The organism is Parapedobacter brassicae, assembly GCF_051400755.1.
Lineage (GTDB): Bacteria > Bacteroidota > Bacteroidia > Sphingobacteriales > Sphingobacteriaceae > Parapedobacter.
Genome location: NZ_JBLFFL010000001.1, coordinates 403,700 through 519,042 on the forward strand (window position 1 = coordinate 403,700; position 115,343 = coordinate 519,042).

Sequence of the window (115,343 nt, forward strand, 5' to 3'; positions counted from 1 at the left end):
ACCTTCGTCTGCTGGCACACCAGGCAGATGTCTTTCAGGAAGGATACGCTGAACAATTCGTTGCGCCGGTAAATGCCCAGCCAGTAGGTGTTATCGCTCTTATTGAAGCCTTCGTAGTACAGCAGGGCGAACCGCGGTGGCTGGATCGGCTCGTCCTGCGGCTTTGCGATATAAGTAACCCGTTTCCGCACGAGGGCATGCAGCTCGCTCCCCCGTACAGCCGCCTCGTGCTGGCCGGATTCGTTCCATCGGAGGATCGTGTGTTCCAGCGCTTTGGATACCCGTGCAATATCGTTGGTATATACCAATTCGGGCCAGTAATAGTAGGTGCTTCCCTTTGGGAACCGAATACAGAGGTGCCAATAGTGGGCGGACGACGAGGTGATCCAATTGATGTGGCCGGTGAAGAGCGGCACGAAGGTCTGTTGCTGATCGCAGATGTTCACCTTCAGCCGGGGTGTATAGTCAAACAGGTCGAACACATCCTTATACCCCCCTTCGCGCAGCCAGGTGTCATCGATGGCGATGTTGACCGCCGGATAGGAGCTAACGATATTGGGTGGCGCGTCGGCATAGGGGTATGCCGGGATCCGGTGTTGATTGCACGCCTCCACGAATGGGGTCAGCTGTTTGGCCGGGATATTCACGATCATATCCTGGCGAAGGCCGAAGCGCACATCAGATACCCCAATGCCCGTGAGCAGGTCGAGGATCGTATTGAGCTGACCCGGCGATACGATGCCGCCCCTGAACGGAATGATATATGCGTGTGTATGTTCCATGTTGCGTTAAACCGCTTTCCGCATCGTCTCCTGTATTTCGGTGTCGGCTATCCGATCCAGTATCGCCTGCACTTCGGGTCGGCAGCTCCCGCAGCCCAGGCCTGCGCCCGATGCCTCACACAGCGCCTTCAGGTCTGTGCATCCGTTGCTGATGGCCTGGGTGATGTTTCCTTCACCCACATTTCCGCAGGAGCAGACCACCTTGCCCAACACCGGTGTCACCGGCTTACCCGAGCGCAACAGCTCCAGCCGCTTATCGGAGAGTTCGATCTGCTGTTCGATGAGGTGTTTGAACTCGGCAAACTCACTTTTATCGCCGATCAATATAGCACCCACCAGCCGGTCTTTGTGCACGATGCACTTTTTGTAATACCGCTTGGCCTTATCGATGAATACCACCTCCTCGTAGGCTCCATCGTTATTGGGCACTTCTGGCAGGCCGATGGAACATAACTCGGTGCCCCGCACTTTGAGCAGGTTCATCGGCAGCGAGCCCGCGTAGGGCTCGCCGATATCCCCACTCACATACCGAGCTACCACCGCGGCCTGCTGTTCGGCCGCGGCGGTGATCCCATAAAGCTTGCCATTAAACTCCGCGATCTCCCCAATGGCAAAAATATCCGGATCAGCCGTACGCAGGTATTCATCAACCAGCACCCCACGCTTGCAGGCCAAGCCACTGGCCTTGGCAAGCTCAATGTTCGGCGTGGTGCCGATGGCCATCACCACCGCCTGGCAGGCAATTTCGCCGCCGCTCTTGAGGCGCACACCGCGTATCTGCCCGTTGCCGACGAAGCGCTCCACCTCATCGTTGAACAGTACCTCGATGCCCTTTTCGACCAATTCCTCGTGCAGCAGTTGGCAACCGAGCACATCCAGCTGCCGATCCATCAGGCGGGATGACCGCTGCAGGATGCAACTGCCCACGCGGAGTTCCTGGAGCGATGCCGCGAGTTCGATGCCCAGCAAACCGCCGCCGATAATGACTACTTTGCCTTTCTTGGGGTCGATGTGCGCCAGAAAATCATCGGCATCGCGCCGGCTGCGCATCGTAAACAGGCCCGCCATTGCGGGTAAATCCTTCAACGTGGAGGCGCGGCTCCCCGTAGCCATCACCAACAGGTCATACGCATGCTCTCGGCCAAGGCTGTCGGTCACCGTCTTCCGCTCCCGGTCGATGCGTTCGACGCTGGTACCCCGGTGCACGGTGATGCGGCACTCGGCTTCGCCGCCGTCCCGCATGCGCAGGAGCTGCGACCACCCCATTGCACCGCTTATGTAGTCGGGCAGCATGATGCGGTTGTAAAAGGCTGCCGGTTCCTTGCTGAATACGGTGATCTCGTCATCGGTATTCAGCTCGCGGTAATGCTTGACAAATGCAAATGCCCCGGCGCCGGCGCCGACGACCACGATGCGTTGCCTCAACTTGCAATACCGCCACACGGCCACTGCCGAAAATTTGAAATCGGGCTCCTTCGAGATGGGATCCAACAAGTTATTCGTCGTATTATTAGCCCGGTGGAGGTCGCTATCCAGCACCTTGCCCCAGTGCATAGGCAGAAACACCACGCCCGGCTTGATATCCCCGCTCAGCTGCGCCTTTACCCGTACTGTGCCCCGGCGACTGTTCACTTCCACCAAGTCGCCCTCGCCAATGCCGCGCACTGCGGCATCATCGGGGTGTATCTCCAGAAACGCCTGCGCAATGTGCTGCCGCAGCCGGTTTACTTTGCCCGTCTTGCTCATCGTATGCCACTGATCGCGGATGCGCCCCGTGGTCAAGATCAGGGGAAAGTCGGGACTCACCCGTTCGGATAAATTCGCATCGTCACATGCATGGATGGCCGCCCTGCCGGTAGGGGTGTAAAACCGGTGATCGGTAAACAGGCGCTCCTGCCCCCGGGGGGCCTCGGCGTTTGCTGGATACGGCCATTGGACGGTCCGCTTTTCGCGCAGGACCGCGTAGCTCAACCCCGATATATCGATACGGGTGCCCGCCGTAAGCCGGCAGTGCTCGGCATAGACTTCCGCCATATCGGCATAGTCAAACCCGTGGAAACCCATTTCACGTGCAAAGCGGCAGAGGATCTCCGCGTCGGGCAATGCTTCACCCGGCGCATCCACCACCTTGCCGAGGTAGGTAATCCGGCGCTCGGCATTGGTCATCGTGCCTTCCTTTTCGGCCCAGGCCGCTGCAGGCAGCACCACATCGGCGTAGCGCAGCGTTTCTGGCTTGCGGCTGATCTCCTGCACCACCACAAACTTCGCTTTGGCCAGAGCGGCCTCCGCCTTGCGCACATCAGGCAAGCTCACCAGCGGATTGGTACCCATGATCCAGATCGCTTTCAGCCGCCCGTCGTCCAGCGCTTCAAACATCTCCGTAGCCGTATAGCCCACCTTCGGCGAAATCGGGCCGCTGTCCCAGAACCCCTGTACAAAACGGCGGTCGTCCGCACTCGCCAGCGAACGATGCGCCGGCAGGAGATTGGCCAGTCCACCCACCTCACGCCCACCCATGGCATTGGGTTGTCCGGTCAGGGAGAACGGGCCGCTGCCCGGCTTACCGATGTGGCCGGTGATCAGGTTGAGGTTGATCAACGACAGGTTTTTGCTCACGCCCACCACACTTTGGTTGAGCCCCATGGTCCACATGGTGAGCAAACCTGAAGCCTGCGCAATCATCGATGCCGCTGCATGGATAAGCGCTTCGGACACCCCGCAGATGGCAGCGGCCTCCGCCACCGAGCGTTGCATCACCTGGGCACTGAAGGCCGCGAATCCCGTCGTATGGTCGTGGATAAATTCGGCGTCGACATCGCCGTTTTCAATTAAAACCCGGGCGATGGCGTGATGCAGCGTGATATCGGTGCCCGGGTGCACCTGCAAGTGCAGGTCGGCCACCGCGCACGTCTGCGTGCGCCGCGGATCACTCACAATGATCTTCAGGTTTGGATTAGCCGCTTTCGCCGCTTCCACCCGTCTCCAGAGGATGGGGTGGCACCATGCGGGATTGGCCCCTGCCACGAAGATGCAGTCAGCCTGCTCGATATCATCATAACAAACCGGCACGCTATCCTCGCCGAGGCTCATCTTATAGGCCGCCACGGCACTGCTCATGCACAGGCGTGAGTTGGTATCGATGTTATTGCTGCCGATGAATCCCTTGACCAGCTTGTTGACGATGTAATACTCCTCGGTGAGGCACTGGCCCGATGCATAAAACGCCACGCTCTCCGGACCGTGCTGCCGGATCAGCGAGCTGAATACCGCAGCGGTGCGACGGAGCGCCATCTCCCAATTGACGCGCCGCCTGGGCATGTACTTGCTGTAGCGCATTTCCGGATACAGCAGCCGATCGCTGGTATCCATGACGGTATAATGCAAGTTCATGCCTTTGCTGCACAGCATGCCCCTATTCACAGGGTGCTGCTTATCCCCCTCCACCCGTAAACTCCCGTCCCGGTTCTTGTGTACCTCTACCCCGCATCCCACCCCACAGTAGCAACAAGTCGTCTTGATGATCTCCGGCATGATCAATATGCTATGATTTCACTTCCACTGCGCGGGCTTCTCCAAACACGCGCGTTTCGCCCACAGCCCCTTCCTTATCGAAGCTCGTGGCAAAGACCAGGGCCGCCACCACGATGACTGCCACCCCGATATACAGGAATGCCGTAGCATAGCTGATGTTCTCCGCTTTGAACAGGAATCCGAACAGCATGCCCCCCAGGTTGCCCCCTGCCCCCACGATACCGCTCACCATCCCCACATTATTTTTATTGACAAACGGGACGATGCCATAGGTCGCGCCATTTGCCATTTTGAGGAACAGCGCAAAAGACAGCATGGATACGACCGCCAGGACGATCGATCCGGCCTGGGCAAAGAGCATGATGCCTGCGCCTTCGAGCACGAGCAGGATGCCCAGCAGCACCCCCTTGCCCCGGAGCCCCGATTGCCTCCCGACCCGATCGGAGGCCACGCCCCCGATGGCGCGTGCGAAAATGTTCATGGCCCCGAATACACCCGCCCACAGTCCGGCCGATGCCTGCGACAGCTGGAAGGTATCTACAAAATACAGGGCCGCGACGTTGTCAAACGTGATCTCCACGCCGAAGCATACTGCATAGGCTACCGAAAGGGCCCATATACGCCAATCGGCCAGCACCCGCCAGTCGGATTGCACACGGCCTTGCTGCGGCCGCCCGACTTCGCTATAGTTGCCTGCGGGCGTATCCTGGGTATACCGGTAATAGAGCCACGCCACCCCCCACATCATGACCGCGGGCAGCACCATCGCATAGCGCCACGCCTGCGGACTGGCATAGCCGATGCCCACGATGGCCGCAAAGATCAACGGCATCACCATATTCGTGATGCCACCGCCCAGGTTGCCCAGTCCACCCGCCACGGCATTTGCCGTCCCTTTTACCTGCGCGTTGAACATGACCGAGCAGTGGAATTGCGTGATGACGAACGAGGCCCCGATGACGCCAATGGCGGCGCGGAACAGCAGCAATAGGTGATAGTCGCGGGCCAACCCCACCAGCAGTACCGGTATGGAACCCACGAGCAGCATGACCACCGCCGTCTTCCTCGGTCCCCACACATCACAAAGCCTTCCGATAACGAGACGCGCGATAATGGTAGACGATACAGAAACGATGATCAGGTTGCCCACCTCGTTTTTGGTGAGACCCATTTCATCACGGATGGTGGGCATCAGTGGCGCCAGGCCAAACCAGCCGAAGAAACAGACGAAGAACATGAGCCACGTGATGTGGAATGTCCGCATCTGCACCCCTTTCAGGCTGAAGAATTTGAGTTCACCCAACGGGCGGTTTTCCGTTGCTTCAGCCATATACTTCCTCCTCACAGGTGCTTACGCCGATGAATACCTGACCGTCTTCCACTTTCACGGGGTACACCTTGATGGCACATTCCTCGCCGTTGATGCAACGCCCATCGACCAACGAAAAGGTTTTTTTATGGAACGGGCACGCCACTTTCGGTTCCCCATTGTCCGAACCGATCATGCCGCGGCTCAGCGCCATCTGCTGCCGGTGCGGACATTGATTCTGCGACGCATACCATTCGCCCCGGCGGGCAAAATGGAATAAGGCAATCTGTTCTTCCTGATATTTCACACATACCCCCCCGTTGGCGGGTACATCTTCCAGCCTGCAGGCCAGGAACCACGTGATGCTATCGTTCGATGTTGTGTTCATAAGGCAATTATTGAAGTTGTTATTTCCAGTCGACCACTTTTTTCTGCTCCCGCATCGGCTCAAACCGGACCGTCGGATCTTTCTCTTCCGGCGCATTCACGAAATGGCTGAAGCGCTTGCGGACCTGCGGGTCGCTTACCGCCATTTTCCATTCACAGGCATAGTTGTCTACCAGCAGCTGCATGTCGCGCTCCCATTGTTCGGCCATGCCGAGGCTATCGTTGATGACCACATTGCGCAGGTAGTCGATGCCGCCCTCCATCTTGTTGAGCCAAGTGGCTGTGCGCGTGAGCGGATCGGCCGTGCTGATGTAAAATTGCAGGAAGCGGTCGATGTAGCGGATGCAGGTTTCGCTATCCAGGTCCGTCGCCAGCAATTGCGCGTGCTGCGGTTTGCTGCCTCCATTGCCGCACACGTAGAGATTCCACCCCTTTTCGGTGGCGATGATGCCAAAATCTTTGCTCTGCGCTTCGGCGCACTCCCGGATGCAGCCGGAAACGGCCGACTTGATCTTGTGCGGTGCCCGGAGGCCACGGTAACGTTCTTCGACCCGTATGGCGAAGCTTACACTATCGAGCAAGCCAAACCGGCACCACGTGCTGCCTACGCAGCTCTTAACGGTGCGGAGCGCCTTGCCGTAGGCGTGACCGCTCTCGAAGCCCGCAGCGATGAGTTCCTCCCATATTGCGGGCAGGTCGCTAAGGTGCGCGCCGAACAGGTCGATGCGCTGTCCACCCGTAATCTTGGTATACAGGTTGTATTTCTTGGCCACGTGACCGATGACGATGAGCTTATCCGGCGTGATTTCGCCGCCGGGTATGCGCGGCACCACCGAATACGTGCCGCCCTTTTGGATATTGGCCAGAAACCGGTCGTTGCTGTCCTGCGCGGTATCGTTGTTCTTGTGCAGGATCATCTCGTTCCAGAGGCTGGCAACAATGGAACTGACGGCCGGTTTGCAGACCTCACAGCCGTCGCCCGCACCCAATTGGTCGAGCACTTCGTCATAGGTTTTCAACGCATGAAGCTTCACCAAGTCATACAGTTCCTGCCGGGAATAGGCGAAATGCTCACAGAGTACATTGCGCACATACTTGCCCTGCGCTTTCATGGTATGCACCATCAGGTCTTTCACCATCGGCAGGCAGCCTCCGCATCCCGTACCCGCTTTGGTACATTGCTTGATGGCCTCCACGGTCTCACACCCGTCATTAACCGCCTGGCAGATGCTTCCCTTGCTGATGCCTTCGCAGCTGCATATCAACGCCTCATCCGGCAGTCCGAGCACCCCGGCACCACCATCGCCCTGTCCACCGCGCGTACCTAAGATCACGTCTTCCGGATCCGGCGGCAGCACCAGCTGGTTTTTACAGGTTTGCAGCAACATGTTATAGCTTTCCGCATCTCCCACGAGGATGCCGCCCAGCAGGTATTTGCCGTCGTTGCTGATGTTGATCCGCTTGTACACCCCTTTGGCCGATTGCTCGAACACCACCGACCGGCAGCTTTCGCGCTCGCCGAAGGGGTCGCCGAAACTCGCCACGTCTATGCCGATCAGCTTGAGTTTCGTGCTCATATCGAACCCATGGAACGCCTTCTCCCCCTTGCCTTCCGCCAGCGAGGCGGCCATCACTTCGGCCATCTCGTATCCCGGAGCCACCAAGCCATAGATCATCCCCTGGTGCAGCGCACATTCGCCGATCGCGTAGATACTGGGGTCGGTGGTCTGCAGGTATTCATCGACCACGATGCCGCCCCGCGGACCCACTTCCAGTCCCGACGCCGCGGCCAGCTCATCGCGCGGGCGGATACCCGCCGAAATCACCAGCATATCGACTTCCAGCTGGGTATCGTCCGAGAACTGCAAGCCTTCAATAGTCTCTGCTCCATAAATCGCCGATGTGCTTTTTGCGGTATGGATACGCAGGCCCAGTTGTTCCAATTTCGACTGGAGCATCCGAGAGCCTACATCATCGATCTGCCGGGGCATCAGCCGGGGGGCAAACTCGATCACGTGCGTATCGGCAATCCCCAGGTCGAGCATCGCCTTGGCCGCCTCCAATCCCAATAGCCCGCCGCCGATGACCGCCCCTCTTTTCACCTGTTTGGCATAGCCGGCCATCAGCTCCAAGTCTTCAATGGTACGGTATACGAACACCCCTTGCTTATCCACCCCGGGGATGGGAGGCACGAATGCCGAAGAACCGGTGGCCAGCACGAGGACATCATAGGGGTCAGCGACCCCTTGGTGCGTGATGATGCATTTATGGATGCGGTCGATGCCCACCACCAATGCGCCAGTAACCAACCGGATGTTTTGCTCGGCATACCACGACGCCGGTGCCATCAACAGCTCATCGGCTGTTTTGCCCGAGAAATACGCACTCAGGTGCACCCGGTCATAGGCTGGCCGTGGCTCCTCTCCGTATACAGTAACCTCGAAACGATCGTAACCCGCTTTTTTGCTTAGTTTTTCGCAAAACTTATAGCCAACCATCCCGTTTCCAACAACTATTACCTTCATTTTTCTGTTATTTTTACGTAAATAACCGTTAACTCCGTCAAAATAAGGGTTATTTTTTTAGAAAAACAAGTATTAATTCAAAATATATACGTAATTTTACTTAAATTTTAATGAAATGCATTGCTCGATACTTAGAAATACCGGAGACGCGGGCTTCATTACGGTAAAAGCGTTGAAGCGGATTCAATCCGCCGATGTCATTTGGATGGACGAACATGTGGATTCGGACGTATTGCGGCATATCGGGGAACACTGCTCGGTCGCCCGGAGTTTGGACGAGGTGTTGCGATACCTTCAACACGAGGCGGCACATCCGGGCATCCGGCTTGCGCGGCTGACAGAGGAACGCGACAGCAGTCCGGAAAGGGAACGGTTTGAGCTGATGCTGTTCAGCGCGATGGGATTCGCCGTGGAAATCGTACCGGGTATCAGCAACGTGATCCGCGTGAGCGGGGCAAGCACCTTTCCGCTCACGGTGCGGGGGCGCAACGAAAGTTTCTGGGTATGGCGGGGGACTGCCGCTCAAACCGGCGATCCCGCGACCTTAACGGCCTGGGAAGACGTCGCAGCGACACAGGCTACCCTCATCGCGGTCAACCCCCCGACAGGCGATATGCCGCGGCTGCTCCGCGCCGTCGCTGCCCGTCGCCATGCGCACACCCCCGTATTATACAGCAGTAGAGACGGCCAGGAGACGATACTTCACCTAGCGCAGCTGGCAACGATGCAGGTGGACTGGCAAAGCTGCCACCTCTTGGTGGTCAACCCTTCTCCGAAAACGCTCCCAAAAAGCGCGCATATGGGTGTGTCGCATCCCTTATCCCTCGAAGTCGGTTATGCCGCCGGTTGACCGGAGCCACGCCATGAGGTCACTCTTATGCTGGCTAACCGACCGGCCGATGATGATGACCGCGGGCGCGCCGATCCCCGCGCGTTTGGCTTCGGTGAGCACGGTGCCCACCTCGGCAAACAGAATCCGCTCACCGGCCGTGGAGCCGTTTTGAATGATCGCCACCGGTACGTCGCTTTTTCCTTCCAGCACGTAAGTTTCCACGATCTCCCCCAGGTTATTGATGCCCATCAGGATGACGGCTGTGATGTCATTGCGGGCCGCGACCGCCACGTCTTCCGCCATCTGTCCATCTTTGGTCGCCCCGGTGATCACCCAAAAACTATCGGAGATCCCCTCGGCGGTAAGCGGTATGCCATGGGCTTCCGCCAAGCCCAACGCACTGGATACGCCAGGCACCACCTCCACCGGCAGTCCCTGCTGACGCACATAGTGGAGTTCCTCGTTGCCGCGACCGAAAACATAAGGATCGCCGCCTTTCAGCCGCACGACATGGCCACGCTCCTGCGCATACTGCACCAACATCCGGTTGATCTCCGCTTGCGGGAATGCATGATTGCCCGCACGCTTGCCTACGAAGACCTGCAGCGATCCCTCGGAGGTATACGCCAATAATTCCTTGCTGACCAGCGCATCATACAGTACCACATCGGCCGTGCGCAGCGCCTCGACCCCGCGGAGGCTGATCAATTCGGGGTCGCCGGGACCCGCTCCGACCAACGTGACCCTGGCGCTCGGATGACGCGGGACTTCTGGAGGTGTTCCTTCCATTATTTCTCATCTATTGTAGCAATCTTTGACACCGTCTCGTTTACTTATGACAAACTTTATGGCTTACTGGTTTTCAAGGTGTTAAACAAACCTTTACTCCCGTATTTTGTTAAAAAGTGTTAAGGAACTAATTAATCAGATTATTTAAATAACTTTGCGACTTGCGAAGTTGGACGCGTAAAACTATGAAACCTGCATGAGTTTCCGCTTAAAAAGATTGCCGCTGGCTCATGCAAGCATCATTGCCGCAAAAAACAATTATTAAAATGAAAAAAGCAAACGTATTTGTAATGGGGTTGTTGGTGGTATCGGCATTCTCTTCGTGTCTTAAGGAAGAAGATAGTTTCGATGCTGCGGCGCAGTATGAACTGGAAAAACCCATTATCGAAGCCTACGCCATGGCAAACCTGGATAACCCGCTGTTTCACGAACGTACGGGCATCTGGTATGAAATCATTGAACCGGGCGATCCCGCGTCTTACCAGTACAAAGTGATTGAAAGCCAAAATGCCATCGAGGCACCAGCCGTATGGGTCAATTATGAAGGACGGTTGGTCAACTCCGATACCGAATTTGATTCCGATGATACCGCAGGCGGCGTGAAAATGTCTTTGGCGGGTGTCATTCTGGCCTGGCAGGCTATCTTTTTCCCCGAAGAGATTATCTACGGTGAAGACGGCGAGTTACTGGAAGAACCGGCCGAATTTGGCGGCATCACGGAGAGCGGCTTAGGGGCAGGCGCGGTGGTGCGCATCGTAACCCCTTCACGGTGGGCTTACGCAAATCAGGGTCAAGGATCGATTCCGGCAAATGCGCCGTTATACTTCGAGATCACGGTCCATGATATCCAGGAACCAGATGCGTCTGGCACCAATTGATTAAACGCACTATAATCGTATACCGGCAACAATGATCAAATCGACTTCCCGTATTGTAACTATTGGCATCGCAGCTCTTGCCTTTTTCGTGGGTTGCGAAAAGAAAGAATACCAATCTTTTGAGGAATTGGACAATGCCAATATCCTCGAATATATCCAGAAAAACAATCTCAACGTCAGCCAATACAAGGATACCGATCTGTTTTATGAGGTGTTGGAGGAAGGTACCGGCAATCCGATCGATTATACCAAGACCTATCCGGTGGTCTATACGGTGAAAAGCCTGGATGGGGTATATAACTCCGGTGACACCATGAGCTTTAATAACCGCTACGCCGATTACTTCGGTTATTTTCCTTTCGGCTCGTCAGCTGCTGGCACCCCCACGGTGGAACGCCCGGGCGATTTCAAGGAAGTCATCCGTGAAATCCTGCAAAACACCAACGGAAAAATCCGCATCATCGTACCCTCGCGGCTCATGTACGGCCGCAACGGCGTGCCCAGCCAAGGCATCCCGCCCAACGCGTCATTGGACTATGTGGTGACCGTGCATGATAATTTTGAGGCCTATGAAGACGGCGTAATCCAAAACATGATCGCCAAAGCCGGACTCAACCTTGAAGACTTCACCAAGACCGAGGACAGCATTTATTACCATATCATCGACCAAGGCGACGGCGATGCGATCACCGCCGATTCGACCGTCAACGTTAACTATACCCTTAAAAATTCGGCGGCTACGGTTATCGATTCGGGCACTGATGCCGAATTCGATTTGGCTGGGGGTACGATTGTCGCTTGGTCGAAGGTCATTCCATTAATCAACAAAGGTGGTAAAATTCGGTTCTTTGTGCCAAGTTCACAAGGATATGGAGTTACCGGAGGGAGAGATCAATATGGCAACTTCACCATACCTCAATTTTTTTCACTTGATTTTGAGGTCGAGGTATTGGATAAGTAAACGATTTTGATATTTCATTGGAAGCTCGCAACTCCTTGCGGGCTTTTTTTATCTCCCCTTATACCTCGACCCCTCCAGCACCGCCTGCGCGTCGGTGATACCCAGTAATTCCTCCGGCGTGGTTTCGGGGTGCCGTTCCATGTATTTCCGAACGATCTGCCAGCCGATGAACACACCAAGTTTGGGAGCGGATTCATTTTGCTCTCCAAGCTCCGGCGTAAAGGGGGCTTCACCGAGGTACTTCTGGATGCGGTTATAATCGGCCTCATACAGCAGGTTTTCCTGTAAGAACCATGCCCAGATATCGCGTTCGAAACGGTTGGCCCATTCCTGCTGTTGGCTGGTGTATCCGATTTTGAGACTGTCCGGCACGGTCGGCATCACTTGGTCCATCACGTATAACACCTTGCCCTGGTATACCATATGCGCCAGGAGCGTCACATCCAGCTCGTCCTGCGGGTACAGCTCTTCGCGGATGTAACTCTCCGTCACCCGCGGCACGATGTTTTCCGGTGTGAACCGCTGCGAAAGGTAATGGGGAATGCTGTTCCGCAGCGCGGGATAAAACTTGGAATCGGCTCCGAGGAACATATCCAACCCGATCCCGATGTAATCTTCGCCGATGGGAGTCTGTACGGCAAACCCCGAAAAGAAGGCGATAAACCGCGGGATATCGATCTGGGGGAAGTAATATTTCAGGTGCTTGAACGCATCGGTCAGCCCGGCTTCCTGCACGGCCATATCGGGATAGGTTTCGTAGACGCTGGCTTTCAACGCCTTGAAATCATCGGTCGCCACTACCTCCTGCAACACCGCCGCCAGCCCGACGCTATCCAGCGGATTGCCCGCTTCCAACATGTGCTGCATGTAATCGGCATAAAAATAGCCGTAGCGGTGAAGCCATTCGCGGTTTTTCTGGAGGATATTGCCGGGCCCCAGGCTATCCAGCGCCTGATCGAAGCGTTCGATGCGGATGGCTATATCGATATGGCTGACGTCTACCCGTTCGCGTCTATTGCACGAACACAGCATCACAATCAAAAAAAAGCTATAAATTTGTGAAGTGCGGATTTTGAGCATCATTTTTGTTCCTTAGCCGACGACGAAGTTAAGGATTTTGATGGGTTTTGATGAAACGCGGATAAGTAGATTGATATGCAGAAAAAAACAATACTATTCTCCTTTTTACCTTTATTGTTGATGCTTAACCACCAACGTGGTATGGCCCAGGACTACAACAGTTCGGTTTATCAATATAAACCTGTGTCTCTAGGCATTACGTTTTCGCCTCATCTCGGCTGGATGCGCTACGGCGATGCGGATGGTTATGAGAGCCGTCCAAAATTGGGGTATGCCTATGGCTTGCTTGCCGACTTTGCTTTCACGGAAAATTACTATTTCTCTACCGGGCTGTTGATCAATACGCTGAATAGCGAAATGGAATATGCAGACCCTACCGCAAACACCGTACCCGGTGCCGACCTTACCCACAGTTATCGGCTGCAGTACGCCGAAATCCCCCTATCCCTCAAGCTGAAAAGCACCATGCGGTACTTCCGCAGCTACTATGGGCAGTTCGGTTTTACAGGCGGATTGAAGCTCAACGCCAAAGAAAAGATGCCCGGCGCTTCTTCCCGTACCTCCCTTGGCGATGATGCCGATTTCTTCCGATTAGCGTTGCAAATCGGCGGCGGGGTGGAGTGGCAGCTCGATCACAACCTGGTGATGGTCACCGGCCTGACCTTCAACAACGGGTTTACGCGGGTGATCAAGCAAGGCGAACCCCGCAATTCGTATGTGGCGTTTAATTTCGGCATCTTTTTCTAACGGTTACCAGCAATACGCGACATGATCATCGCTTTAGCACAGCTCACTTACCACATCGGTCACTTCGAATGCAATAACGAGGCCATCATCTGGGCCATCACAGAGGCAAAGGATCGCGGCGCCGATATGGTGGTATTTGCCGAGCTGGCCATCGGCGGATATCCGGCCAAAGACCTGCTCCGCTCACCGGCTTTCCTGGACCGCTGCGAGACTGCCGTCGCTGAGATCGCCACCCATTGCAATGGGATTGCCTGCATTATCGGCGCACCCATACGCAACACCACCGGAAAAGGCAAGCCCTTGTATAACGCTGCGCTGTTCATTGCGGATGGTGCCGTGCAGCAGGTGGTACACAAAGGACTCCTGCCCGACTACGATGTGTTTGATGAGTATCGCTATTTCCAGCCGGCCAATGCCTTCACGTGTGTCATTTTTAATAACCAAAAAATAGCGCTGACCATCTGTGAGGACCTTTGGAATATTGCCACACCGAAGTTATACCGCCGGAATCCCATGGACGCGTTGCGGGAAGAGCATCCCGATATCATCATCAACATTGCTGCCTCTCCGTTTTCTTATAATCACCTCAAGGAGCGGATGGAGGTGCTGCAGGCCCACGCCCGCGAAACCGGCGTACCGCTGCTATACCTCAACCAAGTGGGCGCACATGCCGACATCATTTTCGATGGCCGGTCGCTCATGCTGTCTCATACCGGTGAACTGGTAGACATGATGGCTTCGTTTGCAGAGGACTTTAAGTGCTACGAGCTCACCGGCAAAACCCTCACCCCGCTGCATGAGGTAAGCGCTATCGAGGGACCGTTGGACACGCCGCTGATCCATCAGGCGCTGGTCATGGGTATCCGCGATTATTTCTGCAAATCAGGCTTTAAAAAGGCTGTAGTGGGCCTGTCCGGCGGCATCGACTCGGCAGTGGTCGCGGCGCTGGCCTGCGAGGCGCTCGGTCCGGAAAATGTGCTGGCCGTGCTCATGCCTTCGGCGTATTCCAGCGATCATTCCATCAAGGACGCCCTCGATCTGGTGCAAAATACAGGTTGCCACCATGAAACCGTGCCCATACAGCCCATGGCTGATGCATTCAGCCAAAGCCTTGCACAAGCATTCGAAGGATTGGCCCCCGACGTAACGGAGGAGAACATCCAAGCCCGCATCCGCGGCACCTTGCTGATGGCATTTTCCAACAAACAGGGCTACATCCTGCTCAATACCTCCAATAAGAGCGAAGCCGCCGTGGGGTATGGTACCTTATATGGCGATATGGCCGGGGCGCTGGGCGTCATCGGCGATGTCTACAAGACCCAGGTCTATAAGTTGGCTGGCTATATCAACCGTAATACCATCATCATACCGCACCACACCATCACGAAAGCCCCATCGGCCGAATTGAGGCCGAACCAGAAAGACAGCGACTCCCTGCCGGAATACGAGTTGCTGGATTCGGTATTGTTCCAGTACATCGAAAATGAAAAGAGTGCGGAGCAGATCATCGCGCTGGGGTTTGATGAGCAGCTGGTACACCGTGTATTGAACCTGGTAAACAAAGCCGAATTCAAGCGCTACCAAGCCCCGCCGATATTGCGCGTAAGCAGCAAGGCCTTTGGCGTAGGCAGGGCCATGCCCCTGGTAGCCAAATATCCATAGCCTCCGATTAAACCATCGTTCCTTTGATATGTCTAATAATGGTAAGCTTATTATCATTAGGGATTAATTAATATAAGGAGATATACGCCATGAAAAGGCTGTTATTATTTTTCGTCCCGCTGTGGGTACTAGCGTCCTGCTCGTCTTACCAATATCACACGACCAAGATCCAAAGCACCGATTTCTCACAGTACCGGACATACGGGTGGTTGCCACCGGTAGACTCATTGTCCAAATCGTATTTTGACAATGATATTGCCCGCGCAAACATCATGGAGACCGCCAACCGGGAGCTGGAAGCCAAGGGTCTGCAGTATTCGAAAGACAACCCGGACCTGCTTTTCCGGTATATTGCCATTGTCAACAATAAAAGTCGACCGTTATACGGCGGAATGGGTCCTTGGGGGATGTGGGGGTATAACCCCTGGATGTGGGGTGCTGGCTGGGGATACGGCTGGGGAGCATGGAACCGGCCCGTCGGTGAAGAACGCTACCGGGCTGGCCACGTCATCATCGAAGCCCGGGATCGGCAATCGAATACCGTCATCTGGCAGGCCCGCGGCTCGGGTGAAGTGAATAATCCGGAAAAGGCCATCAATAAGTTGCCTGACGTCGTCGCCGGCGTGATCGAACAGTTTCCGGTGGAACGGTGATCGGTGGTGAGTACAGGTCACAGACTACCGGCCACTAAATAGAAGACCTCAGCGTCAGGTAAAACGGCACTTTTTCATGCCGTTTGGCGTTATCGAGGATCACCTGTGCGGCGAGTTCTCCCATGCGCCGGAAGTCGGTGGATACGGTAGTGATGCCGTTGAGGATGAATTTCTTCAGGAGCGTCTCATTGTACGAAATGATGCCCACCTGTTTGCCGATCTTCAATTTCAAGGATATTACCCGATCGAGCAATTTCACCAGATCGTCTTCCATCAGGTTGATATAGGCCTCCCCTGCTGATATGGGTTCCTCGGAAATATCGCCCACCAATAGGTGATTAAACGCATACTGCTGGCAGAACCGATAGAATCCTTTGATGATACCCTTGGGGAAGTAGCTTTTGTCGGGAAAGATAAGTTTGAGCGTGTGGTATTTGCTGAGCTGCTCCCGTGCTTGGTCTAAGGCGTTGTAAATGTCCTTTTCGAAATCTTCGTATACCGCGGCGTATTCCCCATCCACTTCCGGCACCAACTTATCCAAGAGCACCAATTTATCTTTCGGGATGGTATTGATGATTTCGGCGGCTTTATCCCGCCCTTCGATAAAATGGGGGATGATGACGTAATGGGTGTATTCCTGCCGGAGGTTTTGCAGCAATTTCCTGAACAGCGAGAGGTCATTGTTATAAATGTAGAAATCAACGGCGGCATCGCTGCCGATGGCTTCTACAAATGCGTCGTAAATGATTTTCTTATGGGCACTCAACTTGTTAAAAAACAATACGATCTGCAGCTTACGCCGGAATTCGGCGTTGGTGATGTAATACCCCTTTCCGGGGACCGACCCCAGTACGCCCAATTGCTTGAGGTGCTTGTACCCTTTTTCGGCGGTATCGCGCGATATTTCCAATACGTAGCTCAGTTCATTGATGGACGGAAGCATGTCGTCCTTCTTGATCTTCCCTGCTTCCACAGCGTTGACAATCGCATTGGCCAGCTGCAAATACTTAGGGGTGGCAGAGTACTCGTTGATGTGAATATGGTCTAATAGCGCTTCGGGCTTCATGATTTCGCTCATACGTTTGGCGCATTAAAGATAAGGGGTTATGCAGAGAATCCATCATTTCAGGTAAAATACTTCGGTTAACGGTATACTCACCGGCGAGTTGTCGGCATTGGTTTCCATAATATCGGCCATATAGGCCCACCATCGCTGCACGACGGGATGATTCCCCAAATCCTGCGACGATTGCCCCGCTTCCTGTTGCACGGCGAACAAGGTATTGGTTGCCTCATCCAGAAAAATCGAGTAATCGCTTACCCCGTGCGCCTTCAATAGCTCAACCAATTCGGGCCATATCGCCGCATGCCTTTTCTTGTATTCTTCCCGACATCCGGGCATCAACTTCATCTTGAATGCGATACGTTGCATGTCAATCCTTAACCTGAATAATCTTGACCCCTTTGGGCGCCTTGATCTCCGAGTGTATACGTCCATCCGGTTGCTTGGTATGCTTCACATACAACACGCCATAAGGTGTCGGAAATGTTCCTTCCGCATACTCCAGATCGCCCAGATGGGGATCGATGGCGATCTCCTTGCTGCCCGGAGCGATCACGTTGATTCCCAGTACATGCTCGGTAAGCCAGGCGGTAGGTCCGGATGCCCACCCGTGGCATAAGCTATGCCTGAACCCGATGTAGCAGTACGCACCGTAATCGCCATGGATATCCTTTTGATTTGCCGGTACCAACTCATCGATGCGGGCGGCATTGGGCAGCCACTCGAGGTTAAAGTCCTCCCAAAACGTGGTAGCGCCCAAGTCCAGCATGGCACCCCAATAGCTTCGGATGACATCCAACGCACCATGATAGTTCCCCGCTTTGGCCATGGCCTTTAGCATGTAATACCCATAGAACGTGGAGAAGTTTTTTGCGCCGCCCACGGCCAACACTTGTTCGTTAGCCTCTGCCGCGGGCACCATATCTGCCAAGGCCAACAAGGCGGCTGCTTGCTTGGAATGACCCATCGGCGGCACATGCTGCCGTAGTTTGCGAACCGCTTCTTCCGCGACTTGCTTGGTTTCCTGATCACCTATCATTTCGCCCAGTTCAGCGGCGGTGGCTAACGACCAGATCGTCATCGCCTGCAAACCGGCGTGAATGGCCGCCGGGTCTTCGCTGGATGGCCAGTCGAGGAAGCGGTTGCCATCCATCAACTCTTTTCCATCGGGTCCGATCTTCGAAACAATCTGCCGGACCAACGCTGAAAGGTAGGGCTGCTGGGCTTTGAGGTAATCCAGATCGCCGTGATGCATATACCAATCGCGATGCAGGATGATCCACCACATGGAATAGGTACTGATGCCACTCATCCAGCCCGGTAGCGGGGTCACGTCTCTGGCCAGATCCAAGCTTTTGGGCACCACTTCATTATAGCCAAATACGCTATTTACGGTTGACACCTCCGGATGCAGGTCGCCCACCCACACCAAACGGTCACGTTTGATACCATCCCATAAATACGCCTGCATGTTGAGGTGCACGGTATAGGCTCCGGTCTGCCATATTTGATTGAGGCGCTCGTCATTGCTCTTGAACGATCCCAAATAGGGAATGTCCCGATAGGTAAAGATGGCGCGCACCTCTTTCAAGTGCAGTTCGGCATCGGCATCCAGCAGATCGATGCGCACAAAGCGGAAGCCCGTTTCCCCGATCTGTATTTTGCCCAGCCAGGGCACCTGTAGACGAAAGTCACGTATGGCGTGGTCATTGGTGGCGCCCTTTTCGCCGATTTCGGCCATCGCCTCACTTGCAGATTCGCCAAAACGGATGCGCACGTTGCGGGGAATATTCCCCGGTGCCCACATACCCGTCACGATTTCCAGTCCGCCATGCAATTCTTGACCAAAGTCCAGCAGGATACTGGCGGTATCTGTTCCACTATTTTTCAGCACGGAGATACTCGCGTTGGTCAAGTCCGCCTGACCATTGCCTGGTTTAAGTAACTGCTCCTCGTTCGTGACACTCCCTGCTTGCCATATCACACGGGTGGGCGAATGGTATTCGTGCACACGCTCGTCCCTTGCCGCCGAATCACTCCGGGTCTCCGCCTGTTGCCCGAACGTCCAATGGATCATTCCAATTACACAAACCAAGGCTAAAACGCCGTGTCGCTTTTTCATCATTTTGCTTCAGATTTATAATCAAGCGCAAGATAATGAGAATGGCAGATAGCCGTATCCTGTGCTTACCTGATACATCCGAGCTAGATGTAACTGGACTTACCCCGAAAATAAGCAGCCCCGGAACCAGGCGTTCGGTCTGGAAGCCTCCGTTGCACCTGTTTGCAAAGCATTGTACGGCGTGTATTGAAGCCGTTCCGCTTCGCTGCACTTCTGCAATACACTTGCCTACTGCTGGTACGGTCGGTACTGCCTATGCTTTGCTGCTCAGTGCCGCCTCTGGCTTCAGATGTCCTCACGTCCGGATTCCGGTGCCTTGACGGATATCCGGGAAAGCCGTCTGAGCAGGGATGGCATGGGGCTGCGAATGAAGCAATCAGCAGCCAAGCCGGACGCTTTGACGGGCTGAAAGGACACGCTAAATTTTGGGCATATCCAGAGAGATGTGGTTAAAACACAACCTCGTAACTCCCCGCTGCCAGCGGCGGCAGCCGCAGCCATCCATTTACTTCATCGGCCTTTATAGGCTCCCCGTTTACTGTTATCCGTGGCTTGCGCTTGGCTGACAGCGGCAATTCTACCCGAGCGGAGGTGTTCCCCGGCACCGTCAGCTGCATTTCGTATGCCGAGTCGCTTTGCTTACAGGAAAGGATGATGCTTCCCTTAATGGTCGGCACCTTAATGGTCGCCCATTCCAATGATCCGATCTGCGGCCGCACGCGGAAGGTGTCCCACCCCGGTTGCAGCGGCTCCACCCCCATCAGCTTCCGCGGAATGGCATTGGCGGGCACTGCACCCCAAGCGTGGTTCCAATCCTGGTTGGGTTTGTATTTGTTATCCCATGCTTCCATGGTCACGGTGCTTCCCGCGCGGATCATGTTGTACCAGCTGCGGTCGGCTTGCGAGGCCAGTAGCGACAGCCCGTAATTCCCATCGCCCGCTTCATACACCGCATCCAGCAGAAATTGACTGCCGTACACGCTGCACGCCAGTCCCCTCGAACGGATAAAATCCATCACCGCTTTCTTATTTTTTTCCGGTACCAGACCAAAGGCCATGGCCATCATATTGGTGTGCAGGGACGCATGCTCGGTATCAACACCGTCCCGATAAGATTTTTGTTGCCTGTCCCACAGCAGGGTTTGAAATGCACGGTACGTTTCATCCGCTTTTTTGCCGAACAGCTCCCCATCGTCATCCTCACCCAAAGTCGTTGCAAGCTCAGCCATGTTCCGGAGCGCCCGGTAATGGAAGGCATTGACTACCGCATTGTAGGTGGTAAACACGAAACCATCCGTTTCCCCATTGCCCACCATCCCAAAGCCACCGGTATGCGGCCAGTCTACGATGTCGCGCAGGGAATCGCCCTGGTAATGGATGGCTTTCATGAGCGCCGGGGTCTGTTTCCCCCTCTTGGTACTGATCAACCCGTTGGTCTCGCGCAAAGGCAGTAGCAACTTGGCTTTCAGATCCGCGTAATGCGTCCGCACGGAGCGCACGTCGCCAGTATACACATAATCGTTGTAGGCCATCAGTACGGATTGCAGTATCCATTCGGTAGGCCAGGTCGCATGGCGGAGCAGGTACTCATGCGAGCGGCGAGCCAGGCTATATTCCCTGTCGACACCGTAATGGCTGAGTTGATTGATGTAGGCATCGGCTTCGTAAGGGATGCGCTCGCGGTCTCCATCCACATAAATGCCCGCAAAGGAAGTCGCCTTCATGCTGTATTTGCATAACTCCCAAACAGCGTTCAGCACGGTGTCTGAGCTCTCAAAATGCGCGGCAAAGTCATCAAAGGGGTAATGCACCGTGGAGCGGATGATATCGGTCGCTGCCAGTTCTTCCTTGTAGCCCTCCACCTCCACATACCGGAACGGCAGCACCTCACCGATATATGCTGGCATCCTGACGGCGGACGGACCGGTATTGCGCCTATCGGGCTTGAATTGCAGGAAATAGGTATGCCTGCCGCGTTTTAAGGGTACTTGATATTCGGCATAGCGAATCGTGCCTCCGGGTTTGCGGTTGATGCTGCCATCCGCATTGAGGGCCTCGCCCAGCCGGACGGTCAGCGTATCCCACCCTCGATCGGAAACCAACGTGAGGCGCAGCTGCCCAAAGGATGCCCGGGCAAAATCCACCCGTAGCGCCTGCCCGACCCGGACCATCCGCGAAGGTGTTTCATCTGTTTTCTGCAAGGGATAATATGCGGTTTGATAATCTTGAAGGGTATCCGCCGTCCAAAACCGTCTGATGGGTGACCAGGGAGTCGGCTTCCCTTCCCCATCCCACACCATCACCCGCCACGTGTAGGCGGTGTTGGGCCTCAGCGGCTGCCCGCGGTACAGCACGTTAGTAGATTCATCGTCGTCCACCTTGCCGGAGTCCCAAATGTTGCCAACACCATCGGCCACGCTGTCGGGGTTATCCGATACCAAGATGCGGTAAGCGGATTGCGCCGCGCCCGGTTTCGCGCCCGTCAGTTCCCATCCCAATGCCGGTTGTTTATTGGCTATCCGAACGTGTTGACCGGCGCCGCTAGGACTGCCCGTTGCCGGATACCCATTGACCACCTGAAAATCGGCGTACTGCAGGTGATCCACGCTTAAGTTGAGCAATTGGATGTCTTGGGCATGTACCGCCAGCGCGATGCTTGATAAGCCTAACAAGAAAACAGGTGATAATCGAAATTTGTGCATTAATAACTCAGTTTAAATTCGTGCCTTCCGGCACCTACATCTTTCAAAAGTACGTAATTGGCTGTTTTCTTTGCTTTTTCGCTCGCTATGCCGTTCTGCGACAGGCGATAGTCATCCACACCCTCGGGAATCGGCAAATAGACATCCGCGGTGACATTAGCCGGCAACGACACCGTCAACACGAAACCATGCTGCTGTACGTCAAACCCCGCCGCTATCGGTCCGCTGATCGTCGGCAGCTGTGCCTTGGCCCAGGCCAGTCCGGCCGGCTGCGGCTTGATGGTCACGTGTTTGAACGCCGGAGCCGCCGGCGTGATCCCGATCACTTTTCTCGGCAGGATGTGTGCGGGTGAAGCACTCCAGGCATGGCTCCAGCCGTTGTTGTTTTTATACTTATTGTCCCAGGCCTCGGTGGTCATCGTAGCGCCCACGCGCAGCATATTGTACCAGCTCCGGTCGCTTTTAGACGTCAAAAGCGACATGGCGTATGCGCCTTCTCCCGCATCGAACAAGCCTTCCAACAAATAATTAGCGCCGTAGACGCCACAAGCCATCCCTTTTGTCTTGATGTAATCCAGCACCCGCTGCTTTTCTTTTTCGGGGACCAAGCCAAACACCAAGGAATAGAGGTTGGCGTGCAGGGACGCATGATCGGTTCCGATCCCATCCGTATAAATACCCTGTTTTTGATCAAAGAAATGGCGCTGGAAAATCTCGAAAAGGCGGACATGCATGTTCTTATACCGCTGGGCATCCGCATCATTCCCAATGGCGCGGGCCATGTTTTCCATTAACTTCAACGTGTGGTAATGAAACGCATTGACCACGGTATTGTAGTCCGTGAAGACATAGCCATCGGTCTCCCCGCCTTCGGGTATCGCCGCCGAACGCTGAGGCCAGTCCACGATATCGCGCAACGTTTCGCCGTTGAAGAAAATGGATTTCCGGAACTCCTCGGTAACCAGGCCCGTCGTCGTGGATATCAATCCATTGGGCATGGTCAGCGCGGTCATCAATTTCGGTTTGATGTCCTCATAATTTTTCAGGATCACCTGTTTGTCGCCAGTATGCAGGTAATCCGTCCAGACCATCATGATCGAGTGCGATATCCACTCGGTGGGCCATGTCGCATGGTAGATCATGTTTTCCAGGCTATACCGCGCGGTAGCAAACTCACGATCCACCGCATAGTGTCCCAGTTGGTGAATATATGCATCGGCCTCATACATCATCCGCTCCCGCTGGCTGGCGGCATAGTCCCCGTTGAACGTATTGGCGATGACCGAATACCGGCACAGGTCATAAATCTTGTTGAGCACACTGTCGCTGCTGACGAAATACGATGCCTCCTCATCAAACGGCACATGCAGGCTCAACTGCTCCGCGGAAACGACCGACAGGTCCAAATCGGCTCCGGCGATTTCCAAAAAGCGAAACGGAATCACCTCCATCATGTGTTCGGGCATGGTCTGGCTATGGGGATAGTGCGCCTCGAAGCGCGGAATATCCAATGGATAGGTATGCGTCCCTTCCTTAATGGGCAACGCGTATTCCTGGTAAATCACACCGCCGCCCGGCTTAGCGTCTATCGAATCTCCGGCATTTTTTTCGCCCACACGTACGGTCAACGTTGTATCCTTCCGTTCACCAGGCCTTGCCTTCCAATCCAGTGTCAGCGCCACATTGGCAAATCCGGCTTTTTCGAATGCGACAAACCAAGTACCGTTCGCTCGGCGTGTCAATCTGATGGGATCAGCCGGATGGTACTGAACAGGCGGGCGATCTTCGAACGTCCACAACCCATTCTCCTGTGCTGTATCGAGCCTCACCCACCGGCTTTCGCCGGGCCAGCGTTTATCCCGCAGGGCATCCCCGATATTGAACCGCTGAACCGCGCTGTAGGCAGACACCTGTCCGCTTTTATTCCACACCCTCACCATCCAATAGTACGCCATTTGGGGTGCAAGCTTTTCCCCGGCATAGGCGATGTGCAACGCATTGCGTTCCGTGACCCGGCCACTATCCCACAGATCCGGCTTACCGGCCTTCAGGAGTACCGGAGAGGACGCGGCAAGCACCTGGTAGGCGGTCTGATAATCGCCGTTTTCCAACGTGGGCACCACCCAGCTAAACGTCGGTGCTAACGTGGTGATGACCGACCGTTCAGGTCTCGTCAGCAGGTTGGTCATCAGCCCGGTAGGCGCTGCGGTCGTATCCGCAGCACCTACATGACCAATGCTGAGCCAAATCCAGCCTAACAGTAATCTAAAACCAACCATCCTTACCTATTTTGCCATCCTTCATTCTGCGCCAACGGCACATCCTTGTTCGTGTCGATAACGGTATTGGGGATGGGCCAGAGGTTATAATCAAATGTAAGCGTCGCCTGCGCCTCCGGCCAGAACGCATATTGGCGGATGCGGTCAACAGCGGTGGTCCCGCCCATGCGCAGCAAGGTATTCCAGCGACTTTCCTCATATATCAATTCCCGTGCACGTTCATCCAAAATCAGGCTGAACTGGTCGTCCATATCCGCAGCGGTGACCATATAGGCGCATTGCGCCCGCTCGCGCAGCAGGTTGATGTCGGTGGCGGCACCACCCTTATCACCCAGCCGCTGTTTGGCCTCTGCCCGCAACAGGATGGTCTCCGAGAGGCGGATAAAGTAATCATCGCGGAAGAGATTACTCATGTTTTCACCATCCTCTACCCCCGTATACCGGTCCGTCGCGATTTTGCAGGATACCGGATAGCATAAGCTTTGATTGTTTTTGTTGGTGGCCGCATCGCTGCTTCCATTGTAGATCACCTCCCAAGGCACCGGCTGTCCATAGTATGGAGATGAGGCGACATTCCCGATAAACGTGCGGCGGAACACGATATCGGAGTTGCGCAAATCGTCTGCCCACTGATCCGCATAGATCTCGTCCCGTGTATACATCGTCGGGATCATCTGGGCAATGCCCCTGCCGCCGACATCTTCCAATGTGCCGGTCAAGTGCGCAGGCGCGCCATCGCGGAACACCGGACTGTATGTCCGGGAATACGGCAGCTTCGACCGGCCATCTTCCGCACGGTAGGCCGAGTAGTCGATCTGTAACGTCCAAATCGCCTCGGTATTCCCGTCCTGGTAGTTGACATTATCTTCCTGGAACAAATCCCAGTACACATTGCCCTGCTCTTCCTCCTGCCGCGAGCCGAACCGCGATTTCATCAATGAAAACGTGCCCCCGTTGATCACTTTATCGGCATTGGACACGGATTGATTGAATGCCGCCTGCGCAGCCCCCGCGTCTCCATCAGCGGCAAGTTGTATTCCCTGCGCAAGAAACGCCCTGGATAGCATGTGCTGAGCCGCGCCTTGCACCAGACGTCCGCCTTCGGCAGTTGTCGGAGGCAGGTCATTTTCAATGGCCAGCAACTCATCGATGGCAAACTGGTAGGTTTCTACCCGTGTAGTACGCGCAAAATCGTACTTCGGCTCAGTGGTGATCTCCGTCACGATGGGCACGCCACCGAACAATTCGCCCAGGTTGAGGTAAGCAAATGCCCTGAAAAACCGCGCCTGAGCCACAGTATAAGCCTTTTCTTCGGGAGTAGACCAGGATATATGCTCCAAATCCGCAGCATATATCGCCAGATTAGCCTTGGCAATGATCTGATACCACGTGCTGTATATATTGTAGAACGTGCCGTTATCCGGGTTGATGTTTCCGTAATTGTTGAAAGACGCACCGCGCCGGATGCTGGCCACATCAAACATGTCGGTACCATTGCCCCGCAACACAAAAATCCAGCCTTCCTCCGCTGGATTGGCCCACAGATCCCGAAGCTGGGAATAAATGGCCACCACCGCTTGGTCGATCTGCGCAGACGTGCTGAAGGCATTGTCCACCGTATAAAACGTAGGCGGTGTTTCGGTCAGGAACTCGCTGTCCGGCTCGCATCCTACGAAGCCCAGCAGCAAAACCGCCACCGTGCTGAAACCATATATTATATTTCTTTTCATGTCCGTAATATGCTAATGATTAAAAACTCAAATTAACGCCCAGGGAATAGGTAGAGGCCACCGGTAGACGGGCAGCATCGCCAGTATCTGATTCCCGGATAGTAGCTCCCACTTCCGGATCGCCCCCGAACCAGTCCGTAAACGTGGCCAGGTTCCTCGCTGTGGCAAACACCTTCAAAGATCCGATTCGCGCGGCCTGCAGCCAGGGCTGGTCAAAGGTGTAGGCCAACGTGACGTCCTGCACCCGTACAAATCCTCGGCTTTGCAGGCCCAGGAAGCGCCCATCCCCGGCGAAGATAGCCGATGGATATACATCGCTTGGGTTTTCAGATGTCCAGAATGGGATATAGGGTGTGTTGTCATTGAACCGGCCTGTGCCACTGGTCATGTACGCCGAGACGTTCGACCGCATGTACATGTTATTGCCGCCGAATGTTCCCGTCACCATCACATACAGGCTCAGGTTTTTATAAGACACGTTACTGCTGAAATTCAAGCGGAAATTTTCTTTGTCATACCCCAGTATTTTGCGGTCTGCCGCCGTAATGCCCGGCTCCCCATCCAGATCGCGGTACTTGGGCGCGCCCGGCGCCGCCCCGGTCAGCTCGATGTATTCGGTATCCCCTTCCTGCACAATGCCGATCTGTTCGTAGCCATAAATCGCTTCCAACGATTTGCCGATAAATAAGCTGTTGGCAATGTCGTCATCTTCCAAGCCATCTCCATCAATGTCATCTCCATAGAGGGACACCAGCTTGTTGAAGTTCTTCCAGAAGGTCACCGTCGTGCTCCAGTTCCAGTCGGGTTTTTGAATGTTGATGGTCCGCACCGTGGTCTCAAAACCGGTATTGTTTACCTGCCCCATAGACGTGAACATAGTTTTGAAGCCTGTCATCACCGGGATATTCCGCGTAAAGATCTGGTCGGTGGTCTTGGCAAAGTAGGCATCTACATCCCAGAAAATCCGACTGCCGAGCCAAGTCGATTCAAATCCTGCATTCCAGGATGAGGTCGTTTCCCAGCCAAGTGAGGTGTTGCCGAGCGTATTTTGATACAATCCATAATATACCCGTCCTGGTTCGTTAGAAAATTCATAACGTGCCCCGCCACTTGCCGCATTGGCCACAGCCGATAAGGTGCCATATGGATTAAGCCCCTGATTACCATTCTGCCCCCATGAAAACTTGAGTTTCATGTCATCCAACACGCTAAGCGATGCCATAAACGGTTCATTGGTAATCCGCCAAGCCAAACCGGCCGCCCAAAAATTGGCCCATTTATTATCTACACCAAATACCGAGGCCCCGTCACGGCGATATGACCCCGTGAAATAATATTTATCATCAAACGAATAGTTTATCCTCCCCAGATAACCAATGTTCGCCCGTTCGTAATTCCGAGTCGACATACTATTCAGATTTGTCCCGTCATAATCGATGCGCTGCACCGTGGCTTTATGCAGTCCCTCCAGACCTAACGCGGTATTTCCATTGGCAGCGAAGTCACTGCCCGTCATGACGTAACGTTCATGATGCAGAAAATCCCTTGTGGCCACGAGCGTGACATCAACAGTGTGCCGGTCAAAATCCCGGTTGAAATTGATGATATTATCCCACACATAGCTATTCGCCTTCCGTTTTTCAATATTGCCATTCGCATTCGTCAAAAGCCCTTGGATCACGGCTGGACTATACCGTTCCGGTGATTCGCCCTCCTGCACATAATTGGTTTCATAGTAAAAATTGCCATAATGTGTTTCGTCCTGGTTGAGCAAATAGTTGACCCGATAGGTAAGACCTTCTACCCAGGGCACTTTGACCACCGCATGCGTATTCAACCGATAGTTAAACAGAAAGTCCTCGTTGTCACGCGTCTCATCATCCACACCCCAAAGCGGGTTGACCAACGATTGGGTATAGGGATATTTCTCCAGGTTGCCCTGGTCGTCCCGGTACGCAACGCCGTAGGGCGACATGATCTGTGCCGAATTGATATTGGCCGCCACACCGGAATAATCCCGTTTGGAAAAACCAGCGTCGACACCCACTTCCAGCCATTTGGTAATGTTGGTATTCAATTTTCCTAATAGCGCTATCCGGTTAAACTGGTCGCCCACGATGATGCTCTTATTATCGTCATAGGAGGTAGACAGGTAGTAGTTGATGTTTTCCGTGGCGCCGGATATGGCCGCTTGGTAATTCTGCATTGCACCCGTCCGGCTTATCTCGTCCAGCCACACTGTCTCCCGGCCGGCTTCGCGGTTAGCCAACTCACCGGTCTTCATCCAATTGGTTGTTCCCGGCGTGTATTGGTTCCTGGCGTTGACCACTTCTATCCATTCTTCGGCAGGCAGCATTTCGACCCTATTTTGCCATTGTTGGAAACCGGTAGAAGCATTGAAGCTGATCACCGGCTTACCGGTGCGGCCCCGCTTGGTCGTGATGGCGATGACCCCATTGGCAGACCGCGATCCGTAGGCCGCGGCGGAAGTCGCATCTTTGAGCACATCCAGCGTGGCGATATCATTGGGATTGATATCGCTCACGCTACCCATGAAGATCACCCCATCCAACACGATCAACGGGGTATTGATCCCATTGATGGAATTCTGGCCGCGTATCTCCATCGCAGGCTGCCCGCCTGCGGTATTGGAGGCTCCGATATTCAAGCCCGTGACACTGCCTTTTAAGGCTTCAAGGGCATTTATGTTCGGCGCCAACGCTACGGGTGAATTCTCGAGATTGAGGGACCCCACCGATCCCGTAAAGTCCTTCCGTTTGGTGGTGCCATACCCGACGACCACCACTTCATCCAGGTTCGATGATTCGGGCTGAAGCACCACTTGGAGCGTTCGCTCGTTGCCCACGGTCACTTCATCCGGCAAAAACCCGAGTGCGCGGAACACCAACACATCTCCGTTGGCCGCCTGGATCTGGAACTGTCCATCGGCATCCGTAGCGGCACCGCGGGACGTGCCTCGCACCAATACGGACACCCCTTCCAAGGGATTGCCCAGGGAGTCGCGCACCACGCCGCTGACCACCTCTTGCAGGGGTGTCCTGCTCGTCCGTGCGCTGCGCGGCTCGCCGGGACCAGCTACCGCCAGCTGTAGGCCTGCAAGGACCAATAGCAATAGTGTTTTCACCATCACCAAACAGCGGAACGGATAAATCACCCGTTTTCCGCAGTTATTTGCAGTAAATACTGTATACATGATAATTTTGGTTATAATTAATAATTGGTTTATCTCATCAATTGGTTAGGTACCCGTTTCATCCGAACGGTAACGAAGGGTGTAACGTTTTAATTATTCATTGCGATACCTCCTTTCAACATGTTGAGGTTGGTCAGTCGACGTAACCGTTTTATAATTGTCAATACTACAATACTACTGCCTTTCACGTTAAGCAGTGTCCTGTACTGTCCTGCTACAGTCTTGTTCATACCTCGCTTCGCGCAATTGCTTCATCCAGCAATTAATCTCCCATTGATGGGCTAGACTAGGACGCCTAATAGCCCGGATTTTGCGTCAAATTGGTGTTAATCTGCAGCTCACGGGCAGGTATGGCATAGATGAACTTGTTTTCATTAATGTCAAAGGTATTGGGAAGCAACCAACCGTAAAGCGCTTTCATACGTTCGCCCTTTGCTTGGATAGTTTCAATAGCCGTCCCAGTACGTATCAGATCCATCCAACGGTGGTTTTCAAACGCTAGTTCATGCCGCATTTCATTGGCAACATCCAACGCCGTTACCGAACTGAGCTCCTCCAGGTTCGCCCGCCGCCTAACTTGGTTGATGTAGGGCAATGCCTCCGCTTCGCGTCCCTGAGCCACCAGGCTTTCTGCCAATAGGAGCAGTGCGCCGGCATACCGGAAAACCGGCCAGTTATTGTCCGTATTGAATTCAACTTGATATGGCGGATGTAGGTATTTCCGAATGAAGTACTGGTAGCCCACACCTGGTGTGGGTTCATAACCTACCGGACTTTTGACAGCGGTGATCGTCATTACATCGTTGTCGTCGACTGCTCCTTCGGCTATTGCTATAGACGCCGGCAACCGCAGGTCACCTGCTTCATACGAGTCTACCATCTCTTGGGTGGGTACATTCCAGCCGCCACTGGCCAAGCCACCCCTGGCGTTGGTGCCGTTTACGCCAAGAATAAAGTCAGGGTTGGTGGCCTTTGGAATGAACCGCCAGATGAAATCGCTGTGCTGCCCTTCGTTGCCCTGCTTGTATTGCACTTCGAATATGGATTCCTTGTTGTTTTTATGTACCGGGTCAAACACATCGGCATAATTATCCATTAATCCGTAATTCATTTCGGTAATATCCAAAAGTTCGGCAGTTGCCTTTTCGGCTTCCTTTGTAGGTTTAGCCAGGTACGCATAGGCAAGCAGCATTTTGGCGGCACCTTTTGTTGCCTTACCGGATTGCGGAAATGTAGCGGCGACAGGCAACAACGGTATAGCGGTATTCAGGTCGACAACGATTTGGTCGTATACTTCAGCAGCTGTAGACCGGGGTATAAAAGCTTCGTCCGTCGTCACGATTTCCTTCAGTTGGAGCGGTACCCCACCGAAGTGCTGCACCAGATCGTAATAATAAAACGCCCGCAGGAACAGCGCTTCGCCGGAGATTCTATCCTTCTCCTCAGCTGTCAACGGCGCGTTTTCCAGCCGGCTTAGTATCGTATTGACCTTGGAAATACCTTGGTAAGCGTTGCCGTAGCGGTTACCCGGCGAATTGGGCGACTGGCTGGTGGTGCTGTTGTCCCTGAATTCCGGATAAGCTTCGGCACTGACGAATGAGCCCCTATCGGCTGCATAGCGCGTAAAGAAGGTGTTATCTGACCGCATTTCGTCCATATAGATGCCCATGAAGGCGATTCCCCTTAGATTGGTATAGGCGGCGGCTGTTGCCTGGTCAAACTGATCTGCACTTTGATAAAACGAAGCGGAACTCAGCGACGTGGGTGGAACAAGGTCGAGAAAATCATTCGAGCAGGATGTAAGCGCCAGCATCGAAACGGTGAAATATGTTATTCTTTTCATGATGATTCTTTTATTGATTTGATTGCCTTTCTAAAAGCCCAGACGTATACCTGCAGAAAATATCCGCGGAATGGGATAACCCGCAAAATCGCGCCCCTGGTTTAATCCGTTCAATCCATTGATCCCTGCTTCTGGGTTAAGCCCGGGGTAATTGGTGAGGATAAAGGCATTCTGTGCACTCAGGTAAGCACGTATTGATTTGAAATAGGTGATGGCCGGCGACGTGAACGTGTAACCCAACGTGATGTTCTTTGCCGCGATATATGAACCATCGAACACCTGCCTCGTCGTGAAATTACGGAAATCTTCCGTGGTGCCGCTGCGCGTGCGGGGGTAGATACCATCGCCCGGGTTTTCGGGTGACCGCCAACGACCTGCCACACCTTTCCTGACATTGAAAACCCCATCAATATTTTCGGTGGACTGGAAGGCATCATCCGAGATATCATTGCCCACGGTTCCGGCGAGAACGATACTCAGATCGAAGTTTTTATAGGAAAAGCTGTTGGTAAGCCCGTAGACAAATTTAGGATTGGGGTTTCCGATAAACGTCCGGTCGTGGCTGTCGATGATACCATCGGGAACACCATCCGGACCGCTGATATCCGCGAAGCGGGCCGTGCCTACCATCGATGTAGCACTGTGGGGTTGGGTCTCAAATTCCTCCTGTGTCATATACACCCCGGTATTGATGTATCCATAGAACATCCCGATGGGGTATCCCACAGCCGTGCGGTTATCATCCCAATATAGGTTATATCCGCCGATCGGCGCGTCGTTTGTCCCCAACTTTTTAACCACGTTTCGATCGAACGAAATGTTGAAATCAGTGGTCCATTGGAAGTCGCCCACGAAGTTTCTCGACCCCACCGTAAACTCGTGCCCCCAGAAGTCAAATCGGCCTATATTGGAGGTGATGCTCGAAAATCCAGACTGTATCGGAATATCGATACCATACAGTAAGCCGTCGGTTTTCTTCCAGTAGTAATCATAGGTAAAGAACAACCGGTTGTTGAACAGTTCCATATCCAGCCCAATGTCATAGCCTTCCGTGCTTTCCCAGGTCAGAAAGCTGTTGCCGATGCCGTTCAATGATTTACCCGGCGTAACCTGGTTGTTAAACACGTAATCGTTGCTGTTTACCGCGGCCAGATACGTGTAATTGCCGATGTTGTTGTTGCCAACCTTGCCATAACTCACCCGTAATTTCAGCAGGTCGATTGCCTGGATACCCTGCATAAACGATTCTTCCGACAGCACCCAGCCGAGCGATGCCGACGGGAAACTACCGAACCGGGTATTTTGACCGAACTTGGACGAGCCGTCACTGCGGAAAGCGAATGAAGCAATGTACTTCCCTTTGTAATTATAATTCAACCGCCCGAGGTAGGACAGCAGTGACCATTCATCGGCACCGACATTGCCGATGCGGGTGATGGCCGCGCTGATCCACGGAATGTCGTCGTCAGCAAACTCGCGACCGTCAATGTTGCTGTTTTCGGAGGAGAACTTCTGAACCGTGTAACCTCCGAGCAGTTCGAAATGATGGCTGTCGTTGAATGATTTTTCGTAGGTTAGCGTATTTTCACTTAACCAGGTCAGGAAACCACTGGTCCCGTATGAACCGGTAGCCATTTGCGGCGGTGCGCTTCCCAGCCCGCCCTGTGAGGTGGATGGGTTAAATGCCCGTGTAACGGTATTGTCCGTATTGACATTGAAGGCGGTTTTCGCCTTTAAACCTTCCAACAGTTCGTACTCGACATAGGCATTGGCCAAGAAGCGGTTTGCCCGGGCCTTGCGGATACGTTCCGTAACGACCCGGTACCAGTTTGGATTGGGAAACATACCCGGCTGGGAAAACGCAATCGGGTACGTGCCATCTTCGTTTCTGTAAGAGAGGCTAGGATCCATCAAATACGCTAATTGAATGATATTCCGCCCATTATCCAGGCCCGCCACACCGTTATTGTAGCCGTTGGAAAATTCCAGGTTGAGTCCAAGTGTAAGGCGGTCCGTGGCATTGTAGATGTTATTGGTCCGCACGGTAATCCGACGGTCGTCGGTGTTCAAGATCACCCCTTCTTGCTTATTGAGGTTGAGATTGAATACAGACTTCAGCTTCGGGGTGCCGGCGCTGTAGGCGATGTTGTAGTTTTGGTTCAGCGCATCCCGCAGCAGCACGTCGAACCAATCGGTGCCGTAATCTCCGGCGTAACGGCTTGGATCGGCATATACTTCGGGCACACCACCGGCATACCCTTCATACCGGGCGGCATCTTCGTAATACTCTTTTTTGAACTGTGCAAACTCCTCCGCATTCATGAGGTCAGGCCGTCCTCGCTGGGGCACCTCCTGCAGCCCCATAGTGGCAGAAAGTTCGAGGTGTTGCTGGCCATCCTTGGCTTGCTTGGTCGTCACCAGCACCACCCCGTTGGCCGCACGTGATCCGTAAAGTGCCGCCGCAGATGCGTCTTTCAACACGCTGATGGATTCGATCTCATCTGGACTAAGTGTTTGGAGCCCGCTGGCGGAAGGAAACCCGTCAATGACAATAAGCGGTTGGTTTCCCGCACCGATGGAGGCCGCTCCCCGGATGCGGAAGGACATCTCCGAACCCGGTGTGCCGGAATTGTGATTAATCTGCACGCCGGCCATCCTGCCCTGCAACTTCTGGCCAATATTGGCCACCGGCATGTCCCTGAGCTTTGTGGCATCGACCTGCGCAACAGCTCCGGTAAGTTCTCTTTTCTTTTGTGTACCGTAGCTGACGATCACAACTTCTTCCAACTCCTCGGAAGCAGGTGTTAGTTGGACCTGCAAGCTGCCGTCCGTCACGATGATGGATTTCTGCTGATAGCCGATCGAGCTGAACACCAAGATATCACCTGGCGAGGCCTCGATGGTGAAGTGTCCTTGTCCATCGGTCTGCACGCTGGTGGATGAGCCCCGCAAGGTCACGGTTACACCGCCGACGGGTGCCATGGTTGCCGAATCGGTAACCATGCCCGTTGCTCGTGTCTGCGCTTTGGCGGGGCCACTGTTTACCAGGAAACATAGCAGCGCCAAAAAGCAGAAAACGAGCTGTCTGTCATATTTTGTTCTCATAATGAATGGGTTTGTTTTTAAAATTAGTTGTCAGTTAATAGTTGGTTTCTGATCAGTGATCTAACAGTATAAACGACCACGCCCCCGCTTTCACGTCGAAATAGCAGTACGTTTCATCTTCCCCGAGATGGCTTATCGACGGGTGATCGCGGGGTTTGCCTCCTTTTTCCAGCAATACGTCGCCGTTCACCGTAATTGTCGACCAGCCCGTTTTGAGCTTGGGTATCCCGATACGGGCCGTTGTTCTGGTCGGAACAACAGCCGACAGGGACAAGTTATCTTCCGTACGTTTCAGCTCAACGGTGATATTACCCTTTGCCGTTGGCGTGATGCAGTATATCTCATCCAATGTGCCCAATTGGGGTAAGATGCTGAACGTTTCAAAACCCGGTCTTTCTGGGGCGATGCCAGCGACATACTGATGCATCAGTGTCAATGGTCCCCCGGACCAACCATGGTTATACGATCCACCACCGTAGCCGGCCGAGCCAACGCCCCATCCTTCCCAAAGCGTCGTGAGCGGGCTTTCCACCATGTTCGTGTAACGCGTTTTCATCCGTTCCAGCCCGCCTTTCGCATCACCCATTATGAAAAACGCTTCCAGGATGTATTTTTCCATATAGGGGCTTGCATGGAATTCGGTTTCCAAGACCTTTTTAATGGCGCCATACTTAGTGCTATCGGCAAGGCCGGCAACCACGGCAAGCCCATTTCCTCGATCGTCGATAACGCTGGTATTTGACGGACTTTTATAGGCGGCACCCGTCCAGAACCGCCTGTTGAAATTCGTTTTTATCGATTCCGAAGCTGCCCGGTAGCTGGGGATATCCGCTTGGTTTCCCGTAAGCTCCGCCATTCCGATAGCTCCTTCCAGCGCCATGTAATACCAAGCATTTTCAATCAACGGCGTGTCGATATCTTCCCCCCAGTCCATCCAGTCCCAGCCGCCCGGACGATGGATGACTAGGCCATCTTCACCGAATTTCCATAACTTCAGATAGCGTTTGACCGCCGGGTACACGTAACGCATCGTCGCGGTATCAGCGGTATAACGGAAGTAGTTCCAGAACCCATATTTGCCGATACTGGCAAGCATCTGCGCAGGCAGTTCCCGATCCCAGTTGCCGGCAGGTACCGGTGAATACAGCACGCCATCCGCTTTCTGCCAGTCTACCAGGTTTCGGATCGCTTTCTGAATGGCCAGGTGCCCATTCCCGTCGCAGGCATATAGGATTTCACCCAGCAGGATGACCGCGTCACCCCACCATTGTGCACGTTCGCGATCCGGATCCTGAATGGCATCCCGCAGATTGACATTGAGGGTGTTGTATGATTTTTCCCAAAGCGTGTTGAGAAAAGGGTCATCCGCCTTGAAAACGCCCAGCCGTTCAGTATTATAGCGTGTTTCCCGGTATTTTAATTCCAGGATGTTGACTCCCTTGGGGATCGCGTAGCGAACCTCGTGCCCATTCATGTAGCCGAACGTTTCAAAATCCTGCACCCCTTCTTTGGTGATGTATTCCGTACGCACATTGAACTCGCTCCCGCCCTTGTAGTTATCCGTCCGGATATCGATCTTAAGCCCGGCGGGGGCATCAATTTTGAGGTAGGGCGTGATGGAGATGTTCCTGGGAAGCTTGGCTATCACGGTATCACCGTCACTCGTGCGGCGCAATTCGGCTTCGTTTTCATAAGCCACCAAACCGGAGTCGTACCACATCGGAATCGGTCTTTTTTCTAATTTATTCCAAGGGGCTATTGGCGGGCTACCATAAGACACGACGGGTTGCCAAGCCTTGCCGCCAACATCGCCCAGGCGCCAGTCCGGCACGTCATTCCTGGCATCGAAATGGATGTTGAACTCCGGCAGGCGGTAATTAGGAAGCGGCGGTCCGGTATGGCCAAAAGCAGGATGCCTGATGGCCTTCCAAGTAGTGTCTGATCTGATCGTTGCGCCACCCAGCACCGCTTCAAACAGGAGTGCGGACTTGCCGCTGTTTTTGTGGTTAAATCCATCCCGACCCCAATACCACGTCAAAACAGCGATGGTGTTTTCTCCCTTCGTTAAATAGGGAGCCACGTCTACCTCATCGTAGTACGTGTCACGGGGGTTGGGGCCTCTTTTCAACTGCCCTTCAAACACCACCAGCTCTCCATTTATCCAAAGCCAGTATTTCGAATCCGTAGCGATTTTGGCGTATGCTGTCTTGGGCAGGTTTTCTATTGCATACGTTTTGTAATACGCGGTCCATATATTGGTGTCCGCCGCCGCATGCGGAAATCCTATCCACGCTGCCTGCCAATTCACATGCTGGCCAAAAGCCGGAAGGCCAATCAACAGCATCGCAATGCATCGGAAAGATTTGGTAAAATACCTCATATCAGTTCAATCAATTGGTTAGCAATCCATTGTGACGTCAACGCAACCGAAGTGCGAACGTCGTCAGGCCGGTTCCATCGGCTTTGGCTGTCAATGATCCGTCCGAAGTCACCTTTACTTTCCTGCGTTTTCCGTCTACCGTCAACGCATAGCTGGCACCGGGCGTAAGCCCGTGAAGGGTAATCTGCTTTGGTCGGTTGCCCTTCACGGTCCATTGACAACTGACGCCGTCCCATTGGGTTACGTGCAGGTCGGCGAATTCGTCTTGTTCGGCATGCACGACCAACCGCATAGCCTCCTCATTTTCGGGATAATAAATCACATCAGTGCCCGACCTCCCTACACCGAAGGCCTGACTGCTCCGCACCGAAAAATCCCGCGTACGCAATTGGTAGTCATTTATACGGAGCGAAACTTCGTATACGGTGTCTCGCAGCGTGTACGTAAATTGGGTACCATTGAGTTCAGGCACCAAGTTGGGCTCCAACCCCATCCGGTTCCACTTGGGACGGATGCCATAGATATCGCTGTATAGCGCAGTCACCGTGGTGGCTATGCCCGCCAATATATCAGTACCCAACCCCTTCTGGTCCACCCTGCTGTACCGCTGCGAAGAAAGTCCATCCTTTCGGTATTGGGTGAGGATATTACGGATGTATTTCAAGGCCAAATCCCGATCGTATTGTACGTAGGATCGTATGCCGAGATATCCCCACGTGGGAAAGATATCACCGTTCTCATAACGCGGAAACGGCCAGTTGTTGTCGTGCACTTCTTCCCGTTTGAACGAATCGAAGCACAATGGCCAATGGAAAAGATTTTCTTCGGACGTGCGCCGCTCGATATTTCCGAGGATCGTGGCCACGCGTTGCTTATCGTCGCACAGTCCGAAGGCGATGGCAGCAAAATTCACCGGCGTCACGAGGTTGTCACCCCGCACGGTGCCGTCGTTGTCTCGCCAGTATACATACTGCTTCTTTTCGGGCGACCAAAAACCGCCTTCCTCCACGGTCTTGTTGAATGCTTCTTTCAGTCGGTCGGCGATCCTTCGGTAGTCATCCGCTTTTTCTTTGTCGCCCAGTACCTGCTCACATGCTGTCCATAGGTTGAGCGCCTCATACAGTTGCGCGTTGACGAACGCATTCTCGAAACTCGCCCACACGATGTCTATCCAGTCGCTGGCCTGCTGCTCAGAGACGTTGTTATTGACCATCTCAAAGATTCCATTCCCATCGGTATCCCTACGGATCAACCAGTCGAGCGCGCGTTCGCATGATTCCTTGTGCGAACGCAACCAAGCAACATCGCCCGTCTGCTGGAATTGTTCGGCGGTGTTGATGATGTACCCGGTTTGGGAATCGAGGGTATACCCCCACATCGCTTCATAATAGCCGGTTTCCGGATTGTAGGTGCCCGGTATTTCGTCGCCGGGCACGTTGTGCCAGCGCGACAGTACACGGCCATCGGGAAGCGTAGCGAGGTCACGCTCCTGATCGAGTGTGGCGGATAGGTTATCGGTGTAGTTTTGATCGTTCACCGCCAAACCGATCTGGGCGAAAAAAGGTTCGTGCAAGCATTTCCAGTTCGTGATCCATCCGTTGGCTCCAACGATATGGTTGTCCACCACGCCATAACGGGCCGTCGTGTTGAGCAATTCGCGGACCGCTGCCACATCGATACCGGGCAATGTGCCCCGGTCGTAGATTTCAAGGTAATTGGTGTAGGTCAGTTCGTAGGTAACCGATACCGTTCCTTGCTTGACCTTGAAAGGCGCAAACACATCAGCCTTTTTATGGACAAAGCGGCTCAAATGATAACGCTGGTCCAATTCGGCATCGGTAATCAAGTGCGTGCAGGTGAAGGCACCCTGTTCATTGTGTGAGTACTTGGTCGCAATGTGTTGGTCATTGCCAGCGATTGCCGCTATTCGCAAGCCATCTTCTTCATCCTCGTTCCAAAATGTTACCCCGCCGGTATGTACGCCATACGTATCGTTGGGCGACGACAAGTACTTGCACCAAACCATTCCCCCGTTGTCCAGTATTCCACCTTTCCATGTCGTCAAGTCGGCAAAATGCCAGATCGGCATCGCCATGTCTTCCATCGCCACGGGTTCGGGGTATGTCCGGCTGATGGTCCATAGTACCCTATCCCCCTCCAGTTTGAACCGCCATGACTCCACGATATTCCCCAAAGTAATCCCTTCCACATCGATCTGGTCAGCTTGGGATGAAACCTTGATTTGCTGGGGTTGCCCCCAGGATGTCCAGTGCGCGTCGGCCGTCTGTACGGCCGTATAGATGCCGGTGTGTGCTAATCTATTTTTATTGTTGACAAGCAGTTCAGTCACCTTGCAACCCGACGAATAGTCGATAAGCAGGGCAAGCCGCTTGTTCGCTGTAGCGATACGGATGATCTTGTTGCCGGAATCATGGTCGACCTGACCACTGGCACCCCAGGCGACAAGCGCCAGCCAGGCCGTCAGCGAAAATCGGCATACGTTCATCAATCGGTGGCAACGTTTGGTCATGTTACAATGGGTTTATCCAGGTGTTCATACCTCGCTTCGAGCAATTGCTTCATCCAGCAATTAATCTCCCACTGGTCAGCCACGGTCTGCGTAGTAAACGGGACGTAAGACATGTACGGATAAGGCCCGAATTCGGGTGTAATGGTGGTACGCTCACAGCCAGTTTGCTGTAAATGGGCTATCCAACGGTCCCACCAGGCCAGGTGATGCGTCAACGCTTCCTGATTTTCCGGCGCCCGCGGATCGGTCACTTGGGGACCCTCCGGGAATCCTACCCGGGCATGTAAATGTTTGCCATGCGTGATCGCAGCATCAATGGCATCGTCCTGATCTTCGAGGTAGCTCTCCGAGACACATACCCAGTGCGAAAAATCAAGGGCCAGCTCCAGCGATGGGAGTGTCCTCAGGTAATCTTTGACGACATGGGCAGCAAACGACCATTTGTTGCGATGCGTTTCCTGAATGATGCGGATCGATGACTCGCGGCTTATCCGGTCACAAATGGCAAAGCACACCTCCATCTGTGCACGGCTGTAATACTCCCGCCCGGTTTGCGATACGATGAATTGCGGCTTTACGGTTTGGCTTTGGTATTCCAACAACGCATAAAGGTTGCGCTCCAAGGCGGCTGTATACCGGTTGAAATCCTTCCCCTCATGGAGCTCGGCGTGGAGCAGTATATACGACAATCCATTATCGGTGAGCGCATCGACCATATCCACGTTCTTCGGCCGGTCCGCCAAGGGGAATACCTCCACACCGGCAAAGCCTTCCTGCGCCACCCGCTGGGCGAAGCTGTACCATGCCATGCCCTCCGAACCCCACCGCGGATAATAGAAATCGATTTTCATGCGCGTTTATAGATGAGCGGGTTTTGTTCATCATTATCCAATGGATCGCCTACATTAAGGGACTCCGCGTACTCATCGGGCAGGATATTGGGCGTGCCGTTATAGGTATTGCCATCTGGCATATAGGCGCAGGTCATGGCCCGGCGGAAACCGGGCGTCATGTTGGCATGGGCGCCGTGGATCGTCAGCCCATTGTGGAAGGAGCAGCTCCCCGCTTTCATAACCGCAGCGTGGGCCTTTGTTTGTTTAAATTCAGGGTAAACCTCGAAAATCCCAGCCATGTTCTTTCCGATGCCTGCATTCTCGAAAGTCGTTGTTTTATGAGAACCGGGGATGAAGAACAAACAACCATTTTCAAGCGTCGCATCGTCTAGCGCCACCCAAATGGATAATGCACGTCGGTCTGAAAACGACCAGAAAGGCGTATCGAGGTGCCAGGAAGTCGGATTGGCCCAGGGCCGCTTGATCAAGGCCTGGTCATGCCAGATGCGGATCCCGTCTACCCCAGCCAAATCAGCGGCCATCTTGCCGATACGGTCATCCACCATCAGCTGCTTCACGTCTTCGCTGGTCTGCCACAGGTTGAGCAGTTGGTCAAATACATTATTGAAATACGCAGCATCCTCGTTGATGCCGTCATCTTCACCCAAGCGGACTTCCTTGCCCGGTATTTTAAGGCCGTTGCGCTCCCCGATGGCTTTGGTCACCGCGTGCCGCCAATGTTCCAGCTCTTCGGCAGTTAAAAAATCGTCGATGATGACATAACCATTTTCTCTATAAAAATTGATTTGCTCATTACTTAAGTCGGTATTCATAAACGTATCATAATTGGTATATCACAAATATAGGGCTGCGATAAACTGTAGAAAATGACTTAATTCAACATTTACTTGCACTTTTTGATATTTTAGCGATCCCGAAATGCCGGAAATTTGTTATTTGTAAACCTAGTCGGCTTTCCGTATGTTTGAACTATTGATACAACGAACCGGTTATGAATAATTATCATAAATACCTGCATATAAGTGATGTAGACCGGGAGTTTGGTTTCTACGTGACGACAGTCGGTTATAGTAAAATCGACAAACATGCCCACTATCCCGATGTCACTCAACATCCGGCCGACCATGTCTTTTCCTGGAATAAAGGTCGCATCCTGGATGGTTATTATGTGGTGTTCATCACCAGTGGGCGTGGGGTATTCGAGTCGGCCAAAACACCCCCTCAAACGATTGAAACGGGGACGTGCTTTATACTGTTCCCCGGCATTTGGCACCGGTATAAACCCAACCCTGCTTTCGGATGGGAGGAGTATTGGGTGGGCTTTAATGGCAGTTTCCCCCGGCAGGTCATGGACACCTTCTTCCATCCAGAAAATCCCTTCGTCGAGACGGGTCTCAGCAAGGAGTTGATGGCTGCCTTTATCCAATTGCTAAATGCCGTTTCACAGGTTCAAATCGGATACCAGCAAATCATTACCGGGATCGTCCTACAGGTTATCGGATTGCTCAACCGGGTGAACCTGACGGCAAAAAATGATAATGATCCCGAATCCATCTGGGTATCAAAAGCCATCTTCAAACTCCAGCATGAGCTGAGTAACCCCATCTATATGCAAGATCTGGTTGCCGAATTTCCCCTCAGCTATTCAACGTTCAGGAAATCCTTTAAACGGATTACGGGCAAATCGCCCAATCAATACCATCTCGACCTCCGGCTTGACAAAGCCGAAGAACTCCTCAAGAGCACCAGCCTGACGGTTCAGGAGATCGGCTATCATACGGGCTTTGAGTCGCCCTATTATTTTTCAAGGTTATTTAAGAAGAAGTTTGGGGTGTCGCCGAAGGGGTTTCGAAAGGCGCTCGTACCCGCTCCCTGACGGCTGCGGATGGCTTGGCTATCTGCCTGCTTTTGGCGCCCAGTCTGGGTGCTGCACGGAGCAGTAATATACCGCGCAAACAGCCAGCTGAACATTGGAAGACAGCTAGCTGCTGCGCGGCTTTTGGGTATCCTATTAAAGGGTTTTCAATCGTATATTCCGATAGGCGATTGTCATCGGCGGACCTACATGCACCTGAAATCCCAGTAACCCTTCGGATTTGCGGTTTTTCTCGTCGTCATCGACCACTTCACTCATTAAGGTGCCATTGATGTAATGCTGCAGGCGATTGCCTTTTGCCACAATCCGGATTTCATTCCAGTCGCCCTTCTTGATTTGCGCTTTCAGCGAATCCCGGTTGCCCAATGAATCGGTTTGAATCCCTGCCGTCCAGACATTGCCTTTCGCATGGTCGCCGATTTCGCCGTCCACGGGTGGAAGGCGCATCTGCTGGCCGGGGAAGGCGAGGATGGTCCGGCCGCGTTCCTCGTAATTTTGTCCGGTATAGGTATTGGCCGCATCAATGTCGGCTTGGTACCCCCGCAGGGCAAAGGGAACATCCGGCACTTCTTCGCTCCGGTAATTCACTCCGCTATTTCCCTCTCCGATTAGCCGGAATTCGGCGATCAGTTCGAAATCAGCCGGCCGGCCACCTTCCCAGATGATGAATGAGTTTTTGTCAATTTCTTTGCCCGGCCGTATTTCGCCCACGATGGCTTGGTCTTCTACCCGCCAAAGTGCGGTATCCCCACGCCATCCGGATAGGCTGACCCCATCAAAAATCGCTTCAAAATCCTCTTGGGCTACTTGATCCGTTGTCTCCTGATCGGCTGTTGATTGGTGACTGCCGCCGGATGTACAGGCCGTGTACATCAATGCTGATAAGACAACTCCTCCGGCAGCCAGGCCATTCCGGAAACCATTCCAATTTTTTAACATGCTATGTTGATTATATAAATTAACAAACTTCAATCTAGCTCGACTGCTGTATCTTTCCAACTGCGCGACTTGGCCGATTCGATAACGGCTTCACAGACTTTTTGTGTCTCGTACGCGTTTTTGAAATCGGGCTGACAAGGTTCTCCCGATTCGAGGCTTTTCAGAAAATCAGCCACTTGATGAACGAAACTGTGCTCATAGCCGATTCCCAAGCCTGGCACCCACCATTTATCCATATAAGGATGATCGCCGTTGGTCACATGGATGGAGCTCCACCCCTTTACATCCGAATCTACCGCGTTGTCGAAATATTCCAGGCGGTTCAGATCATGCAAGTCCCAGCGGATGGAGGCGTGCTCGCCATTGATTTCAAACGTATACAGTGCCTTATGCCCGCGGGCATATCGGGTAGATTCAAACAATCCCAGCGATCCATTTGAAAACCGGCAATGGAAGATGCATGCATCATCGATGCCGACGTCCTGTAGTTTACCGGTATCCAGGTGCACACGCTGTTTGACGAACGTTTCGGTGACGGCGGACACTTCGGTAATCCCGCCGTTCAACCACATGGCCGTGTCGATGCAATGCGCCAGCAAATCACCGGTCACACCGGACCCTGCCACGTCGACGTCCATGCGCCACGCCGCATCCCCGCCCTGGGGCATATCGGCGTTGATGGTCCAGTCTTGCAGGAAATTGGCCCGGTAATGAAAGATCTTGCCCAATTTGCCGGATGCGACTATTTTTTTAGCTAGGGTAACGGCAGGCAAACGCCGGTAGTTGTACCATACGGTATTGGCCACGCCGGCTTTTGATACGGCATCAACCATCTGTTTGGCCTCATCGAGGTTCCTCGCCAGCGGCTTTTCGGTCAGCACGATCTTTCCGGCTGCTGCCGCTGCGATCGCAATCTCAGCATGCAGGTGGTTGGGCGTGCAGATGTCTACCGCATCGATATCGTCCCTGGCGATGAGCTTCCGCCAGTCGGTTTCGTATGATGCAAACCCCCACTGTTCGGCGAAGGCCTTCACTTTTTCTTCCCGACGCGAGCATACTGCCTGCAATACCGGCTGATACTGCAAATCGGGAAAGAAGTTGGGCACCCTGTTATATCCGTTGGAGTGGGTGCGGCCCATAAAGCCACAACCAATTAATCCTATTCTCAGTTCCTTTTTATTATTCATTTTTTCTCTTTTTTATGCGTTGGTTTTATGCCTATGCTTGCCACCCATGTGCTTCGCGGACGCTGATCATGGCTGCGAGGATATCGTTCCAGGTCTGTTGCTGGTTCAACACAGCGTTGGGGAACATGCACCCATCCCAGCAGATATGGTCAAACGCCTTGGTGAGTTGCCCCTGTTCGTCACGCAGCCAGTAGCCTGCTACCTTGGGGATATCCAGCTTGCCGTTCGGATCATTGGGAAGGCAATGCCGACCGGTCTTGTCGTGCGATCCGGAACCGAAAACGGTGCCGTCATTCTGCGCTACGTGGAAGTCGATGGTCCATGGACGCAGCGCTGCGGTAAGTGTACGCAGGCCCTCGGCGAGGGCCTCTTCATCATCCCACCGGAAATCTGCCGGCAGGATACGATCTTCGGGTTTATTGTAACCCAGCAGGTACAGAAACGTGTGGGACATATCCGCTTGGAAACCCATGTTTGGCCGATCCACGGCCTCCAGGGTATTGATCATAGCTTTCCAACTGTGCATCCCTCCCCAGCAGATCTCGCCTTCGGCGGCTAGCCGTTCGCCGTAATCGGCCGCTACATCACATGCTTCGCGGAATGTCTCCGCAATGATCGCCGTGTTGCCTGCCGGGTCTTCTGCCCAGACAGCCGGTGTGCAAGATGAATCGATGCGCACCACCCCATAGGGGCGGATACCCAGTTCCTTTAGCCGCTGGCCGAACTGGCAGGCCTTGCGCACCATATCTACAAATATGGTCCGGTTTTCCCTGCTCCCCATTGCCGATCCGGCCCAGATGGGTGCCACTAGCGATCCGATCGTGAGGCCATGGGAGGCAACCTTGTCTGCCAGCCGCTTCACCTCATCCTCACCGCCGTTGATGTTTACATGGGGGTCCAGCAGGCCGATGTCTACGCCGTCGAATTTCACCCCGTCGACCTCCGCTGCTGCCGTATAGGCGAGCAGATCATCAAACGGGATGACCGGTTCTGCATCAGGCCCTTTGCCCACGATTCCAGGCCAGGTCGCATTGTGTAATTTGGGGAAATTATTAGCTGTGCTCATATCTTTTTATATTATGTTTCTGTTATGATAATATCAGGTCGGGATTGCCCGGACCAAAATGCTTCAGCATCACGATGGGATCCGTTTTGGAATGGTTGACGATCTTGACCCCTGCCATGGCCGCTGCCTCGCTGACGAAATACTCGTCGTGCGTCAGCTGCCCGTAGCGGATCAGCGCTGGGGTCTCGATCTCCCATACGCCCATCGTCCCGCGTCCTTGCATCATGATCATCCCATATGCAGCGCTGTCGCGAATCGTCACCGAAGCGCCAGGCAGCACGGTCAGTTCCTTCGCACTGAAGGCGTCCGATTTGTAGCATATCCATTTCTCCACATACCCCGCTTCCTGCATCTCCGCCTCCGGACGAACCGGCAACGGTGCCATGAAGCGGTTTTGCATGGTATTTGGGTCCAGGTTCAGTTCCCAGTCCAACACATCGATCAATTCGTCGAAGTCGCCCACCCGATCCTTTGGCGTACCGTTCCACAGCAACTCCTCGGGAATGATCGCCTCATTGACTAGCGATTGGTACATCGCGAATACATCTGATGCTTTCTGGGGCTCATAGGTGCACAGGCTCCCCGGCGCATGCAGCAAGCCCGGCGGAACATCCCAACCTGTACCCGGCTCCAGCCGATACGCCTGTGAAAAATTCGTGATCTTGTTATCCCCTTTCGTGAAGTTCACCAGGCATTCCCGGATCTGGTCCTTGGTCGTACCCGGGGCAAGACCGATAAATGTATACGGAAAATCACCCCCATGGTTGTTCACTTGAGGCGGAAAATAATAGGCCTCCGGCTTCCCCTTCTGTCCGATGAGCGCCGCTTTCTCATCATTATGATGCACATGGTGGGGGAGCGGACCCATGTTGTCGAAAAACTTGGAGTATATCGGCCAGCTTTTATGCTCGTCCCAAAGCCGCGAACCGATTAACGCCCCCTTCAATTCTTCGACCGCATCCCGTAGCAGGAATTGAACTTCTCGACCCGACTGTCCATGGACAACCGGGCTTAACCCTTCGTTTTCACCGGTCAATGGTCCGTTCTTGGCCGGCGTCGTCGACGAAAACCACCGCTCATCTATTCCGCCCCGCGCACCGCCCAAGATATAATAATCGTCCGGATGCAACTTGATCCTACGGCCCGGTACACAGAACGAACGCGGCACCCACGTCGGCGCCAACCGCAATATCCCCTCACCCGACTCCAGTGCTTCTTTCGCTATCTTACTTGTTTCCATGTGATAATTATTGATTTATATTAAGTTACTACGTCCAAAATTAATAATTTAAGCGGCAAACGGGAGGCATCTTGCCTGATTAATAGCCCGTGTTTTGTATCAAATTTGTGTTATTCCGCACTTCGCTGGTCGGTATAGGAAACAGCAATTCACGTTCTTTCAAAACGGGGCCGTAGGAGAACCGATGCCCCACATAATCGTCAAATTGTTTGGTCCCTACATTAAATGCTTTGCGCAACCGTACCATGTCAAACCAGGTCTTATTTTCAAAGCACAGTTCATACCACCGTTCTTTCCAGATAGCTTCCCGCAGTTGCTCCTTGGATAGCCCTTCAAGATCCGCCAATTCGGCCCGTGACCGGATGGCATTGACCGCCTCATAAGCGTCTGTGTTAGGCCCATTCACCTCATTGGATGCTTCAGCAAACGTCAGCAATACATTGGCATACCGGATGACGGGCCAATTCAGGTCACTATTTGCGGTACTGGTTTGGGCGACCTCATCAAAATGCTTCCAAATAAAATACCCCCCCAGATCTACCACTTGGTTTCGATTCGACTCATGGGTATACTCGGTAAAGAAAAACTGCTTTTCCTGGATACGCAAATCATTTGGCTCATAGGATTCGACAAAATCCGCAGTCGCATAGATCCCGCCCGTCTCATCCGAATATTGTGAAATATTCTTGTTGTACGGAATGATGGCCACCTGCCAATTGGAAGGGATCAATTGGGTTGCGAATTGGATCATGAAAATATTTTCTCCGATGTTTTTCATATCGGGATCGTGCAGATCGTCGTAGCCATCAAAAAGCTCGAATTCTTCTGAATCGATCACCTCTTTCGCTTTTTCCGCAGCTAAGCTGTAATGCGTTTCACCTTTTTGCAACGGATAGCCTGCCATGGTCAGGTATACTTCGGCCAACAGTGACTTGACAGCTCCTAAACTCGCCCGACCGGAGGCGTCTCTCCAGGGCATTCCGGCGGCCTCCGCGGTGGTGAGGTCCTGCACGATCAACTCATAAACTGCTTCCGGATCTGCCTGCTGGGGCCTCAACTGTTCAGAGTCCAATGTCACCGGTTCGGTAATCAACGGTATATGACCAAACATCCTGACCAATTGGAAATAATACCAAGCTCTCAAAAAATGGGCTTCCCCCAACAGGCGCGTAGCCTCGGCTTCGTCCATGGTGATTTCCGGGATTTTGGCAATGGATAGATTGGCGTTGCCGATCCCTCGGTAATAATGCTGCCAATACGTTTGCCCGTAACCATTGTCGGATGTATTGTTTAGGTCTTTGACAAAATAGCTATTCGCAGCCTGCCCCAGGTCGGTAGCTGCCAAGCCTGTGGCAAACTCGGTCATCATCCATGCCCCTCCGCCAAAACCGCTTCCCATTGGCTCCCGCAGGCTTGCATAAATCGAGTTCACGGAACTCCGCGCATGCGCAGGCTTTGTAAAATACGCATCCACGGTAAAGTTGCTGGGATCTGCTTCGCTCAAGAATTCGGAACAGCCCGTCAATGCAAATGTCCCTGCTCCGAGAGCCATCGCTATATATTTTGATGCTATTGTTTTCATCGCTTCGTCGTTTTGATGTTAGCTAACTAGTTACAAGCTGATATTTAAGCCCAACATAAACACCCGTGGCCGTGGATAATCATATAGTCCATATCCTTGACCAAAAGCGGAACCGGAATTGGAGACCTCGGGATCGAAACCACTGTACTTCGTAGCGACAAAGAAGTTTTGTACCGATCCATAGATCCGCAACCGCTGTAACTTCAGCCGCGAGGCGAATTCAGCGGGAAATGCGTAAGCCAACAGCAAGTTTCTCCCCCGGATAAATGACGCATCTGTCACCTTATGACTGTCATCAAACGTGTCATAACCCGCTGGAATGGGCCGTACTTGCGCAATTGGCGTGTTTTGATTGCTTTCGGTCCAAGCATTCAACACGGTTTTATAACTGTTTGCAATACCCTGCCTGTCTTCAGCTGAGTGGATGCTTCGATCGAGCACGTCATTGCCATACATATATTGTAGGTCCAGGGTCAACGACCAAGCTTTGTATTGGAACGTGTTCAGGAAGGTTCCAAATCCATCGGGAATACCTTTTCCGATAATTGTACGGTCGTTGTCATTGATAATGCCATCGTTATTCAAGTCCAAGAACTTGATGTCTCCTGGCAGCTTATTATAAATCGCAGCTTCTTCGGCTTCGGCCGTAGACCAGGTTCCCAGGTGCTCCCGTCCGAAGAACGACCCCACGGGTTCGCCGACACGGATAATCGTTGCCGCGCCCGGGAAGATGTCACTGCCACCAGAAAGCGCCAGCACTTTATTTTGGTTGATGGAAATATTGAACGTTGTATTCCAAGAGAAGTCCTCGGTTTGTACATTGGTGGTGTTGAGTGACACCTCAATCCCTTTGTTTTCCATGCTACCGATATTCGTAAAAATGCTGGCATGTCCGCTGGTATAGGGCAGTGGGGCATCCAAGAGCATTTGATCCACCTTCCGGCGGTATAAATCCACTTCGAGATTTACCCGATTGGAAAAAAGCCCCAGTTCCAGTCCGATGTCCACCTGTTGCGTTTTTTCCCACTGCAGCGCAGGATTGGCAATGCGCCCCGTACCTATCCCGACTTCGCGGGATCCACCAAAGATCACTTCATAGTTGCCCATTCCTGGCAATGCGCGGTACGCGGGAATTTCCGAGTTGCCGGTTGCGCCATAACTTGCGCGGAGTTTCAGGTTCGAGACAGCTGGCAAGTCCTGCATGAAGGGCTCGTCACTCACGCGCCATGCCAGTGCGGCCGAAGGGAAGAAGGCGTACTGGTTTTCCTCGCCGAATTTTGAAGATCCGTCGATCCGTCCGGTGAACGTAACGAGGTACTTGCCCATCAATGTGTAATTTAAACGTGTAAAATAGGAATTAAGTCCATACCCCTCCCCAAAAGACCGGGGAGCCAACGCCGTCGCGCCTGAGCCCAGGTTATTAAACTCGAAGTAGCTATCCGTGAAACCCTCCGCACTGGCTTCGTTTTCAAAACGGCCTACATGCTGCCAAGAAAGGCCGAGCATCGCATTCAGCGAGTGGATATCCCCGAAATCTTTGTTGTAGGTCAGGTAGTTTTCAAATTGCCACGAATTCACCCGATTGTTGGTCACCGAAGCATTGCCATTTGTAGATATGTATTGCAGCCCCGCCGCTGCAAAATAGTCCCTGCGTTGATTGATGATATTCGTTCCGAGGGTCGATCGCAATTCCAGGTTTTCAGCCAACTTGATGTTGGCATACATATTACCCAGCATGGTTTGCGTACGTAAAAAAAACAGCCGCTCGTCGGCCACGCGAATGGGGTTATCTCCTCCTTCCATGCCGGGATAATCCCGGTTGCTTGCCCATGAACCATCGGCATACCGCACGGGCACGATGGGCAAGGCTTCCAATACCTGCCGGATCATCGTAATACCTCCCCCGTCCAGCTGATCGACTTGTTTCTCATCCTGGTCGGTATACCCCAGCGAGCCGCCTACGCGTAGCCAGTCCTTGATGTCGCTGTCAAAAACAAAGCGTCCGGCGTATCGCTTTTGCCACGAGCCGTACACCACCCCATTTTCATTGCGGTAGTTCAGGAATGCGCCATAACTTCCCTTTTCATTCCCATTGGTAAAGCCCAATTGATGGTTTTGCGTAAAGGCTTCCTGAAAGGCTTCCTCCTGCCAGTTGATGTCATACAAGGGGTTTCCCTGTTCATCAAAAAGCAGCGGGTTTGTCCGCTTCGTACGGGGGTCGACATATTTCGTGCCTGTTGCCCAACCCTCCGGGTCAAATTTTTCGGCATTGGCGTAAGCAAGCTCTTCTACCCGCAGGAATTCTTCCGAACTGAGCACCGGCAACAATTTCGGGGCGACCCCCAAGCTGAAATCCGAATCGTAGGTCAACGCACCGCCGCCGGGTGTTCCCCGTTTGGTTGTCACCAAAATGACGCCATTTGCACCGCGGGCACCATAGATGGCTGTCGAGGAAGCATCTTTCAGTACCTCGATGGAAGCAATATCATTCGGATTGAGATAATCAATGGGTGTACTGCCATTCTGGAGTCCGACGGTATTTAAAATAACCCCATCGATGACATACAGCGGGTTGTTGGACACGCTGATGGAACTGGCCCCGCGTATACGGACGTTGGTCCTTCCGCCGGGCCGTCCGGAGCTTGAGGACACATTGACACCAGTTACCCGCCCGGCTAGTCCCTGGTTGAGGGAAGAGGCAGGCCGTTCCTGAAGTGCCTCCGCTTTTACGGTTCCGACTGCCCCCGTCAAATCGGATTTCCGTTGCGTACCGTATCCCACCACCACCACTTCATCCAAGTCTGTCTGGCTGTGTTCCATCACGACGTTCAGCGAAGCGCCTGCAACAGGCAACTCCTGCAAATCATAACCGACACCGCTGAATACCAGTATTGCTCCTTCGCTTTTTTGTAAGGTGATGGTATATTCACCCCGGTCATTGGTACTGGTGCTGTTGCTGGTACCCTTTTCTACGACGGTCACCCCGCTGATCGGGGCCTGCGCGGCATCGGTCACCTTTCCGCTCACCGTCTCCTGACTGCCAGGGTCGGCCCAAGCGGCCCGAACCATACTGATGATCAATAACGCAAGCACATATACCCCGCCGTTCCTCCGCCTTTGCCGCTTTCTTTCGGGGTAGCTGCGCAAGTAGGTTAGGTTGTCTTTACGCTTGTTCATAATAAAGTAATTTGGTTAGTTAAAAAATTATTTAATTGGCTTTCAATATTTTATAACTAGTTTGATGCTTTATAATGGACATAAGACTCCCCTGAACCACGATCGGATACCTTGCCCGTGATGCTAGTTGTTTTTAATAACTGTGCTGTCAGATCTTAAAAATCCGCGCCGTTTACCTGCATGGGCGAGCTTTCAGCAGGTAACCGGGCGGGCAGCCGTTAATGCATCGGCTGCGCTGCTGTCGTCGGTGCAGCCTTATCTTTTAAATTCTTTTGCCAAAAGAAGAAAATCGTGAACAATACGATCAAAATGACGGGAAAAGATATCATCTTGACCAATGCATCCTGACCCGTAGCCAGCTCCAACGCGGAGTCGGTCAATCCGGCGGCCGCATTTTTTGCCCGGGCGCTGTCAATCCAGTTTCCGATGACCGGTTGGAAAATTGCCGAAGAGAACATGCCTGCCCCGCCGATGATGGACATACCCAACGCACCGCTCTTGGGAACGCGCTGCGCCGTAGCCCCCACCATCACCGGCCAGAAATAGCAGATGCCGAGCGCGAATATGATGGTCGCCACATACGCGAGTGGCCCGGTGACCGTGCTGAACATATAGATACCGATGGCCGTCAGGATCGCGCCGCCTAAGAGCACGCCGGTCTGCCCAAATGCTTTGACCACAGGTCCCGCAAAAAACCTTCCTACCGCCATCAGTCCGCTCGTCAACGCTAAAATCAGCATGGGTTCGGCGCCGCTATTGCTCATGATCACACTCACCCATTGGTTAGGACCGAATTCGGAAATAGCTGTCAGAAACATGCAGATAAACAAGAAGATAAATGTAGGGGTGAACATTGCCCGGAGGTTTTGGGCCAGGGAGGTAGCCGCTTCCACCACTGGTTTCGGGAAGGTCTTGCCGTAAAATAGGATGGCGTATATGACGGTCGGTACCATGGTCACCCACATCTGTACCTGCCAGCTGAACCCGATGCTGGTCATGGCCTGGGAGAGGAGGGAGCCTAATAGGATACCCCCTGGGAACCACATGTGAAACCTGTTCAGCATCTTATCCATTTTCACGCCTGAATACATGTCTGCAATCATGGGATTACAGGCAGCCTCTGTACAGCCGTTGCCGAAGCCGATAAATAACGTGGAGATCAGCAAGGTTGAATAACCACCGGCATAGATGGTCATGATGATCCCAATAGTATGTGCGATGAACGCAACGCGCATGATATTCCTGGCACCGAAGGAGTGATAGATCAACCCGCCGATAATCATGGAAATGGGGAATCCAAAAAAGAACATGGAATTAACAACCCCTAACTGTGTTGCCGTCAAGTTGAATTCTTCACCAAGCTGGGGCAGGATTCCCGCCCGGATCGAAAAGGTGAATGCCGTTGTGATCAGCGCAAAACATGATCCATTAAATAAAGCACTTTTATTAATATTCTCGTTCATATCGATACGGTTTTAATTGGTTTTCAACTATTGGTTTTACTATTGGTAATCGCTTGCCACCCGCGGCACATAAGCAAAGATATTATTTTGGACATACAATGCTATCCTGTCCCGTCCTGAATATTCCGATGGGCCCCGCGCACTGCCTGCCCGCTTGGTGATCCAGAAATAGACAAGGACAGACCATGACAGTTAACAAGAAAACAATAACTAACATTGACCTTAGTTTAATTAGCTGCCAATGTAGCAAAACCTAACAAACTAACAAAATAATACCGGTATTTTCATGCTTATGAAAACAAAACACCGCAGAACGAACATCCTTCGATTGCTTATGCTATTTGGAGCCGCCTTCATCATGTCACAGGCGCTTCAATGTACCGCTCCTTCACCGGCATTGACCCTTAAAAAGGGGGCTCACATTATCCTAATCGGCAATAATCTCGGGTCAAGGATGATGAATTACGGATATTTTGAGACGGAGATGCAGCTCCGCTATCCAGACAGCCTATTGTATATCCGGAATATGAGCGATGGGGGCAATACACCGGGGTTCAGGCCCCACTCCGGCCGGCCCTCTCCCTGGGCCTTTCCGGGCGCTGATAAATTCCAGACCGAATTGGCGAATGACCCCCATAACGAAGGCCATTGGGAAACGCCGGATGAATGGATCACGCGCCATCAGGCGGATATCATCGTTGCCTTTTTCGGGTTTGACGAATCCTTTCTGGGTGAAGCGGGATTGCAGCGGTACAAAGACGAACTCGATGCTTTTATCATACATACCTTGCAGCAACGTTACAATGGCGTATCAGCTCCGCAGCTTGCCATTGTATCACCCATTGCGTTCGAGGATCTCTCCGACCAATACGACTTGCCGGATGGCAAGCAGGAAAATCGCAACCTATCCCTGTATACCGAGGCGATGAAGGAAATAACGAGTCGGCACAAGGTCCACTTTGTGGATATGTATACCCCCTTTAAAAAGCTGTTCGATCAAGCCGACGAACCCCTCACCATCGATGGGTCACAGCTTACCGATGCCGGTTATGCGGTGTTTTCCACGCGCCTGGCCGATGCTATTTTCGGCAAGAAAAAACCGGACGAAACCCATCGGGAATTGGTCCACGCTGCCGTGATGGAAAAGAACTGGGTATGGCACAAAGACATTAAAATGCCCAATGGCGTCCAGGCATTCGGGCGACGCTACGACCCCTTCGGACCGGACAATTATCCTGCTGAAATAGCCAAGATCAGGGAGATGACAGCCCTAAGGGATGAAGCCATCTGGAAAGCACTTAAGGGCGAAAAGATGAACCTGGATAGCGCCGATGCCCTCACATCGAAACTGCCCGAGGTGGAAACCAATTATTCCTATGATACCAAAAAAGGCAATCCGGCATACCTGCAGGGGCTCAATGCCCTGGAAAAATTCAAGATGGCACCGGGGTATAAAATAGACTTATTTGCTTCTGAAGCGGAATTTCCGGACCTGAGGAAGCCTGTGCAGATGACCTTCGATAACGAGGGACGGCTGTGGGTGGCTACCATGCCATCTTATCCCCACTGGCGGCCGGGTGACCCGAAGCCAAATGACAAGATCATCATCCTGGCGGATACCGACAATGACGGCAAAGCCGACAAGCAGTCGGTGTTTGCCGATAGCCTGCACTTACCTATGGGATTTGAGATCGCCCCGGAGGGGGTGTATGTCTCTCAAGGCACGAATATGGTACTGCTCAAGGATACCGATGACGACGGGAAGGCGGATCGGCAAGAAATCCTATTGAGCGGTTTTGACGACCATGATACGCATCATGCGCACCACGCCTATACCGCCGATCCCTCGGGCGCCATCTATATGGGGCAGGGGGTGTTTCTGCTCAGTGACATTGAGACCTCATACGGCCCTGTCCGAGGCACCAATGGCGGTTTTTTCCGTTATGATCCGGCCAGGCGCAAGCTTGAATTCACCGCGCAGCTGTCCATTCCCAATCCCTGGGGCATTGCATTTGACGAGTGGGGGCAGAATTTTTACGCGGAGACGTCAGGGCCTGATGTCAGCTGGATGATGCCGGGGTCGGTGAGACCGACCTATGGCAAATTCACGCCAAAATCAAGGAACCTCATTGAAGAAAAGCACAAGGTGCGGCCTACGGCCGGACTGGAGTTTGTATCGAGCCGTCATTTTCCGGATGATGTGCAGGGCGACTTCCTCATCAACAATACCATCGGCTTCTTAGGCACCAAGCAGCACACGTTGACCGATGATGGCACCGGGTATAAAAGCCAGCACCGGCAAGACCTCGTGCAGTCTGACGACCCCAATTTCCGGCCGGTGGATGTGGAATTTGCCCCCGATGGCTCGCTATACGTGATCGACTGGCACAACATCCTGATCGGCCACATGCAGCATAATCAGCGTGATCCGCTTCGCGACCATAGCCATGGACGCATTTACCGGATCACGTATCCCGCACGTCCCTTGGTCAAGCCTGCGCAAGTAGCGGGCGCCCCTGTCGATACATTGCTGGACAACCTCAAGCTGCCGGAATACCGCACCCGCTACCGGACCCGCCGCGAACTTCGCGGGCGGGATGCCAAAGAGGTGCTTACCCATCTTAACACCTGGATCGAAAAACTTGACCAAAACGATGCCCGCTATGAACATCATTTGCTGGAAGGCTTATGGGTAAGCTGGGGGCTCAATCAGGTTGATCAAGCGTTGCTTCGCCGGCTGCTCGGCGCCAAGGATTACCGGGCTAGGGCAGCTGCGGTGCGCGTACTGCGGTATACCGGGCATCAGGTAGCCGATCAGGCGCAATTGCTGCAGAAAGCCGCCAGCGATGAGCACGGGCGTGTCCGCTTAGAGGCGCTGGTGGCGGCCTCTTGGTTGGATAAGGCCGAAGCATTGCCGATTTTAGACGAAGCGGCGAAGAAACCGCTGGACGACTGGATGTTGGATGCGTACCACACGGCGCGTACGCGCGTCGAAGGGGGTGCGGAAGTTGCCAAAAAGGAAGAAGCGGTCAACACAGACTTGACCGGTGCCGATCTGGCGCTTTATAAACAAGGAAAACTGATTTATGAACGGGATGGCTTCTGTATCACCTGCCACCAACCCAACGGGAAAGGTCTGGAGGCCTCTGGCTTCCCGCCGCTGGCCGGCACGCCGTGGGTGCTCGATAACGACGAACGCCTGATCAAGCTTACGCTGAAAGGCTTGCAGGGTCCCATAGAAGTGCTCGGCAAATCATATCCCGGCCAGGTGCCCATGACCCCGTTCGAGGGACTGCTGGACGACGAAGGAGTTGCGGCGGTACTTACCTACGTAAAAAATTCCTTTGGCAACAAAGGCGCAGCCATCGATCCTGAACAGGTGAAAGCAATACGGGCGGCCATTGCCGATAAGAAGGGCTTTTATACGCCCGAAGAGTTACTCAAAGCGCATCCACTGGAATAGAAGTGTCCCCCTATCCGAAATGAGCGCGTAAAAACGAAAGGCCCTTGACTGCGATGTCTTCAGCAGAGGGTTCGACGTTGCGCCAGATGGATGCTGCCTTGGCGATGATCTTGACATCGGGGGTAAACGATTCAATGACCAGGCTACCGGTGTAATTGATGGTTGCCAACGCATCGCGGATACCATTCCAGTTGATGTGATCGCCACCCGGTGCGCCCCGGTCGCAGCCACAGGCATGGACGTGCAGCAGGTGCCGCCCGGCGCTGATGATCGCTGCAGCTTGGTCTTTTTCTTCAATATTCATGTGGTAGGTGTCTAACAGCAGACCAACCGCATCGTGATCCACCGCCTCAACGAGTGCCAAACCCTGCTCACATGTATTGATAAAATCGGTCTCATAGCGGTTCAGCGGCTCAATGGCCAGTTTCAATCCCAAGCCATCCGCACGCGCGCCCAATGTTTTCAAATGCCTCACTATGATGTCCCGTTGCACCTGATATTGGTCTTCGGTGGTCTGCTCTGCCCTACCCACCACGGAGTAGAGCGGTCCCACCAATACTGGGCACCCCAATACCGCCATGGCGTCCAACGCGCCGTTGATGTAATCCATTGCCTGCCGCTGCTCGGCTTCGGTGCCACGCAGGTCACGGCCAGGCCCCATGGCGGCGCAAATCGAACTGCATATTAGTCCGTTATCATCCAACGCCTTGCGGATCGTGTGCGCATCGATATGCGAAGCATCCTCAAGGGCTATTTCTACCGCATCAAACCCCCATGCTTTAAACTGCTGGAGAACCGCAATGCTGTCATTGGTAAATGGGGAGGTCAGCAAGAATGTATTGACACCGAATGTTAACATGGTTTCTTTATTATATGAAGTGTATTATTCAACGGGCTAACGGTCTTCTTTTAATTGATAATCTTCGGGGCGCTTTCCCTTTTTAAAACTACCGAAACCGAACATGGTGGGTTGGTAGGGGGTCACAAATGCCACATCGGCCTCCTCAGGGATATCCTGTTCAAGGTCAACCGCCCAAAGGCAGGCATTGACCAATAACCTCCGGAGGTCTTCGTTGACCAAGTCCACCGACGCGCCCATCGTGGTCGCAAAGGCTTTCCCAGCGCTGCCCCCCGGTACCTGATATTCCCTGGTCCAGGCAATGGGCAGGGCCGCTTTGTCTGTATTGATGGGTGCATCGGCTGTCATGCCGCTGGTGGACTGCCCATACAACAGCACATCCGCCCCATCCAAGGAACCAACGGTATACACGTCGGTCGGCACCCAGATGTCTTCCACCCCATTCAATATCGGATTGGCCGCATTGGCCTCGTGTATCACCGCACGTGTTCCCTCCTTGCCATGGTCGCCATGGTGGTTTACCCAGGTTTCGCCCAGGACTAACATGCCAAATCCTTTTTCCCAGCCGGGCACGGTACTTTGAAAATCGTATTTAGCCAAGGAATCTTCCGGGTGCTTGGCATAGTGGAAGGCGTGGGTAGCGGTGCGCAGGCCCACCACGGGTTTCCCCTTTTTCAGGTATGCATCTACATGGCGCATCTGATCGGGCGGCAGCTCGCGGAAACGGGTAAAAATAACCATCAAGTCGGCCGACTCCAGCTTTTCCAGTCCCGGAATATTAGACTGCTGCTCCGCGTCGATCTCCCCGCTCGAGGGGTCTATGGAAAACAACACCGTACAGGTAAATCCATATTTCTTGGCCAGCAGTTGTGCAAGCATCGGCAAGGCCTCTTCGGAGCGGTACTCTTCATCCCCACTGATAAAGACAATCTGTTTTCCCTTTCCGGGACCTTCATCGCCGGTATAGGTGACCCATTGTTCTTCGGCGGTGTCGGGTGACTCCTTCGCTGAACAGCAGGTGAAGCAAACCAGTACGAGCAGCAGTAACGGTGCCGATAGCTTTCGATTTTTCGTCTTCATACGCGGGGTGTTGTTGTTTGTAAAAATTCGTCGATTGCTCCAGGGGTATCTAATACGCGCACACGCAGGGCATAACTCCGCCGTTCCCCGGGCTGCAACATGATCAGCGAGCCATTCTTTCGGGCCTGCGACTGCCCAACCGGGGGATGGGTGCCAGGCTCCAGTCCCACCACGTATTCCCCGGGTCCCCAATGTTGCCAATTAGTCAGCCAAGGCAACTGTTGTTTATTAAATTCAATGGCCAGCGCCACGCCTATCTTCGGGTTATGAATACCGCAGCGACACATGCCTGTTTCGTCTGCACGTACATCGATGAATGCAGCTTCTTCACCACCGCCGACGTGATCCTGTAAAGGCGGTTGGCCTTTGCGGAACGGCGACCCTTCACGGAAGATCTTCGCATTGCTTTCGCCCTCGCGTGAGGTCCACAGCCCATTCCAGCAAATATCCACGCCTTCATCCACCAATGGCCAGCCCAGGTTCATATGATAAAGCAGCATATGAGGAGCTGGCGTATTTCCATGGTTGACTACCTCATCTCGAATAGCGATCCAAGGCTCGCCCAGCCTGCTCGAAATCGTGCGTTTCAGCACCAGTTGCATGCCTAAGGGCTGGGATTGCCTGACAACGCCCGTGATGCTCATATCCAAATGGCCCAATCGCGGGTCGGGCTGGATGATCGATTCGAGGGTAGCGGGCAGCCCGCTAAACTGGCTGTGAAGCCCCCGATCCCCGTGCTCATCCGATTCCGGTCCGCCTACGTGGTCCAGTCCACAGGTGGTGAGCAACCCACCACCGAAGCCCTTCAGCCATTCAACTCCCTGATAGCCGGCAGGCATCGGACCCGTAATCCCGAGGTGGCTGATCCACGCCAGGCTATGGGCATTGTAAAATGCGTCGGCAATGTCGAGCCCGCGGTCAATAACAACCCGGTAGCGGAGCCCTGCTCCGGTATTCACCCATGCAACGCGTGTGCCCTTACCAGGACCATTATCCAAGATAGAAGTCTCTATCCCCCCGATTTGCAGGGGGTTAGAGACCTTATTTGTCCAATCCTCCATCGGTACCCCGCCTTGCATCCTTAGTCACTTTTATAACGCGGGCTATTTTCATTGCCGCCGGCCATCAAGTAGGCAATCAAATCTTTCAGCTCTTCTTCGTTCAGCACGTTCAAGGTACCCGGTGGCATGATCGATACTTTCGACACCTTGATGTCCTCCACGTCCTTCTTCGGTATTTTCTTCAAGGCTTGGGGGTCATACGGATTTTGGGAGATCGTGTAATTTGTTTCATCCTCGTCCATCAGTCGGCCCAACACCGAGGTGCCGTCGCTCAGGTGGAAGACCTTCGATTCGTATTGATCGGAAATCACTTGATTAGGCTCGATGATGGCTTGCAGCTGATCCTTCACCGAGAAACGAGTGCCCAATTGCGTGAGATCCGGTCCGGCAGACCCACCTTCTCCCTGTATGGTGTGACATGACCCGCAACGGATGGCTGCAAATAAGGATTGCCCCCGTTTAAAATCTCGTTTCCCTTTATCGGCCTCTATGACTTTCTGCGCCTCTTCGATTTTCCAAGCCCTGCCGGGTCCCTTCGGTGGTTCCGCAGCCAACATCAGCGCGTTGCCCGATTCGGAAAGAAGCGAATCACCCGAGAGCGTATTGTAATGGGCAAACTGTTCCTTTGGCACATTTTCCAGTGCCAGCTTACGTGCCCGGTCAAGGAAGCCGACAAAACTGTTGCCTCCCTTGTAGCCAAACGCACCGTAAAACCACTTGAAATACCGTTCGTACAGCTCGGGTGTCCATCCTGCCCGTGCCTTGCTCAACGCCGTGGCAAAGTAGATTTGCTGGGCCGGCGGGGTTTTTGCAATCGTATTGGCGATATCCAATCCATATTGCGGATTCCGCAGGATCAGATCCGCCGAACTGGTGAGCATCGGCATGACCACGGTCGAATCGTCTTTGGCGCTATCTAGCAAGGCCAGCGTCCGTTCCACCACATAAGGTGCGCTGATGTGGGCCAAGAGTTTGCTCAGTTCGCGGTTAAGTGCATTGTCCGCCGCCGGGTATTGTCCTTCAAGGTAGGTGGCCAGGCGGCTGTTGAGGGCCTCATCGGGCTTCTCCATGCGATACAACGCCAATTCAAATGCCCGCAGCAGGCCGATTTTGTTTTCTCTCGATATCCGGTTGATATCCACCGTCATCAATTTCCGGACGATCAATGGTTGCAGCACCGGATAATCCAGCTTGGTCATCGCAACCATCGCGTTTGTCACGGTTCTGATATTCCGCTCGCGGAATGCCCGCTTTCCCCATAGCCCGATGGGTTGATGCATGAGCGCCACGGTCGCCGCATACCGGATGTGCCGGTCTTCGTGATCCAGGTAGGGCCATACTTCGTTGACCACGTTCGAATCGGCCGGACTGTCATGGTATACTTCAAGCTTCCTGCGGATAGCCATTTCTTCGGTGATGTCGCTTTTCCGTTCCGATGGTTCCTTTACCTTGTCGTAATCTTTATAATACACCCTGTACAGGTCGGACTCCAATCGCCGGCCGCCGCTGAGGAAATACAGGGCCCCATCCGGACCGATTTCGCCGTCGGTGAGCGGCAGTGGCGTGCCGGAAAGGAATTCTTCTGCCGTCGCATGATAGGTAGCGCCCTCCTGTTCCAGCTGGACGGCATAGATGATGCCGAAGCTCCAGTCAAATGCGAGCAGGCTGTTGCGGTATTTATCGGGGAATTTGGCGTTCCCGGCATACACCAGGTTAGTGGGCGACCCCTGACCGATATTCAGCAGCGAGGGCAGGTCATCGGGATAATATGTCGGCCATTTGCTATTGCCTGTACGCCAGCCAAATTCAGCTCCGCTCGTGACATGCAGCAGACGGGTCGGCCTGTACCACGGCATCCCAAAATCCCACTCCATATCCGAATCATAGGCGAAGAGTTCGTCGTCGTCATTGAACGCGATATCAAAGGTGTTCCGAAATCCAGCCGCTACCAACTGCCAATCCTGTCCAAGCGAATCAGTTTTGGCGATCCAGCCGCCCGGGGCCATCCGGTCTGTGGCGTGGCCCTGCGGATCTTTTATCAACTGGAAGATGTTATCTTCGTCCCACGTGTTGGGCAAACGGTAGCTATCCATTTCTGGCACATCGGTATGATTACCGCATACGAGGTATAACGATTTTTTATCCGGTGCCAGAATGATACTGTGCGGTCCATGCTCGCCATCTCCGTTAAACGACTTCAACAGGGTGATCTCATCAAATTGGTCATCGTTGTCGTTGTCTTTCAGCCGGTACAGTCCGCTGCTCTTTTCAAGCTTTTCGTTGCCGCCATGGTTGACCATGACATAGAGGCTGTTAAATGCCCAAAGCAATCCCTGTGCATATCCCATTCCAAGCTTGGTCTGGGTGGTATCGTCCTTCCATTCATCCCCCGGCAGGGTCAGCGGCTGCGGTTTGGTGGTCAGCGTATCCGTACCGATCTCCGAGAGCTCCAGGCGGTACAGTGATCCATATTGGTCGGACACGATCATCCGTCCTTTGTCATCGAATGTCATGGCCACCCACGATCCCTGCTTATTTTCAGAAGGGGTGTAGAGGTGCTCGACGACAAAATCCGGTGCAACGGTGATCTTTTCCACCTTGGGTTCCACATCTGCCTGTTTCGTTTCTTCATCCTCGGTCTGGCATGCCGAGGTCATCAGCAATGCTGCAAGGGCAACTGCTAATCCGGGACTACATTTAAAAATCTGCATATATGATACTGGTTGTATGAACTGATTGTTATCTGGATATCATTCAGGATGCTGTAATATAATTGGACACTAGTACAATGATAGGGTAACCATACCGGGATGGCAACCTGCACTATCCTGAATACAGAAATCCAGTCCATCACCATCCCGGATTCTGTTCAAACCCATTCAAGCGGATCTCCCGTGCGGGAATGGGGAATAACAACTTATGCGGCTGGATATTATACGCTGCACTGCTCAGCCTGGTCAACCGTTCCTTCTCTTCCGTGCCGTGCGCGGTCATCACCTCAACGGCCTTGCCGGTCCGCAACAGTTGATACCAGCGGTGGTTTTCAAAAGCAACTTCCACCCGCTGCTCGTGATAGACCGCCTCCCGGAATGCCTCCTGTCCGAGACCTGCCAAGGGTTCCAGGTTTGCCCGTTCCCTTACGGCATTGAGGTGTGTGTAGGGGTCGCCCGTGCCGGTTTCATTGAGCGCCTCTGCGAGCATCAGCAACACGTGGGAATACCGATAAACCGGCCAATTTTCATTGGCGCGCCCGTCTTCCAGAAAAGGGGGATGGTAGTACTTTTTGATGAAGGGAATGTCGCCATCGAATGCCTCGGACTCCTCGAAATTAGCATTCGAAGGGTCGCTGAACATGGCAATGGATGCGTCCCTGCGCACGTCGCCATCTTCGTAGGCCTGATAAATACTGGGTGTCGGGATGTTACTTCCACCGAGGTTGCCCGGGAATCCGACCAACTCGTCCTTGGCATTGCGCGGACCAAACTGAAAGATGAAATTGCTGGCTTCGGATTGCAGGCCGTCATCAAACTGGATCGCAAACACGGATTCCGCATTATTCTTGAAAGCGGGGTCAAAGTTGTCTGCATAGTCAGGCAACAGCGCATAACCGAGCTCCAACACTTGCTGCAATGCCGCAGCTGCCTCGTCAAAGTGCTGCAAGGTCAGGTGCACCTCGCCCAGCAGGGTCAACGCCGCACCCTTCGTTGCGCGGCCGACATCGGGTCCGGTATAGGATTCCGGCAGGTTGGCCACGGCGGCATCGGCATCAGCCAGGATCTGATTGTACACCTCATCGACACTCGCCCGACCCTCCGAGAAGGCACTCTCCGGATCTGATATTTCATCCAAGACCAGCGGCACCGGACCGAAAAGCCGGACCAGGTGAAAATACTGCAACGCCCGCAAAAACTGCGCTTCACCCTTATACCTGGTTTTGACGGCTTCATCTGAAAATTCCACGGCGTCAATACGGCCCAAAATAACATTCGTCTGCTGGATGTTGCGGTAGAGCAGGTTCCACGTATTATTGACGTAATTGTTGGTCGACGTGATGAGAAATTCATCGATCTCCTCACGCTGCTGGGCACCCCTATCCGATTCGTCAAACTGGTAATTCGTGTTATCGGCCACCATCTCCGTCATCGCCCAGTAGTAGTCGGCGGTGTAAAGCTCCTGAAGGGAGCCATACGCGCCGTTTACCGCCCGCAAAAATTGGCTTTCATTCTGGTAGTACGTAGCATCGCTTGAAAAGGTATGTGGTTCTACTTCCAGCATATGGTGGCATGATCCCATGGTAAACAAAAGTACCAATAGGAGGATATATTTTTGGTTCTTCTTCATTTTTCCTCGAATAATTGATTAATTAAAAACTGAAATTAATCCCCAGCGTATAGATACGCGGCACCGGGTAATTGGAATAATCGATTCCCGGAACAAGTGCCCCGGTATCGTCCCGATTATAATTGGTGCCTTCGGGATTGCCGCTGTAGCCGGTAAACAAGAAGGCGTTTTGGAGGGTGGCATATACCCTTGCACTTTTGATCAATCGGCTTTGCTCCGTTCCTGCGGGCAGGTTATAACCCAAGGTGATATTCTTGATCCATGCATAGTCGGTCTTCTCGATCCACAGGCTATGTGTATCCCGGTACATGACCCGCCCCCTGCCGGTACCGTTTGTAGTGGGCACCAAGCCGTTTCCGGGTTGTTCGGGCGAGCGCCACCGATTCATGATATCCCGGTTTACATTAAACACCCCGTCGATGTTTCCGGTATAGAAATTAGTAGCGCGCAACATCTCTGCGCCCGCAGCACCAACCACCAGCACACGGAAATCAAAATCTTTGTATCGCAACACATTGGTGATCCCCCAATTGAAGTCCGGATACGGATTGCCGATCACATCAAAGTCCTGGAAGGGAGTGATCTCGCCATCGCCGTTGACATCGCGAAAACGCATATTCCCTGGGATGGCACCCGGGAAAGCCGGGTAATTTTGAAGGTCCTGCTCGTTTTGATAGATCCCTTCATACACGTACCCGATGATCATGCCTACGGGACTTCCGATCCGCGTGATGTTGGTGGGGTTGCCCTCACTGCTCAGACCGGAATAGATGGGGTCTTCGCTACGTCCCAGCGTGATCACCTTATTGCGGTTGAAGGAAATGTTGAGGTTGGTAGACCACTCGAAATCGTCCGAAACGATGTTAACCGTATTCAGTCCCAGCTCCACGCCGCGGTTGCGCACGTCGCCCCGATTTTCGGTGACCGTACCAAAGCCGGAAGATTGCGGGATTTCCACATTCAACAGGAGATCCTGCGTATTCCGGTTATAGAAATCCGCGGTCAGGTTAATCCGGTTGTCCAGGAAATTAAAGTCGACACCCAGGTTTAATTCGCGCATACGCTCCCAGCCCAGGTTGGGATTAGCTACAGTATTCATCACCCGTCCACTGCCCAACGTGCCATCAAACACATAGTCCCTGGTGCCGATGTTGCTCATGTAGGAATAATTCCCGATGTTGAAATTGCCCGTAAATCCATAAGATGCGCGCAGTTTCAGTTCATCGATCCACGTACTGTTTTTCAGAAAATTCTCTTCGGACAACCGCCACCCGAGGGCGAAGGAAGGGAAGGTACCCCAGCGGTTATTGGCACCGAAGCGCGAAGACCCATCGGTCCGCACCGTAGCCGTCACAAGGTACTTGTCGGCAAAGGAATAATTAGCCCGCGCCAGATACGAAATCAGCGCCCAATCGCTGATGTCAATGCCTCCCATTGTTATCCGTGCAGCCGCATTTAATGACTGGATATCATCATCAGGAAACTGCACTCCATTGAAGGTATTGTTATGAATCTTCTGTTGCTGAACCGTATAGCCGATCAATCCCGAAAGGGAATGCCCTGATTCGCTGTTATAGTCATAGGTCAAGGTGTTTTCATTCAACCAATTCAGGTATTTCACGTTGCCATAGTTGCCAGAGGGAACCGATGGCGGCCGGGCGTTTTGGTTACCCAAAATCGATGGCCGGAAATACTGGGAGTCTCCGTCTTCAAAATCAACATTAAAGGACGATTTGAATTTCAGGTTTTTGACGATCTCAAACTCCCCAAAGGTATTCATCAGGATCCGGGTACGGTTGCCCTTGTTGACCGTCTCATTCAAGAACATGATGGGGTTAGGGATGCCGAAGGTCCCCGGCGACTCGATGTAGTCGTTGTAGCTGCCATCGGCATTGTATGCCGGAGGGATCGGGTTGGCGATTTCAAACCCTTCATCCCGGCCCTGTCCTGTCACTCCGCCCTTCAGGAAGGTCATGGAAGGCGACAGGTTGACCCCCACTTTAAACCGATCCGTAATATCAGCATCTACGTTGGCACGTAAGGAAAACCGATCAAAACTGGTGTTGAGCATGACCCCTTCTTGATTAAAGTACCCGGCGGAAACGAAAGTCCTGACGTTTTCGTTCCCCCCGCTGATACTTATCCCAAGGTCAGACATCGGTGCCACTCGCGTGACCGCATCATACCAATCCGTCCCTTCGCCGATCGCCGCGGGGTTGCGGTAGATCTCCGGGATATCCTCCAACGTAGGTTCGCGCCCCTCTTCAAACCGGATTTGGTCTTCAATGGCTTCTTTCCTGAACTGCGCAAACTCTTGGCCATTCATCAGGTCGGGCCTCCCTTTTTGCGGCACTTCCTGCAAACCGCTGCTCATGGTCACCTGTATCTGGGGTTTTCCGCTGCTTCCCCGTTTGGTGGTGATCATCACCACGCCATTGGCCCCGCGCGAGCCGTAGATGGCCGTCGCCGAGGCATCCTTCAGTACCGTCATCGATTCGATATCCTGCGGGTTCAATGAACTCATCGGATTAGATTGCTGACTGGACGATGACGGCACCGGGAAACCATCAATCACATAAAGCGGTTCGCTGCCCGCACCGATTGCCCCGATACCCCTTACCTGTATTTTTGGTCCCCCTCCCGGTGTACCGTTAGACGTGCTTACGTTGACACCGGATACCTGTCCGGAAAGCCCTTGGTCCAAGCTGGCAACAGACTGTCCCCGTACGTTTGACATGCTGATCGGCGCGATCGACCCGGTAACATCCTTTTTTTGCTGGCTGCCGTATCCGACGATGACCACCTCCTCCAAATCGGCGGTCTCCCCTTCCAACACGATTGCTATCGACGTTTGGTCGCCCAGGGTTACCTCTTGCGAAAGGTATCCGACATTGGTAAAGATCAAGACCTCTCCGGGCTTAGCCTCCAACTGGAAGCGTCCGTCGGCATCCGTAGCCGTACCCCGAGATGTCCCTTTGACCTGTACGGTCACGCCTTCCACCGCCTTGCCCTGTGCATCTTTCACCGTACCGGTTACTTGTTCCTGTCCGATTCTATTTTCGTTGGCGGCGGGCGCAGCCTTTACGACCGTCAACAGTAGTATGATCTTCATCAAAACCAGTATGCTGATCGGTCTAAAATTCGGTCTATAGCAGTATTTGCCTGATTTTTTTTTATACATTTGAACTTGGGTTTATTAATTAATAATTGGTCTCACAATCAATTTTGGTTAGTCCCCCAGTCTATCATTTGGTAGACGGAAACCGAGTGCGGGCCAACGCCTCGGTTTCTATTTGGTGACCCTGTTCGTTCATTGGTCATCGCTTCATGATGGTGATCCTCCTTCCTGCTATACTAACATTAACCATGTTGTCTTTTTTCACGTCTATATCAGCTTGCTGCGTTTTACGGATTGCCGTCTTTCCAGCTTGCAGCAGCGCGGCATCGCCCGTCCGTTGGCTTACGTATATTCGATGAGCTATCACCCGGCATGACCTGGTCTTCGTCCGCCAAAACAACCGCAGCTTTATCCGTACCGGGCTCCATCCCATAGTGGCTTACCGCTTGTTCAACGGTCAGCTCCTTGACGCTGCAATCGCTTGGATAAAAATAAACCATCGCCGATGCAGCCGTCAGCAATGCGGCAGCCGCTACCACCTTAAACCACCTGAATGACCAACGTACCTGTTTGCGATCAGGAGACTGATCGTCTTTTCCGCTATCGAGTATGCCCTGCAAGATGCTGTTGCCCTGTGTTGCTGAAAATAGGATCTGCTTTGCCTCAAATGTGTTCCATTTTTCCTGGAGGAGCTGTACGACGGTATCCTCGTTCGACGGATCGGACAAGAGCTCCTGCAATTCTTCTTTCTCCTCCGGACGCAAGGTATCCGCCAGCGCACGATCAATCAGTAGCAGAAGTCTGGAATTGTCCATTTCAATTAACCTTCGGGCGATAGTTTTTATTGGTCCTCATGATAAAGACACCGGATACTCAAAAAGTGGATATAAAAAGCGATTCTTTTTTTGATGATCCGCGTTTGAGGGCAACTACGCCTTAAACCAATGCCTCAGTCCTGACAAATTCGCTGATGGCTTTTATGGCCAAGTACTGGTACTTTTTAACGGATTCGACAGACAGATTCATCCGTCTTGAGATTTCCAGGTTTTTCAGTCCTTGTCGCCGTAAGACAAAAACTTTTTGCTGCTGTGGCGGCAACAATTGAACTGCCCGATCCACTAATTCGTGGTGGTCTCCCGTGCCTTTTATATCCATCTCTTCCTGCGGGGCGTCCACTTCCGATAGGTACGCCTGCCTGTTCCCCCGTTCGGTGGTCATCCGGCGGATGTGATTGAGCGCGTGGTTGCGGCAAAGGATAAAGAGGTAAGCATCAAACGTCCTTACCTGAGGAAGTGACCCTCTGTTGATCCAGACTTTGGCAAACACCTCCTGTACGATCTCTCCGGTAACGTCGATGTCTTGCGTGAGCGTCTGAACAAACGCACCGATCTGGTTATAATACGCATGAAATACTTGGGCAAAGGCACGTTCATCGCCCCGTGCGATCCGGGTCAATAGTTCTGCCTCGTTTGGTAGTCTATGCAACGCCATAATACATTCATTAAACCCTTATTGTGCAAGGGTACAACTAGATACACAGGTAGCTTGTTTTAGTAAATGTTTAATGCGTATAAAGCGTACTATAATTGGACACTAAAGCAATGATAGCACAAGTATGCCGGGATGGCAACCTGTACTATCCTGAAAGTTAAGCACCCAATAGCTCCAATTCGGGCTCGTGTACCCCGTCAGGAGTGGTGTAAAACGGTCGGCCTTCGATGACGGCATGTTTCTTAGGATCTACCCCGAGGGCGTGGTAAACCGTTTGGTGGATCTGCTCGATCCGAATGGGTTTTTCGATGGTTTTGCAGGGCCGCTCGTCGGCGGTCTTGCCATATACGAACCCTTTCTTGACACCGCCACCGAACATCAATATCGAGCAACCATCTGTAAAATGCCGGTGCATGCCATAGTTTTTGATATCATTGATCACATCCGGTTGCGCTACTTGATGTTTCACCTCAGCACCCGGGCGGCCTTCCATCACCATATCCCGACTGAATTCGCTGGCCACGATCACCAACGTGCGGTCCAGGTGCCCGCTGCGATCCAGGTCTTTGATCAGCTGCGCAATCGGCGCGTCGATCAGTTTTTTCATGTCGCGCGTACGTGTATGGCCATTCTCGTGGGTGTCCCATCCCATAAAGGGCTCATATTCAGACGTCACGCTGATAAACCGGGCACCCTGCTCGGTGAGCCGGCGCGCCATCAGGCATCCCAACCCAAATTTACCCGTATTGTAGATGGCATAGCTTTCCTTGGGCTCATCGCTCAAGTCAAACGCTTTGGCCTCCGGTGATTTCAATAGCATATACGATTGCTCCATCGATCGTTTGAACGATTCCTTTTGATAGTCACTACCATGCTCGCCGATGGGACTTTTGCCGAGCAGTTCCTCATAGAATTGATTACGCCGTTCGAAGCGGCTGAAAGACATGCCCGCTGGAGGTCTTACCGCGTCAAGCCCTGAGGATGGATCGGGTATCATAAACGGGCCATATTCGCTGCCCAGGAAACCCGCCGTATGGAAGGCTTTCAATTCCTCGGCCTCCCCGACGGTCATCCGCTGGCCGATATCGATAAATGCCGGTATTACCGGATTTTTGGGACCTAATTCCTGCGCGATCCAGGCACCGATATGGGGTGCCGCCACCGTTTGCGGAGGCTCATAGCACGTATGCCAGTGATATTGGTGCCGCGAATGCAGGATATGCCCCAGATCGGCCGCCATATACGAGCGAATGAGCGTACCCTTATCCATGATTGCGGCAATGTTTTCCAACCCCTCCGAAAACTGGATGCCATCCAGCGCCGTAGGGATGGCTTTGAAGGTACTCAGTACGCGATTCGAATCCAAGCCCTTTTCAAATGGAGTATACCTTTTCGGGTCAAACGTATCGGTATGAGCCATACCGCCCGCCATCCAGAGCAGGATGACCGTGTCGGCCATCGCAGTCGGTTTTCCGCTACATGAGGCCAAAAAACCCGAAAGGGGAGCACCCGCCGCCAATGCCGCCAGCGTACCCGCACTGGCGGTTTTCAGAAAATCTCTTCTATTGTACTGCATTTGATATCGTATAACAAACCATTCGGTCACTTGTTTCTTTAATCAATGAACTGAAACTCAGGCAGCAGCACCACGGCCCACAACAGGTCCTGTACCTGTGCTTCCTGAACCGTATCCCCCAGCAACCCCTGCGCTGCCCGCCGTTCCTTATCCGTAGGTTCACGACCCAAGCTCTGCCTGTAAACCGCATGGATGAGTTCATCGCTGCTTTTGTAAGTGGTTACCCAGTTGCTGGCACCCTTTGCCAATGTTTCGTTGAGCAGCGTACCATTCGTCAGTTCCATGGCCTGGAGCAGATTTGACTGCCCGTCGCGCACGCTGGTCACGTTCTCCCGGCTGGGCCGGCCCAGTGCCGTGAGGAACGGATCATTCTGTACCAACGATGCCCGTACAAATGGAAACTCCCGCTGGTACGATTCCGCCTCGCCATAGGGATTATATTTAAGCGCTGAGATCGGATATACCGGATGTACCACGGTGCTCACGGCATCCGCAAACTGCTCCGCCGTAAGCTTGCGCTTCAGCATACCGGTAAACACAAATTTCGGCGAATTGATCACCTCTGGGTTTTCAATGGACATAGAAGGCTGTTGATAGATCTTTGATGTGGTAATGAGGTAGATCAATTGCTTGATGTCATAACCCCCTTCCACGAAGTATACGGCCAGCCAATCCAGCAGATCGTCACTCCAAGGTTCCTTGTCCATTTCATCCGTCGGCGCAACGATCCCACGTCCCATTAGCTGCGCCCAGATGCGATTCACCACGGTCCGATATAGGCGGCCGTTTTCCGGCTTGGTCAATGACTCGGCCAGTTCCGCGGACTTTTGTTTGACCGTGGCCTCCTTCGAGATGCGCCCCAGCTCTTGCCAAAGCATGCGGGTATCGGCCATTTTCCCGGTGGGGATATCGCATCGATTGATCTCCAAGGGTTTTTCCGAAAATATGTTCGCAAATGCGTAGGCATCATCCAATTTCCAGTTGCTCACAAAGCTATCGTGGCACGAGGCGCATTTCAGGTTCAATCCAAGCAAGGCTTGTGAAACATTTTGCGCCGCCTGCATGGCGGTGGTCTGGCTGCTATTGACCGCCCCGCGCCATTCAATACCCTTGATGAATCCTTTTGAGCTTTCATCCGGATCGAGCAGCTCCATCACGAATTGCTTATAAGGCTTATTGCTTGCCAATGACCGATAAAGCCAGTCCGATATGTTGAACCGCCCATTGGTAATATACCCCGTGCCGGAATAATCGTTTCGTAACAGGTCATTCCAAAAGGTCGTCCAATGGGTGGCATAATCGTCATTCTTGGCCAATAGCGTTTCAATGATCCGGTTGCGTTTATCACCCAGGGTGTCCGCTTCGAACTGTTGCAGTTCCTCGGGTGTAGGCGGCAATCCGATGATATCGAAAAACACGCGGCGCAGAAACGTGCGGTCGTCAACGACCGACTGCCATTCGACCCCTTTCTTCTCAAAATAAGCATTCACCCACAGGTCTATCGGATTCGATAGGCCATCGACTGCGGCCGGAAGCTCCGGCTTCCTCGGCGCCAGCTTCGCTTCTCTGAAGATTCCTTTGGCAGCACCGTCGGGCCAGGGCGCCCCTTTATTGATCCACAGTTTGAGTACTTCAATATCCTGCTCACCCAGCGGTTTGCCTTTCCCTGGCATGGCTTCCTTGTGCCCTGCCGGTAAGGTGACACGCCGGATCAATTCGCTTTTCTGCGCGTCACCCGGTTGAATGACCGGACCCGATTCTCCGCCTTTGAAAACCAACTCCTTATCATCAAGGCGCAGCTTGCCTTCGGATTTGTCGCTGCTGTGGCATTGATAACAATGGTGCGCCAGGATGGTACGGGCAGCGATGTTGAGTTCCGCCTCCTGCTCAGCGCTCAGGCTGGCTGTATCACTGGCAAAGGAAGCCCAATCGAGGTTCATGGACGATGCATCCCCGCCGATTTCGGCCAGTTGCTCGTGTTGTGGTGCCCATGGTGTCACACCGATCAGGTAATCTTGTCCGTGGGTAAGCGAACCGCCGTAATGTCCGGCAATAAATATACCCATCGCCGTCAGGAAGAGCACACCCCTATAAACACGTATCAAGCCGTAGGTATGCTTGTTGACAATAAACCACAACAACAGCGCAGCCGCCGCACCTAAAATGGCGGTAGCCCACCCCGTCCACTGATGAAGGATAAACGTATCGCCCCCATAATCTCCCGAGGACGCAAGCAACCAACCGAACAGCACCGCAAACGCGGCACTGCCGGCACCTAAAAACACCATCCAACGAATACCGGGCCGCAGCTGCGACTCAAATTTGCGCAGGGTAGCCAACTCCATGATGGCCCCGATGAGCAATAAGGTCACTGGGAAATGCACCATCAACGGGTGAAGCCGACCCAAAAATTCCCAGCCCCACCACCTTTCCGGGGCGGTAACCGCTTGCTCAGCCATTGCGGCCTGCGTGGTATCAGCGAGGGCTACTGCGTGAATAAAAATGGCTCCTACAAATGCCGACAAGGCTTTGATCACAGCAGGATAGTATATTGGTCTATTAACTTGCATCATTTAAATACAGTTCTACTCGGCCACCAAAACATCAAAAAAAATGTGATTTATAGCAGCCAAGCAGCTAATTCGGTTATAACAAAGATAATAAGAAAAAATTGGACAACTATCCTGTACTCTTATGCTTATTCGTCTCACGACCGCAAGCTATCCAATATGACATCCCTGATCGCGGTGGGGTCCAATTGATCTCCTCGTTGCCGGTCTTTCGTGATCAGCAAGGGGTAGTAGGCGTCCGGGATGTCGACAGCGCCGTGTGACCCCTTTACTAGGGAAGCATCCAGGGGGATGACATCCATCACGTACCGAAAGCCCAGCTTCTTTCGGAGCAGCTGATAGCCCGCCCGCAACTTAGACGTCATAAACATCTCTACGGGGTCGTACCCCGGCTTTTTATGGATGTCGACCACCCGGGCATAATCGGGCGCCCGCTGATCATCCAACCAGAAATAATACGTAAACCAACTGTCGGCCTCGGCTACGGCTACCAGGTCCCCGGCCCGCTCATGGTCGAGGTGGTATTGTTTTTTCCCCTCATCGTCCAGCACCAGTGCGATCCCCTCCTCGGCCGCCAGCAGCTGCATCACCTGCGCCTTGACGGCTTCATTTTTGGTATAAATATGTGCGATCTGATGGTCGGCGACGGCAAACGCCTGAGATGCCCCCGCGTCAAGCAATTCCAAGCCCCGCTCTACACGGATGCCCAGCAAACCAGCGTTGCGCAGCAGGCGATTGATGTGTATGGGCCGCGAGACCGGCACAATGCCGTATTCCGACAGCAGGATGACATTGGCCCCCCGTTGCTCGAAAAAGGTGACCAGCCGCTCCAATAGGGTATCGATTTCGCCCACCTCTTTGCCGATCTGTGTCAAATCCGGACCAAACTTCTGCTGGCAATAGTCCAGGTGGGGCAGGTACACCAGGCTCAGCGTAGGCTGATACCGTTCTTCTACATACATGGCCGCATTGGCAATCCATTCGGACGATGCAATATCAGCCCCTGGGCCCCAGAAACTAAACAAGGGGAACTGCCCAAACCGTTGCTGCAACTCGTCGCGTAGGCTTGCGGGATAAGAATAGCAGTCCGGCATCTTCCGGCCATCGGCCAGGTAATTGGGTCGCGGGGTCACGGAATAGTCGGCACCGCCATACATGTTGTACCACCAGAACAACTGGGCACAGGTAAAACTGGGATCCATCCGCTTGGCGGTGTCCCACACGGACTCGCCCTGTACGAGTTTGTTGGACTGCTTCCAGAATTTTATTTCGCAGTCCGTGCGGTCGTACCAGCCATTGCCCACGATGCCATGCTGCGCCGGCCATAAGCCGGTCAAGTAGGTGGATTGCATGGAGGTGGTCACCGCCGGCAGGTGCGGATTGATCCGGCTCAGGTGGGCGTTTTCCAGGTATTTCTTTAAAAATGGGGTGTACTCGCCGATCAAGGCGTATGACAATCCCACCACATCGATGACAACCGTCTTTCTCATGTTAGCGCTGTTCATTCAATTGATCAAGCACCCAATTCAGTTCCCGCGAAATGGAATCCGCGATCGGAAGCTGCAGGTGCTCGGGCAACACGGCCCACGTGTAGGTTTCCACCTCGAGGTGAGGGGTAAGCTGCCGTTCCCGCTGGAGATCCAGTACCTGTTTGATGTCCGATTGCGTGGATTTCAGCACCCCCAGGTCTTCCAAAAAAATCGGCACATGGAAATGCGAACGCCACTCGGTCGCTTGCTCATCAAAAAGCCTGGATTGTGCATCGGGCAGGTCCTTGAAACGGACAAGGCTTCCATTCCGCTGCCTTGCAATCACCTGGTGCAGGTAGGTCGGCTCATCGAACGCCATGAACGCCTCTCCTAGCAACTGCCGGGCCGCGCGGTCGGACGGCATCGCCGCCTTGATGGCTGCACTGATCTGAAACTTGCCGATTTGGATATCCTGCCGGGCCAGCGCTTCCACCACGCGGTCGTGCTGTTCATACCCCAAGGCAAAATGGCAGACATCATAACAAAGCCGGATATGGTGTTTGAGTGCCTGCTCCGCCTCGGAAGCCGTCATTCCGAACTGCTTCGATAAGACGGCTATCCCCGCAGGTACCAGCTCACCTTCGTACCAGGCGATGAACTCCGCTCCGCTCTCCAGCACACCGTCCGGCTCGGGTTCGATATCGAGGTGCAGGGCTTTCCCCTGTTCGCGTTGCAGCTGTACCAAGTGACCGGCAACGGCAATGATCTGGCGGGTGGCATGCGCCCGCATCGTTGCCCACTGCTGCTGGGTAGCGTTGTACCCGTGCCGATAAGCCAGCGGTGAAGTGGATATGCCGCCCTCCATCCGTTCGGGAAGCAATCGGGCCAGGACGTCGAACATCCGCTTGGTATAGTCGAGCCGCTCCGCTGTCGTCCAATCGGGGGCGTGCACCCGTGCCTTCACCACCGCATCATGGAATGCGCCAAACGGAAAACCGTTCATCGTAAACACATAAGCGTCTACCTCAGCAAGCCAGTCCTTCAATTCTGCCAGGTTCCGCTCAGCGGTCAGCGACCGGCTTGCCAAATCCGACAGGCGTAGTCCCAAGCCCGTCGGATGGTTGGGGGCGGTTGTTTTTTTTACCTGCGGAAAATGGCTCTTTAACAGTTTAAAGTGATCATCCCACGTTTCTCCGCCGTGGATATTGGTACAATACGTCAGGTGTCCGAATACGGTCAACATATCAGCTGTGCATCATGACCTGCTGCTGCAAGGCTGATGCCCCCCGCAGGATCAGGTCGTTATCCAACGCATGTACTTCCACTCCTTTGCCGATGGCCTCCAGCAGCATGACGGTCAGTTGCCCGCCCAGGTGCTCCCTGAATTCCTCCAACCCGGCTAGCAGCGGATGGCGGCCATTATCCGCCTCCAAGAGCGGGTGGAATATGGGCAGCCCCAATGCCTGCAACACCTCCACAATGCGTTGGGCATCCGCTGCCGGCAAGCGTCCGGCAAGGGATGAATATACGCTATCCAAGGCAATGCCGATGGCAACCGCTTCGCCGTGCATCACCTCAAATGCCGAAAGCTGCTCCAGCTTGTGGGCACTCCAATGGCCGAAATCCAATGGTCTGGAGGAGCCGAATTCAAACGGATCGCTTCCTGCGATATGCTGCAAATGCAATTCGGCACACCGGTAAATCAAGTGGCCCATCGCATCCATATTGCGGTCGCGGAGCTGTGCCGTATGCTGCGCGATCCACTCGAAGAAATCCGCATCTTTGATCAATGCCACTTTCACCGCTTCCGAAATGCCCGCAATCCATGCCCGGTGGGGTAATGTTTGCAGGAACAACCGATCATTGAAGACGGCTACAGGCGGACTGAACGTGCCGATGAAATTCTTTTTGCCCCGGTAGTTGATGCCGTTTTTCACCCCCATTCCGGAGTCGTTCTGGGAAAGCACGGTTGTCGGTATCCGGATGTGGCGTATCCCCCGGTGTGCGATGGCGGCAGCATAGCCTACGGCATCCAATACCGCGCCGCCGCCGATGGCCATCACGTACGAATGGCGGTCAATACCATGCCGGTCCACCGCGTCGATCAGGCGGTCTACTACCGTGGGATCATTCTTCGCGGTTTCCCCGCCCGGCACCATTACTATTTCATCCACTAGCTGTACGTTCGCCAGGCCCTTGAAATAGGCGGTTATGCGCGCCAGCAGTCCCGCATGATGCGCTGCCAAGCCCTCATCCACCACGACCAATAATTTGGGCGTCGGATCCGCAGCCCGGTGTTCAAAAAACTGCGCCAACAACGGGTTGTCGGCAGCGAACACATCCGTTGTAAAGTGTATGTCGTATTGGTATGTAACCGTAAACGATTGTTTAATCGATTGCGTAATCATGTGAAAAAAGTTGCCTGCTAAGTAACCGAAAACAATTTTGATAGCCAAATGGATATTGGGAAAAGTGACAGAACAAGGAGGGTAAGTGGCCAACTACCCGCCGCCGCTGTCCACGCCGCATTCATGAAGATCAGGCCGAGCACACCGTGTTTGACCGCCTTGCGGATGTCCGGCGCATCCTGTGTTTTGACGGCCCTCATCAATGGAGGGTAAATGAATAACGCGAACGCGGCTAACATCCCTAAACCCAGACCGATCTCGCCCCTGAACACACCGAAATAGGCAATCAATCCGATTACCAGCGCATATAACCCCGCCGAAAGCAAGAGCGGCATTTTTTTGCCGCCGTGTACCTCACCCCGGCTGATGGTGGTCACCCCAGCGATGTAAACCACGGGTATGAAGGCAAGGAACCACGCCTGTTCAAGAGCCGGGATGGCATAGCTGATGCCTAACAGCAGATTCAGCCCGCGGCAAAGCCCCATCGCCACAGGTCCCATGACCGCGTGATGCTTCGCCCACCGGTCATATACCAAACACATCAGCACAATGGCAATGGCAATTCCCCCGGAAACAACCCCGATCAGTCCAGCGGCCAACACGCCGACGGCAAACAACGCCGTTCCCCAATAGACAGCATGAAGTAGCGGCACCCGTCCGCTGGGTATCGGGCGTTCCGGTCGTTCTTTGGCATCCAACGCCGCATCAAACACATCATTGAACACCACCCCACCCCCATAGAGTCCGGCAGTCGCCAGTGCCAGCAGCGCCAGCGTAGGCCAGGATAATGCCGTAGATCCATTGCCCAGGTACAGCATGGCAATGGCGGCCCCGGCAAGCACGTCCGAAATGGCCGTCATGACATTGGCGGGCCTCATCAGCTGCAAAAAAGGCTTCAACATCCCCACGCCCTTCAGGAAATGATGATCGAATCCGCATCCCTGCGGGGCTGCTGACCGCCGCGCAACACCGAATTGCCTTCGAACTTCTGCGCTTGGTCGATGTTGATTTTTTCGTTGAGCAGCTGTTCATCCAACTGTCCGCTTTGGGAAAAGGCCGCAATCGCATTCGTGTAGCACACCGATTCGATGTCTTCCTTCGCGACGCCGCTTTTCACCATCAATGCCGCCGTCTTGGGCACCGCCAAGGGATCGCTGATCCCCCAATCGGCGGCGGAATTGACCATGATGCGCTCGGCGCCGTATTGCTTAACGATCTGCACCATGCGTTCGTTGCCCATTTTGGTAAACGGGTAGATGGTAAACGCCGCCCAAAAGCCCCTATCCAATACCTCCCTCACTGTTTCCTCCGTATTATGGTCAATGATGACCATGCCCGGATCAAGTCCGTGTTCCAGGGCAATATCCATGCTGCGGGATGTGCCCTTGGTCTTATCGCGGTGCGGTGTATGCACCTGTACGGGGAGCCCGGCCTCCTTGGCGAGTTCCAATTGCAGGCGGTAGTATTTTTCCTCGGCAGCGGTTTGGTCATCAAAGCCGATTTCGCCAACGCCGACCACGCCATCCTTATAGATGAAGAATGGCAATAGTTCCATCACCTGCTCGGCGAGCGCTTCATTATTGGCCTCCCTGGAGTTGAGGCCAATGGTGCAGAAATGCCTGATGCCGAATTGGGACGCGCGGAACCGCTCCCATCCGATCAGGCTGCTGTAATAATCGCGAAAGGTATCGATACCTGTGCGCGGCTGTCCCACCCAAAAAGCGGGCTCGATGAGGCCCACCACCCCGGCATCCGCCATCGCCTGATAATCGTCTGTCGTCCGTGAAACCATGTGTACATGCGGATCGAAAAACCGATACCCTTTTACCAAATCCAACTCCAATGCCACACGTTGCCCCATGGCCGCGCGATCCTGTTCGTGATAAGTGCACATTTCGATATAACTAATGATGATCGTATTTTTCAAATCCTTGCGGCCAGTCTTCCCAAGGAGTATCCGTGGCGTCTGACCATTCCATCGCCTCGTCGTTTCCGTCGATGTAGGCCACCGCCGGGTCAAAGCCGCTTTGTTTAAAGGCGTAAGCAATGGCCTTCCGCTCCAGCAACGCCTGGCTTTCCTTCAGGACCTGCGCCATCAAATGATACGCCCGTTCATCCATAAAGGGGGCCACCAGTATCCACAAGAGCGGGTCGATTTCCCGCTTTGCGGCATAGCGTTCGTACGCATAGTCAACCAGCGCCTGGGCAAGCCGGGGGTTATTCCGTGGGACAAGTCCAATGATCTCCAGAATGTTTTCTTCCGTAAAAAATGCCTTGAGCACCAGCTGGTTCCAGGCACCTTCGTCTAAGAAACGGCTCGGGTAGGGATTGTGTAGCATCACCGCCTGCCGGGCAGGTCCCACATTGCTCCGAATGCCCTCTTTGCAGCGCGATTGCCATGCTTCGGGATAGTGATACACGGGAAGCGCCGCATACAACGCCGCAAGCTCCTCCATTTCACCATAGGCAAACAACTGTTCAATCAATTGGACGTAAGCTTCCTCCTCCAGCTTGGGAATCGCCATCAGCACCCAAACCCGCGCCAGCCTAACCAGCGGCCAATGGCTGACCAGCAAAGGCAGTTGGTGGCTCCCCTGGCTTATCGCACCAAGTGAAATGGGCAACATCTTATTAGCGGATCTGATCTGCCGCGGAAGCGCGGTAAACGACCGGGCCACCCTGCCCGGTTGAGGGTCGGCAGCAACCTGCGCTACCTGCTCGGATAACCATTCCCACTCATCCCGCTGTATATGCTGTTTTATCGTATCTCCAATCACGTTGCCCATCGCCCTACGGGCTTCCTGCGAATCTCCTTGTAAGCGATCCATAAACACATTCCTTTCGTTCTGAAAATCAGCCAAACTTAGCTAAACTTGCCTATAAATACAAGTTAACTCTTTCTAATGATGCCCGTATTCCAAAAGAAGTTGCTACATTCGTACTAAACTAATTTCATTCACCATGGATAATATCATGAACCTATTAAACGGCGGTCTGGGTAAAGACGTTGTTGAGGGAATTACAAAGAAAACAGGTACTTCGGCACAGGAAACACAAGCAGTGGTCAGCAGTGCGCTGCCGGCATTGCTTGGCTCCTTGCAAAACAACGCCAGCAGCTCCGAAGGCGCCCAGGGCATCCTGAATGCGATCACGTCCAAACACGATGGAAGCATCCTGGATAACCTATCGGGCTTTTTCGACCAGGATGACACGTCTGACGGCGACGGGATCTTGGGCCACGTGTTGGGCGACAAGCGCGGAACATTGGAAAACTCCATCAGCAGCAAAACCGGCGTGTCGGCCAGCAAGGTATCCGGCATCCTCGCCATGTTGGCACCCATCGTGATGGGATACCTCGGTAAGCAAAGCCGCAGCAGCAATGTCAACGACGGCGGCGGGCTGAGCGGTATGTTGGGCGGGTTGCTCGGCGGCCAGTCCGGCGGCAATATCCTGGGCAGCTTAGGCGGCTCGCTCGATCAAAACGGCGACGGCAAACTGGGCATCGATGATGTCGGCGGGTTGCTGGGCGGCTTTTTCGGGAAGAAATAATGGATAAAGCCCACTAACCGAATGAACAGACGGAAAGTGGGCTTTATCTTCCACCCGGTGTGCAGCGTCAGTTCCAGATGGATGCTGCACGAAATACTTCCAGGTTCTTTACTTCGATATTGTTCCCCCAGAAGTGGAATCCTTCATCGTTATTGCTTTCGGGTTTCCGTTCCATCGCATAGGAGTATGCACCGCCATCGATAAACACCTCAATACTGGTCCTATCGATATAGATATCGGCTGAAATCTCCATACTGGTCAGATCCTCCGGTGAATAGAACACCCCGTTCAGCGTATTGGGGTTCAGGTCATAATCAACGATCCGCTGCCCGAAGAGGTTGAATCCGGCGTTGGTAGCGTGCGACAATTTTATGGTGGCCTTTATCCGCAAACGATCAACATCATCAAATTCGTTCAATAGCTCGTTCGCTTTGTCCGACGTAAGGCCCTTCCAATGCTGTGCCAGAGCAAAGAGTTGTTCGGTCTCTTTTACCGGCACATTGAATACCCGCGGACCGTTTTTCGTGGTCCGCAGGGTCAGTTCCGTGGGCAGCAGCATCATGCCGTTAAACGGCATACCCGGATGGCTTATCCGCCCCCAACCGATCTGCACACGGCGACCGTCTGGCATGTCGGTGTAGGTTTGCGCCGCATAGATCGACCCTGTGGTATACTGGTATTTTCCTGCCTCGGGTGTAAACTGCTTCCCGTCAAACGAGCCTAACATGTACGTTCCAGAAGCGCCATACATCACCCATTTGGTGTTGCTGGTGTCGCCATCGATCGGCAGTTCAAACAGTTCGGGGCACTCCCAGAATCCCGTTACATGGCTTTCGTAGTTCCATTCCTTGAGGTTTGCAGACGTGTATATCGAATGGCCGTCGCGCTCATTCAGCACCATCACCCAGTGATTGCCCGGCTTATACCAAAACACTTTCGGATCGCGCGTGTCTTTGCTGTTCCACACGGCCTTGGAGTCGATCACCGGGTTTCCGTCATACTTCGTAAACGTACGTCCGTTATCGAGGCTATAGGCGATACACTGCACCTGCTTTTCGGGGCTGTCTGCGGTATAGGCCACCACCATCGCCGGCGTGTTGCCGTTATTGTAACCAGCGGTGTTTGCGTAGTCGATCACGGCAGAGCCCGAAAACATCGTGCCATGTTGGTCGGGAAACAAGGCAACCGGCAATTCCTGCCAATGGATCAGATCCTTGCTCACGGCGTGCCCCCAATGCATGTTCTCCCACTCGCGTTCATATGGATTGTGCTGATAGAAGAGGTGGTATTCTCCGTCATAGTAGATCAGGCCATTCGGATCATTTATCCATCCGCGCCGGGTAGTGAAATGGAACTGTGGGCGGTTTTTCTCTTCATAAAGACTGTCTTGCCCCGCGATGGCGTCGTCCTGATAAATATGATCCAATCCCTTTTCATTACCCTCATAGGTGATTTTAATCGTTTTGCCCTTCAGGTCTGATACATCCTTAAATACCCAATAGTCGGCTTCATCCGGAGCAAGGCGTATCACCACCGATAGATCGGGTTTACCGTCTACCTGAAACGTCATGCGGGACCTATCCTCTTGGTGCGATACCGGAAAATTGAGGTATTTCTTGGTGATTTTGATTGCTAGCTCTTCTGCCGATATGGAAAAGATACACCCTACAAGCGCCATACTGGCCGTGAATACCCTTAGTGTGAATGGTTTCATATGCTATTTTGATTGGTTTGTTTCATTCCGTTGACGATGATTGTGCGCCATCAATACCCAGGTACTCCATCAGTTCAGTAGCTGCCGCCCTGCCCGCGCGGTTGGCTCCAATAGTGGATGCTGAAGGACCATAACCCACCAAGTGAATCCGGGAATCTTTGGCCACCCTGGTGGCCAGTCGACCGGCCATGGTGATGCCCCCATTGGGTTCACGCAGCATCAACGGCATGAGGTGGTCCAGTGAACTGCGAAAACCGGTGCACCACAAGATGACATCAGCCTTTTCCGCAAGACCATCTGCCCAGCGCACCCCATCTGCTGTGATCTCGCTGAACATCGGCAACCGCGTCAACACGCCGCGCGCTTGCATGGATTCGATCGCTGGTGTCACGGGCAACCCCGTGACGGACACGACCGAACCGGGAGGCAATCCTTTACGCACACGGTCTTCCACGAGGGCTACGGCGGCGCGCCCCGCCCCCTCGTCAAACGGTCCTTGCCGGAACACCGGAGGTCTTCGGGTGACCCATGTGGTCGTGGTTACCCGCGAAATTTCATCAAGCAATTGTATGGCCGATATGCCCCCGCCAACGATGATCACATGCTTGCCGACGAATGCATCAGCCGCTTGGTAATCTTTGGTATGCAGCTGAATACCCTTAAATAAGCTGGCCCCGGGATATTCGGGAATATACGGCGTTTCCCACGTGCCCGTGGCGTTGATAATGCCCCGTGCTGAAAAATAACCCCGATCCGTTTCGATACGAAAACGTCCCTCCCGTTCGCATACCACGTTCACCCTGACGGGCCGATACACGATCAGGCCGAATGTTTTTTCATAGATTTCAAAGTAATGCGGCACGGCGATATTGGCCCGCACTTCGGGGGTGTTGCCCTCCACGGTATCCGAAAAGGGCAAACCCGGCAGATCATGGATCCGGTTTACGGTACTCAAGGTCAGCGAAGGCCAGCGGTATTGCCAGGCGCCACCGGATTGGGGCGATTGGTCTAAGATGACAAAATCACGCCCTTGGTTCAACCCACTTTTCCGCAGGTAGTACGCTGCGGAAAGACCTGCCTGGCCGGCCCCGATGACCACAATACCGGTTTTATAGCGCAGCGTGGCTGCAGATTGTGGGGACATAACGATCCTGATTAAATACCGTATTTCCGAAGAATCTCCTGCACCGTCGGCCTGATCTTCTGTAACATTCGATCAAAACCCAAGTCGTTCGGATGCGTACCATCGGTCGTGCCCTCATGGTCAGCGCCTAACAAATTTTCTGCCGTGATCAGGTAAAGATCATCATCCGCGCGTTGGAGCAGAGCAATCTCTTGTTCGAAATTGGCATTCTGCGCAGCCACCCGCTTGGCAATCCCCTCATCGAAATTTCCGCCCTCGCGAACAATACTTTGAATGGCGATAATCGGCACGCCGGGATGCCGGGCGCGGATGGTTTTCACCAGATTGGCCGTACGTTCGGTGACCTGTTCCGGAGAAGAATTGGGCACACAATCCAGGATAAACGCATCCATGGGCATCGTAGCGATCATGTCGGCCACCGTAGCCTCCATCTTTGCATTGCCACTCACCCCCAGATTGATGATGTTGTAGCCCGTTTCTCTCGAGAGTCTTGCGGGGTAGGCCAGTCCGGGTCTACTGGCGGAAGCTCCATGCACGATACTGGAGCCATACACGACTATATTTTTGCGGAAGGGGTTTGGTTTGGCCTCAAGGTCAGCGCCTTCCTCCACACCGATTTGCAGGGAAATCGTCTCGTCATAAAGCGGAAGATACAGCAGGCATTCCTGATCAACCTGAGCCATATTTTGCACCATCACCGATTCGCTGCAATCACTCGTACCCGGCCGGGCAACGCCGGCATATTGCCACTGCTCATCGCGCTTGATATACAGATCCATTCCTTCGTGGGCGATGGCGGTCATGTTGTTGCCCGGCTTGCGCGGACTGGTGCACCACTTGACAGCAATCTGGGAACTGTTTGTGCTGAAACTGATGGCTAAACCGGCCGAATGTGTGAGCAGTTGCTTTACGGATGGGGGTATCTCCCGAAAGGCAGCCGTATCCACCCGATGGAAATAGGGTGCTCCGGGCAGGGCTTTTCCGATCAGGGTGAGATGATGGGCGTCTGTATATTGCAGTGGTTTTTTAGGTTGGGCAAAAGCGTGAATCGCGCTGCAAAACCAGGCAAGCAACAGTAGGCGGTGAGCGAATGACTTGATCATGTTAGCTAAGTGGTCTGTTTCGGCATTAAAGATAGCAAAAACTCGCCAAGGAGATTGTATTCGTATTACTCCAATTGGTAAACGAGCATATCTCCCGGAGCCACCAGCTGTTCTTCTGAGAAACGGGAGGCCGGTACTAAGCGGCCGTCCTTCAAAACCTTTTTGACCCCACTTTCAAAGGCCAGTCCCAGCGCCAGGCGTTGCTGAAAATCCCGATTGACGATTACCAGGTATCGGTGTCGACCATTTTGCAATTCCGAAACAATGGCCCCGGCTGACGGCCACTCCCTACCCTCTCGGGCATTGTCTATCGTGTCTAATATTTCCAGGCGGGTAACCTTGGCCGACAACACGGATAAGCGGGTAGTATGCAGGGGAATGTGGTGACCCGTGTGGCGCACCGTTCGTACCTCAGCACCCAAAAACACCGGTGTTAACGCTTTTATTTCCTGATTCAGCGCTTTTAGTTCGTCGTAAACATCGGTACGCTTTCCGTCCAGTCCGATGGGGCCGTGATGGAAATTCCAAGCGTCGTTCTTACCGGGGGTCCAATAGGTAAAATATTGCAGGCCCTGTGCACCATAAGCCAGGTTGCTGAATTGTTGCAGACGCATCTGGGCAATGTCCGGAATGGGATAAGGCTCATGAGCAACGGTCAGCGAAAACGCCCAAAAGGGTCTTCCGGCCTTCTTTGCTTCATCCGAAAAAATTTCGAGGTTTTCATAATAACTCGGCCGCAGGGCATAACCGTCTTCCGTTTCCACCACCGGGTAATGGTCAAATGAAAGTATTTGAGTGGGGACTTCTTCAATATAGCGGCGCACATACTCCCGGTAGCTGCTGGCTTTCAGTCCATCCAAACTGGCATAATTTGGCAAGAGATTGATATAGCAGTAATGTGCATCATCCAATTCCTGTATCTTACGCGTCCACGCACCCAAATCCGCAAACGCAGCGGTATTCGGTTCATCGACCAGGTGATAGCCTGCTAGGGCGGGATGCTTCATGAAGCGCTTTACGGTAGCCTCCGTTTCGGTATACAATTCGGGACAGGAAATGGCGATTTTCACGCCGGCCTCCTGTGCCGCATCCAGCGCCTTTTGCACCGCATCCGCATCGGGATAGGGCGTATACGATTGATTCATTCCGGTCTCTTTCAGTTCCCGGAAACGGGCGGGACTGGTCTCTTCGGGTGGGATGCTGTACCACGCGAGTATGGGCATGTCGCCCACAGGTGCCAATCGAAGATCGTCACCCTGGGCGGCTTTTTGGTTAGCGATGCAGCCAACGAAGAGCCATGCCAAAAAGCAATAAAAAATGTTTTTCATCATCGCTTACGTTAGTTCATCTAAAACCGCACCAGCACATTAAACCGGCCCCCGGGTGCCGCATCTCCATTGACATACCAGTCGAGCGGATCTGCTTTCTGCATGTTGTCAGACCACTTCAATTCCAGCGTTACATCGCTGGCCGGCAAACCAAGCGCGGCGAACGGCACGGTGATCATCAATTGATTGCCGGAAACCTGATGGCTCACGGCACCGATGTGCTGCCAGGAGCCATTCACATAGCGCTGGAGGTCATTGCCGCTAACGATTCGAAAATCGTAACCCAACCAACCGGATTGATACGACTGGTCTACGTTTAGCCAGAGCGTCATCCAATTATCGCCCAAAACCGGCGTAATAGTGTTTGCTGTTTTGGCGTAAAAATAAAGCACCTCATCGCTTGCGGCTACCTTGAGGGTTTCGAAATCGTTGCGCCCGGTTTCATTTACATAGGTCACCACGGGATCAGACTGGGCCCCTGGGTGATGACGGTGCAGCACATCGCCGACGTAGTCGGTGTAGGCGGGCACTACTTGGTCCCAATCAGCCCAATTGCCGATCGGTGCCCGGATGCCGGATGCGGGCACCGTATCCGTCCCTTTATAGTAGCGTATATTGCTCACCATCTGCATGTAATAATGATCTTTGAGACCATCGGTCAACGACGGCTCGATATCCCGGCTATATTCGGCATTGGCTTGGTCTACAAACAGCGCTTGGTTCTTGTCGCCTGTGCTGCGCCGCCATTTGCCGGCAATCCATTCGTTCCAGCCGGTAATGAAGATGAAGGGGACATTTTGCTGCAAGGCGAAATCCCATTGCTCCTGCACGTTGTATCCATACCAAAGATCTTTTGCGGGGTCGCCGGGTGAACCTTGGCGATAACTCCTGCCCCAATTGCCCGCTTGTCCGTGGAATGCCGAGCCGCCCATTGAGGCGTCTAAGTTGGGGTGTTGCGCAGTGGAAACATTGACGATCTCCCGCTCGCCTTGGCGATTGGAGTAAACCTTTTGCGGACGCTGGAATTCAATCCAGGGCCACCCGTTTACCTTCTGGGGTTCATTGGGCCACTGCGATTCCCGGATAGTGAAAAACGCGGCATAATCACGCCCCGCCGCTTCGGGTGACAGGCCGATGATCAGCGGTTTCCCTTCCAGGTAAAACCAGCAGTCGGGGTAGCGATGCGGTGCACCCGCTTTGTAGTAGTTATTATAGATCTCTTGCATCGCCTCGCCCGAGGCAGTATTGGTATAAAAGACGAGTTTAGGCGGTTGTTTCCCCTGTTTCCGGATGGCGTCCATCGCCCTCATCAGCGCATCGGACTGTTGCGGATAGGTCAGCCGGTTCGTCGCGTCGAGGACCAGAAAATCCACGCCGGCATCCGTCAGCAACTGCATGTTTTTCAGGTGTACCCAATAATCATCGCCCCGGTAATAGCCATAGATGGATTCGCCCCAAAAGTAATACTTGCCCGGCAGACCCGCGCCACCGCCCCAGCCGGGATGGTCGAAATCCTTGAAAACCTCCGGTGTTTTGGCATATAATTCCGTTAAGTCCCAATGCTTTTCAGACGTAGGCGATGCCTTATCGCCCTGCCACAGGAAGTAAAACAAGCCCACGTGCCGGTCGGCCTTCGGTCCTCCCGTTTCTTCATATTGCGGCAACACGCGTCCCAATTCATCCATTCCAGCAAGCGGCTGGGCTGCCACCGGCTGCATCACGAAGGCGGCTACGACGCCCGATAATAATATGCGTAAAATCATGTCTATAATTCGTTAAAACCGCTACCGCTGCCAGATGCAGCGATAGTTAAACCGGCGGTTGGGCGCGGTATCCCCGTCCACGCACAGCGAAATCGGGTCTACCAGATCGGCCGCATGGTCGCTCCATTTAAAATCAAAAACGAATTGCTTGCCGGTAAGGCCAAGCAATTTCCGCGGGATAGCCAATTCCAATTCGTTGCCCGCATACTGATAAGGCAGGTCCGATACGTGCGACCAAGGATTCCCGGGACGCTGCGCATCATAGCGCATAAGCGTGGTCCGGGATTTGTCTTTCGCGTGCTTATTCACGAGGAAATCATAACCGTACCAGCCCGTTTCAGGATCATTGTCTGCATCAATGAGCAGGAGCATCCAGTTGTTGTCCGTATGCGGCGATAAAGGACCAGCAGACTGCACGTAGAAATAGACCGCATCACGGCCGACTGCCACTTTAGAGGTTATCACATCGTTGCGGCCGGAGTTGTTTTGGTAATGATTCCCACCGTACCCCTTGTAGTCCCGATGGAATATGTCCCCTTTCGTATCACGGTATTCCACCGTTGCCTTGTCCCAATCCCGGTAGTTGCCGTCAATTACCATTTTGCTGATTCCCTGGAGTTCAGGGATGGGACGCACACCCTTATACCGCCGGATGTTCTGCGCCATCTGCATGTAATAGTTGTCGGTATATCCGCCTTTCATAGGTTGTATGGCCCTATTGAACTCGGCGTTATACTGATCGACGAAAAAGTAAGGACTTTCCCGTCGCATAAAATCGGTCGCTTTCCCTTCAGCAGGGTGATACTTGCCGGCCGTCCATTCATTCCAGTCGTTGATGTAGAGAAACTGCGGATCGGATTTAAGCGCTTCCTCCCACCGTTCCTGAAAATAGATGCCGTACCCTTCGGGATGATCGACCGTCTGCTTCAGCCAAGGCACGTACGTCGGCTCAGGAAGATCCTGCTCGGTCAGCGGAGGCTCACCCTTCTCGCGGGTCCACGATTTGCCCACCAGGCTCGATGGGTGTTGCGCAGGCGTGACCGCTGCCTCTTCTTTCACGCCGCCGTGCGTGGAAAGCAAGCTATCGGGATGCATGGCGCGCACTTTTTCATTGCCCAAGTCGTACCCAAAACTCCAGTTATCTTCGGTGCCTACAAATCGCTGGCCTGCCCATTTATAGTAACCCCACCACATGGTGCGGAGGGTAAAAAAGTCCTTGACCTCCTTGGTGTAGTCTTTATAGAATTCCTCCGTATAATCCGGGTCGCCGTAGTGCGGGTGGTTGACGTCTGTTTTGGCCGCCGGATCGAAATGCGGATTCGGCTGCTTGGTGTCTTGGCCATTGGCATCGTACTTGGGATTGCCGTTGTATAGCAATAGGGGCTTGCCATCCCATTGAAACCACAGGTCACGGAACCGGCCCGCTTTGTAAATACGATCGTAGAGATCCTGCACCACCGTAATCACCGGTCCGTTAAACGCCCAGAAGCAAAATGTCGGCACTTGATTGCCTTCGGCTTTCATTTCCAGCATGGTGTTGAAAAGCACCTCCCACTCATCCCAGTACCGTACGGCATTCGTCACATCCATCACCAGCACATCCACTCCGGCATCCGCCAACATGGAAAGGTCTTTGCGGATCACATATTCGTCTTTGCTCAAAAAATAGCCCATCTCCGGTTCGCCCCAATGATACGACCCGCCCTGCCAGCGCTCGTGCTTGGCATCCAGCCGCGCCGCGGGGTCAGCCGAAAGGATCTTGCTGACATCTGCCGTGTATGGACTGGGCAGATCAGCATTCCCATCGCCATGCCACGTGATGTAAAAAATGCCGACGATCCTACGCTGATCCGTCTTTACCGGTCCCACCGTCTCATAATCCGGCATGGTACGGCCCAAAGCGTCCGACGCCACCCAGGTATCCGCAAAAAGATCCCGATACCTCCCGTCGGCATCCGCGGTATCCCGCGCAGCAATCAATGGTTGCTGGCCGCTATGCGTCCCAGCCGATAAAAAGACCATCCCGATCAATGTCAACAGGTAACCGGCTAACCTGCCGTGCGTAGTTGCTTTCATAACGAATGGTGCTTAACGAGCGCTGTAGATAAAATTAAACCGGCCACCGGGTGCGGAATCGCCGTTGACATAAAAATCCATGATATTCCCGTTCTCCTGCATGTTGTCGTTCCACTTAAACTCGATATCCACTTCCCGTTCGTCCAAACCCAGCACCTCCTTGGCAATCGCCAGCTCGAGCTTACTGTGGTTGACCGCAAAAGGCACCTTGGCCACTGCTTCCCATTCCCAGCGGTTGCCGACGTTGCGTTCGACCACCGCTTTATTGCCATCCGGACTCACCCGGTTAACGATTACATCATATCCATTCCATCCGGTTGCTTTGTCGCGGTCGATATCGATCAGTAGCATCATCCAGTTGCGGTCTTTCGGAGCCGTCAGCTTTTCGGCCGCCTCCACATAGAAATACAGGTGGTCGTCGTCGCGGGCCACCTTTGCCCCAACGATGTCATTCCTTCCCGTACGGTTGGTATAGTACTGGTCATGTCGCCCGCGATGATCACGGTGCAAGGTGTTGCCTTTATAGTGGCTGTAATGTGGCATCACCCCTTCCCAATCGCCCCAGCGCCCCATGCGGATCGTTTTTGGCTCCGATACACGTTCCCCGGGTGCCATGCCTTTGAATTTCCGCACATTGTCTACCAACTGGAGGTAATACACATCCCCCTTGTCACCCCACCCTTTATTCGGTTCGATATCCCGGCTATGATTCCAGTCAAACTGATCGACGAACGAAAAGGGATCGCCCGTCCAGCCGTGCTCCGGCAGCCATTGTCCGGCGATATACTCATTCCACCCGGTGACAAACACCAATTCCGGATCCACCTCAAACGCCCGATCCCATTGCTCCTGAAAATTCCAGCCATACAGGTATCCATCCGCACGCGGGTCGAACCCGTTGCGTTGGCTATAACTGCGCCCGTAGGTACCCGGCAGGTTGAAGGCACTGCAATGGCCACCCGTGGCTGGTCCCGCATTCTGTGCAACCCCCACGGTCACCTGTTCAAAGGTGCCGCTTTCGCTCTTGACATAGCCGTGTTGCGGATAATTTTCGAGCCATCCCCACTGGTCGTTCCGTTTTGGCCCATCCACATAATCGGGCTGGCCCGGACGGAAGGTGAAAAACTCCGCGATCTCCCGGTCTTCCTCCGTATCGCTTAAGTTATCGGGGTAGCCCATGATGCAGGGTTTACCTTTCCACATAAACCAGAGGTTTTGGTACCTTTCGGGTTTGTATACATCCCGGTACAGCTGCCGCAGGGACACCAACGCGTTGGGTACCGGCCCGAACGGAAGCATAAAGGCGATCTTGGGAACCTTGACGCCATCGCGCTGCGCTTGGTCCCATGTCTTCATCAAGGCTTCATACGAATCCTGCCAGGTAAGGCTCCCATTGGTGCAATCGAAAAACACCGCATCGACACCGGCGTCTGCCAGCATTTCGGCATGCTTGCGCAGTACCCAAGGATCGGTGGTTTTATAATACCCGAAAAGCGGTTGGTCCCAGTAGAAAAACCCGGGCTTCTTGGTGCCCCACGCCGGATGGTTATAATCTTTCATCGCTTCCGGATGCTTCCGGACGATCTCGGTAATGTTCTTCACCTGATACGTGGTATCATCTTCCCCCTGATGCCATGTCCAGTAGAACATAGCTACAAATTTCTCCTGTTTCTTGTCGCCGGCCGATTGGTGATCGCGGGCCTTCCGGCCCAGGGCATCCGTCAGCGCCCACTGGTCGCTGTTGATCGTCTGGCCAAAAAGGACCGACGGCAGCAACGTGCTCAACAATACCCCAATGGGGATCAGTTTCATCATGGTTGTCATGTTCATGTTTGTCATACTTAGTCCAGCCATCCGGGGTTCTGCCAGTTTTCGCCACCCAGCCCGATGATTTTGTCTACATCTGCCTGATCAATGGGATACATCAGCCATTTATCGCCGGTGGTGTTCCGGTTGACGAGCTTGAATCGGTTATATCGGTATTCATCGCCTGACCGCTCAATCCGCATCCCGGTAACGAATCCGTCCGTCTCACCCATGATCTTCCATCGGCGCACGTCGAAAAACCGGTGCTCTTCGAAGGCCAGTTCGATACGTCTTTCATTCCGGTACCGTTTTTCGAATTCCTCAACGGGCAGACCCATCGGCAGTGCCGGCATTCCTGCGCGTGCGCGCACGGCATTCACGGCATCCCGGGCACTCATGGAAATGCCGCTTGCCGAAATGGTGGCCTCGGGGCCTGCAGACTGATAAGCAGATTCGGCAAAATTCAGGTACACCTCCGCCAATCGAAAGAGCCGGATATACCCATCTGCGTTATTCCCGCTTCCAGAGCGGTAATTGTTGAACTTCCGCAGGTAGTACCCCGTCCGGGTATTTTTGACGTTGGTGGAGGAGATGCCTTCCCGTCCGCCGACGAACGTTTCAAGCCCACCACCGCCACCCGAAGACTCCGTGATCCGGATATTCCGGATGTTGATATTCTTTCCAGAGGCTGCCCCCAAATCAAACCGGATCACATCGCCTGCATTTCCCCAGCCGAAGGTTCCTACACTCGGTCCAATGTCAATGGTATGGGTGGTCCAATCGGCCGATGCTGGAATATTGGGATAGGTGGTAGACCTCCCGCCGGCAATGGGACTGAAAAAGAGTTCCGGTCCGTCGATGCCTGTCGCGCTTCGGTACTCAAAGCTCAGTACCATATTGGGGTATCGATTCAACGCAGACGTCAGTGCCGACACCTGAATAAACGGATCCCCGCCAGTGGTCGTAAGGCTATAGTAGTCCTCCACTTCCACTGCATTCAGTTGGTTGGCCGTCCCCAGCTGGAGGGAAAGCTCATATTCCTCGCTGGCCGCCGCACCCAAGGTCTTTGGCGCACCATTGTAATAGATGGATGCGTAAAACCGGGGATCCCTGCCCGCATATGGGTTATCGGGGTTATAGCCCGACGCCTCATTAACGATTGGCTCCAAATGGTCTGCATCGGCATACCCCAAGATGGCTGCCTGGCCATTGGCCATCTCATAGGCATCTACCAATTCTTGCGAAGGGTTGGGGCCGGATTTTTCCTGCCCGGTGGTCGATGGCAGCCCGGCGTACTTCCACACTTCCTTCTGCCCGCCGGCTTGATAGATGGTTTCCTTGTCGTATGACCGCCTGTCATTCGGGTCGGTAATGAAGTACAGCGCATATGCGTTTTGGGCGGCATTGGGTGCCGGTTGGTCATCAAATAGCTGATAGTCGTTGGCCAGCAACTGTGATAAGGCTTCGGCATTGATTTGCGTCGCCCGTTCCCAGGTATAGGTCCCGTCGGACCATAGCGGACTGGCCGCATAGGTGGCCGCTTGAGACTTGATGGCGTAGGCCACCGCGCGGGTCATGATCCCATTTTGGTTTTCGTAAATGGCCCAGTGAAAACCCAGTTCCGTGTCGGGTACAGCAAGCGCCGCATCGCAGTCGGCCAGGATAAAGTCGACAACCTGCGCAAAGGAGGCCCGCTGATCCGTCGAAAAGTCATGACCGATCTCCAGCGGCACATCCAATAGTGGCACCCCTCCATAACGCTTGATCAGTTGCAGGTAATACAAGGCCCGCAATGTCCGAGCCTGCGCCACCCAGCCGGCTTTTTCCTCTTCGGAGGCGTATACCGTCGCGGTTTTCATGTTTTCGATGAATACATTGCATTTCCGGATACCGATATACAGCATTGACCAAGGGCTACCGTCTGATGAGTAGCTCGGGTAGTTGGACGAGGTGACATTGCCGGCGTACCAAAAGCTATATTTAGGTGATCCCGTCCCGTTCATATCACCGTTCTCCGACTCGTCGGTGTAGGAGGCCCTGTCCATATCCGGATGCGGAAGATAACCGTAGCATGAATTCAGGTAACCCCTTGTCCGATTGTAATCAGTAAATATCTGATCGGTAGTAATCCTGCCATCTGAGGGCAGCTCGAGTTGCTTGTTGCACGAAGTCGCCACACACAACAATACCCCCGTTACCAAACTTAATTTTTTCATAATATCTCTCCTATTATATCAAAATAGCTGCGTCAAAAGAATAAATTCACACCCACGTTGTACACCCGATAAACCGGGATCGCTCTGAAACCCTCGCCTTCGGGACCGAAATCAGCTGTCTTCATGTGATCCCACGTCAACAGGTTTTGTCCTGATAGGTGCACCCTGATTTTATGCGCCCCCAGTGCCCCTGCTGCATTCCCCGTAAGGGTGTATCCCAGATCTACGTTCTTGAGCCGTAGGTACGATCGGTCATAGACATTAAAACTGGAGTTTACGTGGCTCGAAGATGCTCCCGTAGATAAGGCCGGATAGGTGATTTCTTCACCGTTTTCATAACGCTCGGGTGTCCATGCCTGCTGGTGAAGCGACGTAAAAATGCCGTCGAGATCATTTTCCCAGACGCCGATGCCCGACATGAATCGGGAATAGCCACCCAGTCCCTGGAACAGGACATTCACGTCAAAGCCTTTGTAAGTGAGGCCACCATAAAACGAGTAGATATATTGAGGTATTGCACCACTGCCAAGCGGAGCCTGATCCTTATCATCCAATAAACCATCTCCGTTCAGGTCGATGAACTTCAAATCGCCCAGCCGTGGGTCGATGTTATACTCCACCGTATTGTTGTCCAGCTCCGTCTGGGTATTGAAATAGCCATTGCCATTGCTGTAATCCACCAGGTAACCGAACGCCTGTCCATACGCAAAGCCTTGGGACCGGTAGCGATAGGCATAATCTTCGGTGCGTATGGCTTCATCCACGAAGACGACTTCGCTATCGTTGTACGACAGCATCCCCCCGAGCGTGAAACGCGTGTGTTGGTTCAGCGCTTTTTGGTAATCAAGGGCGACTTCGTATCCTTGGTTTTCGAACACGCCGCCGTTGATCGATGGATAACTATTCAACGGGATTCCCTGATATGACGGGATCGTATTGGCAGCATCGATCACCATATTTTCCATCTTTTCCTTGAATACGTCCACGGAAAGGGAAAACGCGTTGAATAATCCCACATCCAGCCCAAGGTTGGTTTTAGTGGCGATCTCCGCCGCTAAATCGGGATTGCCAAAGCCATGCTCGAGAATCAAATATTGCAGATAGGGGATACTGCCTCCCGCAGCCGCCTCGATATCATCCAGATAGGAATAGCGGGCCAAACCACTTTGATCATTCGCGGTTTTGCCCCATGCCGCGCGCAGGCGCAGATTGGTCACCACATTATTGCCCGCGAGAAACCCTTCGTTGGATATCGCCCAAGCGGCAGAGAAAGCCGGAGTCGCCGTATACCGCTTATGCGGAGCATATTGTTCTGATCCCGAGTATCCAAGCACCGCACGCACGAAATACCGATTATCGTATCCGTAGTTGGCATCGATGCCGGTGCTCAACCGGTTATACGGCAGCAGGTCTGGCGAATTGGTATTGGCCTTGGTCAGATTCTGGAAATAGGCATAGGCCGTACCGCTCACCTCATGCACGCCAAACGTGCGCTGGTAGCTGAGCACACCGTTGTACGTGAGGTGATAGTAGTGGGAGTGCCCTTTGCTATAGGCCAGCGGACTATTGGTGTTTTCGGTTTTGCGGAAAAATTCCAGCTCGGTAGTATTTTCCGACCGGCGCTGCCAGCGCTCGTAGTCTTGCAGCGTATTGAGACTGCCCACCGAATTGGTCTGATAGGCAAAGAGACCCGTCAGTGTCAACCCTTTCGTGAAAAATCCCAGATCCGCATTCAACCCGAACTGCGATGTGATGTTGGTGACGGTATGATTTCGATAGCCCGAACGGTTCAACCGCCCATAGGTCGGCTCGCCGATCAGCTGGGTGGTCAGCACTTGGTCGCTGGAGGGGGTGGGTTGCCCGGTTTCAGGATCGATGACCGTTGGCGTGAAGGGGCCATACATCGTCGGGGGCAACTCGAAGATACTGCCATACACATCTGCGACACTGGAACCGGGGGTACGCTCCCGTTTGACGTTCCCGGCGAGCCGGACAAATGCGCTTAAATAATCATTCAGCTTCATATCGACATTCGAACGGTAGTTTACCCACAGGTTCACCGGATCCGTCTTATACTCGGGTTGATCCGTGTTGTAAATACCTCCCTGACGCATGAAATTCGCATTGGAATAGAAGGTGATCCGGTCATTGCCGCCCGTGACATTGACCCCGACGCGCTGCATATTGCTCAGGTCCTTCATGAAATACCGGTACCAATCGTTACTGGGGTACAGCTCTGGACTGTCGCCGGATCGGAAATGGGCGATATCTTCTTCGGTGAAAAACGGTGATAAGCCATTGTTTGCCGCCGCTTGGTTGCGCAACGCCGCATATTCCGCGGAACCGATAAAGGTAGGCCTGGTGGTCATTTGCTGGACGGCATGATCCAGGGTGGCCGAAACATTCAGCGGCCCTTTGCGTCCCCGTTTGGTTTTGATGACGATGATGCCATTGGCGCCCAGGGTCCCGTACATGGCCTGGGAAGCGGCATCTTTCAGGATACTGATGGATTCGATCTCATTGGCCGAGATATACTCCAATGTCTGGTTCGCATTATACGAGGTGATGATGCCGTCGATCATGGCCAGTGGACTACTACCCCTCGCGGCGGAAACGCCCCTGACGTATAAACTGGTATTTGCCCTGGACAATTCGGAGGTAGCTTCCTGGGTAATCAACCCGGGGAATCTGCCCGCAAAGCTCATGCGGAGGTTGGCTACGGGTGAGCGTTCGAGTACGCTCCCATCTACGGACGCGACTGAACCGCTGAGCGCCCCCCGCCGAATGACGGAATAACCCAATTCAACCTGCTCATCGGTCCCGTGGATATCATCCTCCAATACGGCGTCTACCTTTCTGGAATCACCGATCGCGATTCGCTGGGTCTTGTAGTAGGTAGCTGAAATCAGCAGGGCATCGCTCTCATCCGTGATGTCAATGGTATATTGACCGTCATAGGCTGTAGAAGAGCCATTCTTGCCATTCGCAGACGTGATGATAGCGCCCACCACGGGTTTGCCCCACTGGTCCTGCACCTGCCCGGTCACGGTCACCACCGTTTCATCTTGTGCCGTAGCATCGATGCGCAAAAGGCACATCATCAAGCAGCACAGGGCATATATCTTATTTAATCTGATCTGGTTCATAAGTGTGATTTATTCGTTCACGTTCGTTTTCAATTGCTTCCCGTCATCCTACCACCCGGGGTTCTGCCAGTTTGCACCGGTGATCGCCAGCAGCCTATTGGCTTCGGCCAAGGGGATGGGCACCAACAGGAACTTGTTGGTATAACAAAGCCTACCTTCTGCTCTGACAGACCGGCGCCCATAGGTGTAGGTGCCGTCCGTATTGCGCGTAATCGCCGCTGCGGTGATCCAACGATCCGTTTGGGTAAGATCCCCCTCGGGCGAAGACCATCTTCTTACATCGAAGTAGCGGTTTTCTTCGAACGCCAGTTCGACGCGCCGCTCATGACGCACACGCGTGATCAACTGCTCTTGGGTCAACCCCTCTGGTAACGGGGGCATTCCTACCCGGTTGCGGATCTCATCAACGGCGGCTTTGGCTTCGTCGAGGTGACCCGTCTCCGCTGCTGCTTCCGCAAAATTGAGAATGACCTCACCCAGCCGGAACAGCTTCCAATTAGCCCCGCTCACGGGATTATCATTGCCTGATGTGGGATGCAGGAACTTACGCTCGAAATACCCCGTGCGGGTGGCAAACCGGTTGCTTTCGTGAATGCCCGTCCGCGGCTCGCCGATATACGTGGCGATGACGCGTGTGCGATTGCCGTTGCTGGCCGGATAATTCTCGGGAGATTCCGATGATTCGGTGAAATTCCACAGCGCTTTTCGTTTCGAGCCGTTGTAATAAATCGACGCATAAAAACGCGGGTCTCTGTTTTCATAAGGGTTCTGCGGGTCGTATACGGTATTGCTGGGATTGTAGTTTGGCTCCAGGTGCTTCTCGTCCAAATAGGGATTTTCCAGGTCCAGTATGGGCTGTCCATCGATGGTTTCATAAGCATCGACCATTTCCTGGGATGGACATGTGCCCGATTTGTAGCCATCCTGCGCGCCTATGCCGTCGATGTTCCAGATATTGCCCTGCCCCTGCCTGCTTTGGTACAGCGTTTCCTTATCGACCGGATTATTGGAGTAGGCCATCGTATTGGTAAAGTACTCGTTGTATAGTGCCGCCTTCTCATTGTTATCCGGACCGAAAAACGAGGTTTCTGATTGGTAGGTCTGCGGGAAGTTGACCTGGTTGTATAATTCAAAGCCCTGGGCCCGTAAATTGGCAAGCGCGGTTTTATTCAGTTCATAGGCTTCCTCCCAGTGATCCTGCCCACCATTAAATAGGGGGCTGGCGGCAAAGAGCATCATCTTGGATTTGAGTGCTTCGGCCATCGCCTTGTTTACGCGGCCGGCCTCGGCCCCAGAAGTGATCCGGTAGGGCAGCTCCTCGGTTGCCAGGGCCACGTTGCAGTCTTCTTCGATGAATTTGACCACCTCGTAAAAGCTGGCTTTGGTCAATCCCGAGAAATCGGCGTCAAATTGATAGGGTTCGCGGATGATCGGCAGTGCCGCGCCGAACCATTTCAGCAGCTCGGAATAATAATAGGCCCTGAGCAAGTGGGCCTCCGCTTTCCAACGCGGTCTATTCTGCTCGTCTATGACGGTGGCGTTGTCTATGTGGCTGATGAATACCGAACAATTATAGATGCCGTTCCAGTACCGGGCCCAGTAGTCGCCGTTTCCATTTTCGGCACTGACATTGGCAATCGGATGGCTTCCGGCAGAGGCGGCGCCGTTGTACATCCGCCCGGCCATCAGTCCCGACTCCGCCTCCGCATCCGTATCCCAGGCCTCGTCGCTCCACACCACGGGACCCCTACTCCAGAAAAAATAGAGCGTCCCCTTACTAGGCATATTATTGTAGCAGGAGTTTAAAAACGCCCGCACCTTGGCATCGTCTTCAAAGACTTCATCGATCGATAGTTTTCCATCTGGAGCCATGTCCAGCGCCTTGTTGCACGAACTGCTATATACCACGCCGAGCAGCAAGAATATTAGTTGTCTTAATTTCATAACCGGTTCGCTTTATAGGGTTAGGTTTAAACCAAAATTAAATGTTTTCGTAATGGGGTAGCCCAATGAATCGCTGTTTTCGGGATCCAAGTGGTCCATCTGCAGGCGGTCCCACACATATAGGTTCTGTCCGCTGGCGTAGATCCGCAGCGCACGCACACCAAACCGTTCGAACAGCTGGCTGGGAAGGGTGTACCCCAGTTCGACATTTCGGAGGCGGACAAACGACCGATCCATGATGAAAAAGTCATTAGCGGTATGATTGGTTGTCGTTTGGGTGCTCAAGGCCGGATAGGTGATCGCCTCACCGCTGGCGTAGCGCTCGGGTGTCCACGCCGTCCGTTGATAGCCGAAATAAGTACCCAGCTTGATGTTTTCGTATACCCCTTGATTGGCATATCCCGTAGAAAAACGGCTGATCCCCTGAAAAAATATACTGAAGTCCAATCCCTTATAATCAAATCCGACGTCAATCCCGAAAATACTTCCGGGAATGCTCGTGTATTTGATAGGCGCCTGGTCTTTATCATCCACGGTACCGTCACCATTCAAATCAACGTACTTGAAGTCGCCCAACCCCGGCGTACCGAATCCATACGTAGTATGCGAGAGGTATTCGTCCAATTCTTCTTGGGTGTTGAAATACCCGTTGCCATTGCTGTAATCGATTTTATACCCCCAGGCTTGTCCCAGCGAAAAGCCCGTGGTGCGGTTTTGATAAACATACGTTTCGTCGCGCATGGCTTCATCCAGAAACTTTACCTCGTTTTTGTTAACCCCGTAATTGCCTCGGATACGAAGATTGAAATCATGGAATAACTGCTTATTATAGATTAGCTCGAGCTCAAATCCTTTGTTGTCTACTTCCCCCATGTTGACTTTCGGGATATTGCCCAACGGAATCCCCTGTAACTCGGGCACCGTCCCCCGTGAAATCAGGATATTGGTCCGATTTTCGATGAAATAGTCAAACACCAGGCTCAGGCTGTTGAGCAGCTGCAGATCTACACCGTAATTCTGTTTCAACGCAATCTCCCAGCCGATGTTGGGGTTACCCAATAATCCTTGGTTAATGCCGCCGCCCAGGCTACCCAATGGTCCACCGCCCAGTGTGATATTATCCTGATACAAGAAGCGTGCGGTACCGATCTGGTCATTACCGACTTTCCCATAGGACGCCCTCAACTTGAGGTTTGTCAACACCGGGCTTCCTGAAAGAAACGATTCGTTGCTGATGACCCAACCGACCGAGACCGCAGGGAAAAAGCCAAAGCGGTTGCCAGGGGCAAACTGTTCGGAGCCGTTATAGCCGACGTTCACCTCAGCGAGGTAGCGATTATCGTATCCATAGGTCGCACGTCCAGCCAATCCGACCACATTGAAAGGTATTTCACCACCGGTGGATTCCCATTTGTCCCGCTGCCCGAGAATCATGCCAGTTACCTCATGCTTTTCGGCAAATGTCCGGGCGTAGTTGATGGACCCCTGCAAATTGATGTTGTAGCGAGAGTCTGCCGCCTTGATCAGCTTTAGCAAGCTTTCATCCGGCCGCATGATGGCATATGACAGCTCATCGGTCTCGTAGTTGATATTGGCCACGTAGAGGCGTTCGCGTTTCTCCCCCTGCATCGCTGTGGTCGCCCGTGTATCGTATGAAACCATGCCTTTCACGCTCAGGCCTTCGGTGACCAGTTTTCCCAGATCCCATTGCATCCCCAGCGTGCTGTTGAGGTTGGAGCGCATTTCATTACGGTAGCCCATTCGGTTCATGATCTCGAAGGCAGACCGATCGAGGTATCCCGGATCGACGATCTGTCCGGGTTCTACGCCAAAACCATCGATCGTTGTCGGACCGGGCGTCAGGGGCAGGATGGTCTGTGCCTGATAGAACAGGTCGCGTATCATCCAGTTGGTGTCGCCTCCACCATACAGCCAAGCGGCTGGCATGTTCACCTGCTCAATATAGCTTCCAATGTTTAAGTAGGCCGACAGGGACTGGGAGATGCGATAGTCCAGGTTGCTGCGGAAATTGTAGCGGTCCAGCCAGGATGAGGCATCATAGCCCAATGCCGACTCCGGCTCTACCTTGAGGTTTCCACCTTGGTGGAGATAGGCCGCATTGACGAAATACGATACTTTGTCGGTCCCGCCAGTGGCATTGACATTCAGCCTGGTCTGCGGAGTATACCTCGAAATGAACTCCCGATAGTAATCATGATCTGGATACATGTAATTCCGGATGGCCGCCTTCGTCGCGTAATCCGGATCAGTAGGATCTAGACCGATCAACGGGTTTAGGTATTTTTCCCGCATTTCATCGGTATAGGGTAAGGTGAGGTTGTCATTTGCCGAAGCCTCATTCCGCAGGTCGATGTACTCCCAGGAGTGCAAGCGTTCGGGTTCTTTGGTCAGGGCGTTATAACTTTGATCCAGCGCGATGTTAAATTCCGTCCGGCCCTCCTGCCCCCGTCGTGTCGTAATCAGGATGACCCCGTTGGCGCCGCGTACGCCGAATACTGCCGTCGCCGAAGCATCTTTCAAGACGCTGACCGACTCGATTTCATTGGCATCCAATGTGCGGATGTTATCCCGCGGTACACCATCGATTAGGATCAGCGGACTCTTTCCGTTCGTCGTAGCGGCGCCGCGCAGATACAGCGTCGCGTCGTCGCGCCCGGGTTGCCCACCTGCGGATTGAAAGGACGTCAGACCAGACAGCCGACCCGCCAAGGATACCGCCAAGCTGGCGGATGAACTTTTTCGGAGCTCCTTGCTGGTTACACTTGAAACAGCTCCGGTAACGGATATCTTTTTCTGCTGTCCGTAACCCACCACCACAACTTCGTCAAGCCCCTCGGTGGACGAGCTCAGCCGAATGTCCACGCGATTGCTGCCTTGTAACGGTTGATATGCCGTATGATAGCCCAAATAGGCAAAAACCAGCGTCGCATCGGCGGGCGTGTTGATGCTATATTCGCCGTTTTCATTGGTTTTGGTACTCATGGCCGATCCCTGTACGCTGACCGTGACCCCCGGAAGCGGACTGCTGTCCAATGAATCCAGCACCACGCCCGTCACGGCGATCCGTTCTTGCGCATAACCGGCGGAACCGAGACCTATGATGGCCGGTAGCAACATGACCATCACGCGCAGCCCCATATACACGTTTTTTATTCCCATAATTTAAAATTTAATGATTGGTTAGCAATATCGATGTTTACGGCGCGCTGAAAAGGCGTTATTGAACGGTCAAGAACGATACAACAATGCGCTTCATCATCGTAGGTTAATTGAAAATGGTTAGTTGCAGCTTATCTACAACACGTATATCATTCCCATGAGCAAGCGTAACGATATCGTCACAGCGGAGTAGTCGGAAGAGCGTGATCCATAATTTCGGTGTCGTTAATTGGTTATAATAACACAAATATAACCCGAGCGCTTTCTTGCGGCAACCCGCTCCATACTGAGGCAACCTGTACCGTCCTGACTCCGAAAATGTTAGCGCCTCCTTATTCGTAGATTTCCAGCTCGACCGGTCCCAGTAAACCCGAGCGGTGAAGCGGGCTATCCGCGGTATAGGGGTTTACGAATGTCCATGTCGTTCGCTTTTCAGCGGGCAAACGATGATCGCCGATCAGCCTGTTTGCCCAGGTGTTTACAACCCTCACTTCGATGACATTACTACCGGATTGCCATGCTTGGGTAACATCCAACCGGTAGGGTGGTGTCCAAACCCCTCCAATAGCTTGTCCGTTTACGGTGACATCGGCTAGGGCAACCAGCGATCCAAGATTCAGGAAAACGCGGCTATCGCCCAAGGAGCCCTGGTGTTCAATAGTGGTCCGATATACGGCCGAGCCTGAAAAGTGGGCAATGGCCGTATCCGGATGCAAGGACCAGTCTATCAGGCTGTCTAGCTGGGTCGCAAACGTGCTGGAATCCGGCCGGGTGAATTCGACCTTCCACGGTCCGGACACCGCGATAACTTCTTTGGGAGCAGGGAAATTATCCGCACCTTCCGCTTGATCCCCGGCCGGCTTTCGGAATACGATAAAGGCGCTCCCGTAGCTATCCAGTTCCAGCGGCACGGTGGTTCCCTTTCCGTCATCATCAAACTGCGGGAGATCACGCTGTGTCCCGTATACCGCGTCCCATAATTCCGGCTGTTTGCCCGTGACGCGGAAGACCGGATTCAACTGGATTTTTTGGTCGCTTTGATTGGACACGAAGTAAATATCGCCATCGGGTAGTGTGCGGTGTATGAAGGCCACCGGATCGATATCCGACAACAGCACATCCGGCAATGTCTCCGCCCGCTCCAAGGCCTCCTGCATGGTCATCCCGCTCAACACGAGACCCTCACCATAAGCATGTTCCTGCGAGCTGTCATCCATATTTCCCCAGAGTGTATCAGCCAGGCGCTGAACCTCCTCATCCGCCTTGCCGTAATCGGCTAAGCTCGGTGAGCGCTGCGGCTTAGGCCCCAAAATGACTCCTCCGGCTTTTACCAGCTGCTCGATTTTGGCTAATAGTTCAGGCCTGATCGTTTCCAGTTTTGGCAACACGAGTATCCGATAAGAAAGGCCGTCGGGCAATGTAAAGCGACCGTCCTTCATCGTCATCCTATTCATGATGACTTCTGCATTGATGTAATCAAAGGCATACCCCTTGGGCAGCGGGGGGTCCTGCACACCGGTCATCTTAGGCGCATCTTCGCCGATGAAATAGGCCACATCCGCCTCATAGCGCCCTTGTTGCAGCAGGTAGTTGCATCGTTTCAGGTAGTCGATGAACTCGTCCATGTCGTCAAACCAGGTGTTGAACCGATTGAATTCGTTGCCGAACCAGGCGTTTACACCCGGGCGTTTGTCCTCATACGGCTGGTGGATATACACATGCAACAAGGTATTGTTGATCCCTTCGGCAAAGAAGCGATCGCCCCGCTGCTTGAACATCGCCGGATACCGGCCAAAGGTGTTGCCCGCCGCCGTAAACGACTCCGCAGACACCTTGTTTTTCCCATAGATATGGGCCGCCGAAGACGCCGCCCGATTCTCGATATTGCCCAATTCGCCCTCGCTCCAGAATTCGCCCCCTATCTCATCCGATTGCCCGCCGTATTGCAGAAACTCGCCCGGAAAGCCCCAATGTCCGTAGTTTTCCAACCATATCGTGAGGCCGTGTTTATGGCTCACCTCGCGCAATCCGCCTACATACTCATACGCCACCTTGTCCGCCACGAAACGACGCACGTCCCATAGAAATCGGTCGGATTGATCCTGGCTGCCCACCACATGGCCATAGAAAACCGGAATATACGGCGTAGGATCATAACCAAATGCCGTTTTGAATTTTTCCTCAAAATCATCTGTCCAATTCTGTCCACCGGTTTCGTAGCTGTCCTGTACGGCCACCTTGAATGTCTTGCGGTCTTCAGCAGGTATACGCCGCAGAATTTCGCCCAGAAAGGCATCGAAATGCCCTATGACGTGCTCCTGATTCATCTTGTCCACTTCGAGCCCCCGGCCTTCGGGGCTGGCCGGCGAATTGGTCACCCCGGTGGGCAGCATCCCGGTTTGAAGAATAATCCAGCGGCCTTCGGGAACATTCCACGACAGCTCACCATCAGCCGATAGCTGGGCAGTGATATCCCTCACGTCCGACGGCGAAACGGCTAATGCCGTATCGCCCAGCTCGGCCTGACGCTCCCATTGGTAGTCGTGCCAGTAAGGCAGCGGGGTCGGGTGCATGCGGACCAGCGATTTCTCCTTGAAACGCTCCACGCGGGCACCGGCGCTCCATTCGACTTCGGCAATACCGGCTTCCCCTGTTACCTCATCGATCACCAATCGGAAAGCATTGCTTTCTACCGCGTCAAAAGACACCACTACGGGTGCATATTGCTCAAAACCGACGTTCAGTGCATTATTGGTACGATCCAGCCGGAAGGTCTTGACCGATTCAAAGGCACCGTTTTTAAGCACTTCCAACGATACATCAAAACCCATATTGCGCTTCGCTGGGTATATCGTGACGCTTTGCGCGGTGAAGGCGTTGTCAGTGGAAATGGTGAATGTCGATTGCACGGCTGCCGGCAAACGGACTTCTGTGTTCTGATCGCTGTCAAATAGGTTGCCCAAGGGTTGTCCGCTGACGGTGGACTGCACCTGGGGATTAAGATCGGCCAATCGCACGCCATAGTCTTTGGGCGCTTTAAATGCCAGCACCTTCACCGGCTGGAAATCTCCCTGAGGCGAGGGCAGCACATCTTTAAACTGCATAGGCCCTACCACCGAGGTATCCGCCGCAGCGAGGTAACGCATCGCCTGATCGGGTTTTACCCATGGTCCGCCCGATTGGCTCCAGCCCGGGCTATTGAATAAACCGATTTCGATATCCAATTCGGTAGCCGTCTTCAGTGCGGTATGTAGAATATCCCACCACTCATCGCTGAAAAGTTTGACCTTTCCGTAGGACCCCTCAGGCAGGTCATCCAATCCGATGTTGCCGATGAATGCCCGGTTGATACCTTCCTTTTTCATCGCATGCAGGTCGTTGATCACACCCGCTTTGGATACGTTATCCGAAATCCAGTACCAATACACACTGGTTTGGATCGAATCCGGCGCTTCGGCAAAGGTCTTTTGCATATCATCCCAATCGGTCTTATTGGATTGGAGTGCATGACAGGCGGTTAATAGGGATATCGCCCCAATCGCTATCAGGGAGTGTACGGCATTCATGATTTGGGAATTAATGTTGTCTAAAATAATGTACTCCTTTTTTATTCGATGCCACGATGTCTTGGCGACCGTCTCCATCCACATCTTCCACCACCACATGCAGGCCTACACCCGAGTTGTCGTCAACTTGGTGGGCCGTCCAGTAGGGCTCCTTGCCTGGCGTGTGTTCATACCAATACAGCACTGCGGGCTCCCGTGCGCCGGGATCATGCCCATTGTGCGCAAAAAACCGCTTGCCTGTGATCAGGTCGGGGTTTCCATCGCCATTCATATCTTTCAATAGCAGTCCATGGCTTTGTGAAAACGTACTGTCGATCACATGCCTTATCCATTTGCTGCTGTCGGCGCCATCCTGCTGTTGCTCATACCACCAGATACCATAGTGATGGGCTGAGGAACTGATCACATCCAGCAGGCCGTCCTGATTCACATCATAGGTATACATCTGTGCGCAATCTCCGCCGAAATCCGTGGCATGGAACAGCCAGGGTTCGCCGTTATGCGCCGCCGGAGCTTCCCACCATCCCTTGTTGATCAGGATATCACGGCGGCCATCGCCATTGAGGTCTTCGGCCCCAAGTCCATGGGTATATTGATGCGTACCCAGGTCAGCCACGGTACTCACCACGTGCTTCACCCAAATCGTATCGCCTGGCTTATTCGGTGCACGCAGCCAGATAACTTGCCGCGCCTCGGGGTCGTTGCCCACCAGGTCTGGCCGATCGTCGCCGTCTACATCGACAAGGAGTGGCGTTTCATTCCCGAATGTGGCATGAATAACGTGCTCTTTCCAATGCCCCGGTTCATTCTTGGGGTTTTGATACCATGTCACCTCTTTCCCTGGGAAACCTACCCGGATGACGTCCGCCCACCCATCCTGATCGACATCCATCGAAAAATTAAGGAAGGCATTGCTGTAGCCCTTGTCATATTCAAAGGCCTGCGGGACGGCCAGTTCATGCTGCTTCCAGTCTGGTGCTTCAAACCAATACGCGCCAGCGATGATATCCATGTTGCCATCGTTGTTGATGTCTGCAACCGCCGAGCCTTCGGAAACGAACGTATCGCAAAGCACCTGCTTTTCAAATGCTACCTGCATACCCTTCTGCGATTGTCCCGTGCAGGTATAAGACGCAGCGGCCATCAATAGCAAAATCAGTATGTTTCTACCTGATCCATTCATGGTTATTTCCTCCTATTTTTATTTGATACTCAATAAATATTCCATCAACGACCCATACTCATCTTCGCTGAGGGTGTGCCTGAACTGGTCGGGCATCAAGGTATAGGGCGAAGCGGTGTATGATTTCATGTCCTTTTTGGCAATTTTAAACTCTTTGCCGCTGATATCTGCAAACACCATGACCGCACCCTCCGTCCGGCGATACAAGCCGGTGGTCTGCTTGCCATTGTTCAGCGTGATGTTATAGGTGCGGAACGATTCCGATATGTTCCGGTTGGGGTCCAGTATTTTTTCGGTCAGCGCCCGGACGCCCCAATTTCCGATACCATCCAGTTGTGGACCGATCAACCCGCCGGCGCCGCCTACTTGGTGGCATATCGCGCAGTTCAGTTCAAACAGCGCCCGGCCTTTTTCCACGCGTTTACCGGTTTCCTTAAATCCGGCTATCCGAGCCTCAATCAACTTCTTTCGGGCGGCCCGTTCGTCTTCACCCTTAGCCAGCAACTGCTTCATGCGTTCCAGCTGTCGGGGTCGTGCATGAGTGGCAACGGCCTCTTTGACTTTGAACTCTGCGAGTAAATCGGCTGGGGCTTCATTGGCTTCTATGGTCCGCAGCAGGTGTTCGATGCCTTCGGGTGAACCGGCTAACGTGGTGGCCGCAGCGAGTTGTACCGGCCTTGCACTGCCCGCTAATCCTTGCTGGAGATATCGCCAGGAGGACTCCTGCCGGAACTGCCCCAAATTGGCTGCCAAGCGTTCCCGCAGCAGGGCAGGCTCGGACCGGTCTATGAAAATCCGCCCCATCAGATCAGCATCTGCCTCCTTTGGCATATTGGCCAATGCACTTGCGGCAGCTAGCCGCGTATGCACATTGATCCATGGCGCTTTGAGCACGTCAGCAAGGCGGCTTCTCAAAGCATCCACCTGAAAGTCGCCAGCGATTTCGGCTGCCTTTTGCCGCTGCTCATCCACGTCCGAAGGCGTGTATGGCGGCATCTCGATCACCTCCGGATCCAGCTTCCCAATCCCTATCGATCCTGTCGCGCTGCTGTCCACTACCTCGATATACCCTTTTTGCCCCTGATATTGACCCAGATCAAAGGTAGTGTGCTTAATCAGGTCATCGAATTGCATGGTCTTGCGCTGTGTTAGCCGGTATTCTCCGACGATCTGATCATTGGCCGCCAACCGGATGCGGACGGCATTCCGGGAGGTCCCTACTTTCTCTTCTGTATTGTGTACATCATTATCGAATACATTCATGCCGAGTTTGGCCGGCAGCGTAAACGGCTGGGTATATAGCGTGGCCCGGGGCGGGTATCCATTGCGTTCGCTCAAATAAATACGGAACGCCGGCATCACCTGTGTCAGGAATGCGTCCGATACGATCCACGGGCTCTGGTCTTCTTGGCGGCTATCCATGGGTTTGCTCATCCAGGTATCCTGACTGTCCGTTATGTCGCCTAAGAAATGGTCGGCAAGCTGCGTGCCCCACGCCTTCAGCTTGGGTTCAACTGTCGCCCCGCGTTGGGCGATGCCTTCACGGATGTTTAAAAACAAGGAAAGCTGGGTTTGTTTATCGGCGGCAAATTTATCGGTGATGATGGCCACTGTTTGCGCCAGCTGACTCGCATTGGCATACCGTCCGACAAATTCGAGATTCTTTTGCAACACCTCCTGTGGCATATCGTGGTGGAGCACATAGTTCAGCACGAAGGTGGCCGCAGCCTGTGCAGGCACATCGCGCATGGCTACGGCCAATGTGGCCAGATGGGTTGTGTCCCACGTCATCCCCGCTACTTGCTGGGCCACTCCATCCCCTCGCAGGTTGTTCCGGATGGCCAGCAATGCCGTATATTTTAAATGGGTATCTTCCGGCGCACAGCGGTGATATAGTGTCAGCAGGGACGCCACATGCTGAGCATCGGGGAAACGGCTAAGCACCTCGGCGGCCGTTCGCTGGATGAAGGGATCGCCATCTGCGAGCGCAGCGATGACGGTGGTCTCCTGTTCGGGGGTTAGCGTTGCCGATTCCGCCAATATGCGCAAGGCATGCTGGCGCACCAACGCCTGTGGATGGTGCAGTGCCTCGTGCAAGATCGGATCGGGCAACGCCTGCAAACGGTGCAGTACCCATAAACCATGGATATACCCCGTAGCTGCCGACGTAGTGGAAGATACCCGCTGGAGCACCGGCTGCACGGCCCTGTCCTTCACGACCTCCACCAACCGGTCGGCCACTTTCAGGCGTATATCCAGATGGGGATGGTCCAGCCCCTCAATCAATTCATCCAAGTCTGCCTTCGCCCAATTCCTGACCGGAGCGGCACCTTTATCTTTACCCGTATACGTGATCTTCCAGATACGTCCGCTTAGCCGGTCACGCCCGGGATGATCGAGCGCTACCTCATAGTGACCGATAATCCGGTTATAGAAATCAGCCACGTACAGCGAGCCGTCAGGTCCGGTTTTCAGATCAACCGGCCGGAACCACGGATCATCGCTCGTCAGGAACGGCTCTTCCTTTTTGGCCACGGGCGTGGTGCCCTGATAACTCACCGTATTCCGGTCTATCCGGCAGGTCACCACATCACCCGTAAAAAAACTCTGGCGATAGGCTTCGGGAAACTGTTGGTCGGTATAATATACCAGTCCGGAGAGCGCCGTGGACCCCAGCTCGTAGCTCATCATTTCAGGGGCGTACCCGATAGCCGGGTCTTTACGACCCCACTGGGGGTAGTCCCCTCCGGGTATCAACTGGAAAATCGGTTTGCTGTGGCAATCCACCGAATACAGGTATCCGCGTTCGTCGGTAGCAAACCCAAAGGGATTGATGCGGCCGTTGGTGGTTTGTTCTACACGGCTTCCATCTACCCGAAAACGAAAGGTATTGCCGGATACCAGCGTGATCGAATCTCCATCAGCACCTGCTACCGTTGATACATTCGTAAATCCATGGCAGGCATGTACCCATCCGTCGTACCCCCGAAAGAAATTGTTGACCATGCCATGCGTGTCTTGATGACCGAAGGGTCCGAACATGGACTGCTGCTGGTCGGATCTACCATCGTTGTTGGCATCCTTAAAATGATAGACATTCGGTATACTGAACCCAACCGCGCCATCCGATACGGGCATGATGCCTATGGGGATATTCAGGCTGTCATTGAAATGCGTAAACACCTCGGCGCGCCCATCACCGTCGCGATCTTCGAGGATCGTGATGCGGTCTTGGCCAGCGCCCGGACCGGCAGCAACAGGGTATTCCGACGATTGGGTGACCCACAGCCGGCCTTGGTCGTCAAACGCCATGTTGATAGGCTTGGTAATATCCGGCTCGGCGGCAAACAGCGTGATCTCAAACCCCGGAGGTAAGTTGAATCCGGCCATTTCTTCTTCCGGCGTCTGAAATTCGGTGGTCCGCACATGATCGGCAAACTTGTCGCTGGCATCCTTTTGGCGTCTATCGCCGCATCCAACGGCAAGCAATAGCCCCATAAAGGGCAAAACGAGGCGCGGACTGGGAACAACAGTGTAAATAACGTGAAATCTCATAACAGGTTTATAATCGCTTCACTGCGTTCAAAGGTAAGTCTTTGAAATAGTTACGCAACCTGTGCTGTGCTGACGCGCTTTACTCCAGTTTCAACGCCACCGGCCGGCCCGCCGCTCCCCTGATTTTATGAAAGATCTGGATCAATTCTTGGAGCTTTTCTGGCTGCGCGATTGCCAGGTTATGCTGCTGCCCAAGATCATCTTTGAGGTTGTACAGCTGATATTCGGTCGAGTTACCCAATTCAATCTTGACCTGCGCACTCATTTGCGGACCTTTATACGGCGGTATCATCACCCAATCGCCATGGCGCAGCGCCGTGCGGGAGCTCGCTTCCAATATCAGTTCGGTCCGACCGCTGTCGCTGTCACCCAGCAATGCGGCGCGCATTGGTTGGCTATCGCTGCCTGCCGCTATTTCAACGCCTACCAAATCGGCTAATGAGGCGAGCAGGTCCATTTGGCAGATGATTGCGTCTGACACACCGGGTGCAACCCGGTTTTTCCAGTGCACGATGAATGGCACCCGTGCACCCGCTTCATATAGGCTGTATTTGCCGCCCCTTAACGGACCCGAAGGCTTGTGATCGCCTAACCGTTCGGCTGCGTCGTCGTAATACCCGTCATTCACCACCGGACCATTATCGCTGGAGAAAATGACCAACGTGTTTTCCAGTATCCCTTCATCGGCCAGGGTTTTCATGAGTTCGCCCACGCACCAGTCTGCCTCCATGATGACATCACCACGCGGACCCATACCCGACAAACCAGCGAAACGCGGGTGAGGCGTGCGCGGCACGTGCGGCTGGTGCATGGCGTAATACAGGAAAAACGGGCCATCCCTGTGTTTCTTGATGTAGGTCTGCGCCCGGTTCAGGAAGGTATCGGCCATGTTTTCGTCTACCCATTTAGCCGATTCGCCCCCTTTCATGAAGCCGATACGGGGTATGCCATTGACGATGCTGTTGTTATGGCCATGGTGCCAGCGCATACGCAATCGTTCCGGATGGCTGAGCGCCGTGGGTTCGCCTTCGAAATTCTGCTGGTAATTGACCTCGATGGGATCATCGGCCTCCACACCGGCAACCCTACCGTTTTCAATAAAAACCGTGGGCACGCGATCCTGCGTAGCTGCCATGATGAATGAATAGTCGAAACCCACGTCATTGGGTCCGGGCGCGATGGACGCATTCCAGTCCACTTGCCCCGTGCCCAATCCCAGGTGCCACTTGCCCACTACACCGGTATGATAACCGGCCAACTTCAACATCTTGGGCAAGGTCTGCTGTTGGGAATCAATCAGCAGGGGAGCTGTGCCGGGCAGTATCTTGGCATCCTTGTTGCGCCAGGGGTATATTCCGGTAAGCAGCGCATACCGGCTGGGCGTACAGGTAGACGAAGACGCGTATCCATTGGTGAATCGCAGGCCCTCGCGGGCCAGCTTGTCTATGTTGGGTGTTTTTATAGCCCGTGCGCCGTAGGCGCCGACATCGCCGTAGCCCAGATCATCCAAGTACACAACGATGATGTTGGGCCGCTCCGCTTGGGATTTCTTTTCTCCGGAGAGCTGGGTGCAGGCCATCGTGGCGAGCAACGCGAGCAGTAGCAGGTAGGGAAGTTTCATTTTTTAGCTTGTATATGCATCGCCGATCTTCTATTGGCGCCTTTTCGGTCCGTCAGGTCATCTCCTAGGTCTTCCTTATATTTTTCGATCGATGCTTCAAGTTGCTGAACCACTTCGGGGTAGTGCGCTTTTACATCCAGTGTTTCTCCCGGGTCATGTCGCAGGTCATACAGTGCCAATCCGGTACTGTCCTGGCGGGTTTCGCCCGGCCAGCCGTCAAACCCCGGCAGGGTCTTTTTATACGTGGTGTACCGATGAGGCAATACCAGCTTCCAATAGCCGCTGACGAGTCCTTCCAGGTTATTTCCGCCAAAGTACAGGGCCAGCTCTTTCCGGGGCGCCGCATCGGCATCGCCTTGCAGCAATGGGCGGATATCTACTCCATCGATCTTTCGTTGCGGCAGCGCGGCCCCGCAGAGCGCTGCCACGGTGGGCAGCACATCGATGGTAGATGACAGCTGGTTACATACCGTCCCGGCCGGTATCCGCTTCGGCCAGCGCATCAATGCTGGAATACGGACTCCACCCTCCCACGAGCTAGCCTTCCCTTCACGCAGGCCGCTGCTGCTGCCGGCATGGTTACCGTAGGACAGCCACGGACCGTTATCGCTGGTCAGGATCACCAGGGTGTTTTCCGCCTGGCCGGTCTCTTCCAGCGCCCGCAGGATCTCCCCCACCGACCAGTCAATCTCCATCATCAGGTCGGCAAACAATCCGTTCCCGCTCTTTCCACGGAATTTTTCGGATACGGCAATGGGTACATGTGGCATGCTGTGCGCCAGATACAGGAAGAAAGGTGCCTCTTTTTGGCTTTTGATATAGGATACCGCTTTTTCTGTATATAGGGTAGTCAACATTCCTTGATCTTCCAAGGTGCTGATAATCTGCACCGTGTCTACCTCGTTTTCGCCGACGCGGCTTTCCAATAGGGGTAATCGGGGAAACTGCGCCTTGCGGTGGTCTTTGCCCGCGGGTTTTCCAGCGTAATCCACTGGCCACATATCGTTTGAATACGGCAGGCCGTAATAGCGATCGAAACCTTGGTGATGGGGCAAGAAAACCTCCTCGCTACCCAGGTGCCATTTGCCCACCATGGCCGTGCTATACCCTGCACCTTTCAATACGTCGGCAATGGTTTCTTCCTGTGGATGCAGGCCCGTGCCACGATCGGGAAACAGCGCCCCGCTGATGCCCACCCGATTGGGATAGCAACCCGTTAATAACGCTGCCCGTGAAGCCGAGCAGATGGCCTGCGCGGCATAGAAATGAGTGAAACGCATGCCCTCGGCAGCTAATCGGGCGGTATGTGGCATTTGCCATGGTCCGCCCCCATAACTCGTCAAATCACCGTAGCCCATGTCATCCATGAAGATCAGGATCACATTGGGGCGTTCAGGCTGCTGGTCCACAGGATGCCGGTCGGCGAACCCCGATAATGCAATCAACAGCAAGGGCAATAGGGCTTGTCTGATCTTATTGCTCATTTTTATCTCGTTTTAAATACGCCGGAAAATCTGCTGCTGGAGAGCCCGCTCCGTTGCGCAGGTTTGACTGCCCGCCACTGTCTGGATTCAATGGAATATACATTCCCTCGGTCTGCTCCAGCTGTGCGAATAATTCGCTGTTCATCGTTTTCACGATTTCCCGATGCGCCTCGCTCCGGATCAGGTTCTTAGTTTCTAACGGATCCTCCTGCAAATCGTATAATTCATCGGTATCCCAAAGGCCATGATAATGTATATATTTATACCGGGCACCCCGCAGGGCATGGATCGTGGGTGTCTGGGGGAAGTTGCGCTCCCAGTAATATTCGTACAGCAACCCTGTGCGCCATCCCTGCGCCTTTCCGCCGCTCAACATCGGAAAGAAACTCGTTCCGTCCATATGCGCTGGCGCCTCCAGCCCTGCACATTCCAGCACCGTCTCGGCCACATCGATGTTGGCGACAACCTCTTCGACCCGTGTACCCGGTTCGATCAAACCCGGACAATACGCCAGCATGGGTACGCGCATGGATTCCTCATAAGCGGTACGCTTATCGATCAGACCATGTTCGCCGAATGCAAAACCGTTGTCACCCATGTAGATGACCAGCGTTTCCTCCTCAAGGCCGTTCTCACGAAGGAACTGCATGACCCTCCCCACCGAGGCATCCACGCCATAAAGCGTCTCCGCATACCGCTTATAGTACTCCCCGATATCCAGCGTACTGTGATAGGGAAACTCCACCCCATGCCACGAATTCCGTTGGTTCTGTACCCACATCGGCGCACCTGAATGCGCATCCTTGTCCATGGTGAGCGGCGGACGGAACGCGTGGTCACCGGTCCTCCCCTTATCCCGATCGGCCGGCACGAAATCCGCATGTACGCCTTTGTGCGACAGGTAGAGCATAAAGGGCTTGTCCTGATCGCGATTTTTCAAAAACGCCAGCGCATAGTCTGTCAGCTCATCGGTGATGTAGCCTTGCTGAGCCACATGCTTGCCATTCACATTCAATCCATTCTTCTCGGGGCGGTACGACCCTTGTCCCTTGAAGGAGACCCAGTAGTCGAAACCCCGCTGGGGATCGTCGTGATGCCCACCCATGTGCCACTTGCCCACCATAGCCGTCTGGTAACCAGCTTGCTGCAGGTATTGTGGAAAGAACACCAAATCAGCTGACACCGGATTGTTATTATCCACTACCCGGTGCTTGTGCGCATACAAACCCGTCAGGATGGATGCCCTGGAAGGCGAGCAGAGGGCCGTGGTGACAAATGCATTGGGTAGGTAAGCCCCTTCCTTCGCCATCCGGTCCAGGTTTGGCGTCGCGATGAAAGGCTGCGTGTCCAAGAACCCCAAGGCATCATAGCGATGATCATCCGTCAGGATAAAGACTACATTGCGTGGCTTTGCACCTGCTATTTTGGATAGCTCCAAAGAGGTGTTGAGCTGTTGACCATATAAGACGACGGGCAAAAATACCGTCGCTATGTAGGTGATGTGTTTAACTAACTGAAATACTTTCATAACTCCGATCAGATGTTTAGCGCCTCCTTTATTCCCCACTAAATAAGCCAATTTTTTCCATCTTCTCAAATCGTCAAACCGGAAACCCTCACCGATCAGTTCGATTGCCCGCTCACGCCGATAGCAGTTTCATCCATGATCGGCTTTACTTCTTCCGGTTTCGCCGTAGGTGCGTCCATAACCGCGGGGAGCTGATATACCTTGCCCGCCTTATCGGCAAAATAAAGTCGAGACTCGGAGGGTGCTCTTCCATGTCCATCAGCCCAAAAGGCATAAAAATCCGGGTGTACGTTCACAGGACGGCGGGCATAGGTATGATTAAACGCACTGTTTTGCGTGAGCTGCTTTACTTTGGTCCACGACTTCCCCTTATTTTTAGACTGCCAAAGCACCATTTCTCCTCCCGTATTGTAGGGTTGAGGACCAGATTCAGTGGGTGCAATGACTGTCCAAGTATTCCCCTCGACATACATGGAGCCCATGTCATAGTTGTTAGTTGATTCTGTGAATGGCCGTATCTGCCACTTCTTGCCGGTCCAATACGCCGTATGCCATGTCCGCGGACCGTCTTCCGGTCCAGGCATGGGGCCTTTGCTGGTTAAATACAGTATGACCGGCCGCCCCTTGGCATCAAAATTAACATCGCATATGTATACATTCCGCTGCTCGTTGTCATAATCGTGTATCAATGCAGGATTATTAACCGCGGTTAGCGGCAAGTCGATGTGCTGACGGTCTACGGTTTGCCAGGTTTTGCCAAAATCGTTGGTCTGCAGATAATACAGATTGGTTCTGAAATCGAGTCCGCCCCGTACCGGACGAGTGGGATGGTAGTTGAACGCCGTGCCGATCCGTTCACCCTGCTGGCCGCTTGTTTGATATTGCCCCTCATCCAGCAGCGAAAGATCTTTCCAAGCTGACCAATTGACGCCATCTGCACTGGTCATCCACGCGATGACCCGTCCACCCTGCTGCTCATAATGCGTAAACAGCGCTGTGAAACCGCTTTTATCGGAATAGTATACCTGTAGGTATGAAAAATTATCAAGAGGTACCTTGTGGCCATTTACCTCCTTGGTAGCATCGACCCGCTCAAAGCCCATGATATCATAAGGCCGTTTGCTGCGATGGATAAAGGACGGCCTTCCGGTACCGTGGGAAGCCGAAAAAATCCAGATATAGCCGTTCTTATCCACTTGAATCACGGGGTTGTCGTGGGCGTCATCAGTTGCTTTATCCAACACGATAAAAGGCTTGGGTACTTCCCCCGTACGGTGATCGTAATAAGAGACCATGTGATAGAGCGTTTCTCCCGCTTCATCGGTGCCCCCATAGCAAAAGAAGGTCTTGTCTACTTTTTCTACGTAAACTGAAAACGGATAGTGATTTGAGGGATACGTGCCGAGTCCACCACTGTACTTGTATTTGTATTCGTTGGTTACCGGTCCGCGCTGTCCAGCACCCCCGATGTTATACCAAATCCCCCGGTAACCGATGTCTTGCTGGTTGATAA

The 115,343-nt window shown here is 53.5% G+C and carries 70 protein-coding genes (2 of these 70 running past the window's edge); 9 read left to right on the plus strand and 61 right to left on the minus strand.

Features of this window, described 5'->3' with window-relative positions:
* The 5 genes in view from ACMGDE_RS01765 to nirB are tightly spaced (at most 19 nt apart) and all read right to left on the minus strand, a layout consistent with a single transcriptional unit that may run on beyond the window.
* Positions 1-782 carry the 5' portion of a rubredoxin gene (locus tag ACMGDE_RS01765; RefSeq protein ID WP_436831032.1) on the minus strand. 709 nt of this gene lie to the left of the window's left edge, so only the first 782 of its 1,491 coding nucleotides appear in the window; the start codon lies at positions 780-782; the stop codon falls past the left edge of the window.
* A gap of 6 nt (positions 783-788) precedes the next feature.
* Positions 789-4,313: a molybdopterin-dependent oxidoreductase gene (locus tag ACMGDE_RS01770; protein WP_436831033.1), complete on the minus strand. Its 3,525-nt coding sequence runs from the start codon at positions 4,311-4,313 to the stop codon at positions 789-791.
* 10 nt (positions 4,314-4,323) lie between these two features.
* On the minus strand, positions 4,324-5,643 hold the full coding sequence (locus ACMGDE_RS01775; protein ID WP_436831034.1) for an MFS transporter: 1,320 nt from the start codon (positions 5,641-5,643) through the stop codon (positions 4,324-4,326).
* Positions 5,636-6,010, minus strand: a complete 375-nt coding sequence (gene nirD, locus ACMGDE_RS01780; protein ID WP_436831035.1) for a nitrite reductase small subunit NirD — start codon at positions 6,008-6,010, stop codon at positions 5,636-5,638. Before nirD ends, ACMGDE_RS01775 begins: the two co-directional genes overlap by 8 nt.
* A gap of 19 nt (positions 6,011-6,029) precedes the next feature.
* Entirely contained in the window at positions 6,030-8,534 is a 2,505-nt protein-coding gene (gene nirB / locus ACMGDE_RS01785) for a nitrite reductase large subunit NirB (RefSeq protein ID WP_436831036.1), read from the minus strand.
* Between the two features lie 115 nt (positions 8,535-8,649).
* On the opposite strand from nirB, the gene ACMGDE_RS01790 reads away from it, so the two are divergent.
* Positions 8,650-9,384: an SAM-dependent methyltransferase gene (locus ACMGDE_RS01790; RefSeq protein ID WP_436831037.1), complete on the plus strand. Its 735-nt coding sequence runs from the start codon at positions 8,650-8,652 to the stop codon at positions 9,382-9,384.
* Here the strand turns inward: ACMGDE_RS01790 and cobA are convergent.
* Entirely contained in the window at positions 9,352-10,155 is an 804-nt protein-coding gene (gene cobA / locus ACMGDE_RS01795; RefSeq protein ID WP_436831038.1) for a uroporphyrinogen-III C-methyltransferase, read from the minus strand. The genes ACMGDE_RS01790 and cobA overlap by 33 nt on opposite strands.
* A 266-nt stretch (positions 10,156-10,421) precedes the next feature.
* Here cobA and ACMGDE_RS01800 point away from each other — a divergent pair, with 266 nt between their 5' ends.
* Positions 10,422-11,033, plus strand: a complete 612-nt coding sequence (locus ACMGDE_RS01800; protein WP_436831039.1) for an FKBP-type peptidyl-prolyl cis-trans isomerase — start codon at positions 10,422-10,424, stop codon at positions 11,031-11,033.
* Between the two features lie 31 nt (positions 11,034-11,064).
* A complete protein-coding gene (locus ACMGDE_RS01805; protein WP_436831040.1) occupies positions 11,065-11,994 on the plus strand; it encodes an FKBP-type peptidyl-prolyl cis-trans isomerase in 930 nt (309 codons plus the stop codon).
* Positions 11,995-12,042: 48 nt separating this feature from the next.
* Here the strand turns inward: ACMGDE_RS01805 and gldB are convergent, their stop codons facing one another.
* The gene (gene gldB / locus ACMGDE_RS01810) at positions 12,043-13,077 is read right to left on the minus strand and encodes a gliding motility lipoprotein GldB (protein WP_495911613.1); all 1,035 of its coding nucleotides are present in this window, start codon (positions 13,075-13,077) and stop codon (positions 12,043-12,045) included.
* 117 nt (positions 13,078-13,194) lie between these two features.
* On the opposite strand from gldB, the gene ACMGDE_RS01815 reads away from it, so the two are divergent.
* The 3 genes from ACMGDE_RS01815 to ACMGDE_RS01825 all read left to right on the plus strand — a co-directional run bounded on the left by ACMGDE_RS01815 (position 13,195) and on the right by ACMGDE_RS01825 (position 16,136).
* Positions 13,195-13,821: an outer membrane beta-barrel protein gene (locus ACMGDE_RS01815; RefSeq protein WP_436831042.1), complete on the plus strand. Its 627-nt coding sequence runs from the start codon at positions 13,195-13,197 to the stop codon at positions 13,819-13,821.
* 21 nt (positions 13,822-13,842) lie between these two features.
* Positions 13,843-15,483 carry an NAD+ synthase gene (locus ACMGDE_RS01820; RefSeq protein ID WP_436831043.1) on the plus strand — a complete coding sequence of 547 codons (1,641 nt, stop codon included), beginning with the start codon at positions 13,843-13,845 and terminating at the stop codon, positions 15,481-15,483.
* 89 nt (positions 15,484-15,572) lie between these two features.
* Positions 15,573-16,136: a DUF4136 domain-containing protein gene (locus ACMGDE_RS01825; protein ID WP_436831044.1), complete on the plus strand. Its 564-nt coding sequence runs from the start codon at positions 15,573-15,575 to the stop codon at positions 16,134-16,136.
* Positions 16,137-16,170: 34 nt separating this feature from the next.
* Here ACMGDE_RS01825 and ACMGDE_RS01830 read toward each other — a convergent pair whose 3' ends face one another.
* The 13 genes from ACMGDE_RS01830 to ACMGDE_RS01890 form a co-directional block, all read right to left on the minus strand.
* Positions 16,171-17,202: a GntR family transcriptional regulator gene (locus tag ACMGDE_RS01830; RefSeq protein WP_436831773.1), complete on the minus strand. Its 1,032-nt coding sequence runs from the start codon at positions 17,200-17,202 to the stop codon at positions 16,171-16,173.
* A gap of 54 nt (positions 17,203-17,256) precedes the next feature.
* A complete protein-coding gene (gene rhaM, locus ACMGDE_RS01835; protein WP_436831045.1) occupies positions 17,257-17,568 on the minus strand; it encodes an L-rhamnose mutarotase in 312 nt (103 codons plus the stop codon).
* Between the two features lies 1 nt (position 17,569).
* The gene (locus ACMGDE_RS01840) at positions 17,570-19,324 is read right to left on the minus strand and encodes an alpha-L-rhamnosidase-related protein (RefSeq protein ID WP_436831046.1); all 1,755 of its coding nucleotides are present in this window, start codon (positions 19,322-19,324) and stop codon (positions 17,570-17,572) included.
* A gap of 446 nt (positions 19,325-19,770) precedes the next feature.
* A complete protein-coding gene (locus tag ACMGDE_RS01845) occupies positions 19,771-22,023 on the minus strand; it encodes an alpha-L-rhamnosidase-related protein (RefSeq protein WP_436831047.1) in 2,253 nt (750 codons plus the stop codon).
* Positions 22,023-24,302 (minus strand): alpha-L-rhamnosidase-related protein, encoded by a 2,280-nt coding sequence (locus ACMGDE_RS01850; protein ID WP_436831048.1) that lies wholly within the window; start codon positions 24,300-24,302, stop codon positions 22,023-22,025. The genes ACMGDE_RS01845 and ACMGDE_RS01850 overlap by 1 nt, the downstream gene beginning before the upstream one ends.
* A 2-nt stretch (positions 24,303-24,304) precedes the next feature.
* Positions 24,305-26,032 carry a RagB/SusD family nutrient uptake outer membrane protein gene (locus tag ACMGDE_RS01855; RefSeq protein ID WP_436831049.1) on the minus strand — a complete coding sequence of 576 codons (1,728 nt, stop codon included), beginning with the start codon at positions 26,030-26,032 and terminating at the stop codon, positions 24,305-24,307.
* A 19-nt stretch (positions 26,033-26,051) separates the two neighbouring features.
* Positions 26,052-29,246 carry a SusC/RagA family TonB-linked outer membrane protein gene (locus tag ACMGDE_RS01860; protein ID WP_436831050.1) on the minus strand — a complete coding sequence of 1,065 codons (3,195 nt, stop codon included), beginning with the start codon at positions 29,244-29,246 and terminating at the stop codon, positions 26,052-26,054.
* Between the two features lie 295 nt (positions 29,247-29,541).
* Positions 29,542-31,089: a RagB/SusD family nutrient uptake outer membrane protein gene (locus ACMGDE_RS01865; RefSeq protein WP_436831051.1), complete on the minus strand. Its 1,548-nt coding sequence runs from the start codon at positions 31,087-31,089 to the stop codon at positions 29,542-29,544.
* A gap of 30 nt (positions 31,090-31,119) precedes the next feature.
* On the minus strand, positions 31,120-34,194 hold the full coding sequence (locus ACMGDE_RS01870) for a SusC/RagA family TonB-linked outer membrane protein (protein WP_436831052.1): 3,075 nt from the start codon (positions 34,192-34,194) through the stop codon (positions 31,120-31,122).
* Positions 34,195-34,246: 52 nt separating this feature from the next.
* Positions 34,247-36,574 carry an alpha-L-rhamnosidase-related protein gene (locus ACMGDE_RS01875; protein WP_436831053.1) on the minus strand — a complete coding sequence of 776 codons (2,328 nt, stop codon included), beginning with the start codon at positions 36,572-36,574 and terminating at the stop codon, positions 34,247-34,249.
* Positions 36,575-36,611: 37 nt separating this feature from the next.
* On the minus strand, positions 36,612-39,104 hold the full coding sequence (locus ACMGDE_RS01880) for an alpha-L-rhamnosidase-related protein (RefSeq protein WP_436831054.1): 2,493 nt from the start codon (positions 39,102-39,104) through the stop codon (positions 36,612-36,614).
* A complete protein-coding gene (locus tag ACMGDE_RS01885) occupies positions 39,101-39,955 on the minus strand; it encodes a sugar phosphate isomerase/epimerase (RefSeq protein ID WP_436831055.1) in 855 nt (284 codons plus the stop codon). Before ACMGDE_RS01885 ends, ACMGDE_RS01880 begins: the two co-directional genes overlap by 4 nt.
* Positions 39,952-40,770, minus strand: coding sequence for a phytanoyl-CoA dioxygenase family protein (locus ACMGDE_RS01890; protein WP_436831056.1), 819 nt, complete (start codon positions 40,768-40,770; stop codon positions 39,952-39,954). The genes ACMGDE_RS01885 and ACMGDE_RS01890 overlap by 4 nt, the downstream gene beginning before the upstream one ends.
* Positions 40,771-40,949: 179 nt before the next feature.
* On the opposite strand from ACMGDE_RS01890, the gene ACMGDE_RS01895 reads away from it, so the two are divergent.
* Positions 40,950-41,834, plus strand: coding sequence for a helix-turn-helix domain-containing protein (locus ACMGDE_RS01895; RefSeq protein WP_436831057.1), 885 nt, complete (start codon positions 40,950-40,952; stop codon positions 41,832-41,834).
* 135 nt (positions 41,835-41,969) lie between these two features.
* Here the strand turns inward: ACMGDE_RS01895 and ACMGDE_RS01900 are convergent, their stop codons facing one another.
* The 7 genes from ACMGDE_RS01900 to ACMGDE_RS01930 form a co-directional block, all read right to left on the minus strand.
* On the minus strand, positions 41,970-42,773 hold the full coding sequence (locus ACMGDE_RS01900; protein ID WP_436831058.1) for a 3-keto-disaccharide hydrolase: 804 nt from the start codon (positions 42,771-42,773) through the stop codon (positions 41,970-41,972).
* A gap of 29 nt (positions 42,774-42,802) precedes the next feature.
* A complete protein-coding gene (locus ACMGDE_RS01905) occupies positions 42,803-43,960 on the minus strand; it encodes a Gfo/Idh/MocA family protein (protein ID WP_436831059.1) in 1,158 nt (385 codons plus the stop codon).
* A 31-nt stretch (positions 43,961-43,991) separates the two neighbouring features.
* A complete protein-coding gene (locus tag ACMGDE_RS01910; RefSeq protein ID WP_436831060.1) occupies positions 43,992-45,026 on the minus strand; it encodes a sugar phosphate isomerase/epimerase family protein in 1,035 nt (344 codons plus the stop codon).
* A gap of 22 nt (positions 45,027-45,048) precedes the next feature.
* On the minus strand, positions 45,049-46,266 hold the full coding sequence (locus tag ACMGDE_RS01915; RefSeq protein WP_436831061.1) for a hypothetical protein: 1,218 nt from the start codon (positions 46,264-46,266) through the stop codon (positions 45,049-45,051).
* Between the two features lie 79 nt (positions 46,267-46,345).
* Positions 46,346-47,848: a RagB/SusD family nutrient uptake outer membrane protein gene (locus ACMGDE_RS01920; RefSeq protein WP_436831062.1), complete on the minus strand. Its 1,503-nt coding sequence runs from the start codon at positions 47,846-47,848 to the stop codon at positions 46,346-46,348.
* Between the two features lie 30 nt (positions 47,849-47,878).
* Positions 47,879-51,025 (minus strand): SusC/RagA family TonB-linked outer membrane protein, encoded by a 3,147-nt coding sequence (locus tag ACMGDE_RS01925; protein WP_436831063.1) that lies wholly within the window; start codon positions 51,023-51,025, stop codon positions 47,879-47,881.
* Between the two features lie 218 nt (positions 51,026-51,243).
* The gene (locus tag ACMGDE_RS01930; protein ID WP_436831064.1) at positions 51,244-52,488 is read right to left on the minus strand and encodes an MFS transporter; all 1,245 of its coding nucleotides are present in this window, start codon (positions 52,486-52,488) and stop codon (positions 51,244-51,246) included.
* 292 nt (positions 52,489-52,780) lie between these two features.
* Between ACMGDE_RS01930 and ACMGDE_RS01935 the strand changes: the two genes are divergently transcribed.
* A complete protein-coding gene (locus ACMGDE_RS01935) occupies positions 52,781-55,951 on the plus strand; it encodes a PVC-type heme-binding CxxCH protein (protein WP_436831065.1) in 3,171 nt (1,056 codons plus the stop codon).
* Positions 55,952-55,961: 10 nt separating this feature from the next.
* Here the strand turns inward: ACMGDE_RS01935 and ACMGDE_RS01940 are convergent, their stop codons facing one another.
* From ACMGDE_RS01940 to ACMGDE_RS02015, 16 genes are all read right to left on the minus strand, one after another.
* Entirely contained in the window at positions 55,962-56,810 is an 849-nt protein-coding gene (locus ACMGDE_RS01940) for a sugar phosphate isomerase/epimerase family protein (protein WP_436831066.1), read from the minus strand.
* Between the two features lie 36 nt (positions 56,811-56,846).
* Positions 56,847-57,890: a ThuA domain-containing protein gene (locus tag ACMGDE_RS01945; protein WP_436831067.1), complete on the minus strand. Its 1,044-nt coding sequence runs from the start codon at positions 57,888-57,890 to the stop codon at positions 56,847-56,849.
* A complete protein-coding gene (locus ACMGDE_RS01950) occupies positions 57,887-58,969 on the minus strand; it encodes an aldose 1-epimerase family protein (protein ID WP_436831068.1) in 1,083 nt (360 codons plus the stop codon). The genes ACMGDE_RS01945 and ACMGDE_RS01950 overlap by 4 nt, the downstream gene beginning before the upstream one ends.
* Positions 58,970-58,971: 2 nt before the next feature.
* Positions 58,972-61,662 carry a c-type cytochrome gene (locus ACMGDE_RS01955; protein WP_436831069.1) on the minus strand — a complete coding sequence of 897 codons (2,691 nt, stop codon included), beginning with the start codon at positions 61,660-61,662 and terminating at the stop codon, positions 58,972-58,974.
* Between the two features lie 139 nt (positions 61,663-61,801).
* The gene (locus tag ACMGDE_RS01960; protein ID WP_436831070.1) at positions 61,802-63,292 is read right to left on the minus strand and encodes a RagB/SusD family nutrient uptake outer membrane protein; all 1,491 of its coding nucleotides are present in this window, start codon (positions 63,290-63,292) and stop codon (positions 61,802-61,804) included.
* A gap of 22 nt (positions 63,293-63,314) precedes the next feature.
* Positions 63,315-66,404, minus strand: a complete 3,090-nt coding sequence (locus ACMGDE_RS01965) for a SusC/RagA family TonB-linked outer membrane protein (RefSeq protein ID WP_436831071.1) — start codon at positions 66,402-66,404, stop codon at positions 63,315-63,317.
* Between the two features lie 293 nt (positions 66,405-66,697).
* Positions 66,698-67,225 carry a hypothetical protein gene (locus ACMGDE_RS01970; RefSeq protein WP_436831072.1) on the minus strand — a complete coding sequence of 176 codons (528 nt, stop codon included), beginning with the start codon at positions 67,223-67,225 and terminating at the stop codon, positions 66,698-66,700.
* Between the two features lie 121 nt (positions 67,226-67,346).
* Positions 67,347-67,901 (minus strand): sigma-70 family RNA polymerase sigma factor, encoded by a 555-nt coding sequence (locus ACMGDE_RS01975; RefSeq protein WP_436831073.1) that lies wholly within the window; start codon positions 67,899-67,901, stop codon positions 67,347-67,349.
* Positions 67,902-68,058: 157 nt separating this feature from the next.
* Positions 68,059-69,477, minus strand: coding sequence for a DUF1501 domain-containing protein (locus tag ACMGDE_RS01980; protein WP_436831074.1), 1,419 nt, complete (start codon positions 69,475-69,477; stop codon positions 68,059-68,061).
* A 38-nt stretch (positions 69,478-69,515) separates the two neighbouring features.
* A complete protein-coding gene (locus ACMGDE_RS01985) occupies positions 69,516-72,047 on the minus strand; it encodes a DUF1549 domain-containing protein (protein WP_436831075.1) in 2,532 nt (843 codons plus the stop codon).
* 137 nt (positions 72,048-72,184) lie between these two features.
* Entirely contained in the window at positions 72,185-73,537 is a 1,353-nt protein-coding gene (locus ACMGDE_RS01990) for an alkaline phosphatase family protein (protein WP_436831076.1), read from the minus strand.
* A gap of 1 nt (position 73,538) precedes the next feature.
* On the minus strand, positions 73,539-74,759 hold the full coding sequence (eboE, locus tag ACMGDE_RS01995) for a metabolite traffic protein EboE (protein ID WP_436831077.1): 1,221 nt from the start codon (positions 74,757-74,759) through the stop codon (positions 73,539-73,541).
* Between the two features lies 1 nt (position 74,760).
* Positions 74,761-75,924 carry a 3-dehydroquinate synthase gene (locus ACMGDE_RS02000; RefSeq protein WP_436831078.1) on the minus strand — a complete coding sequence of 388 codons (1,164 nt, stop codon included), beginning with the start codon at positions 75,922-75,924 and terminating at the stop codon, positions 74,761-74,763.
* A gap of 17 nt (positions 75,925-75,941) precedes the next feature.
* The gene (gene eboC / locus ACMGDE_RS02005) at positions 75,942-76,826 is read right to left on the minus strand and encodes a UbiA-like protein EboC (protein WP_436831079.1); all 885 of its coding nucleotides are present in this window, start codon (positions 76,824-76,826) and stop codon (positions 75,942-75,944) included.
* An 11-nt stretch (positions 76,827-76,837) separates the two neighbouring features.
* Entirely contained in the window at positions 76,838-77,818 is a 981-nt protein-coding gene (locus ACMGDE_RS02010) for a TatD family hydrolase (protein WP_436831080.1), read from the minus strand.
* A 10-nt stretch (positions 77,819-77,828) separates the two neighbouring features.
* Positions 77,829-78,752 carry an EboA domain-containing protein gene (locus tag ACMGDE_RS02015; protein WP_436831081.1) on the minus strand — a complete coding sequence of 308 codons (924 nt, stop codon included), beginning with the start codon at positions 78,750-78,752 and terminating at the stop codon, positions 77,829-77,831.
* Positions 78,753-78,885: 133 nt separating this feature from the next.
* On the opposite strand from ACMGDE_RS02015, the gene ACMGDE_RS02020 reads away from it, so the two are divergent.
* Entirely contained in the window at positions 78,886-79,473 is a 588-nt protein-coding gene (locus ACMGDE_RS02020; protein WP_436831082.1) for a DUF937 domain-containing protein, read from the plus strand.
* Positions 79,474-79,540: 67 nt separating this feature from the next.
* Here the strand turns inward: ACMGDE_RS02020 and ACMGDE_RS02025 are convergent, their stop codons facing one another.
* The 18 genes from ACMGDE_RS02025 to ACMGDE_RS02110 form a co-directional block, all read right to left on the minus strand.
* Positions 79,541-81,187 carry a glycoside hydrolase family 32 protein gene (locus tag ACMGDE_RS02025; protein ID WP_436831083.1) on the minus strand — a complete coding sequence of 549 codons (1,647 nt, stop codon included), beginning with the start codon at positions 81,185-81,187 and terminating at the stop codon, positions 79,541-79,543.
* A gap of 22 nt (positions 81,188-81,209) precedes the next feature.
* A complete protein-coding gene (locus tag ACMGDE_RS02030) occupies positions 81,210-82,331 on the minus strand; it encodes an NAD(P)-binding domain-containing protein (protein ID WP_436831084.1) in 1,122 nt (373 codons plus the stop codon).
* Between the two features lie 11 nt (positions 82,332-82,342).
* Positions 82,343-83,434 (minus strand): SGNH/GDSL hydrolase family protein, encoded by a 1,092-nt coding sequence (locus ACMGDE_RS02035; protein WP_436831085.1) that lies wholly within the window; start codon positions 83,432-83,434, stop codon positions 82,343-82,345.
* Positions 83,435-83,499: 65 nt separating this feature from the next.
* Positions 83,500-84,762, minus strand: coding sequence for a beta-galactosidase (locus tag ACMGDE_RS02040; protein WP_436831086.1), 1,263 nt, complete (start codon positions 84,760-84,762; stop codon positions 83,500-83,502).
* Positions 84,763-84,782: 20 nt separating this feature from the next.
* Positions 84,783-86,525, minus strand: a complete 1,743-nt coding sequence (locus tag ACMGDE_RS02045; RefSeq protein ID WP_436831087.1) for a hypothetical protein — start codon at positions 86,523-86,525, stop codon at positions 84,783-84,785.
* A 21-nt stretch (positions 86,526-86,546) separates the two neighbouring features.
* Positions 86,547-88,601 carry a glycoside hydrolase family 71/99 protein gene (locus ACMGDE_RS02050; RefSeq protein ID WP_436831088.1) on the minus strand — a complete coding sequence of 685 codons (2,055 nt, stop codon included), beginning with the start codon at positions 88,599-88,601 and terminating at the stop codon, positions 86,547-86,549.
* Between the two features lie 12 nt (positions 88,602-88,613).
* A complete protein-coding gene (locus tag ACMGDE_RS02055) occupies positions 88,614-90,431 on the minus strand; it encodes a glycoside hydrolase family 71/99 protein (RefSeq protein WP_436831089.1) in 1,818 nt (605 codons plus the stop codon).
* Positions 90,432-90,442: 11 nt separating this feature from the next.
* Positions 90,443-92,623, minus strand: coding sequence for a RagB/SusD family nutrient uptake outer membrane protein (locus ACMGDE_RS02060; protein ID WP_436831090.1), 2,181 nt, complete (start codon positions 92,621-92,623; stop codon positions 90,443-90,445).
* 32 nt (positions 92,624-92,655) lie between these two features.
* Positions 92,656-95,769, minus strand: a complete 3,114-nt coding sequence (locus ACMGDE_RS02065) for a SusC/RagA family TonB-linked outer membrane protein (protein WP_436831091.1) — start codon at positions 95,767-95,769, stop codon at positions 92,656-92,658.
* A 48-nt stretch (positions 95,770-95,817) separates the two neighbouring features.
* Positions 95,818-97,713 (minus strand): RagB/SusD family nutrient uptake outer membrane protein, encoded by a 1,896-nt coding sequence (locus tag ACMGDE_RS02070; protein WP_436831092.1) that lies wholly within the window; start codon positions 97,711-97,713, stop codon positions 95,818-95,820.
* A gap of 12 nt (positions 97,714-97,725) precedes the next feature.
* A complete protein-coding gene (locus ACMGDE_RS02075) occupies positions 97,726-100,893 on the minus strand; it encodes a SusC/RagA family TonB-linked outer membrane protein (RefSeq protein ID WP_436831093.1) in 3,168 nt (1,055 codons plus the stop codon).
* A 332-nt stretch (positions 100,894-101,225) separates the two neighbouring features.
* On the minus strand, positions 101,226-104,459 hold the full coding sequence (locus ACMGDE_RS02080; RefSeq protein WP_436831094.1) for a glycosyl hydrolase: 3,234 nt from the start codon (positions 104,457-104,459) through the stop codon (positions 101,226-101,228).
* Between the two features lie 10 nt (positions 104,460-104,469).
* Positions 104,470-105,642 (minus strand): FG-GAP repeat domain-containing protein, encoded by a 1,173-nt coding sequence (locus ACMGDE_RS02085; RefSeq protein ID WP_436831095.1) that lies wholly within the window; start codon positions 105,640-105,642, stop codon positions 104,470-104,472.
* An 18-nt stretch (positions 105,643-105,660) separates the two neighbouring features.
* Positions 105,661-109,197 (minus strand): PVC-type heme-binding CxxCH protein, encoded by a 3,537-nt coding sequence (locus tag ACMGDE_RS02090; protein ID WP_436831096.1) that lies wholly within the window; start codon positions 109,195-109,197, stop codon positions 105,661-105,663.
* Between the two features lie 79 nt (positions 109,198-109,276).
* Positions 109,277-110,818 carry a sulfatase family protein gene (locus tag ACMGDE_RS02095; protein ID WP_436831097.1) on the minus strand — a complete coding sequence of 514 codons (1,542 nt, stop codon included), beginning with the start codon at positions 110,816-110,818 and terminating at the stop codon, positions 109,277-109,279.
* Complete coding sequence (locus tag ACMGDE_RS02100) at positions 110,815-112,302, minus strand: sulfatase family protein (RefSeq protein WP_436831098.1); 1,488 nt, start codon at positions 112,300-112,302, stop codon at positions 110,815-110,817. Before ACMGDE_RS02100 ends, ACMGDE_RS02095 begins: the two co-directional genes overlap by 4 nt.
* Positions 112,292-113,830, minus strand: a complete 1,539-nt coding sequence (locus ACMGDE_RS02105; protein WP_436831099.1) for a sulfatase family protein — start codon at positions 113,828-113,830, stop codon at positions 112,292-112,294. The genes ACMGDE_RS02100 and ACMGDE_RS02105 overlap by 11 nt, the downstream gene beginning before the upstream one ends.
* A 95-nt stretch (positions 113,831-113,925) precedes the next feature.
* A protein-coding gene (locus ACMGDE_RS02110) for a BNR-4 repeat-containing protein (protein WP_436831100.1) crosses the window boundary here: on the minus strand, positions 113,926-115,343 show its 3' portion. It continues 94 nt past the right edge of the window; 1,418 of the gene's 1,512 nt are visible here — the last part of the coding sequence; its start codon lies off the right edge, out of view; its stop codon occupies positions 113,926-113,928.

Bases quoted from the DNA above. Each gene is read 5' to 3' on its own strand.
- ACMGDE_RS01830 (WP_436831773.1), bottom strand. From the start codon at position 17,202: ATGAAGCCCGAAGCGCTATTAGACCATATTCACATCAACGAGTACTCT.
- nirD (WP_436831035.1), bottom strand. From the start codon at position 6,010: ATGAACACAACATCGAACGATAGCATCACGTGGTTCCTGGCCTGCAGG.
- ACMGDE_RS02085 (WP_436831095.1), bottom strand. From the start codon at position 105,642: ATGAATGGATCAGGTAGAAACATACTGATTTTGCTATTGATGGCCGCT.
- ACMGDE_RS01935 (WP_436831065.1), top strand. From the start codon at position 52,781: ATGAAAACAAAACACCGCAGAACGAACATCCTTCGATTGCTTATGCTA.
- ACMGDE_RS01990 (WP_436831076.1), bottom strand. From the start codon at position 73,537: ATGAGAAAGACGGTTGTCATCGATGTGGTGGGATTGTCATACGCCTTG.
- ACMGDE_RS01770 (WP_436831033.1), bottom strand. From the start codon at position 4,313: ATGCCGGAGATCATCAAGACGACTTGTTGCTACTGTGGGGTGGGATGC.
- ACMGDE_RS01790 (WP_436831037.1), top strand. From the start codon at position 8,650: ATGCATTGCTCGATACTTAGAAATACCGGAGACGCGGGCTTCATTACG.
- ACMGDE_RS01930 (WP_436831064.1), bottom strand. From the start codon at position 52,488: ATGAACGAGAATATTAATAAAAGTGCTTTATTTAATGGATCATGTTTT.
- ACMGDE_RS01845 (WP_436831047.1), bottom strand. From the start codon at position 22,023: ATGCACAAATTTCGATTATCACCTGTTTTCTTGTTAGGCTTATCAAGC.
- ACMGDE_RS01940 (WP_436831066.1), bottom strand. From the start codon at position 56,810: ATGTTAACATTCGGTGTCAATACATTCTTGCTGACCTCCCCATTTACC.
- ACMGDE_RS02040 (WP_436831086.1), bottom strand. From the start codon at position 84,762: ATGAAAAACATTTTTTATTGCTTTTTGGCATGGCTCTTCGTTGGCTGC.
- ACMGDE_RS01805 (WP_436831040.1), top strand. From the start codon at position 11,065: ATGATCAAATCGACTTCCCGTATTGTAACTATTGGCATCGCAGCTCTT.
- gldB (WP_495911613.1), bottom strand. From the start codon at position 13,077: ATGATGCTCAAAATCCGCACTTCACAAATTTATAGCTTTTTTTTGATT.
- ACMGDE_RS02105 (WP_436831099.1), bottom strand. From the start codon at position 113,830: ATGAAAGTATTTCAGTTAGTTAAACACATCACCTACATAGCGACGGTA.
- ACMGDE_RS02000 (WP_436831078.1), bottom strand. From the start codon at position 75,924: ATGATTACGCAATCGATTAAACAATCGTTTACGGTTACATACCAATAC.
- ACMGDE_RS01950 (WP_436831068.1), bottom strand. From the start codon at position 58,969: ATGCAAGGCGGGGTACCGATGGAGGATTGGACAAATAAGGTCTCTAAC.
- ACMGDE_RS02080 (WP_436831094.1), bottom strand. From the start codon at position 104,459: ATGAATGCCGTACACTCCCTGATAGCGATTGGGGCGATATCCCTATTA.
- ACMGDE_RS01870 (WP_436831052.1), bottom strand. From the start codon at position 34,194: ATGAGAACAAAATATGACAGACAGCTCGTTTTCTGCTTTTTGGCGCTG.
- ACMGDE_RS01965 (WP_436831071.1), bottom strand. From the start codon at position 66,404: ATGAAGATCATACTACTGTTGACGGTCGTAAAGGCTGCGCCCGCCGCC.
- ACMGDE_RS01970 (WP_436831072.1), bottom strand. From the start codon at position 67,225: ATGGACAATTCCAGACTTCTGCTACTGATTGATCGTGCGCTGGCGGAT.
- ACMGDE_RS01820 (WP_436831043.1), top strand. From the start codon at position 13,843: ATGATCATCGCTTTAGCACAGCTCACTTACCACATCGGTCACTTCGAA.
- ACMGDE_RS01915 (WP_436831061.1), bottom strand. From the start codon at position 46,266: ATGGAAACAAGTAAGATAGCGAAAGAAGCACTGGAGTCGGGTGAGGGG.
- ACMGDE_RS01955 (WP_436831069.1), bottom strand. From the start codon at position 61,662: ATGCAGATTTTTAAATGTAGTCCCGGATTAGCAGTTGCCCTTGCAGCA.
- ACMGDE_RS01905 (WP_436831059.1), bottom strand. From the start codon at position 43,960: ATGAATAATAAAAAGGAACTGAGAATAGGATTAATTGGTTGTGGCTTT.
- ACMGDE_RS02035 (WP_436831085.1), bottom strand. From the start codon at position 83,434: ATGATCAAGTCATTCGCTCACCGCCTACTGTTGCTTGCCTGGTTTTGC.
- nirB (WP_436831036.1), bottom strand. From the start codon at position 8,534: ATGAAGGTAATAGTTGTTGGAAACGGGATGGTTGGCTATAAGTTTTGC.
- ACMGDE_RS01975 (WP_436831073.1), bottom strand. From the start codon at position 67,901: ATGGCGTTGCATAGACTACCAAACGAGGCAGAACTATTGACCCGGATC.
- ACMGDE_RS02045 (WP_436831087.1), bottom strand. From the start codon at position 86,525: ATGATTTTACGCATATTATTATCGGGCGTCGTAGCCGCCTTCGTGATG.
- ACMGDE_RS01875 (WP_436831053.1), bottom strand. From the start codon at position 36,574: ATGAGGTATTTTACCAAATCTTTCCGATGCATTGCGATGCTGTTGATT.
- ACMGDE_RS02095 (WP_436831097.1), bottom strand. From the start codon at position 110,818: ATGAAACTTCCCTACCTGCTACTGCTCGCGTTGCTCGCCACGATGGCC.
- ACMGDE_RS01900 (WP_436831058.1), bottom strand. From the start codon at position 42,773: ATGTTAAAAAATTGGAATGGTTTCCGGAATGGCCTGGCTGCCGGAGGA.
- ACMGDE_RS02015 (WP_436831081.1), bottom strand. From the start codon at position 78,752: ATGGATCGCTTACAAGGAGATTCGCAGGAAGCCCGTAGGGCGATGGGC.
- ACMGDE_RS01840 (WP_436831046.1), bottom strand. From the start codon at position 19,324: ATGATGAAAAAGCGACACGGCGTTTTAGCCTTGGTTTGTGTAATTGGA.
- ACMGDE_RS01910 (WP_436831060.1), bottom strand. From the start codon at position 45,026: ATGAGCACAGCTAATAATTTCCCCAAATTACACAATGCGACCTGGCCT.
- ACMGDE_RS01860 (WP_436831050.1), bottom strand. From the start codon at position 29,246: ATGTATACAGTATTTACTGCAAATAACTGCGGAAAACGGGTGATTTAT.
- ACMGDE_RS02060 (WP_436831090.1), bottom strand. From the start codon at position 92,623: ATGAAAAAATTAAGTTTGGTAACGGGGGTATTGTTGTGTGTGGCGACT.
- ACMGDE_RS01815 (WP_436831042.1), top strand. From the start codon at position 13,195: ATGCTTAACCACCAACGTGGTATGGCCCAGGACTACAACAGTTCGGTT.
- ACMGDE_RS02055 (WP_436831089.1), bottom strand. From the start codon at position 90,431: ATGAACATGACAACCATGATGAAACTGATCCCCATTGGGGTATTGTTG.
- ACMGDE_RS02100 (WP_436831098.1), bottom strand. From the start codon at position 112,302: ATGAGCAATAAGATCAGACAAGCCCTATTGCCCTTGCTGTTGATTGCA.
- ACMGDE_RS01945 (WP_436831067.1), bottom strand. From the start codon at position 57,890: ATGAAGACGAAAAATCGAAAGCTATCGGCACCGTTACTGCTGCTCGTA.
- eboC (WP_436831079.1), bottom strand. From the start codon at position 76,826: ATGTTGAAGCCTTTTTTGCAGCTGATGAGGCCCGCCAATGTCATGACG.
- ACMGDE_RS01885 (WP_436831055.1), bottom strand. From the start codon at position 39,955: ATGAAAATCGATTTCTATTATCCGCGGTGGGGTTCGGAGGGCATGGCA.
- ACMGDE_RS01825 (WP_436831044.1), top strand. From the start codon at position 15,573: ATGAAAAGGCTGTTATTATTTTTCGTCCCGCTGTGGGTACTAGCGTCC.
- ACMGDE_RS01920 (WP_436831062.1), bottom strand. From the start codon at position 47,848: ATGAAAACAATAGCATCAAAATATATAGCGATGGCTCTCGGAGCAGGG.
- ACMGDE_RS02090 (WP_436831096.1), bottom strand. From the start codon at position 109,197: ATGAGATTTCACGTTATTTACACTGTTGTTCCCAGTCCGCGCCTCGTT.
- ACMGDE_RS02010 (WP_436831080.1), bottom strand. From the start codon at position 77,818: ATGTGCACTTATCACGAACAGGATCGCGCGGCCATGGGGCAACGTGTG.
- ACMGDE_RS01925 (WP_436831063.1), bottom strand. From the start codon at position 51,025: ATGAACAAGCGTAAAGACAACCTAACCTACTTGCGCAGCTACCCCGAA.
- ACMGDE_RS02020 (WP_436831082.1), top strand. From the start codon at position 78,886: ATGGATAATATCATGAACCTATTAAACGGCGGTCTGGGTAAAGACGTT.
- ACMGDE_RS01800 (WP_436831039.1), top strand. From the start codon at position 10,422: ATGAAAAAAGCAAACGTATTTGTAATGGGGTTGTTGGTGGTATCGGCA.
- ACMGDE_RS01855 (WP_436831049.1), bottom strand. From the start codon at position 26,032: ATGAAAAGAAATATAATATATGGTTTCAGCACGGTGGCGGTTTTGCTG.
- ACMGDE_RS02075 (WP_436831093.1), bottom strand. From the start codon at position 100,893: ATGGGAATAAAAAACGTGTATATGGGGCTGCGCGTGATGGTCATGTTG.
- ACMGDE_RS02065 (WP_436831091.1), bottom strand. From the start codon at position 95,769: ATGAACCAGATCAGATTAAATAAGATATATGCCCTGTGCTGCTTGATG.
- ACMGDE_RS01865 (WP_436831051.1), bottom strand. From the start codon at position 31,089: ATGAAAAGAATAACATATTTCACCGTTTCGATGCTGGCGCTTACATCC.
- ACMGDE_RS02050 (WP_436831088.1), bottom strand. From the start codon at position 88,601: ATGAAAGCAACTACGCACGGCAGGTTAGCCGGTTACCTGTTGACATTG.
- ACMGDE_RS01850 (WP_436831048.1), bottom strand. From the start codon at position 24,302: ATGGTTGGTTTTAGATTACTGTTAGGCTGGATTTGGCTCAGCATTGGT.
- ACMGDE_RS01880 (WP_436831054.1), bottom strand. From the start codon at position 39,104: ATGACCAAACGTTGCCACCGATTGATGAACGTATGCCGATTTTCGCTG.
- cobA (WP_436831038.1), bottom strand. From the start codon at position 10,155: ATGGAAGGAACACCTCCAGAAGTCCCGCGTCATCCGAGCGCCAGGGTC.
- eboE (WP_436831077.1), bottom strand. From the start codon at position 74,759: ATGTTGACCGTATTCGGACACCTGACGTATTGTACCAATATCCACGGC.
- ACMGDE_RS02025 (WP_436831083.1), bottom strand. From the start codon at position 81,187: ATGAAACCATTCACACTAAGGGTATTCACGGCCAGTATGGCGCTTGTA.
- ACMGDE_RS01985 (WP_436831075.1), bottom strand. From the start codon at position 72,047: ATGCAAGTTAATAGACCAATATACTATCCTGCTGTGATCAAAGCCTTG.
- ACMGDE_RS01890 (WP_436831056.1), bottom strand. From the start codon at position 40,770: ATGAATACCGACTTAAGTAATGAGCAAATCAATTTTTATAGAGAAAAT.
- ACMGDE_RS01895 (WP_436831057.1), top strand. From the start codon at position 40,950: ATGAATAATTATCATAAATACCTGCATATAAGTGATGTAGACCGGGAG.
- ACMGDE_RS01980 (WP_436831074.1), bottom strand. From the start codon at position 69,477: ATGCAGTACAATAGAAGAGATTTTCTGAAAACCGCCAGTGCGGGTACG.
- rhaM (WP_436831045.1), bottom strand. From the start codon at position 17,568: ATGCAACGTATCGCATTCAAGATGAAGTTGATGCCCGGATGTCGGGAA.
- ACMGDE_RS02030 (WP_436831084.1), bottom strand. From the start codon at position 82,331: ATGTCCCCACAATCTGCAGCCACGCTGCGCTATAAAACCGGTATTGTG.
- ACMGDE_RS01775 (WP_436831034.1), bottom strand. From the start codon at position 5,643: ATGGCTGAAGCAACGGAAAACCGCCCGTTGGGTGAACTCAAATTCTTC.
- ACMGDE_RS02070 (WP_436831092.1), bottom strand. From the start codon at position 97,713: ATGAAATTAAGACAACTAATATTCTTGCTGCTCGGCGTGGTATATAGC.
- ACMGDE_RS01960 (WP_436831070.1), bottom strand. From the start codon at position 63,292: ATGAAGAAGAACCAAAAATATATCCTCCTATTGGTACTTTTGTTTACC.